The organism is Streptomyces sp. NPDC050264, assembly GCF_040655895.1.
GTDB lineage: Bacteria > Actinomycetota > Actinomycetes > Streptomycetales > Streptomycetaceae > Streptomyces.
The window spans coordinates 1-115,037 of record NZ_JBFAKV010000016.1 but is presented as its reverse complement, the minus strand read 5'-3'; the positions used below and the strand labels follow the sequence as shown (position 1 = coordinate 115,037).

The following is a 115,037-nucleotide window of genomic DNA, read 5'->3' as shown; positions in this document are numbered from 1 at the left end:
GATCGCGGTGTCGTCGCTCAGCCGCGGCGGGTTCTGGGCGCCCGGGACGGGACGGACCGGCGGCTCGCTCGCGAGCGGCGGCACCATCGGGCCGTCACCGGTGGCGGGCCCCGTAGTGGGACCGGCCGGGCCGCCGCGGGGCGCACCGGGGCCCGGGGCACCCGTGCCGCCGGAGAAGTAGGGCAGGTCGCCCCGGTCGCCGGGGACTTGCGGTGCGGGGGCTCCGCCGAGCGGGCCCGCCGCCACGGCGCCGGACACGTCGAAGCCGCCGGACGTGCCGGACGGGGCCGGGGCCCCGGGGGCGCTCGGCGGGGCTGCCGCGGCGGCACCCGCGCCGTTCGCTGCGGCGCCGCGCGGCGCGGCGCCCTTGCGCGGAGCGAACCAGTCGCTGGTCTTCTCCTCGCGCGGGGCCTTGGTCTCGGCGGGACCGGAGTTCGCGGCGGGCCCGGCACCGGTACCGATACCGGCGCCCGGGTCCGCGTACCCGGCGAGTGCGGAGGGGCGGCCGGCGTCGGGCTCGGGGGTCCCGGCCGGCGCGTCGGCGCCGTCCTGCGGCCCACCGTCGACATCGCTCATCGGCGTACGCATCACGACCGGCGGGATCGGACGCGAGCCGGGGATGTTGATCCGGATACGCGTCGTCAGCGTGGTCTCGGTCCTGGGTGCGTCCGGGGCGCCCTGGTCACCCGGGGGCACCTGGCCCAGCGGGTCGGCGTCGCCGGCGGCCGCGCCCTGCGCGGACGTGCCGTACGGAGGCGTGCCCGACGGGTAGGCGGCAGCGCCGCGCCCCTGGGGCCCGGAGGACGAACTGTCAGTTTCACGACTCAAAGCAGGTTCTCCCGGTTGGCTCCGCCGCCCGTCTCGACCTCGCGCGGGCTGCTCGGCGGCGCGCACCACCATACTGGCCGCGGCCGGGGGTCACGGCGTGACGGATGGTGAATCCCCTACCGGGCACGGTGCGTACCGGTCGCAAGTGCGACGTCACTTCCCAAGTCGGGCGTCGGACGCGGGTGGTTGCTGTGAAAGACCAAGGGTGGCGCACATCACAGCCACGGCCATCCCTCCGAGGAGGAAGAGGTACGAGCCGAGTCCCGCGCCGAACAGAAAGTCCCCTTCGGGACGGCTCGCTGTGAGCAGGATGACGGCGACGAGCCAGCCCGCCGCGGGTGCCACGGCGCCGGATCTACCACGGGTCAGCCGCGCCCCGCCGTGGAAGAGGCCTGCCGCGCCGAGCAGCGCGAGCAGCAACCCGCCCGGGAACCAGCCCCCTTGGAGGAGTGCGCCCGCCGCGCCGACGGGTACGCCGAGCACGAACAGGAGGAGGAGAGCCGTGGCCCGGGCCGGGGTGAGGGACATGCTGAAGGGGAGGTCGACCTGGGGTGCCGCGGCCTTGCCGCCACCGGCGCCGCCGCTCTTGCCGCTGCTCATCACGCGTGCTCTCCCTCGATGCCCTTGATGACGCCCTGGCCGGTGCCGTCGTCGACTCCCGCGAACAGGTCGTTCTCGTACGCCGATCCGGGCTCGCCCCGCACCAACTCGTAGTACTCGACCGGAAGCATCGGCTGCGCGAGCCCGTTCGAGAGCGCGAACACGCCGAGTCCCTCCGGGATGTCGACCTGGGTGGCGTGCGCGCGCATCGCGGCTTCCTTCCGCACCCAGTAGGGACGGCCGTCGATCTCGGCGGTGACGCGCTCGCCGTCGACGACGCCCGGCACGTCGGCCACGGTGGCGACGGTGTCGAAGGGCGTGCGGTCGAGTCCGGCCTCGACCCGGCGGAACAGTTCCTCGACGACCGTACGGGGCACACGATTCCAATAGATCTTGGAGATCGTGTGCGGATCTCCGAGGTCGCGCCGGAAGGCCGGTTCGGCGGCGAGGTCGGCGGCGCGCATGGCCACGCGGTGCGCCTGGATGTGGTCGGGGTGGCCGTAGCCGCCGTCCGGGTCGTACGTGACGAGGACCTGCGGGCGGACCTCGCGCATCACGGCCACGAGGTGCGCGGCCGCCTCGTCGAGGTCGGCCGACCAGAACGCGGCGGGGCGGCCGTTCTGCTCGGCGCCCATCATTCCGGAGTCGCGGTAGCACCCGGGGCCGCCGAGGAAGCGGTGGTCGGTGACGCCCAGCTCCTTCATGGCGGCGGTCAGCTCGCCGATGCGGTGCGGGCCGAGCAGATCCTCACGATCCGGGGCGAGATGGGCCAGTTCGTCCGGAATGACCTCACCCTCTTCGCCGAGGGTGCAGGTCACGAGCGTGACGTGGGCGCCGTCGGCGGCGTACTTGGCCATCGTCGCGCCGTTGTTGATCGACTCGTCGTCGGGATGCGCGTGCACGAGGAGCAGACGCCGGCCGGGCAGTTCCGTCATACCCCCAGCCTAGAACGCCGTGTCCCCCTGGCTAGAACTTGATCCCGCCGATCATGCCCGCCACGTTCGTCGTCAGCTCCTTGATGGTGGGGGCGATGGAGGAACTCGCCAGATAGAAACCGAGGAGCACACAGACCACGGCGTGCCCGGCCTTCAGCCCCGACTTCTTGATCAGGATGAAGACGATGATCGCGAACAGCACCACGGCCGAGATCGAGAGTGCCACAGCGGTCCCTCCTCCAAAGTGATCCGGTCACCTACGGACATCCACCTGCGCGACGCCACGGGACATTGATGCCCACACGGCGCTGTCGATCATAACTATCCGCTGTAACGCATGAGTCGTAACGAGGGAGCACCGGGGGCGGGCGGGAGCGCGTGGGGGCGCATGGCCGCCATCCGTCCTAGGCTGCGGGGATGACCATCGAGAGCGGCACCGGCACCGGACCGGGCACCGGGGACGAGACGTACTCCTTCCCTCGTCAGCACGCGCGTACGCAGCGCTTCACGTCGGGTGCGCCGCGCGCCTTCACGGTGTCGCCCGACGGGGAGCGCGTCGTCTTCCTCCGCTCCTCCGCCGGTACCGACCGGGCGAACACCCTGTGGGTGCTGGATGTGGCGAGCGGTCAGGAGCGGGTCGCCGCCGATCCGGTGACGCTGCTCGGCGGCTCTTCGGAACGCCTCTCGGACGAGGAGCGGGCCCGGCGCGAGCGCAGCCGCGAGGGCGGCGCCGGCATCGTGGGCTACGCGACGGACGCCGCCGCCGAGCTGGCCGCGTTCGCCCTGTCGGGCCGGCTCTTCACGGCGGAGCTGCGCGCGGGCACGGCCCGCGAACTCCGCGTCCCCGGACCGGTCCTCGACCCGCGCCCGGCCCCCGACGGCCGGCACATCGCGTACGTCGCCCGGGGCGCGCTGCGGGTCGTCGGCGCGGAGGGCCCCGAAGACGCCGGCGACCGGGCGCTGGCCACGCCCGAGTCGGAGACGGTGACGTACGGGCTCGCGGAGTTCATCGCGGCCGAGGAGATGGCCCGGTACCGCGGCTTCTGGTGGTCGCCCGACTCCGACCGGCTGCTCGTGGCCCGCGCCGACGACGCGGACGTGCGGCGCTGGTGGATCGCCGACCCGGCGCACCCGGACCGCGAACCGGTGCGCAACGCCTATCCGGCGGCCGGTACCCCCAACGCAGAGGTCCGCCTCTTCGCGTACGGCCTGGACGGCACCCGCACCGAGATCAACTGGAACCGGTCGGCCTACCCGTACCTGGCCCGCGTGCACTGGTCGGCGGACGGCGCTCCGCTGATCCTCGTGCAGGCGCGCGACCAGCTCAGCGAGTTGTACCTGGCGGTGGACCCGGACGACGGCTCGACGCGCATGGTGCACGCCGACGAGGACGACCAGTGGCTGGAGCTGTTCCCCGGCGTGCCGTGCTGGTCACCCAGCGGGCAGCTCGTGCGGATCGCCGACGAGGGCGGCGCGCGGGTGCTCGCCGTCGGCGAACGCCCGCTGACTGGACCGCAGTTGCACGTACGGGCCGTGCTCGACGTCGGCACGAGCGACGTCCTGGTCTCGGCCTCGGCGGGCACGGCGGCGGAGGCGCCGGAGACCGGCGAGGTGCACGTCTACCGGGTCAACGAACTGGGCGTGCAGCGCGTCTCCGCCGAGCCCGGCGTGCACGCGGCGATCCGCTCCGGCGACGTCACCGTCCTGGCCTCGGCCACCCTCGGCTCCCCCGGCGCGCGGGTGCGCGTGGAGCGCGCCGGCAAGCAGGTCGCCGAGATCGCCTCGCACGCCGAGCGCCCGCTGCTCTCCCCGCGCGTGACGCTGACGGAGGCGGCGGGCATCCCGTGCGCCGTCCTTCTCCCCTCCTCGTACCAGGACGGGGACGGCCCGCTGCCCGTCCTGCTCGACCCGTACGGCGGCCCGCACGGGCAGCGCGTCATGGCGGCGCACAATCCGTACCTGACCTCGCAGTGGTTCGCCGACCAGGGCTTCGCGGTGATCGTCGCCGACGGCCGGGGCACGCCCGGCATCTCCCCCGGCCGCGAGAAGTCGATCCGCGGCGACTTCACGCTGACGCTCGACGACCAGGTGACCGCGGTACGGACACTGGCCGGCCGCTTCCCGCTGGACCTGTCCAAGGTGGCGATGCGCGGCTGGAGTTACGGCGGCTATCTGTCCGCGCTGGCCGTGCTGAAGCGGCCCGACGTCTTCCACGCGGGCATCGCCGGTGCCCCGGTGACGGACTGGCGGCTGTACGACACGCATTACACGGAGCGGTACCTGGGCGACCCGGCCGCGTCCCCGGACACGTACGCGAAGAGCTCACTGGTGACGGACGACGGGCTCTCGGACGCCGCCGGGCAGCACCGGCCGCTGCTCATCGTGCACGGGCTCGCCGATGACAACGTGGTCGTCGCGCACGCCCTGCGGCTGAGCTCCGCCCTGCTCGCGGACGGGCGCCCGCACGAGGTGCTGCCGCTGTCCGGGGTGACCCACATGACGCCGCAGGAACAGGTCGCCGAGAACCTGCTGCTGCTTCAGGTCGACTTCCTGAAGCGCTCGTTGGGGCTCTCGTAGAACGACCGGGGCCGGAGCGACATGGCGCGCTCCGGCCCCGGCCCACGGCACCCGCACGGCCGTACGGTGTTCATCCTGGCCCGCTCGTATATCGGCATCACGTCGGCCGGATTGCCTGCTTGTAAAGGCACTGCCGCCGACGCGCTACTCGGTCGGCACGACCTGCTTCTCCTCGGCGAAGTGGCACGCGGAGGGGTGCTGGGCCGGGCCGCTGTCGCCGATGCGGAAGACCGCGGGGACGGCGAGCAGCGGGACCTCGTCGGCGCAGCGCTGCTGCGCCTTCCAGCAGCGGGTGCGGAAGCGGCAGCCGGAGGGCGGGTTGGCGGGCGAGGGCACGTCACCGGCCAGGATGATGCGCTCGCGGCGCTCGCGGGCCGCCGGGTCGGGCACGGGCACGGCCGACAGGAGCGCCTGCGTGTAGGGGTGCGTGGGGTGTTCGTAGATCTCCTCGTCCGTGCCGATCTCGACGATGCGGCCCAGGTACATCACGCCGACCCGGTCGGAGATGTGCCGGACGATCGAGAGGTCGTGGGCGATGAAGACGTAGGACAGGTCGAACTCGTTCTGGAGCTGGTCCAGGAGGTTGATCACCTGTGCCTGCACCGACACGTCGAGCGCGGAGACCGGCTCGTCGGCGACGATGATCTCGGGGCGCAGCGCCAGCCCCCGTGCGATGCCGATGCGTTGACGCTGGCCGCCGGAGAACTGGTGCGGGTAGCGGTTGATGTACTCGGGGTTGAGACCGACGACGTCGAGCAGGTCCTGGACCCGTTTCCTGCGGTCGCCCTTCGGCGCGACCTCGGGGTGGATCTCGTACGGCTCCCCGATGATGTCGCCGACCGTCATGCGCGGGTTGAGGGAGGTGTACGGGTCCTGGAACACCATCTGGATGTTGCGGCGCACGGCCTTCAGCGCCCGCCCGGAGAGCCGGGTGATGTCCTCGCCCTTGTACTTGATGACGCCGGCCGTCGGGCGTTCCAGGTTGACCAGCATCTTGGCGACGGTGGACTTGCCGCAGCCGGACTCCCCCACGATGCCGAGCGTCTCGCCCTGCCCGAGCTCGAAGTCGACGCCGTCGACGGCCTTGACCGCGCCGACCTGCTTCTTGATGAGGATGCCCTGGGTCAGGGGGTAGTGCTTGACCAGCCCCTGCACCTCCAGGAGGGGTTCGTGTCCGGAGGCCGATCCGTTCTTCGCGTACGCGGACTCGGCCTGCGCCTTGTGGAGGAGGTGTTCGGCGAGCTCTCCCTCGCGCTTGAGGTCGCCCTTGCTGACGTGCGAGCCGCCTTCAGCGTGACGCATCGATCGTCTCCTTCCAGAAGTGGCAGGCGCTGCGCCGGTCCTCGGAGACGACGTAGAGCGGCGGGACGTCCGTGCGGCACACGTCCTGGGCCATCGGACAGCGCGGGTTGAAGGCGCAGCCGGGCGGGATGTTCATCAGGTTCGGCGGCAGTCCCTTGATGGCGAACAGCTCCTGGCCCTTCTGGTCCAGGCGCGGGATCGATTCCAGGAGGCCCTTCGTGTACGGGTGGGCGGGCGCCTTGTAGATCTCGTGGACGGGGGCGTGCTCGACGATGCGGCCCGCGTACATCACGGCGATCTTGTCAGCGACGTCGGCGACGACGCCCAGGTCGTGGGTGATGAGGATGAGCCCCATGTGCAGCTCGCGCTGCAGCTCGGCCAGCAGATCCATGACCTGGGCCTGCACGGTCACGTCGAGGGCGGTGGTGGGCTCGTCCGCGATGATGAGATCGGGTTCGAGCGCGAGCGCCATCGCGATCATGATGCGCTGGCGCATACCGCCGGAGAACTGGTGCGGGTACTGACCCACCCGCTCCTTCGCCGCCGGGATACGGACCCGGTCCATCAGCTCGACCGCTTTGGTCTTGGCGTCCTTGCGGGACATCCCGCGGTGCACGGTGAACAGTTCGCCGATCTGCTCGCCGACGGAGAGCACCGGGTTGAGGGAGCTGAGCGCGTCCTGGAAGATCATGGCCATCTCGGCGCCGCGGACCTTCCTGCGCTCCTCCTCCTTGAGCTTCAGCAGGTCCCTGCCCTTGAAGAGGACCTCGCCGCCGGTGATCTTCCCGGGCGGGACGTCGAGGATGCCCATGATCGCCTGGGCGGTGACCGACTTGCCGGAGCCGGACTCGCCGAGCACCGCGAGCGTCTCGCCCTCGTCGACGGTGTAGTCGACGCCGTTCACGGCCTTGGCGACGCCGTCCCGGGTGCGGAACTCGACGTGCAGATCGCGTACTTCGAGCAACGGCATGGGCGCTACCTCAGCTTCGGGTCGAGGGCGTCGCGCACCGCGTCGCCGAGCATGATGAACGCGAGCACCGTGATGGCGAGGGCCCCGGCCGGCCACAGCAGCATGTGCGGGGCGTTGCGGATGTACCCGGACGCCGCCGAGATGTCGATGCCCCAGCTGACCGCCGGCGGCTTCAGGCCGACACCGAGGTACGAGAGGGTCGCCTCCAGCGCGATGTACGTACCGAGGGCGATGGTCGCGACGACGATGACCGGCGCGACGGCGTTCGGGGTGATGTGGCGCAGCAGCATCCGGGAGTTGGAGGCGCCGAGCGCGCGGGCCGCCTGCACGTAGTCGTTCTGCTTGGCGGTGATGACGGAGCCGCGGGCGATGCGGGAGATCTGCGGCCAGCCGAGCAGCACCATGAAGCCGATGACGGGCCAGACGGTGTTGCTGGTGACGACCGACAGCAGGACGAGGCCGCCGAGGATGACGGGGATCGCGAAGAAGATGTCGGTGATGCGGGACAGGACCGAGTCCCAGAACCCGCCGAAGAAGCCGGCCAGGCCGCCGAGGACCGAGCCGAGCAGCGAGACGCCGATCGTGGCGCAGACGCCGACGGTGATGGAGTTGCGGGCGCCGTACACGGTGCGGGTGTAGACGTCGCAGCCCTGGCCGTCGAAGCCGAAGGGGTGGCCCGGCTGGGAGCCCTGCTGGCGCTTGCCCAGGTCGCAGGAGAGCGGATTGCCGGAGGCGATCAGCTGCGGCCAGATCGAGATGAGCACCAGGAAGAGGATGACCAGCGCCGAGATGATGAAGATGGGGTTGCGGCGCAGGTCGCGCCAGGCGTCGGACCACAGGCTGCGGGGCTTGCCGACGGGTCCTGTGGGTCCCGCGCCGCCGGGCGGTCCCTCGACGAGCGCGCCCTCGCTCGTGGCGAGGTCCATGGCACCGCCCATGCCGGTCGCCGCGATGGCGCCGTCCTCGGGGGCGCGGCCGCCGCCGGACGCACCGGGCCGCCGGGAGGGCTCTGGCGCTTGCGGTTCAGGCATAGCGGATCCTCGGGTCGAGTACGGCGTACAGGAGGTCGACGATCAGGTTCACCGCGAGGAAGACCAGCACGAGGATCGTCACGAAGCCGACCACGGTCTGGGTGTTCTGCCGCAGGATGCCCTGGTAGAGCTGGAAGCCGACGCCGTGGATGTTGAAGATGCGCTCGGTGACGATGGCGCCGCCCATCAGGGCGCCGACGTCGGCGCCGATGAAGGTGACGACGGGAATCAGGGAGTTGCGCAGCAGGTGCCGGGTGATGACGCGGCGCCTCGGCAGGCCCTTGGCGATGGCCGTGCGGACGTAGTCGGCCCGCTTGTTCTCGGCGATGGAGGTCCGCGTCAGGCGGGTCACGTACGCGAGGGAGACCGAGGCGAGCACGAGCCCCGGCACGATCAGCTCGCTGAACGGGGCGTCCGTGGAGACCGCCGGGTTGATCCAGCCCCACTCCACGCCGAGCAGCAGTTGCAGCAGCAGGCCGGTGACGAACGTCGGGATGGAGATGACGACGAGGGTCAGCAGCAGCACGGAGGTGTCGATGGGACGGCCGCGCCGCAGCCCGGTGACGACGCCGAGCGAGATGCCGACGACGATCTCGAAGAGGATCGCCACGATCGTCAGGCGGATGGTGACCGGGAACGCGGTCGACATCAGCTCGGTGACCTTCTGGCCGTTGAACGCCGTCCCGAAGTCGCCGGTGAAGACGTTCCCCATGTACGTCAGGTATTGCTGCCAGACCGGCTTGTCGAGGCCGAACTCCTTCGAGAGCTGTGCCTTGGTGGCGGGGTCGCAGGCCTTGTCGCCGCAGAGTCCCGCGATGGGGTCGCCCATCACGTTGACCATGAGGAAGATCAGCAGGGTCGCCCCGATGAAGACCGGGATCATCTGCAGCAGCCGCCGGATCACATACCGTCCCATGAGGGCTCCGTCCCTGGCGTCTGTTAGTTGACCTTGATCTCGTTGTAGACGGGGACGCTGAACGGGTTCAGCGCGACGTTGGAGACCTTGTCCGAGTAGCCGGCGCTGCCGTTCTGGTACCAGAGCGGGATGGCCGCCATGTTGTCCCGGACGACCTCCTGGGCCTGCTGGAACGTCTTGACCGCCTTGGACTGGTCGGGCTCGGCGTTCGCCTTGTCGACGAGGGAGTCGAACTCCTTGTTGGACCAATGGCCGTCGTTGGACGAGGCGTTGGTGTAGTACAGCGGCTGCAGGAAGTTCTGGATGAGCGGGTAGTCCATCTGCCAGCCGGCGCGGAACGGGCCCGTCATCTTCTTGTCGGTGATCTTGTTGCGGAAGTCCGCGAAGGTGCCGGTGGGGCTGCCGACGCAGGCCTTGTCGTTGCCGAGGGCGTTGTTGATGGAGTTGCAGACGGCGTCGACCCACTCCTTGTGGCTGCCGGTGTCGGCGTTGTAGCCGATCTTCACCTGGCCGCCGGGGATGCCGCCGCCCTCCTTGACCAGCTTCTTGGCCTCGTCCGGCTTGTACTCGCAGAACTCCCCGCAGAGCCCGCTCTTGTAGCCGCCGTCCTCGCCGAGCACCGGTGACGTCCAGTCGGTGGCCGGGGTGCGGGTCTTCTCGAAGATGGACTCGGTGATCTGCTTGCGGTTGATCGCCATGGACAGGCCCTTGCGGACCTTGTCGCTGTCCGACTTGTTCCAGTCGGAGTCGTAGAACGGGAAGGCGAGGGTCTGGATGATGCCGGCCGGGGTGTTGATGTACCGGCCGCTCAGGTCGCTGTCCACGTTGCTGAGCTGGGAGGCGGGCACGTCGTCGACGAGGTCGAGGTTGCCGGCGGTCAGGTCGGTGTAGGCGGTGTTGTTGTCCGTGTAGACCTTGAGGTCCACGCCGCCGTTCTCCGCCTTGTCGTCACCGGGGTACTTGTCCCACTTCCGCAGGGACATCTGGGAGCCCTTTTGGTACGAGTCCACGGTGTACGGCCCGTTGCCGACGGGCTTGCTCACGTACGAGTCGTGGTCGCTGAAGAACACCTTGGGCAGCGGCGCGAAGGCCGCGTAGCCGAGGGTGTCGGGCCAGGTCGAGAATTTCTGGTTGAGCTTGACCGTGAAGGTCCGGTCACCCGTGACCTTGAGCCCTGACAGTGTGTCGGCGGACTGGCTGCCGGAGTCCGGATGCACCTTGTCGTAGCCGTCGATGTACCCGAAGAAGTACGCGTTCTTCTGGTTGTTCTTCAGGCTCGCGCCGTAGTTCCAGGCGTCCACGAAGGACTTGGCGGTGACCTTCTCCCCGTTGGAGAACGTCCACCCGCTCTTGACGGTGATCGTGTAGTTCGTCTGGTCGGACGTCTCGATCTTCTCCGCCAGCATGTCCTTGGCGGCGCCCGTCTTCGGGTCGTACCGCTTCAGACCGCGGAAGATCATGTCCAGGACCTTGCCGCCCTGCACCTCGTTGGTGTTCGCGGGCTCCAGCGGGTTCTGCGGGTCGCCCCAGGAGGACCGGACGACACCGGAGCCGTCACCCCCGCCACCGCCGCCGCTGTCACCGCCACCACAGCCCGTCGCCGCCAGGGCTACGACGACCGCTCCAGCGGCCCACTTGGCGTGCGTGGCTCCACGCATGGAGTGCCTCCTCATACCGACTCGTACCGACCCTTACCGTTCATATGACACGTACGCCTTAATATCGACCCAAGGCAGGCACAACGCACTCCGGAGTCGGCCTTACGGGGAAAGTCCTCACGGCATTCGTGTGACAGGCCCGATGGACAGCCGCGATGATCGGCCGGTGCCCGATCACGCCTTCACCGACGCCCGTCTCGCCGGCCTCTACGACGCGCTGAACCCATGGGGCCCCGGCGACGACTTCTATCTGGACCTGGTGCGCGGCGCCGGCTCCGTGCTCGACGTGGGGTGCGGGACGGGGGCGCTGCTCATCCGGGCCCGCGAGGAGGGGCATCCCGGACGGCTGTGCGGACTCGACCCGGCGGAGGCCATGCTCGCCGTCGCGCGGCGCCGGGCCGATGTGGAGTGGGTGCGCGGCACGCTGGACACGGCCCGGCCCGACGGCCCGTTCGACCTCGTCGTGATGACGGGGCACGCGTTCCAGGTCCTGGTGACCGACACCGAGATCCGTACGTCGCTGGAGGCGGTACGGGGATTGCTCGCGCCCGGGGGGCGGTTCGCGTTCGAGACCCGGAATCCTGCGGCGCGGGCGTGGGAGGGGTGGACGCCGGCGCGGGGTGCTGAGGTGGGCGGGGTGCGGGTGGCGCATGAGGTCGTGGCCGGCCATGACGGGCGGACCGTCACTTTCGATACGACGTTCAGCGCGACGGGGTGGGCCGCGCCCGAGGCCAGTCGCAGTACTCTGCGCTTCCTCTCCGAGGGGCAGCTGGATGTGTTCCTCGAGGAGGCCGGTCTGGTGCCGTCGGTTCGGTACGGCGCTTTCGACCTCTCCCCGCTGACGGCTTCCAGCCCGGAGATCGTCAGCGTGTGCCAAGTCACGGATTAGTCCGCCGCTGCGGGCCGGTGGGGGCTGGTCGCGGCCGGCGTACGTACCAACGGCTGTGGCCCGGCCCGGTGGAATCACCAGGGCCGGGCCACAGTCACGTACAAGCAACAGACCTCAGGACTCGCCGCTCTCCAGCGCCTTGAGCGCCGGGTCGAGGACGATGTCCTCGGCCCGCGCCTCGATGGACGGCTCCTCCGGGAAGTGGCAGGCCGTCAGGTGCCCGGGCTTGCTGCCCGAGATCTGCACCAGCGGCGGCTCCTCCGTCGCGCACTTGTCCTGCGCCTTCCAGCACCGGGTGCGGAAGCGGCAGCCGGACGGCGGAGCGATGGGGGACGGCACATCGCCCTCGAGGCGGATGCGCTCCTTCTTCTCCGCGTCGAGGTCCGCGTCCGGCACGGCCGACATCAGCGCGTGCGTGTACGGGTGACGGGGCCGGTTGTAGAGCGAGTCGCGGTCCGCGATCTCCATGATCTTGCCGAGGTACATCACCGCGACGCGCTGCGAGAAGTGCCGCACGATCGCCAGGTCGTGGGCGATGAAGACGAACGCGATGCCCATCTCCCGCTGGACCTTCTGGAGAAGGTTGATGACCTGCGCCTGGATGGAGACGTCGAGCGCCGAGACGGGCTCGTCGGCGACGATCAGCTTCGGCTCCAGGGCCACGGCCCGGGCGACGCCGATGCGCTGGCGCTGGCCGCCGGAGAACTCGTGCGGGAAGCGGTTGTAGTGCTCCGGGTTGAGGCCGACGATCTCCAGGAGCTCGCGGACCCGCGCCTCGCGGCCGCCGGGCGGGTTGATCCCGTTGATCTCCATCGGACCGGAGATGATCTTGCCGACCGTCTGCCGCGGGTTCAGCGACGCGTACGGGTCCTGGAAGATCATCTGGATCTCGGACCTGATGGGCGCCAGCTGCCTGCGGGTGGCGTGGCTGATGTCCTGGCCGTTGTAGGTGACGGTGCCCTGCGTGGGCTCGTAGAGACGGGTCAGCAGACGGCCCGTCGTCGACTTGCCGCAGCCGGACTCGCCGACCAGGCCCAGGCTCTCGCCCGGGTAGACCTCGAAGTCGACGCCGTCGACGGCCTTGACCGCGCCGACGGTACGCCGGATCGGGAAGCCGCCCTTGATCGGGAAGTGCTTCTGCAGCCCCTCGACCTTCAGCAACGGCACGGAGTCCCCGTCACGCTGCCCGGGGATCGCGTCGGCGACCGCCGTGGTGCTGGTGTTGTTCTCGCTCATGGTTCTGCCCCAGTCGCCGGTAGCTGCTCAGCCCAGCCGGGGCTGAATCGTCTCGATGAACACCTGCTGCTTCTGCTCCGCCGTCAGGTGGCAGGCGGAGCCCCGTCCGACCGGGAGCACCGGACGCTCACCCGAGCACCGCTCGCCGGACACCTTGTCGGTGAAGGCGCAGCGCGGGTGGAACGGGCAGCCCGGGGGCGGGTTGAGCAGCGAGGGCGGCGAGCCGGGGATCGGCATCAGCGGCTCGTCGACGTCCGACGAAAGTCGTGGCATCGAGCTCAACAGGCCCCAGGTGTAGGGGTGTTCGGGTGACTTGAGTACCTGGCGGGTGGAGCCCCGCTCGACGGCACGGCCCGCGTACATCACGAGGATGTCGTCGGCCATGTTCGCGACCACACCCAGATCGTGGGTGATCATGACGATCGCGGAGCCGAACTCCTGCTGCAGGTCCTTGAGCAGGTCGAGGATCTGCGCCTGCACGGTCACGTCGAGCGCGGTGGTCGGCTCGTCCGCGATGAGCAGTTCCGGGTTGCAGGCCAGCGACATCGCGATCATGGCGCGCTGGCGCATACCGCCGGAGAACTGGTGCGGGTAGTCGTCGACGCGCTGCTTGGGGTGCGGGATGCCGACCTTGCCGAGCATCTCGATGGCCCGGTTCCGGCCCTCCCTCTTGCTGGCGCCGGTGTGCTTGCGGTAGGGCTCGGCGATCTGCCGGCCCACCGTGTAGTACGGCGACAACGCGGTCAGCGAGTCCTGGAAGATCATCGCCATCTTGTTGCCGCGGAGCTTCTCCAGCTCCGACTCGGAGGCGGTGAGCAGCTCCTGACCGTCCAGAAGGATCTCACCGTCGATGGTGGTGTTCTTCTTGGAGTGCAGCCCCAGCACGGTCAGGTTGGTGACCGACTTGCCGGAGCCCGACTCGCCGACGATGCCGAGCGTCTTGCCGCGCTCGAGGTCGAAGGAGAGGCCGTCCACCGCCTTGACGGCGCCGTCCTCGGTGGAGAACTGCACCCGCAGGTCGCGTACCGAGAGGAACGCCTCGGAACCGGTCGGGGCCGGGGCGTCCTCGGTCTTGGTGAGTGTGGTCACGGGGGTTCTCCTAGGACAGGCGCACGCGCGGGTCGATCACGGCGTACAGGGCGTCCACGACGACATTGAAGATGATGATGAAGGCGGCGCTGACCAGCATGACGCCCATGAGGACCGGGAGGTCCTTGTTGGTCACGGACTCGATGGCCAGGCGGCCGAACCCGGCCAGGTTGAAGGTCAGCTCGGTGACCATGCCGCCGCTGAGCAGGGCGGCGATGTCCATGCCGACGATGGTGACGATCGGGATGAGCGAACCGCGCCAGGCGTACCGGAAGAAGACATACCCACTGCTCATGCCCTTGGCCTTGGCGGCGCGTACGTGCTCCTCCTGGAGCTGCTCGATCATCGACGACCGGGCCATACGCGTGTAGTTGGCCGTGAAGATCGTCGCCATGACGACCCAGGGGATCAGCAGACCCGCGAACCAGGCGCCCGGATTCTCCGTGAACGGAACGTACTTGGGCCTCTTCAGCCAGCCGGTGCTGTACACGAAGATTCCCATCACGATGGGACCGAGCAGGTAGATCTGGAAGGAGCTGGTCACCAGCGACGCGCCGGAGAAGAGCTTGTCGATCCAGGTACCGCGGAACTTGGCGGCCAGCAGACCGGCGCCGAGACCCGCGACGAGGAAGACGACCAGGCCACCGATGGTCAGCGAGACCGTCAGCGGGAGGCGGTCCATCATCGTGTCCCAGACCATCTGGTTGTTACGGAACGAGACACCGAAGCACGGCGCGTCGCAGTGCCCCACGGCGAAGTCCCGGCCCACGAAGATGCCCTTGAGGAAGTCCCAGTACTGCACAGGGATCGGTGAGTCGAGCCCAAGGTTCTTGTGGATGATGGCCAGCGCGTCCGGGGTGCAGTTCTTGCCACACGCGAGCAGCGCCGGGTCCTGTGGGATGGCGAAGTACATGAAGAACGTGAAGGCGCTGATCAGCAGGAGGATGAGTGCTGCGCCAGACGTCCGGCGTATCAGAAATCGAAGCATGGCAGGAAGCTGCTCTCAGGACGGCGGTGGTGGGAGGCCAGGAGAGGGGGGGTCCGGCGGCCCGGTGGTGAGAACTCCGCCGCGTTCTCACCACCGGGAACTGCCTTGTGCTGACTACTTCTTGAGGTAGATCGCGGTCGGGTCGGTGTAGCTCGTCACCGTCGAGTACCGCAGGCCACCGACGTTGGAGCCGGCGATCTGGAACACCTTGGTGTAGTAGATCGGGGCGGCCGGGTTGATCTTCTTCGAGATGTAGTCGGACAGCTTCGCGTACTCCTTGGCACGCTCGGCGGCGTCCGCGATCAGCTGGATCCGGGCGATCTCCGAGTTCACGTGCTTGTCGTTCACGTGGGAGTAGTTGGAGCCACCGTCCTGGATCGCGCTGCCGTCGTAGGACGGCGGGAAGACGGTGTTGCCGTCGGCCCAGTCCTGGCCCCAGCCGGTCATGTAGAGGTCAAGGCCGTTCTTGACCTTGCCCATCTGCTCGTACCAGGTGGCGGCGTCGATGTCCTTCTTCTGGATGTCGAGCCCGATCTTCTTCAGGTTGTTGATGATCAGGTTCGCCTGGGTGACGCGGACATCGGTCTGGGCGTAGCCGTAGGTGAGCTTCATGCCCTTGGCGCCGGCCTCGTCGATGAGCTTCTTCGCCGCGGCGATGTCACCGTTCGGCTTCTTGGCCCGGTTGAAGAGGTCGGACGACTTGTCGTAGCCCGGAGTGGCCGGCGAGATCAGCGAGTTGGCCGCGTCACCACCGTAGGCACCACCGTCGGCGTGCGCGGCCGCGGTGGCCGGGATCGCCAGGGCGATCGCGTCACGGACACGCTTGTCCTTGACGCGGTCCATGTTCATGTTCAGCTGCCACACGTACGGGGCGTAGCCCTGGACGGTGCGCTTCATCACGGCCTTGTCGCTCGTGATCTTCTGCAGCTGGGTGGCGTCGATCTGGCCGGAGAACATGATGGCGTTCTTGGCCTCGCCGCGGTCGGCCAGGATCGTCTTGGTCTGGTCGGCCTTGGAGACGTTGTAGTCGATGTTCCAGCCGTCCACGTAGGCGTGGCGGGCCGGGTCCGTCTTCGCGTCCCACTGGTCGTTGCGGACCAGCGAGAGGTTCTTGCCCGGCTTGTACGAGGCGATCTTGTACGGACCGGTGGCGACCGGGGACTGGTCGTACTTCTGCTTGGTGTCCGTCTTCTCCGGCACAACGCTGTACGCGGCCATGGCGAGCGCCTGCGGCACGTCGGTGTGGGGCGCGAGGAAGTGGAAGACGATGGTCTTGTCGTCCGGCGTGGCCAGGACGGAGTCCGGCAGGTGCTTGCCCTTGTACGGACCGCCGTAGGCCTTGCGGTACTTGGTGCCGGAGCCGGACAGCCACGTCTGGATGTACGTCGGACCGTCCGTCAGGAACGGGTCGTACAGCCGCTCTATGGAGTGGCGGATGTCGGCCGACGTGATGACGTGGCCGTTCTGGTCCTTGACGCCGTCCTTCAGCGTGAAGGTCCAGGTCTTACCGTCGTCCGTCATCTTGCCGGGGTCGGTGGCGAGGTCACCGACCACCGTCTGGTTGCCCTTGTCGTCCTCGGTGTACGTGGTCAGGCCACGGTAGAGGAGCTTGGCGAGGTCACCGGCGTCGGAGACGTAGATCTGGCCCGGGTCCAGGTGCGAGAAGTCGCTCTCCTGGTAGACCTGGGCGGTGCCGCCCTTCTTGGCACCGGCGACCTCCTTGGCGGGGCCGACGGAGTCCTGGGCGGTGCCCATGACGACCGGCTTGGCCTGTGCCGCCGCGTCTTCCTGGGTCTTGCCGACGGGCTTGTTGCTGCTGCCGCTGCCGCTGCTGCAACCGGTGAGCGCCAGGGCGCCGACAGCCGCCGCGGCGACCGTTGCCTGCGCCGTGCGCGATCGAAGGATGCTCATGGAGTCGAGTCCACCTGCCTGTGAGTAGTGGTCCTTTGGTGCTGCCTGGCGCATCCGGATATTCCCCCCGGCGCCCGGGTGGCAGCGTCCCCCTGGGTGACGCGGATCAGCGTCCGGTCTTGGGATCGAACGCATCCCGAACCGAGTCACCGAGAAGGTTGAACGCCACGAAGAACACGACCATGGCGACACCCGGGAAGTACAAGTAGGTCGGGTCCACCTCGTAGATCCTTGCTGCGGTGGCGAACATCAAGCCCCAGTCGGGAGTGGGGTCCTGGTATCCGACGCCGACGAAGGAGAGGAAGGCGACCGAGAGGATGGTGCTGGGAAGGAGGTACGTGCCCTGGACGATGATCGGGGTGACCAGGTTGGGCAGCAGTTCCTTGCGGATGATCCGCCAGGGCGAGGCGCCCGCGACCTTGGCCGCCTCGACGAACTCCCGGTCACGCAGGGAGAGCGTCACGGCGCGCACCAGGCGGGACAGGCTCATCCAGGTGAGCATCCACATGATGCCGGTGATGGCGAAGAACCGGACGGAGACCGGGGTCTCCTCGTCCGGGGCCACGAAGACCGTGACGATGACGGGCATGGCCGCGACCATGAACAGCTGGTTGGGCAGCGCCATCATGAAGTCGGTGAGCCGGCCCAGCCAGTAGTCGATCTTCCCGCCGAAGTAGCCGGCCGCGAGGCCGATCACGACGCCCAGCAGGACCATGCCGATGGTGGCGACGAGGGCGGTGTAGAGGGACGTCCGCATGCCGTACAGCAGGTACGAGAAGACGTCACGCCCGTAGTTCGGGTCGATACCGAACCAGTGCTCCGGCGACATACCGCCGTTGGGCCCGGCCGGCAGGTTGAACTCGTTGAGGAGCGTGGGGTCGTCCTGGCCGTAGAAGGTGTACGGGTCCTTGCCGTACAGCTTCGAGATGACCGGCGCGAGGGCGGCTATCAGGAAGAAGAAGATGACAATGAAGGCAGACACGATGCCCGTCTTGTCCCGCTTGAAGCGGCGCCACATCAGCTGACCGGGGCTGCGCCCCTCCAGCTTCTTGGGCTCCTTCGCGTCAGCCTGCGGCGCGCTCTCTTCGTCCAAGGCAGAAGAGGTCTCGGTGCCCTCAATCTCGATTGGACTCGTCATGATTCGTCCATTTCACAGGTGTTGGAGGTCGTCGGCCGGGTATCCGGAAACTCCGACGGCCCTCGCACGGCGTACGTCATACGAAGCGCGCGATGGGAACAACGACTGGGGTGAACCCACCCCTGGGGAACCCTGGCCCGTGCCCGGCCTCGGCCGGTCGACGGACCGAGCCGTCAAGAGCGTTCGCGGCGCTGGATCGTTACCTCGTCCAGCACGGGGACGAGACCGAACGTGCCCGCGGGACCTACAACACCTGTCATCGGGGACGACGCGACCCATATGGCGCTTGTGGCACCTCGCATGGGTTCCTCCTCATGAGTCCACTTTGTTCACTACAAGTGGAGGCACAAGCCACCCAGCCGACACCCCTGACGGCGAGGATTCAAGTGCCCCAGTGTGCTCGCGAGTCGACGCTCCCCACAGCGCGTGACCCATTGACCCGAGCTCTACGCCGTCAACTATTAGCCACGCAGCCTTCGCCGACCACACTCTTTTGGTCTCGGTTCGATCACACCTGATGCGTACATCTCCCAAAATCCGGACAAACAGATCCGAGATAGAGGGTCACGAAACGGACGTGTTACATATCTATCGACCACCGGTGCCCGGATAACGGACACCTGGGTGGACTTAATCACTTGCGCCGGGAGCGTTTTTGACCCTTTGTTGGGCGACACCTGACCCGGCATCGTCACCTCGCGCCCACCCATGTCTACCCGCGTCGACCCGCGCCGACAGGGGCAGATTAGCGCCAACGCGCAGAGCCCGGCACCCCCTCGGGGGGAACCGGGCTCCACGCGTCGTTCAGGGGCGTGTCAGGCGCGTCAGTTGTGCTTGGCGCGCGAGGCGGAGCGGCCGCGCTCCTTCTGGTCCAGGACGACCTTGCGGATGCGGACGGCCTCCGGGGTCACCTCGACGCACTCGTCGTCGCGGCAGAACTCCAGGGACTGCTCCAGGGACAGCTTGCGGGGCGGGACGATCGCCTCGAAGGAGTCGGCGGAGGCGGAGCGCATGTTGGTGAGCTTCTTCTCCTTGGTGATGTTCACGTCCATGTCGTCGGCGCGCGAGTTCTCGCCGACGATCATGCCCTCGTACACCTCGGTGCCGGGGTCGGTGAACAGCACGCCGCGCTCCTGAAGGTTCGTCATCGCGAACCCGGTGACGGCGCCGGCGCGGTCCGCGACGAGCGAGCCGTTGTTACGGGTCGTCAGCGTGCCGAACCAGGGCTCGTGACCCTCGTGGATCGAGTGGGCGATACCCGTACCGCGGGTGTTCGTCAGGAACTCCGTACGGAAGCCGATGAGGCCGCGGGACGGCACCACGAACTCCATACGGACCCAGCCGGAGCCGTGGTTCGACATGTTGTCCATGCGGCCCTTGCGGATGCCCATGAGCTGCGTGACCGCGCCCATGTGCTCCTCGGGGACGTCGACCGTGAGGCGCTCGACGGGCTCGTGCGTCTTGCCGTCGATCTCCTGCGTGACCACCTGCGGCTTGCCGATGGTCAGCTCGAAGCCCTCGCGGCGCATCTGCTCGACCAGGATCGCCAGGGCCAGCTCACCGCGGCCCTGCACCTCCCAGGCGTCCGGGCGCTCGGTGTCCAGGACGCGGAGCGAGACGTTGCCGACGAGTTCCTTGTCGAGGCGGTCCTTGACCTGGCGGGCGGTGACCTTGCGGTCCTTGACGGCGGACTTGGCGGCCGCGCCCTTGCCCGTGCCACCGCGGCCGACCAGCGGCGAGGTGTTGGTGCCGATGGTCATGGAGATGGCCGGCTGGTCGACCGTGATCAGCGGCAGCGCGATCGGGTTCTCCGGGTCGGCGAGGGTCTCGCCGATCATGATGTCGGGGATACCGGCCACGGCACAGATGTCGCCCGGGCCCGCCATCTCGGCGGGCTTGCGGGTGAGCGCCTCGGTCATCATCAGCTCGGTGATGCGGACGTTCTGGATCGTGCCGTCGCGCTTGATCCAGGCCACGGTCTGGCCCTTGCGCAGCTCGCCCTGCTCGACGCGCAGCAGCGCGATACGGCCGAGGAAGTTGTCGGCGTCCAGGTTCGTGACGTGCGCCTGGAGCGGCGCCGCCTCGTCGAACGTCGGAGCCGGGACGGACTCCAGGATCGTGGAGAAGAACGGCTCCAGGCTGGTGGAGTCCGCCGGGACCGTGCCGTCGGCCGGCTTGGTCAGCGACGCGATGCCGTCACGGCCGCACGCGTAGACGATCGGGAACTCGATCTGGTCCTCGTCGGCGTCCAGGTCGAGGAAGAGGTCGTACGTCTCGTTGACGACCTCGTCGATACGCGAGTCGGGGCGGTCCGTCTTGTTGATGCACAGGATGACGGGCAGGCGCTGCTGGAGCGCCTTGCGCAGCACGAAGCGGGTCTGCGGGAGCGGCCCCTCGGAGGCGTCCACGAGCAGGACCACGGCGTCGACCATCGACAGACCACGCTCGACCTCACCACCGAAGTCGGCGTGGCCCGGGGTGTCGATGATGTTGATCGTGATGACGTCTCCGCCATCCTTCGGGTGGTACTTCACCGCCGTGTTCTTGGCGAGGATCGTGATGCCCTTCTCACGCTCCAGGTCATTCGAGTCCATCATGCGATCGTCGAGGGACTCGGCGGCGTGCGCGGCGAAGGAGCCGGCCTGCTTGAGCATGGCGTCGACGATGGTCGTCTTGCCGTGGTCGACGTGAGCGACGATGGCGACGTTTCGGATGTCGTGGCGCGTGGCCATATTGCGGCGTACTCCCGGAGTGAGTGGACGGCTGCGCGTACATCAGTGATACGCGCGCCCTGCCGGGCTGGACACGCCACGGCCTCACCCCATGGTACGTGGCTCAACGGGTGGGGGCGCTTCCGGGCCTGTAGGGGAGGCTCCGGAACAGTGGTCGTTCGAAAGAAACTGCAGGTCAATGGGTAGAACGAACCTTGCCCGCAGGGCAGTCCCGCGGGCAAGGGAGTTGAGCTGGATCTGAGCTAAGGAATCCTGACGGTGCTTTCCGCGCGCTACTTCCGCGACGGCTCCGAGGAGGGTGCTGCGCCCTTCTTCAGGTAGCCGATGTCCTCGTACTCGGGCTCCTGGAAGCCGAAGGCGCCGGCGTTGGCGAGGTTCGGCCTGGCCGCCACCAGCTCGGGGCGCTGGTAGAGCGGAATCGATCCTGCAGCGGCCCAGATCTGGGCGTCGGCCTGCTTCACCAGGGAGCGTTCCTCGTCGGCGTCGAGCTCGCCCAGGGCCTGGTCGAAGAGCTGGTCGATGTGGTCGGTGCCGACCCGCGTGTAGTTCTGCTCGACGGTGAGCGAGCCGTCGGCGGCCGGGACCGGCTTGGCGTAGATGGGGCGGCCGTCGGTGGCCGGGTAGGCGGAGGCCGGCCACGAGTAGAGCGCGAGGTCGTACTCGCCGGACGCGATGTGGTCCTTGAAGTAGCTCTCGTCGTCGACCTTCGTGACATCCGTGCGCACGCCGATCTTCTGCAGCATCTGCGTGATCCGGTCGGCGACGGCGCGCAGCTGCTCGGAGCCCTGGCCGGAGGGGAGAACGAAGCGCAGCGTGAGCGGCTTGCCGTCCTTGGCGAGCGCGCCCGCGGCGGCGCCGGCCGGGGCGGCGGTGCCCATCGGGGCGTACGCGCCGGGGGCGCCGCCCTTCGAGATCCGCCTGGCCTCGTTCCCGAGGCTCCCGGCGGCGCGCTCGCTGCGGTCGGAGTGCTTCTTCTCGCCGCTCTTCTTGCGCGGGTGCTTCTTCTTCTCCTTGTCGGCGCCGCGCAGCTTCACGGCGTCGGCCTGGCGCAGCAGCGCGGCGTACTGGGCCGCGGCGACCCGGCCCGGGGCGAGCAGCTGCGGCGCGTGATCGGCGGGCTTGTCGTCCTCGCCCACGATGTACGTGCCCTCGCCGGCATCCTGCGAGTCCTGCGAGTCCGCCGCGCGGTCGGCCTCGCTGCCCGCCGTCTTCGGCTTCTCCTTCTTCTCCTTGACCGGCCCGCCGGGCACCCAGCCCGCCTCGGCGAGCAGCGCCTGCGCCTCGGCGGTGTCCTGGTCGCCGAGCGCGTTGCTGTTGTCGGAGTACGCGGACTGCCCGGCCAGGGCGAGGTGGTTGCCGACGGTGGTGACCGGCAGGCCGAGCGGCTTGAGGGCCGCCTCGGCGAGCGCGGTGCGGTCGAGGGCGCGGGCCACGGCACGGCGCACGCGCTCGTCGGCGAGCGGGCCCGAGGCGCCGTTCAGCGCGAGTTGCGTGTAGGCCGGTTCGAGGGACTTGCGGAGCTGGAAACCGTGCAGGTTCGCCTGCTCCTCGGCGTACTTCTTGATCGCCCGACGCGTCTTCTTGCGCGCGGCGATCTCCTCGTCCGCCGCCTCCTCGTCGTCGCCGTGCGCGATCGCCCAGGAGCGCAGCGCCTTGCCGGGGGTGAGGGCGGCGCCGGGGCCGTGGGCGAGCGGGCCCGAGGTGCCCTGGTCGCGGTCGGCGTACGCGAGCCGGTCGGCACCGCCCGTGTCGACGTCGGCCAGGTCGAGCCGGTCGGCGGCGAGGGCGGCGGCCCGCTCGGAGCGCGGCACCGCGGTGAGGACGAGCTTGTCGAGCTTGGCGGGGCGGCCCCACCAGCGCGGGTTGCGGTCGAGGGTGACCTTTTTGGCGTCCCGGTCGACCGAGTCGAGGGCGAAGGGGCCCGCGGTGACCTTGAGCTTGCGGCGGGCGCCCTCGTTGAAGTTGTCCGGCGTCCCCGTGACGTCCTTGGGGTACAGCGGCGAGAACAGGGAGCGCCAGTCCGCGTACGGCTTGGCGAACGTGACCCGGACCTCCAGGTCGTTGGCGCCGCGCTCGATCTTCTCGATGCGGTCGTAGCCCGCGTTGTGCGCGGTCCAGTACGCGCTGTCCTTGCCGGACAGGGCACGCCACTGCGCGGCGAAGTCGGGGGCGCCGATCTCGCGGCCGTCGCTCCAGACGGCCTGCTGGTTCAGCTTGTACAGGACGACCTGCTTGGGCTCCGTCTCGATGACGTCGGCCTTCTCCAGGTAGTCGGCGTCGCGCTGCGGGCGCCCCTGCGCGTCGATCCGGAACATCGACGGCAGCACGGCGCCGGTGATCCGGCCGGTGGCCGCGTCGGCGTCCGCCTGGAAGGAGTTGAGGGTCTGCGGCACGTCGTCGATCGCCCAGCGCAGACTGCCGCCGTCCTTGAGCTGGTCGCGGGTGGCGGGCGCGATGTCCTGACCGGCGGCGGGAGCACCCGCCTCGTCGTCGGAGCCGCACCCCGCGAGGGCGGTCACGGCGAGCGCACCGCTCACGAGGAACGCGGCCGAGCGGGTGGCTGCGCCTGGGCGCCTGGGGTTGGGGTGCATCTCGGCGTCTACCTCCGGTGCGGGCCGGTTGATCACGTTTGGCCGTATATGTCGCTGATCACATCTATCGCCCAGGGATAGCGGGCCGGACCCTCCGGGAGGTGGCGACACGTCGGGGCGCGCCCTTGATGCCACCCGTGCGGCCCAATTCCTCCGGGGCGGCGCCTGCGGTCGTGTCCGGCCGCGAGCCGGTGGGCGCGGGGAACTGCGCGGGCAACCCCCACCGGGTCGCGGCCGCCGGCCCGAGCCCGACCACCCCGCTGGACAGGCGAGACCCGCGCCGAAGGGGGGCGCACGAACAAGCGCGCCCCCACAATCCGCGCCGCGGCCTTCACAAACGGCAATGTGACGCGCGACACTCGCAGGCGCATGAGCATCTCCGCCGCACCAGCGGAAGCGAGGCAAGTCATGTCCCTGAACGACGACCTGACGGTCATTCAGCGCTGCGTCGACGATCTCGCCCGGGCCGTGGGGCGGCTGCAGCCCCCGCTCGGCGGCCCGGACCTGCGCCGGGTCCGCGCCGACACCGACCACCTGCGCGAGAGCGTGGCCCTGCTGCGCGCGTCGGCCACCGCCACGGAGCCCGGGACCCCGCTCCGTCCGCAGGGCCTCGTGCCGATCCCCGACACCCCGTACGACAGCTCCCTGTGGACCGACTCGGACGACGAGGGGCTCGGCGTACAGAACAGGCACGCCCCCTGACGCACTCACCCCGTCCCTTCGAGCGGAGGATTCGTTGGCCACCGGCACCGAACCCACCAGCACCGAACCCCACACCAAGAGCGGCACCGGCGTCCGAGGCCGGACGCGTGCCGCGATCGCCGCGCCCCATCTGCGCACGGATCGCTGGTGGCTGGCCCCGGCCGCGACCGCTGCGGGCCTGTTCGCCTTCGTCGTCTACTCGACGTGGCGGGCCTTCGCCAACGCCGACTACTACGCGGCCCCGTACGTCTCACCGTTCTACTCGCCGTGCGTCGCGCAGAACTGCGAACCGATGCGGCACGGACCCAACTGGGAGATCTTCGGCTCCTGGTGGGGCCTCTCCCCCGCCCTGCTGATCCTGATCTTCCCGCTCGGTTTCCGGCTGACCTGCTACTACTACCGCAAGGCCTATTACCGCGGCTTCTGGGCGTCGCCGCCGGCCTGCGCGGTGGCCGAGCCGCACAAGACGTACAGCGGCGAGACCCGCTTTCCGCTCATCCTCCAGAACATCCACCGGTACTTCTTCTACGCGGCCGTGCTCGTGGCCTGCATCCTCAGCTACGACACCGTGCTCGCCTTCCGCGACGAGCACTACGCGTGGGGTCACATGGGTCTCGGCACCCTGGTGTTCCTGCTGAACATCACGCTGATCTGGGCGTACACGATCTCCTGCCACTCGTGCCGGCACATCGTCGGCGGCCGCCTCAAGCACTTCTCGAAGCACCCGGTGCGCTACCGCCTCTGGGGCTGGGTGGGCAAGCTGAACGGCCGTCACATGCTGCTCGCCTGGGCCTCGTTGGTGAGTGTGGCGCTCGCCGACTTCTACGTGTACCTGGTCGCGTCCGGCGCCTTCGACGATCCGCGGTTCTTCTAATGGTGGGAGCTCATCGATGAGTGTGGTGGAGCGGCAGCAGTGGGATGTTGTCGTGGTGGGCGCCGGGGGCGCCGGACTGCGGGCCGCGATCGAGGCGCGCGAGCGGGGCGCGCGTACCGCGGTGATCTGCAAGTCCCTGTTCGGCAAGGCCCACACGGTGATGGCGGAGGGCGGCATCGCGGCCGCCATGGGCAATGTGAACTCCGGGGACAACTGGCAGGTCCACTTCCGCGACACGATGCGCGGCGGCAAGTTCCTCAACCAGTGGCGGATGGCGGAGCTGCACGCGCAGGAGGCTCCGGAGCGGGTATGGGAGTTGGAGACGTGGGGCGCTCTCTTCGACCGCACCGGGGACGGCCGGATCTCGCAGCGCAACTTCGGCGGGCACGAGTACCCGCGCCTCGCCCACGTCGGCGACCGTACGGGGCTCGAACTCATCCGCACCCTCCAGCAGAAGATCGTCCAGCTCCAGCAGCAGGACAAGGCGGAGTTCGGCGATTACGAGGCGCGCCTGAAGGTCTTTCAGGAGTGCACCGTCACACGGGTGTTGAAGGACGGGGGCGACCTCGGCGGCGAGGGCTCCGGGCGGGTCTCCGGCGCGTTCTGCTACGAGCGCGAGAGCGGCCGCTTCTTCGTGCTGGAGGCGCCGAGCGTGGTCCTGGCCACCGGCGGCATCGGCAAGTCCTTCAAGGTGACGTCGAACTCCTGGGAGTACACGGGCGACGGCCACGCGCTGGCGCTCCTCGCGGGCGCGCCGCTGCTCAACATGGAGTTCGTGCAGTTCCACCCGACCGGAATGGTCTGGCCGCCGTCCGTGAAGGGCATCCTCGTCACGGAATCGGTCCGCGGTGACGGCGGAGTGCTCAGGAACTCCGACGGCAAACGCTTCATGTTCGACTACATCCCGGACGTGTTCAAGGAGAAGTACGCCGAGTCGGAGGCCGAGGGCGACCGCTGGTACGAGGACCCCGACACCAATCGGCGCCCCCCTGAACTGCTGCCGCGCGACGAGGTCGCCCGTGCCATCAACGCCGAGGTCAAAGCGGGCCGCGGCTCTCCGCACGGCGGCGTGTTCCTGGATGTCTCGACGCGGATGCCCGCCGAGGTCATCCGGCGCCGGCTCCCCTCCATGTACCACCAGTTCAAGGAGCTGGCGGACGTCGACATCACCGCCGAGGCGATGGAGGTCGGCCCCACCTGCCACTACGTGATGGGCGGCATCGCCGTCGACTCGGACACGGCGGCGTCCCGCGGCGTGCCCGGCCTGTTCGCGGCCGGCGAGGTGGCCGGCGGCATGCACGGATCGAACCGGCTCGGCGGCAATTCCCTCTCCGACCTGCTGGTGTTCGGCCGGCGCGCCGGTCTGCACGCGGCCACGTACGCCCAGGGCCTGACGGACCGCCCCGCCGTGGCCGAGCTCCAGCTCGACACCGCCGCCGCCGAGGCGCTGCGCCCCTTCTCCGCGGAGGGCCAGGAGGACGGCACCGTCCCCGAGAACCCGTACACCCTGCACCAGGAACTCCAGCAGACGATGAACGATCTCGTCGGCATCATCCGCCGGGAGCCCGAGATGGAGCAGGCGCTGCGCAAGCTCGCGGAGCTGCGGGTGCGGGCGCGCCGGGCCGGGGTCGAGGGGCACCGGCAGTTCAACCCGGGCTGGCACCTCGCCCTCGATCTGCGCAACATGCTGCTGGTCAGCGAGTGCGTCGCGCGGGCCGCCCTGGAGCGCCAGGAGTCGCGCGGCGGCCACACCCGCGAGGACCATCCGGCGATGGACCGGGAGTGGCGCCGGGTCAATCTGCTCTGCCGGCTCCGAGACCCGAGCGGAGGGCTCGCGGCCACCGATCCGGTCCGCGGCCAGATCAGTCTCGTACGCGAGACCACCGAACCCGTCCGTCCCGACCTGCTGGCCCTCTTCGAGAAAGAGGAGCTGGTCAAGTACCTGGCCGAAGAGGAGCTGTACGAGTGAGCGCGTATGAGGCCCGCTTCAAGGTGTGGCGCGGGGACACCGGCGGCGGTGACCTGGAGGATTTCGACGTCGAGGTGAACGACGGCGAGGTCGTCCTCGACATCATCCACCGCCTGCAGGCGACCCAGGCCCCCGACCTCGCGGTGCGGTGGAACTGCAAGGCGGGCAAGTGCGGTTCGTGCTCCGCCGAGATCAACGGGCGGCCACGGCTGATGTGCATGACGCGGATGTCCGTCTTCGAACGGGACGACGTCATCACGGTGACGCCGCTGCGCGCGTTCCCGGTGGTCCGGGACCTGGTGACCGACGTCGGGTTCAACTACACGAAGGCGCGCGAGGTCCCCTCGTTCGTGCCGCCGTCCGGTGTCGGGCCCGGCGAGTACCGGATGATGCAGGAGGACGTCGACCGCTCGCAGGAGTTCCGCAAGTGCATCGAGTGCTTCCTGTGCCAGGACACGTGCCATGTGGTGCGCGACCACGAGGAGAACAAGGCGGCCTTCGCGGGCCCGCGCTTCCTGATGCGCGTCGCCGAACTCGACATGCACCCGCTGGACGCGGCCGCCGAGAGCGGGCTCGACCGGAAACGGACCGCCCAGGACGAGCACGGGCTCGGCTACTGCAACATCACCAAGTGCTGTTCGGAGGTGTGCCCCGAGCACATCAAGATCACGGACAACGCGCTGATTCCCCTGAAGGAAAGGGCAGTTGACCGTAAGTACGATCCGGTGGTGTGGCTGGGCAACAAGATCCGGCGGAGGTCGTCGCCGTAGCCGGGCCGTGACGTGCGCGTGCCAGACTGCCGCGCATGGGGATGACGATCAAGAGGTTCGTGGTGCCGGCGCTCGTCGGGGTACTCGGAGCCGGCGTCGCGGGCTGTGGGACGCAGGACGACGGGGGCAGGGCGGGCGACGACACCGGACTGACCTCGGCGCTGTCCGGCGTGCCCGCGTCGGCGGCCGAACAGCCCATGACGTACCGCGACGTGCCCACCGCGCGGCGGCTCCTCGCCGCGGACAAGACGCTGTACCAGGGCCTCGACGGATACGGGGTCTGGGAGTTGACCGGCCGGCCGGGGAGCGTCGCGTCCGTGAAGGACTCGTACGGCTTCGAGGCGGGCGACGTCCGCACAGCGCTCCAACTGGGCAGCGGCCAGGCCCAGCGGCTGACCGGGACGTTCGACGTGAGCGCGGCACGCGACGCCATGGAGAAGGACGGCTACCGGGCGTCGGACAGCGCCGACGACGGCGTACGTCTGCGCAAGCAGGGGCAAGCCACCTTCGACGTGTCCGGCACCGCGCGCGTCACGAAGTGGCTCGACGACGGACCCACGCTTCCCCTGGACCCGCCCGACGAATCCGTCGCGGACGACGCCGCGTACCAAGCGGTCGTCGGATGCCTGGGCGACGACGTGTACGAGGCCACGCTGTACGGAAAGCGCTCCGAGTTCCGCAAGCAGGGCGTCACGCTGCTCGGCATCGGCGGCCGGGCGGACGGCTCCGCGTCGACCGAGAAGCTCTGCGCGCTGACCACCTCGAAGAAGAGCGCCGAGAAGATCGCCGGGAAGCTGCGCACGAAGACGGCCCCGGACGAGCGGTTCGCCGGCTCGAAGGTGACGATCGGCGACGGCGACGCCCCCGTCGTCTCCATGTCCTGGAAGAACAGCACGAAATCCGGCCTCCGGCCGGGCGACCAGGACCGCACGACCGAACTGCCGAAACTCTTGCTGTGGTCCTGGACCTGATGGGCCGCGGCCGCACCGCCGACGTCTACGCCCTCGACGACGCCTGGGTACTGCGGCGCCACCGCGACGGCCTCGACGCACGGGCCGAGGCCGCGGTCATGACGTACGTACGCGATCACGGCTATCCGGCGCCGCGTGTGCGTCCCGACGCGGGGCTGCCGCACAGCGACCTGGTCATGGAGCGGCTCGACGGGCCGACTCAGGCGGACGCGGTGTTGCGCGGTGAGGTCGATCCGACGGAGGCGGGGCATGAACTCGGCTTTCTGCTGAGGGAGTTGCATGCCGTTCCCGCTCGGCCGGGTGGGCACGTACTGCATCTTGACCTGCACCCGGAAAACGTCATCCGTACCGCGCACGGGCCCATGGTGATCGACTGGGCGAACGCCGAGGAGGGGGCGCCCGCGCTGGACTGGGCGGTGTCCGCGCTGATTCTCGCTGAGGTCGCCGTGGAGCCGGGGCGGGCGGAGGCGGAGCCGGTGCGGGTGGCCCTCGCGGCACTTCTCACCGAGCCGGTGCCGGGGGTGGACGGCGCTCTCGACGAGGCGGGTGCTCGCCGCGCGGCCAATCCGACGCTCAGCGCGGAGGAGAAGCGGCGACTGGGGGCGGCGGTGGCTCACGTTCGGTGGCTGTTGAGTCGGTAGGTGCACGCCTTGAAGGGAGGGCGGCCGTCCTTGCCTCGTTGGCGGCTTTCCGTTTCGCTTCGGTAGGTGTGCGGGTGGGGCCGGTGCCGCCCGGGGTATGTCCGTGCTCGCCATCTCGATGGCATCGCCGAACGCTTCGGGGACCGCTACCGCGTGAACTGTGCTGCGCGCACATACCCCGGCCTGCGACGCTTACGTCACCTCGGGATCCGGCGCCGGGGTCCGCAGGCTTCGCGGCGTTTCGAGCCCTCGCTCCGGGAACCCGGGACGCGGACCGGTGTCGCGGCCCCGGGCGCTGTGGGGGCGGTCCCGGTCGCGGCACCTTTGATCCGGACATACGCTCCCAAATGTGCCCCCGTCCGAGAGCCGCCCCCGCCCGGTACCGATAGCCGCGCGGACCGCAGTGGTCGCGCTTCTCGCGCTGCTCTGGCTGCTGCTGCCCGCCGCATCCGTCCATGCCGACGATCCGGTCACCCTGTCCCGTACAGGCCAGATCACCGACAAGGTGGGCGCCCTCGGGGACCGTGAGGACGCCGTCGTCTCCGCGCTCGGCGATCTTGACGACGCGCACGGCATCCAGCTCTTCGTCACCTACGTACGGGACTTCTCCGGGCGCTCCGCGCAGGACTGGGCCGACGCCACCGCCGACAAGAACGGCCTCGGCCTCAACGACGTACTCCTCGCCGTCGCCACGCACGACCGGCAGTACGCGCTCTCGGTCGACCAGGACTCCCGGCTCACCGACGCCCAGATCCAGCAGATCGCGGGGACCGCTGTGGAGCCGGCGCTGCGCAGGAACGACTGGGCCGGGGCCGCGATCGGCGCGGCGAACGGGATCGACGCCGTCGTCGCGGGCCGGGCCGTGCCCACCCCGACGGTGACGCCGGGCGCCGCCGACCCCGGCGCGAGCGACGACAGCGCCGGGACCGGCACCGGCGACCTGGTGCTCCCCGTCATCGCCGTCGGCGCCGCGGGCGCCCTGGCCGCGTACTCGTACACCCGGCGCAAGCGGCGCGTGAGCGAACGCACCACTCCCGGCGGGAAAGCCCGTGGCTGGGGGCAGCCGCAGGTCACCCCGCTTCCCGAACTCGACCAGCAGGCCAGGCATCTCCTGGTGGAGACCGATGACGCGGTGCGCACCAGTACCGAGGAACTCGGCTTCGCGACCGCCCAGTTCGGGGAGGAGGCGGTCAAGCCGTTCAGTGAGACGCTCGCGTACGCGCAGACGGAGCTGACGGCGGCGTTCAAGCTGCGCCAGCAACTCGACGACGCCTTTCCCGAGGACGATCCGACGAAGCGGCGGATGCTCGAAGAAATTGTCAGCCGCTGCTCCGAGGCCGGGCGCCGGCTCGATCAGGAGTCCGGGGACTTCGACCGGCTGCGCTCCCTGGAGCAGTCGGCGCCCGAGGCGCTCGCCAACGCCGAACGGGCCTTCCGCGAGCTGACGGCGCAGACGAGCCGCGCGCAGGACACCCTCACCGCGCTCGGCACGCGGTACGCGCCCGCCGCGCTCGGCTCCGTCGCCGGCCACATCGAGCAGGCCAAGGACCGCCTCGTGTTCGCCACGACCCATCTCGACCAGGCCCGCCAGTCCGTCGACGCGGGCGACAACGGCAAGGCCGCCGTCCACCTGCGGGCCGCCGAGGGCGCCGTCGACCAGGCCGGCACGTTCGTCGCCGCGGTCGAGCGCCTGGCGGGTGAACTGGCCGAGGCGCAGGAGAAGTTGCCGGCCGCGCTCACCGAGTCCGAGGCGGATCTCGCGGACGCCCGCGGCCTGCTCGAAGGCACCGCGCGGGGCGTCCCGACCGCGGATCTGCGGGGCCGCATCGCCCGCGCCGAGTCCGTCGTCGGCGACGTACGCGAGGAGACGGCCGCGGGCCCGTACGACCCGATCGACGCGCTGCGCCGTGTGGAGGAGGCGGACGCGGCGCTCGACGAGGCGCTCGCGGCCGCACGGGAGCGGGAGTCGGGCACCACGCGCGCCCGCTCACTCCTCGGGCAGGCGCTGCTCGCCGCCCGCAGCAGCACCGGCGCCGCGGCCGACTTCATCACGACCCACCGCGGCGCCGTCGGCAGCGAGGCCCGCACCCGGCTCGCGGAGGCCCAGCGGCATCTGGCCGACGCGCAGGGCGCCGAGGAGAGCGATCCGGCGGCGGCGCTCACCGAGGCCCAGCAGGCCGACGCGCTGGCCCGGCAGGCGCAGTCGCTCGCCGAGCGGGACGTGCGCTCGTACGGCAATCCATACGGAGGCGGCGGGCGCGGCGGCGGCGGTTCGGGCGGCGCCGTGCTCGGCGGGATCCTCCTCGGCCAGATCCTCGGCGGCGGGGGGCGCGGCGGCATGGGCGGCGGCGGGCGCGGCGGGTTCGGCGGCGGGGGCGGGCCCGGCAGCTTCGGCGGCGGCGGGACCCGTGGCCGCAGAGGCGGCGGCGGACGTTTCTGACCAGCGCGCGCCGACGAGTACCGATCACGGCGCCGCGTCACCCATGGACCCATGTACCGGAGGACTTGATCATGACGAAGCAGACGATTTTCAGCCGGGTCGCCACCCTCGCGAAGGCGAACATCAACGCGCTGCTCGACAACGCCGAGGACCCGCAGAAGATGATCGACCAGCTCATCCGCGACTACACGAACAACATCCGGGAGGCCGAGGACGCCGTGTCGACCACCATCGGCAACCTGCGGATGATGGAGCAGGATCACAAGGAGGACGTGGACGCGGCCGCCGAGTGGGGCACGAAGGCGCTCGCCGCCAGCAAGAAGGCGGACGAGCTGCGGGCCGGCGGGACCGCGGCGGAGGCCGACAAGTTCGACAGCCTCGCGAAGGTCGCGCTCGGGCGGCAGCTGCGGTCCGAGAAGGAGGCGAAGGACGCCGAGCCGACGATTCGCTCGCAGACCGAGGTGGTCGACAAGCTGAAGTCGGGGCTCGACCAGATGAAGACGAAGCTGGGTGAACTGCAGGCCAAGCGCGACCAGTTGGTGGCCCGCGCGAAGACCGCGCAGGCGCAGAACCAGATGATGGACGCCGCGAAGAACATCAACGTCCTCGACCCCACGAGCGAGCTGAACCGCTTCGAGGAGAAGGTGCGCCGCGAGGAGGCCAAGGCTCTCGGCAAGCAGGAGCTGGCCGACTCCTCGCTGGACGCACAGTTCGAGCAGCTGGACTCGCTGGGGGACTCCGCCGAGATCGAGGCGCGGCTCGCCGCGCTCAAGGGCGCATAGCGCCCCGGACTCGTGGCACCGCGGACTCGGGGGCGTCAGAAGAGGCTGAGCAGCGCCTCCGTCGGGTCCGCTATTCCCGTGTCCCCGTCGGGCAGGGCGAGTTCGAACCAGACGGTCTTGCCGCGCGGTGTACGGCGCGAGCCCCAGGCGGCGCTGAGCAGGCCGACGAGCTGGAGGCCGCGGCCGCCCTCGTCGGTGTCCCGGGCGCGGCGGCGGCGCGGCTGCACGAGCCCCGCGTCCCACACCTCGCACACCAGCGTGCGGTCGAGCAGCAGCCGGAGCCTGATCTCGCCCTCGCCGTACCGCAGGGCGTTGGTGACGAGCTCGCTGACGAGCAACTCGGTGGTGTCCACGAGGGGTTCGAGGTCGAAGGCGGTCAGCTGGGCGCGGGCCAGTTCGCGGGCGAGGCCCACGGACTTCGGCTCGCGCGGCAGCGTCCAGTCGCCGACGTTCTCGCTCGGCAGCCCTTGGATGCGGGCCATGAGCAGGGCGATGTCGTCCTCGCCGTGGTGTGTGTCGAGGGTGGTGAGGACGTGGTCGCAGACGTCCTCCAGGGCCGGTGCCGGGTCGTCGAGCACGGCACGGAACGCGGAGAGTCCCTCGTCCAGGGGGTGGTCGCGGGACTCGACCAGGCCGTCCGTGTAGAGGGCGAGGAGCGAGCCGTCCGGCAGTTCGACCTCCACCTCCTCGAACGGCTCCCCGCCCACGCCGAGCGGCATTCCGGGCGGCACGTCGAGCATGAGCGCGCCCTCACCGGGTTCGACGAGTACGGGTGGCAGGTGGCCCGCGTTGGCGAAGGTGCAACGCCGCGTGACGGCGTCGTAGACCGCGTAGACGCAGGTGGCGAGGTAGACCTCGGACAGGTCGGCGTCGGACGGCTTGCTGCGGGCCGAGCGGGTCGCCTGCTGGACACCGCCGGGCGTGCCGAGGCCGCGCGCGATCTCGTCCAACGCGCTGAGCACCTCGGCCGGTTCGAGATCGAGCAGGGCCAGGGTCCTGACGGCCGTACGGAGTTCACCCATGGCGACGGCGGCGCGCAGGCCGCGCCCCATGACGTCGCCGATGACCAACGCGGTGCGGTGTCCGGGCAGTTCGATGACGTCGAACCAGTCGCCGCCGACCTCCGTCGCCGCGTTGCCCGGCAGGTAGCGGCAGGCGATGTCGAGGCCGGACGCCTCGGGGTTGTCGGGCGGCAGGAGCGAGCGCTGCAGTATCAGGGCGCGCTCGTGCTCACGGCGGTACAGGCGCGCGTTGTCGATACAGACCGCGGCACGTGCGGCCAGCTCCACCGCGAGCGCCCGGTCCCGCTCGTTGAACGGTTCGCTGCCCTTCGTGCGGGAGAACTGCACGAGCCCGACGACCGTGTCGTGCGCGACCATCGGCACCGCGAGCGTGGAGCGTACGAGGTTGCCCGGTTCGGCGGGGAGCAGTTGGGGGCGCGCGGTGCGCAGGGCGTCCGCGCAGGGCGAGTTGAACGGGAAGCGGTGCACCGCGCCCACGCTGACGGGTTCCTCGCCGCCCAGGTCGAGGAAGGGCACGTCGGCGACGGCGCTCGCGGCGGCGACCCGGCGCAGCTCGGCGCTGCCGTCGGCGAGGCTGTGGCTGCTCAGCGCCGCCTCGTCGCCCGCGAGCAGCCCCTGGTACAGGTCGACGGAGGCCAGGTCGCAGAAGCCCGGGACGACGACGTCGAGGAGTTCCCTGGAGGTCGTCTCCAGGTCCAGGGAGTTGCCGATGCGGGCGCCCGCCTCGTTCAGGAGCGCCAGGTTGCGGCGGGCGTGCGCGGCCTCGCGGGCGGCGGCGTGCCGCCGGGTGACGTCGGTGGCGAGCCCGGCGACGCCGATGGGCCGGCCCGAACCGCTGTGCACGCGGTAGAGGTTGACGGACCAGTGGCGCCGCTCGGACGAGTCCGGCGCGGTCCCCACCAGCTGCATGTCGGTGACGGCGTCGCCGCTCTCCAGGACCCGGCGCAGCGCGCCCTGCACCCGGTCGGCCTCGTGGCGCGGCAGGTAGTCGTGGACGGTGCGGCCGCGGTGGTCGTCCGTCTGTCCGCCGAAGACCGCGGCGAACGTGCGGTTGGTGCGCCGCACCGTGAGGTCGGTGTCGAACAGCAGGAAGCCGAAAGGCGATTGACCGAAAATCGCCTGCGAGGCGGCAAGGTCCGTTTCGATGCGCCGCAGGGTCCGTACGTCCACCACGATGCAGACCGCGGCACGCTCGCCGGCCTCGGTGGTCGTCGGCATCACATAGACCTCGGCGCGGCCGGCCGGCCTGTCCCCCGACACCTCGGCATCGTTCGCGGGCGGCATCCGGAACGGGACCGTGCCCGTCCACTCCCGGCCGTCCAGGATCTCCGCCATCTTGCGGTACCCGCGCTCGCGGAGATCGGCGGGCACGAACGCCTCGATCGGATCCTTGCCCACGGCCTCCTCGGGCGTGACGCCGAAGACGCGCGCGGCCCGCTTGCTCCACTGGTCGATCAGCCCGTCGGGCCCGATCGAGAAGGAAGCGACCTTGATGTAGTCATAGATCGAACCGGGCGGACTGGACTGCCAGCCGTCGACCGCACCCGACCTTCTCCCGTCGTGCGGCGTGCGGTCCGCATCCCGCGTCGACGCCGTGTCCGGGCGACCCCCGGACACCTGGGCCTTCGCTGGTATCTCGCTCACGCGAACCGTCCCCTCCAGCTCACCACGTCCGGCACCGGTCACCGGGGCGGCTGCCCGCAGTATCCAGCACTACGGAGCCGCACAACACGGTGTTCACGATCACACCACGCTCCCGACGCTTTTTGGCCCGCCGGGGCCGATTGTTTCCGTACCCAGGGTGCAGGTACGCCCACACACGGCGACCCACACGCGCTGCTCTGATCCCTCGTCTAACCAGGCAGAGCCAGCTCGAACCACACGGTTTTGCCACCCGTCCGAGTGTCCCCCGGTCTCGTGCCCCAGCGCCGCGAGGCGCCCGCCACCAATTGCAGACCCCGGCCGCCCTCGTCGTCGGGGGCGGCGGCGCGGGCCCGCGGCGGGTCGGGCAGCGGGTCGGAGACCTCCACGAGGAGGGCGCCGTCGGGGCCCGCCGAGCGGAACAGGCACACTCCGATCGGGCCCGAGGCATACCGCAAGGAGTTGGTCACCAGCTCGCTGACCAGCAGCGTCGTCACATCCCCGAGTTCTTGGAGACCCCAGTCGTCGAGCTGCGCCCGGACCGCCGCACGGGCCCTGCGCACCGCCGTCGGGTCGGCGGGGAAAGCCCACTCGGCGTAGTCGCCGTCGGTGTGGAGCACGCCGATCACTTCCCTGGCCCGCAAAGAGGTCTGCCCGGTTTCAGAGGGTTAATCGGCATATACCCGTACGTGGCGCGGTGCTATCGCGTTGATGGGGGTGCGGTGGTACAGACGGCGTACGCGCGGCTCATCCGGTTCGCGGGAAACGCACCTGTGCGCCGGTCCAGGTTTGAGAACTCCAGCAGGGTCACGGTGTCCGTCGCGCGAGCGTCTCCTTCACCGCGGGAACGTCCTGATCCAGCCAATCGACTGACCAGATCTCGTCGGGCGTCAGCCAGCGGAGTTCGTCGTGGTCCTGCAGCGGGGCCGGGACGCCGGAGAGGAGGCGGGTGCGCCACACTCGCAGCACGTAGCCGGGTTTCAGGGGCCACTCGCCCGGCACCCGGTCGACGGGGTCGGACGTGACGCCCAGCTCTTCGCGCAGCTCGCGCACCAGAGCGTGCTCGGGGACCTCTCCCGGCTCCACCTTGCCGCCGGGTAGTTCCCAGCGGCCGGCCAGCTCGGGGGGCGCGCTCCGTCGCGCGGCCAGGAGGCGGCCCGCATCGTCGTACAGGGCGGCGGCGACCACCACGATCGGTTCGGACGCAGAGGGTGCAGTGGGCATGTGCCGGAGCCTACGGCTCCGTCAGCGCACCGCGCCGTTCTGTCCCGGGCCCGGACCCTGGGCGAGACGCTCGACCCAGTACAGCTGCTTGTGCCCGCGGTCGTCGAGGCTGTCGGCCATGCGCTGGGCCTCGGCCCTGGTCGCGTACCGCCCGACGCGGTAGCGGTTGCCGTTGTCGTCCTCGCGTATGACGAGCCACGGAAGTGTGGTCGTGCTGTCAGTCATCGCGCCCCTCCACTCCCCGACTCCGGCTCGCATGGTGCCCCGCCCCCTAAGCGTTTTGAGGAAACCGCAATCCGCATATGCCCAAGCCTACGCCTGACCTTTACGGAGCGAATACGGATTAGCACAAAGAGATACGCAACAAGCCACCGGGGTGACACCTCTTGAGCACAGTCGCGCATCCGCCGTGCGCACAACAAGGGGGCGCATCCGCACAGATGCGCCCTCTGGCCCCTCTGAGCTGCTGTTTCAGCCCACGCGAACCGCCGCTATCGGCATCAGCACCGGCTCCCCCGTCGGCCGCTTCGTACAGGCGTCGTCGCACTCCGCGTCCAGGGAGCAGCGCAGCGAGCAGATCGGACCGGCCCGGACGGGGCAGTCCGCCATGTCGGAAAGTTCGTACGCGGTTTCGCAGATGCCGCCCGTATGGGTCGCGGTGACGTCCGGCACGTCGACGTCCGGGCCGTTCACCGGGTTCGGGCGGGCCAGGTAGTACTTGCCCTTCGTCGCCCAGGCGATCAGCGGGCACAGGACCAGCGCCGGGCCGGCCGCGATGACGGTCGAGCACGCCTCCGCGCAGTCACCGAAGAGCCCGAAGAAGGCCAGGATCGAGACCACCGACGCGATCACCATCGACCCGGACCCCGCCGGGTTCACGGCGTACAGATACGCGCGCTTGAACTCGATGTACTCGGGGCTCCAGCCCACCCGCTTGTTGATGACGAGGTCGGCGGCGACAGTCGCGATGCAGGCGATGCCGACGTTCGAGGAGAAGCCGAGCAGCTTGTTCAGCGCGGCGAACGTGTTCATCTCCATCAGCGTCAGCGCGATGGCGAGGTTGAGGAAGACGTACCAGACCCGCCCCGGGTGACGGTGGGTCACCCGGGAGAGGAGGTTCGACCACGACAGCGAGCCGCTGTACGCGTTCGTGAGGTTGATCTTGATCTGCGACACGACGACGAACAGCGCGGCGACCGGCAGCGCCACCGAACCCTGCCAGGGCTTCAGCGCCTCCACCTGTGGGGCGATCGGCTCCAGCGCATGCGTCGTACCCACGGCCCCCAGCGCCACGAAAGCGAGCAGCGCCCCGCCCAGTCGCCTGGCCGCGCCGATGATCACCCAGCCCGGCCCCGCGGCGAGGACGGCCGGATTCCATCGCTTCCTGTTCGTCTCCGTCTTTGCGGGCATGAAGTGCAAATAGCCGGCCTGTTCCCCGATCTGCGCGATGAGCGAGAGCGCCGCGCCGGTACCGAGCCCGAGGCCGATCCAGTCGAAACCGCCGCCCGCGCCCTCGGTACCGCCGAAATGCGTGAACTCCCCGAAGGAGACAGCACCTCGCGGGAGGGCGGCGGGGTCATTTCACCGGCAGGTGGTAGGCGATGCGGTAGCGGTCGGCCGGGACCACGATGTCGGCCGTCTCCACCGGTCTGCCCGAGGCGAAGAACGTCCGGTGGATGACGAGGACGACATGGCCCGGCACTCCGCCGAGCGCGCTCAACTCCTCGGCGAGGCCGGGGCGGGCGGCGACTTCCTCCGTCACGTTGTCCACGATCACGTCGATCGCCGCCATGCGCTCCACGACGCCGCAACCGCCCAGCGGGCCCTCCTCGGGGAGCATCACCGGGGTGCGGCCCGTGACGGCCAGCGGCTCCCACGACGTGGACAGCATCACCGCCTCGCCCGCGTCCCGGTACACGTATCTCGTACACATCACACGGTCGCCCACGCGGACACCGAGACGCTCGGCGAGGCCGCCGTCCGCCTCCGACTGCTCGCTGCGCGACTCCCACGTACCGCGCGCCGCCGGGTCCGACTGCTCCTGGCGGAACGGTGTGGAGCCGCCGCCCGAGCGGTACCCGGAGCGGGACACGCGGCGCGGCACGGGGCGCTCGCGCACGTACGTCCCCGAACCGGACCGCCCCTCGACCAGACCCTCGGCCATGAGGATCTTGCGGGCCTCCAGCGCGACCGTGTCCGAAACCCCGTACTCCTCGCGGATCCTGGCCTGGGAGGGAAGACGGGTGTGCGGCGGCAGCGAGCCGTTGACGATCTTCCTGCGCAGGTCTCCCGCGACGCGCAGGTACGCCGGCTGCTCACCGAATGTCACTAGGTGTTCCCCTCAGATCCCATCAGATTGACAGACAGCAACAGCGTGGCAACCGTGGGTTCGACGGTGCAAGCAAAGGCCAAGGAATCACTCGAAGTGATTACACGCAGGCCCCGGGGGCTTTACTCGGCGGCCTACCCCGGGTAGTGCATGTTTCACACATCGACTCCGGGGTCGAGAGAGTGTGCGGCCCGCGTTGCGATTTGCGCTGTGAATGGAGGGTGGCCGCCGGGTGTGTGTCGGCGGCTGTCCGGTTCGTTCCGATAGGTGCGTGGACGGGTCCGGTGCCGCCCGGGGCATGTCCGTGCGCGCCGTCTTGATGGCATCGCCCGCCCGCGGGTCAGGCGGAGGCCGGTGTGGCCAGGCCCGTTTTCAGGCCCGCGCCGCAGAGGGGGACGACCGCTGTGCGGTTGTTCAGGGTCGCGCCGAGGGGGCCTCCGTCGCGGGTGGCGGCCCAGCAGGCGACTCCGGTCGACTCGACGTACAGGCCCCGCGAGGCCAGGTCGAGCTGGGCGTGCCGGATCTGGTCCTCCGTCACCGTGTGGAACGCGCCGCCTGATTCGCGTACGGCCCGAAGGATCTGGCGGGCCCGGGGCGGGCGGGGGATCGCGATGCCCTCCGCGAAGGTGGGGGCCATCGGGGTCACGCCCACCAGGTCGTCCGCTCCGGCCTGCCATGCCGCGGCCAGCGGTGCGACCGCCGCGGCCTGTACGGCGTGCAGCGCGGGCCGGCGGTCGATCATCCCCGCGGTGTGCAACTCGGCGACGGCGAGAGCGGCGCCGAGGAGAAGCGTGCCGTTGCCGACGGGCACGACCAGGGCGTCCGGGAGGCGGCCGCCGAGTTCCTCCCACAGCTCGTGGACATAGGTCTTGGTGCCGTGCAGGAAGTAGGGGTTGTGGACGTGGCTGGCATAGAAGACGCCGCTCTCGTCCGCCGCCGCGCGGGCCGCTCGCGCCGTGGCCTCCCGGTCTCCCGCGACCACTTCCAGCCGCGCGCCGTGCGCCCCGATCTGCTCCAGCTTCTTGGGAGACGTTCCCTCAGGAACGTAGACCGTGCACGGGAGTTGGGCACGTGCGCAGTACGCGGCGACGGCCGTACCGGCATTGCCGCTGCTGTCGGCGATCACGCGGTCGGGGCGCAGCCGGGTGGCGAGTGCGGCGAGCATGACGGCCCCGCGGTCCTTGAACGACAACGTCGGCATGAGGAAGTCCAGCTTGGCCGAGACGTTGTCCGTGAGCGGGACGACCGGTGTGCGGCCCTCGCCGAGGGTGCAGTCGGGGGCGGGGAGCGGCAGGCACTCGGCGTATCGCCACAGCGAGTTGACGCGTCCGGTGAGGGATTTGAGGGACGCGGGTGTCGGTGAGTAGTCGAGGTCGAGCGGCCCCCGGCAAGCCGGACAGCACCAGTCGAGCGACCCGGCGGGAACGCGGGTCCCGTCGATGGGGCAGTAACAGTCGGGAAGGGCGGTCATGAGAGCACCCTAGAGTCCCGCACGCCCACGGAAGGGTCCACCGGAGCCACCGCGACAGCCCTCGGCGTTCAGACACGTACGAGACGGGAGGGGCCGGTCGATGCATGTGCGCGCGCAGCACAGCGGCACGCGGTAGCGGCACCCGACGCAACCGGCAAGGCCATCAAGATGGCGAGCACGGACATGCCCCGGGCGGCACCGTACCCACCCGCACACCTGTCGGAGGCAACGGACAGCCGCCGACGAGACCCCGGACGGCCACCCTCCATTCAGGCGCGCCCACCCCCGCCCCGGCACCCTCGATTCCGGGCGCACCCGCCCCCACCCGGGCACCCTCCATTCAGGTCGCGCCCGCCTCCACCCGGCCACAGAATCCCCCCGCCCCGGCGCGCATACACCACCACCCCGCCCGCACCCCGCACCCTCGACCCGTGACCACCCCGCGCCGCCTCCTCGCCGGCATCACCCTCACCTCCGCCCTCGCCGCGGCCCTCCTCCCCTCTCCCCCCGCCCAGGCCGCCACGGCAACCCCGGCGTGCGACACCCCCGCCTGGACCCTCACCACCCACACCCCGCCCCCACCGGACGACCCGTTCCACGCCTACGCCGGCAACGGATACCTGGGGCTCCGCGTCCCACCCGCAGGCACCGGATACGCCGCCCCCGGCGGGCCCGACGCCAAGACGGGCTGGCCGTTGTACACGCACCCGTACGACGGCGCCTTCGTCTCCGGCCTCTACGCCCGCGGCCCGGCCGTCACCGCCCACCGCCAGGTCCTCGCCGCGCTCCCCACCTGGACCGGCCTGGACGTGACCGTGAACGGCGAGACGTACGGGCCCGGCAGTCGCACCACGGGGTACCGGCAGAGTCTCGACCTGCGGTGCGGCATCGTCCGTACGTCGTTCACCTGGGTGCACAAGGACGGCCGCCGCACGGATCTGGCGTACGAGGTGCTCGCGGACCGGGCCCGCCCGCACGTCGGTGCGGTCCGGCTGCGCCTGACGCCGCACTGGAGCGGCCGGGTCGCGGTCGCCGACCGCATCGACGGCCGCGGGGCCCGCCGTCTCACGCCGACGGGCGGCGGCCCGGCCGGAAAACGGACGGCGATCGTGGGGTTCCGCACCGACGGGACGCGGACAGAGGGCGCGGTGGTGACGACGCTCCGTTCACCGGGACGCACCCACCCGGCGCACCGGACCACCACTCTGAGCGCCCGTCAGACCGCGGACTTCGGTGCGAGCGCCGGTATCCGCTACGACGTCGTCAAGTACGTGGGCGTCGACACGGCCCTCACGTCCCGCCCGCCGCGCGACACGGCGGCCACCGCCTCCCAACGCGCGGCCGCCGCGGGATGGGAGACGCTGACGCGTGAACACGTGGCGGCATGGCGGGAGTTGTGGGAGTCCGACATCGAGGTCCCGGGGCGGACCGAGCTGCAGAGGCAGGTGCGCGCGGCCCAGTACGGGCTCCTGGCGTCCCTCCGCGCCGGCGCCCGTGACAGCGTCGCGCCCACCGGGCTGAGCAGTGACAACTACGGAGGGATGGTGTTCTGGGACGCGGAGACGTGGATGTTCCCATCGCTGCTCGCGACCAGGCCTCAACTGGCTGAGCCTGTACTGGAGTACCGCTACCGCACACGGACCGCCGCGGCCGACAATGCGCGCAGAACATCCGTGGGCGGTCTCATGTACCCCTGGACCAGCGCGAGTTCGGGCTCGCTCTGGGGAGAGTGCCAGAGCTGGCACCCGCCCCACTGCGTCATCCAGAACCACCTTCAGGGTGACATCGCGCTGGCGGCCTGGCAGTACTACCAGGCGACCGGCGACCGGGCGTGGCTGCGCGCGAAGGGCTGGCCGCTGCTCAAGGGCCTCGCGGAGTACTGGACTTCGCGGGTCACGAAGAACACCGAGAGCACCGGCAGGTCCTCACATTCGTACCCGTACTCGTACTCGTATTCCATCAAGGATGTGGCGGGCCCCGACGAGTACAGCAACGGCGTGGACGACGGGGTCTACACGAACGCCGTCGCCGCGATGTCGCTTCGTTCGGCGGCCCGGGCGGCGCGGATCGTCGGGGAGAAGCCGGGCCCGGAGTGGACGCGGATCGCCGACCGGCTGCGGATTCCGTACGACGCGCGGCGCAAGGTCTTTCTGCAGTACGCCGGGTACAAACTCGGCGGCTCGGCCTCGGCGATCAAGCAGGCCGACGCGGTACTGCTGCTGTATCCCCTGGACTGGCGGCCGATGCCGAAGGGGGCGGCGGCCGCGACGCTCGACTACTACGCGGCGCACACGGACCGCGACGGCCCGGCGATGACGGACTCGGTGCACGCGGCCGCGGCGGCGGCGATCGGGGAGCCGGGCTGTTCGACGTACACGTTTCTGGAGCGGGCGTCGCGCCCGTTCTTCCGCGGCCCGTTCGGCACGTTCTCGGAGTCGCGCGGCACGAAGGCGGGTGCCGGGGACGCGTTGGCGGGTTCACCGGCGCAGGACTTCCTGACCGGGAAGGGCGGCTTCCTGCAGGTGTTCACGCACGGCCTGACGGGGCTCAGGCTCCGGGACGACGACGCCGTGCACCTGGACCCGATGCTGCCGCCGCAACTCTCAACAGGCGTGAAGGTCAAGGGACTTCAGTGGCGCGGCCGGTCGTACGACGTGGCGATCGGCGCCGAGCGGACCACGGTGCGGCTCACGTCCGGCGCCCCCTTCACCGTGGACACCCCGGCGGGCCGCAAGAGGGTGACCGCCACGGGCCTCACCCTGCCGACCCGGCGCCCCGACCGCACCCCGACCTCCGACCTGGCGCGCTGCCGCCCGGCGACGGCGACGTCCGAGGACCCCGGCCAGTACGCGGGCGCGGCGGTCGACGGCAACCCGGCCACGACCTGGCTGCCCGCCCGCCCCGGCGCCGCGCTGACGGTGGACCTGGGCGCCGAGCGGACCCTGTCCCGGGTGTCGGTGACGGGGGCGCGGGCGTACCGGGTGCGGATGTCGGTGGACGGGCGGCGCTGGGTGCCGTTCGTGGCGGGCGGGGCGGGGAGGTTCGTACGGGTGACGGAGACCGGCGAATCGGCTGAGCCCGTCGGGGAGTTGACGGTGCGGTGACGACGTCCGGGTACGGCCTCCGGGTATCCGCCTCCAAGCAGATGTCCGGCGGCGTACAACCTCGGCCCCGTCACGCTGGTCTTGATCACGGAACCCTGCGCCGACCCCGGGCGCCGGGCGTTGATCATCAGGAGAAGCACCATGCGAGCCACCACCGTCCGCCGTACCGCCCTGACCGTTTCCGCGGTCTCCTTCGCTCTTCTGGTCACCGCCTGCGGTGGCGGTGACCAGAGCGACGAGGGCTCGTCGGGAAGCGCCGGGGCGGCCGACAAGCCGGCGGCGAAGGCGCTCACCGCCGCCGAGTTGGAGAAGCGCGTGATCGCCCAGGGCGACGTCAAGGACCGGCAGATCAAGAAGCCGGGGAAGGACGACGCCTTCGAGCCGGGCTCGGTCTCCGTCGACAAGGCCGAGTGCGAGCCCGTCGCCCAGGTGTTGTCGGCCCTTCCGGCGGGCAAGCCGGCGGCGAGCGTCCAGCGGCTCGTCGTCGAGGAGTCCGCGCAGGCCAAGAAGGGCATGCCCTCGGTCGAGGAGCTCGGGAAGATGACGACGAAGGAGGCGGAGGAGGCGACGATCGACTCGCTCGACATCACCAAGACCCTCACCTCCCTCTGGTCCTACGACGCCGAGGGTGCCGAGCAGACCCTCACCACGCTGCGCGAGGCCGGCAAGAAGTGCGCGGGCGGCTTCACCATGACGGCCGACGGGGAGAAGCAGCAGGTCACCAAGGTCAGCGAGGAGAAGGTCTCGGCCGGGCAGGACGCGGTCGCCTGGACGGTGGGGACGAAGCAGGACGGCACGCCGGCCGACACCAAGGTCGTCGTCTTCCGGCAGGGCAGCACGCTCGCCGGGTTCTCGTCCTTCAACATCGCGGCGGTCACCCGGGGCGAGACGTTCGAGCAGCCGACCGCCGTCATCGACGCGCAGGCCGCCAAACTCAAGTGAGTCACGGCGCCGCGCCGCCGGGCGCCGGGCTCACCCGCGCCCGTCGACCAGGCCGGATTCCCAGGCCCAGGCGGCGATCTCCACGCGGTTGCGGGCGGAGAGCTTGATCTGCACATTGGCGAGGTGGGTCTTCACCGTGCCGACCGAGATGGTCAGTTCGGAGGCGATCTCGGCGTTGGTCAGCCCCCTGGCCACCAGGCGGACCAGGTCGTTCTCGCGTGCCGAGAGCGCGGTGTGCGGTTCCCGGGCGGCCGGCACGGCGCTGTTGAGGCGCCGTAGCAACCGGACGGTGATGGCCGGGCTGACCAGCGCCTCGCCGGAGGCGGCCGCCCTGATCGCCTCGACGAGGAGGGCCGGGCCCGAGTCCTTGATCAGGAACCCGGAGGCCCCCTCGCTCAGGGCGCGTTGCACGTACTCCTCGTCGTCGAAAGTCGTCACCACGACGACCTTCGGCGGGTTCACGGTGCCGGGCCGGGTCAGCCTGCGCAGTGCCTCCAGGCCGTCCATGCGGGGCATCCGGATGTCCATCAGCACGACGTCGGGCCGGTGGCGCTCGGCGAGTTCCACGGCATGCACGCCGTCCGTGGCCTCCCCGACCACCTCGATGTCGTCCTCGGCGCCGAGGATCATCGCGAACCCGGCGCGGACCATGGACTGGTCGTCGGCGATCAGCACGCGGATCGTCACGACACGGCCACCTTCGCCTTCGCCTGGGACGCGGCCGGGGCCGGGGACACCGGGAGCGTCGCCTCGACGCCCCAGCCGCCGCCCGTGACCGGGCCCGCCTGGACGCTTCCGCCGATCAGGCCCACCCGCTCGGCCAGGCCCTTCAGCCCGAAGCCGCTCTGGGAGACGTGATGCGGGCGTCCGTCGTCGGCGACCCGTACGGTGAGCCGGTCTCCCGAGCGGTCCACGCGCACCCGCACTTCGGTGCATCCCTGGCCGTGCTTGCGTACGTTGGTGAGCGCCTCCATCACCACCCGGTGCACGGTCGTGGACACCTCCACCGGCAGGTCGTCGAAGGTCCCTTCCACGTCGAGCCGGGCCCGGGCGCCCCCGACGGCCGAGAACTCCTCGACGAGCGTACGTACTTCGCCGATGCCCGCCAGCGGCGTCAGCGTCACTTCGCCGTCGGCGTCGCGCAGCATCCCCACCATGTGCCGCATCGAGGTCAGCGCCTCCGATCCCGCCTGTTCGATCCGCTGCAGCGCGGGCGGTACGAGTTCGGGCTTGCGGCCCGCCATCGCCTGGGCTCCCTGCGCCTGGACGACGATGCCGGTCACGTGGTGGGCGACGAAGTCGTGCAGGTCCCGGGCGAACTCCGTGCGCTGCTCGAGGCGGAGGGCCGCCGCCTGGCGCCGCCGGTCCGCCAGGAGCAGGCGCATCCCGAGACCGATGCCGAGCGCCGTGACCGCTGCCAGGGCGAAGAGCAGCGCCAGGATCATGGTGGACTGCTTCACGTTGACGGACACCGGCCGCAGCACGATCGCCACCAACAGCGCGGGGACGGCCGGCATCGCCCACGACGGCTTGCCCCGTCGGGCGACGAGCAGCAGGAGCCAGGTCAGCGCCGCCGGTTCGGTGAATCCCATCGCCATCCTGGAGATCGCCGTCTCCAGGTGCAGCACGAACGAGACGCACACCGAGAAGAAGGCGAGGACGCAGGCGGCAACCGGCAGCACCCGGCTGCCGAGCCGGGGCGAGGCGACGGCGCAGGCGACGGCCAGCAGGGCGCAGCCCGCCTTGGCGGGCCCCAGAACGGCGGGGGTGTGGTCACCGAGGTCGAAGAAATCGCCGCCCAGCCAGTCCAGCAGGACGAGACCGACCAGGCCTGCGACCAGCAGCATCCATGCCGTCGCGGGCAGTAGCCGCGGGCGTCCCTTCTCCCTGGTGGCCGTGGGTGTGACCGCCCTGAGCGCCGCCTCGAGCATCTCTCGCACCATCCCTACCGCGGACCAGCCGAAAGTCGGAGCCGGCCGCACATGATCTGTCTTTCGCCCGATCCGCCACGGGACGCCGCGGAGGAGAGTCGTGTTCACCGGGCGGCGCTCGCATGGCGAACTCCCCCGGCAGTGGTCGACCGTACACAGCCGAGTCTCTCCCCCGCACGGACGTCCACACGCACACGGCCGGACCTCCCACACATACACGTACAGGAGCCACACATGGACCACGCAAGGATTCATCACGGAGACGGAACGGGCTTCGGGCCTCCCGTCGGCGTCGGCGAATCGGCGATCGAGGCCCATGGGCTCGGCAAGCAGTACCGGCGCGGCTGGGCGTTGCGGGACGTCTCCTTCCGGCTGCCGGCCGGGCGGGTGTGCGGCCTCGTCGGCCCCAACGGAGCGGGCAAGAGCACGCTGATGGGCCTTGCCACCAACATGATCCGGCCGACGACCGGGGGTCTGCGGGTGTTCGGCGCGGAGCCGGGGTCGACGGAGGCGGTCCTGCGCAGCGCGTTTCTCACTCAGGAGAAGCCGCTGTTCAAGCGCTTCACCGTGGCCGAGACGCTGCGCCTGGGCCGTGAGCTCAACCCGCTGTGGGACCAGGAGGTCGCCGAGGGCATCGTCCACGCGGGCCAGGTGCCGATGACGGCGAAGATCGGCACGCTGTCCGGCGGGCAGCGCACCCGCGTCGCCTTCGCCCTGGCGTTCGGCAAGCGCCCCGACCTGCTCATCCTCGACGAGCCGATGTCCGATCTGGACCCGCTGGTCCGCCGGGAGCTGATGGCCACGCTGCGGGAGGAGGCCGCCCAGCACGGCACGACGGTCCTGGTGTCCTCGCACATGCTCGCCGAGCTGGAGTACATCTGCGACTACCTGCTCGTCATCGCGAACGGCGGTCTGCGCCTCGCGGGCGAGGTGAGCGAACTGCGCACCGCACACGCCCTGCTCGACGTCCCGGGCGGCGGCCCGTCCCCCGTCGTCGCACCGCACACGGTCATCGAGGCGTCCCGCGGCGAGGGACGGCCAGGTGTCCTGGTGCGACTCGGCGCACCGATCACGTTCGGCGGGCCGGCCGAGCCTCCCACCCTGGAAGAGCTGCTGCTCGCCTATCTGCGCGCACCCGACGCGCCCGCGCTGATCGCGCCCAGCGCGCGGGTCGGCGACATCCAGGACGTCCTCACCCGCGACCGGCAGAAGGCTGTGACCGCATGACCACGCTCACCCACGACCAGACCCGCACGGCACCCGACGGGCGCCCGCGGAACGGGCGGGGCCCCCGGCAGATCGCCCCCCGGCTCGGGGGTACGGCCTGGCTCGTCTGGCGCCAGCACCGCGCCGCGTTCTGGACCGTCATCGCCGTCACCCTGCTGGCCGTGATCGGCATGGTCTATCTGCGCGGGCAGATGATGGACTACCTGAGCACCCTGAAGCCGACGCAGAAGAGGCCCGGCGGTCTGCCGGCCGACTTCGACAAGTACGGCGACATCATGACCGACGTCGGGAGCTACCTGAACTACTACCCCATCCTGGCAGGCGTCCTCCTCGGCGCCCCGTTCATCGCGGGCGACCTGGAGTCCGGCACCGCCAAGCTGGTGACCTCGCAGTCCGTCAGCCGGCTGCGCTGGCTCACCATGAAGCTCGCCATGCCCGCCGCACTGGTCGCGCTGTCCACCGGCGTGCTCTCGGCCGTCTTCACCTGGTGGTGGAACCCGGTCAAGGGGTTTGTCACCCAGGCGGAATGGACCAGCGGCATCCTCTTCGACGTCACGGGACCCGTGCCGGTGGCCTACGCCCTGCTCACGTTCGCCCTGGGCGTGGCGGTCGGCCTGCTGCTGCGCCGCACGCTGGTCTCGATGGTGGTCACGCTCGGCATCGTCGTGGCGATGGGGGTCGTCTGGAGCCGGTTCCGGGTGAATCTGGGCCACATCATGTCGGTCAGCACCAACAAGGGCGTGGGCCCCACCGCCAGGCAGCCGGAGCTGCCCGACATGGCCGTGCAGCAGGGACAGGGCACCTACTTCCTGACCAGCTCCGGGGACCGCCTGGACTGGATGACCTGCCTCGACAAGATCGACAACGACAAGGCGCACACCGCCTGCCTGGAGTCCAAGCACGTCGTCGGCTGGACCAAGGACTACCTCCCCTTCGAGCAGATGGACACGATGCAGTGGCTCGGCACCGGCATCATGCTCACCCTCACGGCCGCCGTCGTCGCCTTCATCATCATCTGGGGCCGCAAGCGGCTGCTGTGACCTCCGACCCGGAAACAAGCCAGGGTCCGGCTCCGCGGAGTCGGGCCCATTCGGCCGTTGTGTACACACATGCGGCACTTGGTACAGCTAAGCGTATGACGCAGCCTCTGCCCATAAAGTCCAACCGGGACGTGCGCGCACACCTCGCCGAAGTCGTGGAACGCGCCGATCGCGAGGACGTGCCCACCGTGATCACGCGTCGAGGCAAGGAAGTCGCCGCGGCCGTCTCCATCGAGGTGCTGCGCAAGTACCAGGAGTGGGAAGAGCGCGAGATCAACCGGATCATCGACGAGCGCATGGCCGGCCCGGCACCCGGCATCCCGATCGAGGACATCATGAGGGAGACGCTCGCACGCAGTGAGTGAATGCCGCACCGTCTTCCGGCCCGAGACGCAGGCCGAACTGCGCAGGATTCCGCGCGAGATGGCACTCCGCGTCCTGACCAAGCTGACCGAACTCGAGAGCGACCCGCTCGGCTTCAACACCACCGCGCTCGCTTCCCGGCCGGACCGCCGTCGACTACGAGTCGGCGACTACCGGATCGTCTACACGATCGACAACGGGGAATTGGTGGTGTGGGTCGTGCACGTCGGGCATCACTCGACCGTTGACGACACCTGATACGGCGTCAGGATGCCCAGCGCCCATTCAGCACGGGCACGACGAAGGGGTCGGCTCCTCACGGAGCCGACCCCTTCCGCCTGAGGTCACACGTTGAAGCGGAACTCCACCACGTCCCCGTCCTGCATCACATACTCCTTGCCCTCCATGCGCGCCTTGCCCGCCGCGCGGGCCTCGGCGACCGAGCCCGTCTCGACCAGGTCCGCGAAGGAGATGACCTCGGCCTTGATGAAGCCCTTCTGGAAGTCGGTGTGGATGACACCGGCCGCCTCGGGGGCCGTGGCGCCCTTTTTGATGGTCCAGGCCCGGGATTCCTTGGGGCCGGCCGTCAGGTAGGTCTGCAGGCCGAGGGTGTCGAAGCCGACGTGGGCCAGGGTCGCGAGGCCCGGCTCCTCGGCGCCGACGGACTGGAGGAGCTCCATGGCGTCCTCCTCGTCGAGCTCGGCGAGGTCCTGCTCCAGCTTGGCGTTGAGGAAGATCGCCTCGGCCGGGGCGACCAGGGCGCGCTGCGCGGCCTTGAAGTCGTCGTCCGTCAGCTCGTCCTCGTCCACGTTGAACACGTAGAGGAAGGGCTTGGTGGTGAGGAGGTGCAGGTCGTGCAGGAGCTCCGAGCGCTCGGTGCCCTGGACGATGCCCTGCGAGAAGAGGGTGTCGCCCTTCTCCAGGATGGCCTGGGCCTCCTCGATCGCCTTCACCTTCGGACCGACGTCCTTCTTGATGCGCGACTCCTTCTGGAGGCGCGGCAGGACCTTCTCGATGGTCTGGAGGTCGGCCAGGATCAGCTCGGTGTTGATCGTCTCGATGTCGTCCTTGGGCGAGACCTTGCCGTCGACGTGCACGACGTTCTCGTCCTTGAAGGCGCGGATGACCTGGCAGATCGCGTCCGATTCACGGATGTTCGCCAGGAACTTGTTGCCCAGGCCCTCACCCTCGCTCGCGCCGCGCACGATGCCCGCGATGTCCACGAAGTCGACGGTCGCCGGGAGGACCTTCTGGGAGGAGAAGATCTCGGCCAGCTTGGTGAGGCGGGCGTCGGGGACGCCGACCACGCCGACGTTCGGCTCGATGGTGGCGAACGGGTAGTTGGCCGCGAGCACGTCGTTCTTGGTCAGGGCGTTGAACAGGGTCGACTTGCCGACATTCGGCAGACCGACGATTCCGATCGTGAGCGACACGTTGCGACTTCCCGTACAAGAGGTGAGGTGTGGGCGATCCACCAGTCTACGGCCTCACCGCACCCGCCCCGGCGACGTATCGAACACCCGACCGGCGTCGGTCAAGCTCGACCAAAGGGCGTGTCCTTTGGCCTATTCCGCACATAAGCCCACCTATGTTGGGCCTGTGGAGCAACCCAGGACGCGTCCCCCGCAATCCCGCCCCCGCCGCACGGCCCCGCTTCCGCCGCAGGCGCAGGGCGGTCGCGACGAGCGCGCCGGTACGACCTCCGGGTCCGGCACCGTCTACCGGGCCGCCCGTCAGGGCCGGCGGGTGGCACCGATCGTGCTGGCTTTGCGCCGTTTTCCGAACCCGCGCCTCACCGGCCTGGGCAGCGGCCTGTTCTGCGTGGCCGCGATGGTGGTGTTCGGCTTTCTGGACCTGCTGCTGTTCGACGGCGCGGCGGCCGTGTACGGCGTGCTGTTCCTGCTGGTCAGCGGTCTTGCCGCGGGGTGGGTGCGGAAGGCGGACCTGGTGACGGCGCCGGTCGCGGTGCCGATCGCGTTCGCCGCCGGGGCGGTGCCGATCGCCGAAGCGACGGGCGGGACCGGCGCACGGCTGATGGGGGTCTTCACGACGCTCGCCATGAACGCGGTCTGGCTGTACGCCGGCACGCTGCTCGCCGGTGTCGTCGTGACCGTACGCAAGGTCCGGCTGATGACCCGCCGTGCGGCGCAACGGCGGGCCGGTCAGGCCACGTCGTCGTCCACGGCCCCGGCGCCCCGTCGGCGTACCGCATGAGGACCCCGGGAGCCCCGAGAACCCCGGCGGGGTTCTGACGGCTACGCGCGCGAGGCCGTCATCGCCGCGCCCACGATCCCCGCGTTGTTCTGCAGCTGCGCCGGGACGATCTCCGCCTTGATGCCCTCGATCAGCGGCAGGAACTTGTGGGCCTTGCGGCTCACGCCACCGCCGATGACGAACAGGTCCGGCGAGAACAGCATCTCGACGTGCGCCAGGTACTTCTGCACGCGGTGCGCCCAGTGCTCCCAGCTCAGGTCGTGGTCCTCCTTGGCCTTGGTGGAGGCGCGGTGCTCGGCGTCGTGGCCGTCCAGCTCCAGGTGGCCGAGCTCCGTGTTGGGGACGAGGACGCCGTCGCTGAACAGGGCGCTGCCGATGCCGGTGCCGAAGGTGAGCAGCAGCACGGTGCCCTTGTGGCCCTGGCCCGCGCCGAACTGCATCTCGGCGACGCCCGCCGCGTCCGCGTCGTTGAGGACGGTGACGGGCAGCCCGCCGAGCTTCTCGCTGAGCAGGGCGCGGGCGTCGACGTCGATCCAGCTCTTGTCGACGTTGGCGGCGGTACGGATCGTCGAGCCGCCGGTGACGACGCCGGGGAAGGTGATGCCGACCCGGTCGCAGCCGCCCTCGAAGTTCTCGACGACCTGCTTGACGCCGTCGGCCACCGCGTCGGGCGTCGCCGGGTGCGGGGTCAGCACCTTGAACCGCTCCTGAGCGAGGTCACCGCGCTCCAGATCGACCGGGGCGCCCTTGATCCCGGAACCGCCGATGTCCACACCGAAGATCTCCATGGGCACCACGGTACGACGCCGTGGGCCCGGTCACTTCTCGGCGGGGGAACCCTGCACAAGAGCGGCGGCTTCCGCCCGCAGGTCGCGCCGGAGTTCCTTGGGGAGCGAGAACGTGATGGACTCCTCGGCCGCCTTGACGATCTCCACGTCCGCGTAGCCGCGCTGGGAGAGCCACTCCAGGACTTCCTCGACGAGGACGTCGGGCACGGAGGCGCCCGAGGTGACGCCGACGGTCGTGACGCCCTCCAGCCAGGCCTCGTCGATCTCGGAGGCGTAGTCCACGAGGTACGCCTCCTGCGCGCCGGCGAGCTTGGCGACCTCGACGAGGCGTACGGAGTTCGAGGAGTTGCGCGAGCCGACGACGATGACGAGCTCGGAGTCGGCGCCCATCTGCTTGACGGCGAGCTGACGGTTCTGCGTGGCGTAGCAGATGTCGTCGCTGGGCGGCGAGATGAGACCGGGGAACTTGCCCTTGAGGGCGTCGACCGTCTCCATCGTCTCGTCGACGGAGAGCGTGGTCTGGGAGAGCCAGACGACCTTGGACGGGTCGCGGACCTCGACCTTGGCGACGTCCTCGGGGCCGTCGACCAGCGTGATGTGGTCGGGGGCCTCGCCGGAGGTGCCGATGACCTCCTCGTGGCCCTCGTGGCCGATCAGCAGGATGTCGAAGTCGTCGTTGGCGTAGCGGATCGCTTCCTTGTGGACCTTGGTGACCAAGGGGCAGGTCGCGTCGATCGTGGCGAGCTTGCCGCGCTCGGCCTCGTCGTGGACGGTCGGGGCGACGCCGTGCGCGGAGAACATCACGATGGCGCCCTCGGGCACCTCCTCCGTCTGCTCGACGAAGATGGCACCCTTCCGCTCCAGGGTCTGCACGACGTACTTGTTGTGCACGATCTCGTGGCGGACATAGATGGGCGCCCCGTACTGCTCCAGGGCTTTCTCGACGGCGATAACGGCACGGTCCACACCGGCGCAGTAGCCCCGGGGGGCGGCGAGCAGGACGCGGCGGGAGCCAGTCGTAGCAGTCATGCCTCCATCGTAAGGGCGCGCCCGGGAGGCCAAAGATCCGCCGTCTGGGGAGACTGGGGATCTCGCGACCCACGGAGGCAGGATGTCCGCCGAGATCACGCATGAAGAGGCGGGGCTGCGGCGCAGTCTCGGTTTCCGGGACCTCGTCGTCTACGGGTTGCTCTTCATCGCTCCTATGGCGCCGGTCGGCGTCTTCGGCACCCTGGACGCGAAGTCGCACGGCGCGGTCGCGCTCGTCTACATCGTGGCGACCGTCGGGATGGCGTTCACCGCGTTCAGTTACGCGCAGATGGTGCGGGTCGCTCCGCGGGCGGGGTCCGTGTACGCCTACGCGCGCGTGGGGCTGGGCGAAGGGCCCGGTTTCATCGCGGGCTGGATGGCGATGCTGGACTATCTGCTGATCCCGGCGGTGGCGTACCTGTTCTCGGGGATCGCCATGAACGCGCTGGTGCCCTCGGTGTCGCGGTGGGTGTGGACGGCGCTCGCGGTCCTGATCACGACGCTGCTGAACCTGTGGGGGGTGCGGGCCGCGGCCCGGGTCGGTTTCGCGGTCCTGGCGCTGGAGATCGTGGTGCTGCTGGTCTTCATCGGGTCCGCGATCGTGGTGCTGGCCCGGGACGGCGCGCAGCGGGACTGGCTGTCGCCGCTGACCGGGGACGGGACGCAGGGCGCTTTCGCCCTGTCGGCGGTGATCGGCGCGGTGTCCGTCGCCGTTCTCTCCTATCTGGGCTTCGACGCGATCGCCACGTTCGCCGAGGAGGTGACGGGCGGTTCGGCGAAGGTGGCGCGGGCGGTGCTGTTCTGTCTGGCGTTCACGGGCGTGCTGTTCGTCGTGCAGACGTACCTGGTGGCGCTCCTCGAACCGACGACCTCGGCGCAGTTGGCGGCCGATCCGGGGAAACAGGGCTCCGCGTTCTACGACGCCGTGGACACGTCGGTCGGCGGGTGGCTGCACGATCTGGTGGCGGTGAGCAAGGCGATCGGCGCGGCGTTCGCGGCCCTCGCCGGGCAGGCGGCGGCGGGCCGGCTGCTGTTCGCGATGGCCCGTGACCGGCGGCTGCCGAAGGCGCTGTCCCGGACGAACTCGGGTGTCCCGCGCACGGCGCTGCTCATCGCGGCGGTGATCACGCTGGTCGCGGCGGTGTGGGCGGCGCGGCGCGACGACGGCATGGACCATCTGGTCTCGGTCGTCGACATCGGCGCCCTGACGGCGTTCACGCTGCTGCACGCGAGCGTGGTCGGGTATTTCGCGGTACGCCGCCGGGGCGGGGCCGTGAGCTGGTGGCGGCACATCCTGCTGCCGGTGCTCGGCGCGGCGATCACGGTCGCGGTGATCGTGGAGGCGTCGGGGGCGGCTCAGGTGGTGGGCGCGATCTGGCTGGTCGTGGGGCTTGTGGTGCTCGTGGCGCAGCGGGGGCGGGCGGCGGACCCGGCGTAGGCCTGCCGCCGCCCGCCCCCGCGGGTCACCGGTGCGCCGGGGTCAGCGGTGCCGTCCGTTCCTGCGCAGGCGGCTCAGGGCCACCGCTCCGCCGCCCGTGACCACCAGAGCGGCCGCGATGCCGCCGAGGATCACGGAGGTCCGCCGGTCCGAGCCGGTGTCGGCGAGTTCGGGGCCGGTCGGGGTGGGGGTGGTGGGAGTGGCCGGGACCACGGGTGCGGGGGACGTGGGCGTCGGGGTCGGGGTCGGTGTCGGGGTCGGGGTCGGGGTCGGGGTCGGGGTCATCCTTGTCGGCGTGGGAGTCGGCGTGGGAGTAGAAGTCGTCGGCGTAGGCGTCGGCGTCGCCTCGTCCTCGCACCGGACAGTCCCGTCGAACGGGTGGTAGTGGATCTCCCCCGCGTTCACCGCGCTGCCCCCGACGGCCGCCGTCGACCCCTGGACCAGCGACTTCACGATGACATCGCCTTCGATGTTGGAGGAGTCCAGGTCGATGAACTCCGCGCTCGGCGCGTAGACCGTGCCCTCGATCTCGTCCCCGTCGGGGTTCGTGATCCGGGTGGCGTCCGGGAAGTCCCACAGGATGTGCGTCTGGGAGCTCCCGACCCCGGCCATCGTCGGCGCGTGCCAGGTGTAGTCCCCGCCTTCGGCGCTGGTGTCCACCACGATCACCAGGGGCGCGGCGGCGCTCGGCTGGTTGAGCAGCGTCAGGGTCGAGATGTTGTTGAGCATCTCGCCGGTGAGGCGCAGCACGTTGGTGCGGCCGCTGTCGAGGCGGAGCTTGATCTGGGAGTTCGGGGCGACGGTCTCCTGGTCGGGGAGCGGGTCGCCGTCGCCGTCGCGCAGGATGACGTTGTTCGCGCAGGTCGCCATCTGCTGCGCGCGGTCCCGGTACGTGGTGAACAGGCCGGGGAAGTCCATCAGGTTCGCCGGGCCGACATCGGCGGCGTCCTGGTGCGTGCTGAGTTCGATGCGGGGCGTGGCGTCGTACGGGTCGGCGGTCGCGACGACGTGCGTATTGACGGTGGCGCCGTTGCTGTCGGTGTCCAGGGCGTGCCCGCCGGTCATGTCGCCGATCTTGACGTACCCGTTCTGCAGGACCTTGAGGACGCCGGACGGATTGCTCTCGTCGTAGCGGACCTGCCCGCCGACGAGCAGCGCCGTGGGCCGCGAATCGCCGGGGGCGGTGAAGGTGCCCGCGGTGTTCAGGGAGACGTTGTAACCGGCGCCGAAGCGCAGGTCGCCGCCGACCGCGACCGGGCCCTCCGATTCGGTGCTGCCGAGATAGGCGTCCTCCTCGGTGACCACGCCGAAGCCGTTGTTGCCGGCGACGGGGTTGCCGAGGGCGACGGTGTCGCGCAGGGCGGCGGCGGGCACGGAGCTCACCGGTCCCGCGGCCAGCAACAGCCCGCCCGCGCACACGGCACAGGTCGCGGCGGCCGGAATCACTGTTCTGATCACTCTTGTCATACCGGCTGACGCTAAGGACCGGGCCCCCACAGGCCCGGGAGGTCACGCCGGAGCCCGGGCAGGATGACCCGTGTGCCCCACATGGCCAATGGCCCCGGCGGCGCCTCTCGCCGGCCCCGGCTGTCGGTCCCGGCTGTCGGTCCCGGCTGTCGGTCCCGGCGACTACCCTCGCGGCATGGCTGCCAACACGTCCCCGGACGCCCCGCTCCCCGTGGGTGAGATCTCCCGGCTCATCGGGGGCTGGATCGACCGGCTCGGCGCCGTGTGGGTCGAGGGGCAGATCACCCAGCTGTCCCGCAGGCCCGGCGCCGGTGTGGTGTTCCTGACGCTGCGCGACCCGTCGTACGACATCTCGGTCTCGGTCACCTGCTACCGGCAGGTGTTCGAGGCGGTGGCGGACGTGGTGCGCGAGGGTTCCCGGGTCGTCGTGCACGCGAAGCCGGAGTGGTACGCGCCGCGCGGGCAGCTCTCGCTGCGCGCCGCCGAGATCCGCCCGGTCGGCGTCGGTGAGCTGCTCGCGCGGCTGGAGCAGCTGAAGAAGTCGCTCGCCCAGGAGGGGCTCTTCGCGGCGGACCGCAAGAAGCCGCTGCCGTTCCTGCCGCAGCTCGTCGGCCTTGTCACCGGCCGCGCGTCGGCCGCCGAGCGCGACGTGCTGGAGAACGCGCGGCACCGCTGGCCCGCCGTCCGCTTCGAGGTGCGCAACGTGCCGGTGCAGGGCGTGCACGCCGTGCCGCAGGTCGTGCAGGCGGTCAAGGAGCTGGACGCCCTCGACGACGTCGACGTGATCATCGTCGCGCGGGGCGGCGGCAGCGTGGAGGACCTGCTGCCGTTCTCCGACGAGCAGTTGGTACGGGCGGTGGCCTCCTGCCGTACGCCCGTCGTCTCCGCGATCGGCCACGAGCCGGACAGTCCGCTGCTCGACCTGGTCGCCGACCTGCGCGCCTCGACGCCGACCGACGCGGCGAAGAAGGTCGTGCCGGACGTCGGTGAGGAGTACGAGCGGGTGCGCTGGCTGCGGGACCGGGCCCGGCGCAGCGTCGAGGCGTTCCTCGACCGCGAGGAGCGGGGTCTCGCCTCGGCGCTCTCCCGGCCCTCGATACAGGACCCGCACCGCATGGTCGACGAGCGCGAGGAGCAGGTCGCGGCGCTCACCGAGCGGACCCGGCGCACGCTCGGCCACCTTCTGGACCGGGCCGAGTCCGATCTGACGCACACGCACGCGCGCGTGGTCGCCCTCTCCCCCGCGGCCACGCTCAAGCGCGGCTACGCGGTGCTGCAGAAGGCGGACGGGCACGTGGTGCGCGCGCCGGGCGAGGCGGCGCCGGACGAGGAGTTGCGGGCGCGGGTCGCCGAGGGCGAGTTCACCGTACGAGTCACAGAAACTTCAGCGTCAGATACCGAAGCGTGAGGACGGACGACACCACGATGGCTACCACGAAGACGGCCGAGGAGACGCTCGGCTACGAGCAGGCCCGGGACGAACTGATCGATGTCGTACGGCGGTTGGAGACCGGCGGCACGTCCCTCGAGGAGTCCCTCGCGCTGTGGGAGCGGGGCGAGGAGCTGGCGAAGGTGTGCCGCCGCTGGCTGGACGGCGCCCGGGCCCGGCTCGACGCGGCCCTGGCCGAGGAGGACGACGGCGAGAGCGCGGAGACCGCCCCCGAGGAGGAGTGAAGAGGGCCGGAGGGAGTGGAGGGGTGCGGGGCAGGCGGAGTGAACAGGGTCACGAAGGTGTTTGTTGAAAGTTGAACCTCATCCGCGTACTGTCGTGGGTATCGGCTGATCCGGACGGATCGGATCACCGCAGCCGTCACGCCGTACCGAGAAGGTTGATCGATGTCTCTCGTTCTTGACCCCGCCGCCCAGGACCTGCTCTTCCGCGAGGCCCGCACCGCGAACACCTTCACCGACGAGCCGGTGACCGACGAGCAGGTGCAGGCGATCTACGACCTGGTCAAGTACGGTCCGACCGCCTTCAACCAGTCGCCGCTGCGCATCACCCTGGTCCGCTCCCCCGAGGCCCGCGAGCGCCTCGTGCAGCACATGGCCGAGGGCAACCGCCCGAAGACCGCCGCCGCCCCGCTGGTCGCGATCCTCTCCGCGGACAACGAGTTCCACGAGGAGCTCCCGGCGCTCTTCCCGCACTTCCCGGCCGCCAAGGACGCCTTCTTCTCGGAGCGCCCGGTCCGCGAGCAGGCCGCCCTGCTCAACGCGTCGCTGCAGGCCGCCTACTTCATCATCGGCGTGCGCGCCGCCGGCCTCTCCGCGGGCCCGATGACCGGCCTCGACTTCGCCGCCGTCCAAAAGGAGTTCCTGGACGACGACCACACCCCGCTGATGGTCGTCAACATCGGCAAGCCGGGCGACGACGCCTGGTTCCCGCGCTCCCCGCGCCTCGAGCTCGACCAGGTCATCACGACCGTCTGAGTTCCCCGTACGTACGCGGAAGGGCCCCGGCGCGACCGCCGGGGCCCTTTCGCGTACGCGCACGTCCTACGAGGCCTTGTCCTTCTTCATCTCCAGCGCCTCGGCCATCTTCGTCAGCTGCCCGAAGCCGGCCGTGCCGGTCACCAGGGTCGTGGAGCCCTTCCGCTTCAGCACCAGGGCGTCGTACTTCTCGCCCTTGTAGCGCTGCCAGCTCTCGCCGCCGATGGTCTGCTCGCGGCTGGTCTCCTCGGCGCCCTGGCTCGCGTCGTCGATGAACCGGACCGGCTTGTCGGTCGACTGCTCCACGGCGACGTACTGACCCTCGGGGTCGAGGAAGCCGAGGTGCCAGGCCTCGTTCGCCGCACCGTCGTAGCGCACGGAGGTCGGCTTCCAGGCCTTCGGGAGTCCCGCGGGGGCGGCCACCGGGTACGAGGCCGCACGCCGGGCCGTCAGCAGCTCGACGCGGTAGTCCACGCGCTTGATCGGCGGCTGCTTGGAGTCGTCGTGCGGAATGAACACATACGCGACACCGGCCGCGGCGACGCAGACGCCGAGCGAGAGGACCAGGCTGCCGACCGTCTTCTTGCCATTTCTTCCTGCCACGCGCCCCATCGTCGCAGGTCGCCGGATGATCTCTGCCGGGAGGTCCCGAACCGCGCCGCCCGGTGGTCCCGGCGGCCGCTCATCCGTGGGGCGGTCTGCTCATATTGTCGGACTGGCGATAGAGTCGACGCCATCAACCCTCATCCGGCCGTCGTCGTATCCCGGTGAAATCCCGGAACAGAAAGGTGCGTCTCGATGACCGAGCATCACCAGCTTCCGTCCGAACTCGAGGTTCCGTCCGAGGCCCCGGACCGCAACCTCGCCCTGGAGCTCGTCCGCGTCACCGAGGCCGCGGCCATGGCCGCCGGCCGCTGGGTCGGCCGCGGTGACAAGAACGGCGCGGACGGCGCGGCCGTACGCGCCATGCGCACGCTCGTCTCCACCGTGTCGATGGACGGCGTCGTCGTCATCGGCGAGGGCGAGAAGGACGAGGCGCCGATGCTGTTCAACGGCGAACAGGTGGGGGACGGGACGGGCGCCGAGTGCGACATCGCCGTCGACCCGATCGACGGCACCACGCTCTGCGCGAAGGGCATGCCGAACGCGATCGCCGTGCTCGCCGCCGCCGACCGCGGCACGATGTTCGACCCGTCCGCCGTCTTCTACATGGACAAGCTGGTCGCCGGGCCCGAGGCCGCCGACTACGTGGACATCAACGCGCCGGTGTCGGTGAACATCCGCCGCGTCGCCAAGGCGAAGAAGGCCTCGCCCGAGGACGTCACCGTCGTCATCCTCGACCGGCCGCGCCACGAGGGCATCATCAAGGAGGTCCGGGAGACCGGCGCCCGGATCAAGCTGATCTCCGACGGCGACGTCGCCGGTTCGGTGCTCGCGGTGCGCGAGGACTCCGGCGTCGACCTGCTCCTGGGCATCGGCGGCACCCCCGAGGGCATCATCTCGGCGTGCGCGATCAAGTGCCTGGGCGGTGTCATCCAGGGCAAGCTGTGGCCCAAGGACGACGCGGAGCGGCAGCGCGCGCTCGACGCCGGGCACGACCTGGACCGGGTGCTGTCCACGAACGACCTGGTCTCCGGCGAGAACGTCTTCTTCGTCGCCACCGGCATCACCGACGGTGAGCTGCTGCGCGGCGTGCGCTACAGCTCCGAGACGGCGACGACGTCGTCCCTGGTGATGCGGTCCAAGTCGGGCACGATCCGGCAGATCGACTCCCAGCACCGGCTGAGCAAGCTCCGGGCGTACAGCGCGGTCGACTTCGACCGGGCCAAGTAGGCCGGCGGCTCTCCGCGGAGCCAGCGGGTACGCGGTCGGGGGCGCCTCCCGTGCGAGAGGCGCCCCCGACGGCGTTCACCCACGAACTATCCGGCGGCCGCCACCGCGCGCTCCGACTTCTGCAGCTCGACCTCGCGGCGGCGCCTGCGCGCCAGCACCACACGGCGCTCGGCGGCGGTGAGGCCGCCCCACACCCCGTACGGCTCCGGCTGGAGCAGGGCGTGCTCGCGGCACTCCACCATCACCGGGCAACGGGCACAGACCCGCTTGGCCGCCTCCTCGCGCGACAGGCGCGCGGCGGTGGGTTCTTTGGATGGGGCGAAGAAGAGTCCCGCCTCGTCGCGCCTGCACACGGCCTCCGTGTGCCATGGTGCGTCCTGGTCCCTGTCCTGCACGGGCACCCGCTGGGGCGGTACAGCGGCGACCTGCAGGGACTGATGCGGCGGATGCAGCACGGTCTACTCCTGACGACGGCTTACGACGGCTTTCGCGAGCGAGAGACGATGCAGCAAGCTCTACCCGCTGTGTCGGCGCCTATGCACTGAGTTCCGAAGCGCGGAAGTTCCCACGCGCACACGGGAGTTCGCCGTCGGTGCGGGTCCGGTCAGTCGAGGTGCTTGCGCAGCCGCTTGTCGACATACCTGCCGACGTACTTGTGCAGATCCTGAATGATCTTGCCGCGCCTGGGCTTGGCCTCGATGTTGCCGAGGACCGCGACGCCGTCGACGTGGACGACGGGCGCCCCGGGGTCCGCGGCGTCGAGGGTGTCCACCTCGAAGTTGCCGAGGACGCCGCCGCCGCTGCCGCGCAACGAGATGTTCTCGGGGACGCGGATCTCGACGTTGCCGAAGACCGAGACCGCCCGGATGTAGACCTGCGCGTGCTCGAAGATCGCCTCGCTGAGGTCGATCTCGACGTTCCCGAACACCGCGTACGCGTGCGTGCGGCGGCCCACGCGCCAGCGGCCCCTGCGGGTGGTGGAGCTGAACACCGCCACCAGGTTCTCGCTGGGGACGGGCGGGACGGTGCCGGGCGCCGGCTGGTGCGGCGTGAACCCCGCGGCGGCCGTCGGCCGGGGCTCCTGCGCGCCGGGCAAGTCCCTTACCAGCGGCTCCAGTTCGCCCACCGTCTTGGCGCGGTACACACCGTCGATCCGCTCGGCGTGCTCCTCGGCGTCGAGGCGTCCCTCGGCGAGCGCCTCGCGCAGGATGTCCGCGATGCGGTCGCGGTCCGCATCGGAGGCGCGCAGATCGGTCGGCTCCGCCGCGGGGGCGCTCTGCTGGGGGCGCTTCTGAAGGTCCACGACAGCAGCGTACCCAAACGCGATAGATCGCGACTAGGGGGCAGGAGCGGTCAGGAGGGGGAACTGAGCCCTACCTCACAACATCGGCCACGTCGCCAGGTCCTACGCTGGTTGGCGCTGCCAACGAATGCCAGCCGCTGTCTGTCTAGTGAGGAATGGGCGAGATGCCTGAGTTCGCGTACACCGATCTGCTCCCCCAGGGCGAGGACACCACCCCGTACCGCCTGGTGACCTCGGAGGGTGTCTCCACGGCGGAGGGGCCGGACGGCCGTACGTTCCTGAAGGTCGAGCCCGAGGCGCTGCGCACGCTCGCCGCGGAGGCCATCCACGACATCCAGCACTACCTGCGCCCCGCCCACCTCGCGCAGCTGCGCCGCATCGTGGACGACCCCGAGGCGTCGAACAACGACAAGTTCGTCGCGCTCGACCTGCTGAAGAACGCGAACATCGCGGCGGCGGGCGTGCTGCCGATGTGCCAGGACACGGGCACCGCGATCGTGATGGGCAAGCGCGGCCAGAACGTACTGACGGAGGGCGGCGACGAGGCGGCCCTCTCCCGCGGCATCTACGACGCGTACAAGAACCTGAACCTGCGGTACTCGCAGATGGCCCCGCTGACCATGTGGGACGAGAAGAACACGGGCTCGAACCTGCCCGCGCAGATCGAGCTGTACGCGACCGACGGCGGCGCCTACAAGTTCCTCTTCATGGCGAAGGGCGGCGGCTCGGCCAACAAGTCGTTCCTGTACCAGGAGACGAAGGCCGTTCTGAACGAGTCCTCCATGATGAAGTTCCTGGAGCAGAAGATCCGTTCCCTGGGCACCGCCGCGTGCCCGCCGTACCACCTGGCGATCGTCGTGGGCGGCACCTCCGCCGAGTACGCGCTGAAGACCGCGAAGTACGCCTCCGCGCACTACTACGACGAGATCCCCGGCGAGGGTTCCGAGCTCGGCCACGGCTTCCGTGACAAGGAGCTGGAGGAGAAGGTCTTCGAGCTGACGCAGAAGATCGGGATCGGCGCGCAGTTCGGCGGCAAGTACTTCTGCCACGACGTGCGTGTGGTGCGGCTGCCGCGGCACGGCGCCTCCTGCCCGGTGGCCATCGCCGTGTCCTGCTCGGCCGACCGCCAGGCGACCGCGAAGATCACCGCCGAGGGCGTCTTCCTGGAGCAGCTGGAGAGGGACCCGGCGCGCTTCCTGCCGGAGACCACGGACGAGCACCTCGACGAGGCCTCGGACGTCGTGAACATCGATCTCAACCAGCCGATGGACGCGATCCTCGCCGAGCTCACCAAGTACCCGGTGAAGACCCGCCTCTCGCTGACCGGCCCGCTGGTCGTGGCCCGCGACATCGCGCACGCCAAGATCAAGGAGCGCCTGGACGCGGGCGAGGAGATGCCGCAGTACCTGAAGGACCACCCGGTGTACTACGCCGGTCCGGCCAAGACCCCGGAAGGCTACGCGTCGGGCTCCTTCGGGCCGACCACGGCCGGGCGCATGGACTCCTACGTGGAGCAGTTCCAGGCCGCGGGCGGCTCCAAGGTGATGCTCGCCAAGGGCAACCGCTCGCAGCAGGTCACCGACGCCTGCGACACGCACAGCGGCTTCTACCTGGGCTCCATCGGCGGCCCTGCCGCGCGGCTCGCCCAGGACTGCATCAAGAAGGTCGAGGTCGTCGAGTACGAGGAGCTCGGCATGGAGGCCGTCTGGAAGATCGAGGTCGAGGACTTCCCGGCGTTCATCGTCGTCGACGACAAGGGCAACGACTTCTTCCAGAACCCGGCGCCCGAGCCGACGTTCACGCACATCCCGGTGCGCGGTCCCGGCCTGGGCTGACCGGTCCCGCGTACCCGCCGGACGGGCTGAATCCCACGGCCCGTCCGGCGTTGCGCCGGGAACATCACGGCTCGTGCCCGTGCTGTACCAGGTATGAGCGACGACCGCAGCGACTACCGCATCGAGCACGATTCCATGGGCGAGGTCCACGTCCCCGCCGCCGCCAAGTGGCGGGCCCAGACGCAGCGCGCCGTGGAGAACTTCCCGGTCTCCGGACAGCGCCTGGAGCGCGCCCACATCGAGGCGCTCGCCCGGATCAAGGCGGCGGCCGCCCGGGTCAACGCCGAGCTGGGCGTGCTCGATGCGGACATCGCGGGGGCCATCGCGGACGCGGCGGCCGAGGTCGCCGACGGCCGCTGGGACGACGAGTTCCCGGTGGACGTTTTCCAGACAGGATCCGGCACCTCGTCGAACATGAACACCAACGAGGTCCTCGCCACGCTCGCCACCGAGCGCCTGGGCCGCGATGTCCACCCGAACGACCACGTCAACGCCTCGCAGTCGTCGAACGACGTCTTCCCGTCCTCGATCCACATCGCGGCCACGGCCGCCGTGACCCACGATCTGATTCCGGCCCTGGAGCACCTCGCCGAGGCCCTGGAGCGCAAGTCCGAAGAGTTCGCCGACGTGGTGAAGTCCGGGCGTACGCATCTGATGGACGCGACGCCGGTGACGCTGGGCCAGGAGTTCGGCGGCTACGCGGCGCAGGTCCGCTACGGCGTCGAGCGGCTCACGGCCTCGCTGCCGCGCCTTGCCGAACTCCCGCTGGGCGGCACCGCGGTCGGCACCGGGATCAACACGCCGCCCGGGTTCCCGGCCGCCGTCATCGCCGAGGTGGCGCGGACCACGGGGCTGCCGCTGACCGAGGCCCGCGACCACTTCGAGGCGCAGGGCGCGCGCGACGGGATCGTGGAGACGAGCGGGCAGCTGCGGACCATCGCGGTCGGCCTGACGAAGATCGCCAACGATCTGCGCTGGGCCGCGTCGGGCCCGCGCACCGGGCTCGCCGAGATCAACCTGCCGGATCTGCAGCCCGGTTCGTCGATCATGCCGGGCAAGGTGAACCCCGTCATCCCCGAGGCGACCCTGATGGTCGCCGCGCAGGTGATCGGCAACGACGCGACGGTGGCCACGGCGGGCGCCGCCGGCAACTTCGAGCTGAACGTGATGCTGCCGGTCATCGCCAAGAACGTGCTGGAGTCGATCCGGCTGCTCTCGAACGTCACCCGGCTCCTCGCCGACCGCACCGTCGACGGCATCACCGCCAACCGCGAGCGGGCCCGCGAGTACGCCGAGTCCTCGCCGTCCGTCGTCACGCCGCTCAACAAGTACATCGGCTACGAGGAGGCCGCGAAGGTCGCCAAGAAGTCCCTGGCCGAACGGCGGACGATCCGCGAGGTCGTGCTCGACGGCGGGTACGTGGAGCGCGGCGACCTCACGGAGGAGCAGCTCGACGAGGCGCTCGATGTCCTGCGGATGACGCACCCGTAACGCTTCATGGCCGGATGACGTATTTCGTGGCCCGAACCGCAGCGTCGTATGCCTACGGCACCTAATATCTGCGCATGACAGACGACGACCGGACCGACGACGAGGGTGGCGGGCGATGGGCGCCCGGCGAGCCGATCCTGTGGCGCTATCGCGCCAACGGGAGCAACGGCTTCCACATCTGTCGTCCGGTCACGGTCGTCCAGGACACGGACGAGTTGCTCGCCGTGTGGATGGCGCCCGGCACCGAGTGCGTGAAGCCGGTCATCGCCGACGGCACACCGGTGCACCGCGAGCCGCTCGCCACCCGCTACACCAAGCCGCGCACGCTGCACCGCGACCGCTGGTTCGGCGCGGGTGTGCTGAAGCTGGCGCGGCCGGGCGAGCCGTGGTCGGTGTGGCTGTTCTGGGAGCCGGACTGGACGTTCCGCAACTGGTACGTGAATCTCGAGGCGCCCCGCGTGCGGTGGTCCGGGGGTGTCGACTCCGAGGATCATTTCCTGGATCTGTCGGTGTACCAGGACGGCAGCTGGCGCTGGCACGACGAGGACGAGTTCGCCCAGGCGCAGGCCGCGGGCCTGATGGGCGCCGCGCGGGCCGCCGCGGTGCGGGCCGCCGGGCGCCGGGCGATCGAGGTGATCGAGAACTGGGGTCATCCGTTCTCGGACGGCTGGCAGCACTGGCGGCCCGACCCCGCGTGGCCCGTCCCGGCACTTCCCGCGGACTGGGACCGTACGCCCGCGCGCGTGTCGTCATGAGACCCTTGATGCGCCCCCAAGGGGTAAACGTAGGATCGTCCTCCGCAAGAGCGCACAGTGACGCGAAGAGGAGTACAAATAGCTGTTTCAGCAGCAACTCTTCGCGTCTCCGGTAGGTCTGACACGATGTCAACGATGTCGGCGGATGTCATCGAGGGGCGGCGGGACCGTGAACGTGGATGGAGCGGACAGGGCGAGCCGGTCGGACAGGTCCGACCAGGCCGCGGCGTTCGACGCGATCGGCGGACGCTATGACGAAGCGTTTCCGCACAAGGAAGGCCAACTGACCGCCGTGGCACAGCTGTTGACGCAGCTGGAGCCGGGTTCACGGGTGCTCGACGTGGGCTGCGGCACCGGAGTGCCGACGGCCCGCCAGCTCGTGGACGCGGGGCACTCGGTGCTCGGCGTCGACCTGTCCGCCGGCATGCTGGAACTGGCCCGCAAGCAGGTTCCCGAAGCGGAGTTCCGGCAGGCCGACCTGACCGGTCTGAGCGCTCAAGGACCGGACGGTATCGGACAGTTCGACGCGATCACCTGTTTTTTCACCCTGCTCATGCTGGAGCGCGCCGAGATCCCCCCTGCGTTGCGACTGCTGCGCTCGCTGCTGCGCCCCGGTGGCCGGTTGACGTTGTCCATGGTCGAGGCCGACCTGGATGACGCGGAAATTCCGTTCCTGGGGCACACAATCCGGGTATCGGGATTCCTGCGGGACGAACTGCGGTCGGTCGTGCGCGATGCGGACTTCGAGATCACCGGGGAGGAGACGTACGCGTACGCTCCCGCGAGCAACGACGTTCCACCCGAACACCAGCTGTTCCTCAACTGCCGGCGCACTGGCCAGTGACACGGCGCGCAGCCCCGGACGGACGGATTCGACACGCGTGACGGAGCACCCGACCTCCCACGAAGGCCGCCATTACGGTATGGCGGCCCGCCCCGCCGAACCTCGCGGGGCCCTCAGGCGTACCCCGCAGTCCTCCAGTGCCCCGGCAGGCGACGGCTTACCGCAGCAGCAGCCGCGGCGCGCCGCCGCCTCCCCCGCCGGCTCCGCCTCGGCGGACGCCGAGCACTCGCAGCCCCGGTCGCCCTCGCCCGAGCCGGTGCGCCCCTCGGGGGCGCCCGACGGCGACGAGCGACGCTCCGGACAGCCACGCCCCGCGGGGCAGCCCACGGCGATGCGCCGCGACGGTGACCGGCTGCGCTTCGTCGGCGCGGCGACCCGGCGGATCGCGCGCGGCATAGACCTCGACGAGATCGTGATGGGCCTGTGCCGGGCGACGGTGCCGACGTTCTCCGACGCGATCCTGGTCTATCTGCGCGAGCCGCTGCCGGTCGGTGACGAGCGCCCGCTCGGCCCGATGGTGCTGCGGTTGCGCCGCAGCGACCGGGTTCCGGACGCGGTCGAGGAGCTCGGCACGGACGGCGTCCCGCCGACCGTCGTCGTCCCGCCGATCGAACTGGCCCCGGACAGCACCGAGTTGTGCGAGGTGCGGCCCGGCGGCGCGCTGGCCGAGGTGCTGCGCGGGGTGCGGCCCGTCTTCGCGGACTCGCCCGCCGCGCTCGCCGCGCTGCCCGAACTCCTCGGCGGCGAACGGTCGGTGCCCACAGGGCGCCGCGCGATCCTGGCGCCGCTGCGGGGGCGGCGCCGGGTGATCGGCGCGGCGGTCTTCCTGCGCCAGCCGAACCGGGCCGCGTTCGACGCGGACGACCTCCTGGTGGCCGGTCAGCTGGCCACGCACAGCGCGCTCGGCATCGACAAGGCGGTGCTGTACGGGCGCGAGGCGTACATCGCCGACGAACTGCAGCGCACGATGCTCCCCGAGACGCTGCCGCGCCCGACCGGGGTGCGGCTCGCCTCGCGCTATCTGCCCGCGGCGGAGACGGCGCGGGTCGGCGGCGACTGGTACGACGCGATCCCGCTGCCGGGCAGCCGGGTCGCGCTGGTCGTCGGGGACGTCATGGGCCACTCCATGACCTCGGCCGCGATCATGGGCCAGCTGCGCACGACCGCACAGACGCTGGCCGGGCTCGACCTGCCGCCGCAGGAGGTGCTGCACCACCTCGACGAGCAGGCGCAGCGGCTCGGCACGGACCGGATGGCGACGTGCATGTACGCGGTCTACGACCCGGTCGCGCACCGCATCACCATCGCCAACGCCGGGCATCCGCCGCCCATAATGCTCCACCTGGGCGGCCGCGCGGAGGTGCTCCGCGTCCCGCCGGGGGCGCCGATCGGGGTGGGCGGCGTCGACTTCGAGGCGGTCGAACTGGACGCGCCGGCCGGCGCGACACTCCTCCTCTACACCGACGGGCTGGTCGAGTCGCGGCTGCGGGACGTGTGGACCGGCATAGAGCAGCTGCGCGAGCGCCTCGCCGCCACCGCGCAGTTGACCGGGCCGGACCATTCGCCGCCGCTGGAAGCGCTCTGCGACGACGTGCTCGACATGCTGGGTCCGGGCGACCGGGACGACGACATCGCGCTGCTCGCCGCCCGTTTCGACGGGATCGCGCCGAGCGACGTGGCGTACTGGACGCTGGACCCGGAGGACGCGGCGCCCGGCCGGGCCCGCCGGCTCGCCCGAAGTGCCCTGGTCCGCTGGGGACTCGAGGAGATGACGGACTCCGTGGAGCTGTTGGTGAGCGAGGTCGTCACGAACGCGGTGCGCTACGCCTCGCGCCCGGTGACGCTGCGCCTGCTCCGCACCGACGTGCTGCGCTGCGAGGTCGGCGACGACGTGCCGCAGCTGCCGCGGCAGCGCAACGCGCGGGCCACCGACGAGGGCGGCCGCGGCCTGTTCCTGGTGAACCGCCTGACCAGACGCTGGGGCGCGACCCGGCTGAGCACCGGCAAAGTCGTCTGGTTCGAGCTGGCGCGGCCCGCGGACTGAGCGTCCGGGCACAGGCGCACGCGCGAAGGGGCGCCGGGAACCGTATCGGTTCCCGGCGCCCCTTCCGCCTGCCTGCTCGGCCGTCAGCGCCTGGGCCTGTCTTCGAACTCCCCTCGTCGCCCGCCGGGCGGAGGGGAGTTCGAAGCCAGGCCCTAGCCGTCGCCCAGGCCGTCGTTGTTGTTGCCGTCGACGGGGTTCTCCGGGATGCCCCAGCTCCCTGAGGGCGGGCCGGTGGGCGTCGTCGGGGTGTCCGTCGGCTCGTCCGTCGGCGGCGTCGTGGTCGGCGTGTCGCTGGGCGTCGACGGGGACGAGGGCGGGGTCGTGGTCGGCGTGTCGCTCGGCGTCGACGGGGACGAGGGCGGCGTCGTGCTCGGCGTGGCCGGGGCCGTCGTCGTGGGCTCGACGCCCGCGCCCATGTCGGTGTCCAGGTCGAACTTGGCCGAGGTGCTGGTCGAGTTGAAGGTGTACTGGGCCCAGATGAGGGCCGGGAAGCTGCCGCCGTCCACGCGGGGGCGGCCGCCCGCGCCCGCCATGGAGACCTGCTGGTTCTTCTCGGCCGTGTCCTGCGCGCCCTCGCCGAACAGGCCCACCGAGGTGACCAGGTCCGGGGTGTAACCCGTGAACCAGGCCGACCGGTTCTTGTCGGAGGTACCGGTCTTGCCCGCGACCTTCTGGCCGTCGCGCGCCGGATTGTCGCGGACCGAGGTCTTCGCCGTACCGTCGTCGACCACACCGGTCAGCACCGAGGTGACCGAGTCGGCGGCGCCGCGGCTGAGCACCTGCTCGCCGATCGCGGGCGGCAGATCGACCGGCTCGCCCTGCTTGGTCACCGACTTCACGATCTGCGGGGTGACCTGCTTGCCGTGGTTGTCGAGGGTCGCGTAGACACCGGCCATCTCCAGCGGGCTCGCGCCCATGGTGCCGAGGGTCTGGGCGTAGTACGGCTTGAGGTCGGCGTCGTCCATGCCGAGCTTCTTGGCCATCGCCATGACCTGGTCCATGCCGACGTCGGCGCCCATCTGCGCGAAGACGGAGTTGACGGACTTGTTCATGGCGGTCTGCACGGTGACCGGGCCGTAGCTCTGCTTGTCCTCGTTGGGCGGGCCGAAGCCGACCTTCGTGCCGTCCGCGACGACCTGGCGCCCGCTCGTGCCGTCGTAGATCGTGCTCGCCTTGATCGACTGACCGGTCTGGGTCTTGGCGTTGCTCTCCAGGGCGGCCGCGAGAATGATCGGCTTGAACGTGGAGGCGGGCTGGTAGTCGGTGCGGGTCGCGTTGTTGCGCCAGTGCTTCTCGATCCCCGCGCCGCCGTACATCGCGAGGACCTTGCCGGTCTTCGGGTCGACCGATGCGGCGCCGGCCTGCACCCGGGCGTCCGCCTTGCGGCCCGACTTCAGGTTGGAGGTCAGCTGCTGCTTGACCGACTTCTCCAGCTGCTTCTGCTTCTTGCGGTCGATGTTGAGGGTGATCGTGTAACCGCCGGCGTCGAACTGCTCGTCGGTGATGTTCAGATCCTTGATCACCTCGGCCCTGGCGGCCGTGTACAGATAGCCCTCCTGGCCCTGGAGCCCGGCGGCGGCCTTCGGCTCCTTCGGCACGGGGAACTTCATGCCCTGGCGCGCGCTCGCACTGAGCCAGTGCTTCTCGACCATGTTGTCCAGGACATAGTTCCAGCGCTGCTTGGCCAGCTTCTTGCCGGTGTCGGAGGCGATGGCCCAGTCGTACTGGTTCGGGGCCTGGAGGAGTGCCGCGAGATACGCGCCCTGCGCCACATTCAGCTTCGAGGCGTCGGTGTTGTAGTAGGCCTGGGCCGCGGCCTGGATGCCCCACGAACTACGGCCGTAGAAGCTGGTGTTGATGTAGCCGGCGAGGATCTCGTCCTTGGACTTCTTGCGGTCCACCTTGAGCGAGATGACCAGTTCCTTCAGCTTGCGCGTGACGGTCTGGTCCTGCGTGAGGTAGTAGTTCTTCACGTACTGCTGGGTGATGGTCGAACCACCCTGCTTGCCCTTGCCGGTGACCGTGTTGAGGACACCGCGGGCGGTGCCCTTCAGGTCGACGCCCTTGTCCTGGTAGAACGACTTGTTCTCGGCGGCGACGAAGGTGTGCTGGACCTCCTTGTCCACCTCGGACAGGTCGACTATCTCCCGGTTGACCTGTCCGGTGCGGGCCATGGTGTCGCCGTTGCTGTACTTGTAGACGTTGCTCTGCAGCTCGGCGTCGGGGTTGCCCTCGGGCACCGAGATCACCATGTACAGCACCACGAACGCGCCCATGATCAGCAGTACGAATCCGAAGAGGGCACCCAGCAGCTTCTTCCAGGTGAAGAGGCGGCGTATGCCCGACGGCCGCGCCTCGCGCTTGCGCGCTTTTCTCGCATCCGCTCGGCCCATGACCTCAGTCACTCCGCTTCTCGTTCGTACCGCTCGTGGTCGTTCGTGATCAGGTCGCGCTTCCGCGCACTTCCGTGCCGAATCAGCTCATGAAGCTAACACCGCCACTTAAGCCAAAACCCTTCCGATCCGGTCATTTCCGGACGTGACAATCAGCACCTGCCCCATGGGAACCGACGATCCAGGGGCGCTTATGGTTGCCGTACGCGATAAAGTGATATCACTTTGCTAGACACGGTTCAGGGCGCACCGGCCACGAACCGCCAGCTCAGAGAGACGGGGACCACCATGTCCGAGACCGACGCCACACCAGACGTACCGGCGATGCCGAAATCACGTGTGCGCGAGTTCACCGCGCACAGCATCGGCGGCGGACTCGCGCTGCTGCTCGGGCTCATCGGCCTGATCGTCGGCGTGGGCCTGGTCGTCACCGGGGCCACGCTCACCTCGACGAGCGGCGGGGTGCAGGCCGTACTGATCGTCGTCGGCATCCTCGTCGCCATCGCGTCGTTCTTCGCGATGGGCGGCCTGAACATGGTGGCGCCGGGCGAGGCCCGCGTCGTCCAGCTCTTCGGCCGCTACCGGGGCACGATCCGCGAGGACGGGCTGCGCTGGGTCAACCCGCTCACCTCGCGCACCAAGGTCTCGACCCGCGTACGCAACCACGAGACCGCCGTCCTCAAGGTCAACGACGCGTACGGCAACCCGATCGAGCTCGCCGCGGTCGTCGTCTGGAAGGTCGAGGACACCGCGCAGGCCACGTTCGAGGTCGACGACTTCCTGGAGTTCGTCTCGACGCAGACCGAGGCGGCCGTCCGGCACATCGCGATCGAGTACCCCTATGACGCGCACGACGAGGGCGGGCTCTCGCTGCGCGGCAACGCCGAGGAGATCACCGAGAAGCTCGCCGTCGAACTGCACGCGCGGGTCGAGGCCGCGGGCGTGCAGATCATCGAGTCCCGCTTCACGCACCTCGCCTACGCGCCCGAGATCGCCTCGGCGATGCTCCAGCGGCAGCAGGCCGGCGCCGTGGTCGCCGCCCGCCGGCTGATCGTCGACGGCGCCGTGGGCATGGTCGAGGACGCGCTCGCCCGGATCACCGAGCAGGACTTCGTGGCGCTGGACGAGGAGCGCAAGGCCGCGATGGTGTCCAACCTGCTGGTCGTGCTCTGCGGGGACCGTGCCGCGCAGCCGATCGTCAACACGGGGACGCTCTACCAGTGACGCCGCCACCTCCTCCTCCCCCTTCGCGCAAGCAGGTGCTGCTGCGGCTCGACCCCGCGGTGTACGAGGCGTTGGCCCGGTGGGCCGGGGACGAGTTGCGGTCCGCGAACGCGCAGATCGAGTTCGTCCTGCGCAGGGCTCTCGCCGAGGCGGGCCGGCTGCCGGGTTCGGCGGGTCCTATTCCCCGGCGGGGCCGGCCGCCTCAGAGTTCGGCGGGTGACTCGCAGAGCGCGTCGGACGGCTGAGTGTGGCTGGTCGCACAGTTCCCCGCACCCCTGAGATACGGCGAAGCCGCATGCTCCAGGGGCGCGGGGAACCCCGACAGCCCCAGGCTATACACGCCAGGTATACACGCCGTGTACAGTTCCCTCCATGTCCATCGGCCACACCCTTCTCGGGCTCCTGGAATCCGGGCCCCGCCACGGTTACGACCTGAAGCGCACCTTCGACGAGACGTTCGGGCACGACAAGCCGCTGCACTACGGGCAGGTCTACTCGACCATGTCCCGCCTGCTGAAGAACGGCCTCGTCGAGGTCGACGGTATAGAGGCCGGCGGCGGCCCCGAGCGCAAGCGGTACGCGATCACCGAAGCCGGCGTCACGGACGTCCGGCAGTGGCTGGCGACCCCGGAGAAGCCGGAGCCGTACCTCCAGTCGACCCTCTACACCAAGGTCGTCCTGGCGCTGCTCACCGAACGCGACGCGAGCGGAATCCTCGACACCCAGCGCGCCGAGCACCTGCGCCTGATGCGCATCCTCACGGACCGCAAGCGCAAGGGCGACCTCGCCGACCAGCTGATCTGCGACCACGCCCTGTTCCACCTGGAAGCAGACCTGCGCTGGCTGGAACTGACCGCCGCGCGCCTCGACAAGCTCGCCGCGGAGGTGCGCCCCTCATGACTCCCGCCGGATCCCTTCTCGCCGCCCACGACCTGCACAAGGCGTACGGGCCCACGCCCGCCCTGGACGGCGCCTCGTTCACCATCCACCCGGGCGAGATCGTCGCCGTCATGGGCCCCTCGGGCTCGGGCAAGTCGACGCTGCTGCACTGCCTCGCCGGCATCGTCACCCCGGACTCGGGGACGATCACGTACGACGGCCGCGAGCTGTCCGCGCTGTCCGACGCCGAACGCAGCGCCCTGCGCCGCACCGAGTTCGGCTTCGTCTTCCAATTCGGCCAGCTGGTCCCTGAGCTGACCTGCGTCGAGAACGTGGCGCTGCCGCTGCGGCTGACCGGCGTCAAGCGCAAGGAGGCCGAGCGCCGGGCGACCGGGTGGCTGGAGCGCCTGGAGGTCGACGACCTCGCGGGCAAGCGGCCCGGCGAGATCTCGGGCGGCCAGGGCCAGCGTGTCGCCGTGGCCCGCTCGCTGGTGACGAACCCGCGCGTGCTGTTCGCCGACGAGCCGACCGGCGCCCTCGACTCGCTCAACGGCGAGCGCGTCATGGAACTGCTCACGGACGCGGCCCGTTCGTCGAACGCCGCCGTCGTCCTGGTCACCCACGAGACGCGGGTCGCGGCCTACTCGGACCGCGAGATCGTCGTACGGGACGGCAAGTCGCGGGACATGGAGTTCGCCCGATGACGCTGCTCGACGACCGCGAGGACACGAAGGCCCCGCCCGGCGCCGTCTCGACGGCCCCGGGGTGGCTGCGCGACCTGGGCCTCGGCATCCGGTTCGCCGCGGCGGGCGGCCGTGAGGGCTGGGTCCGTACGCTGCTCACCGCGCTCGGCGTCGGCCTCGGCGTGGCCCTGCTGCTCGGCGCCGCGTCCGTGCCGACGCTGCTGCACGAGCGCGATGTGCGGGGGGAATCACGCCTGTTGGGCGTCGGCGTCGATGCGCAGCTCAAGCCCGGCGACCGCACGATGCTCACCCTGGACGCGTCCTCCGACTTCCGGGACGGCACGGTCGGCGGTTACCTGGTGCGCCCGGAAGGCCGGCACCCGCCGCTGCCGCCCGGCGTCGACAAGCTGCCGGGCCCCGGCGAGATGGTGATCTCGCCGGCTCTGCAGGACGCCCTCGACGCCCCCGGCAACGAGCTGCTCAAGAAGCGCTACCCGTACCGCATCGTGGGCACGATCCACGACGCCGGCCTGGACGACCCCTTCGAGCAGTACCTGTATATCGGCAACGACACACTGAGCATCGACCGCAATGCCTCCCGCTTGGACCACTTCGGGATGAGCTACGGGGACGACCCGGTCGACCCGATCCTGATCGTCCTCATCATCCTGGCCTGCGTCGTGCTCCTCGTACCGGTCGCCATCTTCATCGCGACCGCCGTACGGTTCGGCGGCGAGCGGCGCGACCGGCGGCTGGCCGCGCTGCGCCTCGTCGGCGCCGACGCGCGGATGACGCGCCGCATGGCGGCGGGCGAGGCACTGTTCGGCACCCTTGTCGGTCTCGTGTTCGGTGTCGTCTTCTTCCTGGCCGCGCGGCAGTTGCTGGGCGAGGTGAGGATCTGGCGGCTCTCGGCGTTCCCCTCGGATCTGTCGCCGGTGCCCGCGCTCGCCGTACTGATCGTGCTGGCCGTACCGCTCGCGGCGGTCGCCGTGACGGTGTTCGCGCTGCGCTCGGTGACGATCGAGCCCCTGGGCGTCGTGCGCAGCGGCCGCACCCGGGGCCGCCGCCTGTGGTGGCGGCTGCCGGTGCCGGTCATCGGCGCGCTGCTCCTGTTCTTCTCGGGGTACGCGGACGCGGAGAACACGCGCGGCGTCGTGCAGATCACGGCGGGCATCTCCCTGACCCTGCTCGGTCTTGTGCTGTTGATGCCGTGGGTGGTGGAGGCGGCGGTGAACCGGCTGCGCGGCGGTCCGGTGCCCTGGCAACTCGCTGTGCGCAGACTCCAGTTGAGCAGCAACGGTGCGAGCCGTGCGGTCGCCGGGATCACCATCGCGGTGGCGGGCGGCATCGCCCTGCAGATGTTCACCGTCGGTATCGACGACGACTTCACCAAGACGACCGGTCAGGACCCGAAGCGGGCCCAGATCGGCGTGAACACCAGCCTGAACACCGGGGTGCTGGCCGAGCGCATGGTGCGGGAGTTCGGGGCGACCAAGGGGGTCCGGTCGGTGATCGGCACCGTGGACACCTGGGCGGGCCCGGCGGGCGCCGATCCGGATGCCGACGACACGCACACGGTGACGGTCTCCGTCGGTTCCTGCTCCACGCTGCGCGAGCTGGCGAAGCTGCCGTCCTGCCGTGACGGTGACGTCTTCCGGGTCACCGGCTCCGACTACGCCGACGCGGACACGGAGTTGGCGAACATCGGCAAGCCCGGCAGCAAGCTCGTCCTCGGCGACTCGCGGTCCGCCAAGTGGACGCTGCCGGGGGACGCGCGCCTGGTGAAGGCGCGGCGCGACCCGGGCGGCGGCCGTTTCGGGGGCGTCCTCGCCACTCCGGCCGCCATCGACGTACGGAAGGTGCCGCACGCCTCGACGAACGCGCAGATCCAGATCGACGAGTCGGTGCCGGACGCCGCCGAGTTCGTACGCAACACCGCGTTCCGTCTCGACCCGGGGATGAGCGTGTTCAACTACCGCGCGGTGGAGCGCGACTCGGAGTACGTGAGCATCCGCCGGGGCCTGTTCACGGCGGCCGCTCTCACGATGGCGCTGATCGCGGCCTCCATGCTGGTCTCGCAGATCGAGCAACTACGCGACCGCAAGCGCCTGTTGTCGGTCCTGGTCGCCTACGGCACGCGGCGCACGACGCTCGCCTGGTCGGTGCTGTGGCAGACGGCGATCCCGGTGGTCCTCGGCATGGCGGTCGCGATCGGCGGCGGTCTGGTCCTGGGCACGCTGATGCTGCGCATGGTCGACAAGCCCGTCACGGACTGGCTGCTGTTCCTGCCCCTGGCGGGCGTGGGCGCGGCGGCGATCGCCGCGGTGACCTTGCTGAGCATGCCTCCGCTGTGGCGGCTGATGCGGGCGGACGGGCTGCGGACGGAGTAGGCACCCGGGTCAGCCCCGCACCACCCGAACGGGCAGTCCGGACAGGGCACTTCGCAACGCCCCGGCCAGTTCCTCGTACTCCGCCGCCCGCGCGGCCCCCGCGCGCATCGCCAGTGCGACGCGCCGCGTGGGCGCCGGGTCGGCGAAGTACCCGGTGAGCAGCTGGCTGCTGCGACTGGTCTCGACCGCGACGGCGGTCCGCGGCAGGAGGGTCACCCCCAGGCCGCCCGCGACGAGTTGGACCAGGGTGGAGAGGCCGGCGGCGGTCGTGGTGACGGGTGCGTCACCACGACCCGCCTCCCGGCAGATGTCCAGCGCCTGGTCCCGCAGGCAGTGCCCCTCGTCGAGCAGCAGCAGGTTCAGCTCGCGCAGCGCCTCGCGCGGGATCCCCTCGCGGCCGCCGAGCCAGTGGTCGAGCGGGGTGACGAGCACGAAGTCCTCGTCGAACAGCGGGAGTTCGGTGACACCCTGCACGCCGAGCGGCACGGCGAGCAGCAGCAGATCGAGCCGTCCGGCCGCGAGCCCCTCGACCAGCGACGCGGTCTGCTCCTCGTGCACCTGGAGGTCCAGGTCCGGGTACCGGTCGTGGACCAGCCGCAGCACGGTGGGCAGCAGGTAGGGCGCGACGGTCGGGATCACCCCGAGCCGCAGCGCGCCGGTGAACGGCGCCCGCACCGCCTCGGCCTCCTCCATGAGCGCGCCGACCTCGTCGAGCACGGCCCTGGCCCGCACCGCGATCCGTCCCCCGGCCGGCGAGAGCAGTACTTTTCTCGTCGTACGCTCGAGAAGGGTCACCCCGAGCGTCTCCTCCAGGGCCGAGACCGCGCCGGACAGGGCGGGCTGGCTCATCCCGATCGCGGCGGCCGCGTCCCGGAAGTGCAGATGCTCCGCGACCGCGGCGAACGCCCGCAATTGCGCCAGGCTGGGCTGCCTTTTCCGCGCACTCGGGGTCGTTCCGTTCTTTACGGCCACTGATAGCCACCTCCGATCAACATGACCGAGTCTAGCTATTTCCGTAATCAATGCACTCTGTGCCACGATCATCAGCAGTCCAACCCATGGAAACTTCCTCAAAAGGGATGTTTCTCGCTGCAAGGAGAGCGTGTGCTCACTGTCGGTGACAAGTTCCCCGAGTTCGACCTGACTGCCTGTGTCTCGCTGGAGAAGGGCTCGGAGTTCGAGCAGATCAACCACAAGACCTACGAGGGCAAGTGGAAGATCGTCTTCGCGTGGCCCAAGGACTTCACCTTCGTGTGCCCGACCGAGATCGCCGCCTTCGGCAAGCTGAACGAGGAGTTCGCCGACCGTGACGCCCAGGTCCTCGGCTTCTCCGGTGACTCCGAGTTCGTGCACCACGCCTGGCGCAAGGACCACCCGGACCTGACGGACCTGCCGTTCCCGATGCTGGCCGACTCCAGGCACGAGCTCATGCGTGACCTCGGCATCGAGGGCGAGGACGGCTTCGCGCAGCGCGCCGTCTTCATCGTCGACCAGAACAACGAGATCCAGTTCACGATGGTGACCGCCGGTTCCGTCGGCCGTAACCCCAAGGAGGTCCTCCGGGTCCTCGACGCGCTCCAGACGGACGAGCTGTGCCCGTGCAACTGGAGCAAGGGCGACGAGACCCTGGACCCGGTCGCGCTGCTCTCGGGCGAGTGAACGGAGCTTTCTGACATGGCACTCGACGAACTGAAGTCCGCCATACCGGACTACGCCAAGGACCTGAAGCTCAACCTGGGCTCGGTCATCGGCAACTCGGACCTCCCGCAGCAGCAGCTGTGGGGCACGGTCCTCGCCTGCGCCATCGCCTCCCGCTCCCCGCACGTGCTGCGCGAGCTGGAGCCCGAGGCCAAGGCGAACCTGTCGCCGGAGGCGTACACGGCCGCCAAGTCGGCCGCCGCCATCATGTCGATGAACAACGTCTTCTACCGCACGCGTCACCTGCTCTCGGACTCCGAGTACGGGACGATGCGCGCGGGCCTGCGGATGAACGTCATCGGCAACCCGGGCGTCGACAAGGTCGACTTCGAGCTGTGGTCCTTCGCGGTCTCCGCGATCAACGGCTGCGGGATGTGCCTCGACTCGCACGAGCAGGTGCTCCGCAAGGCCGATGTCTCGCGTGACGTCGTGCAGGAGGCCTTCAAGATCGCCTCGGTGATCCAGGCCGTGGGCGTCACCCTGGACGCGGAAGCCGTCCTGGCCTGACACGCCGAAAGACCCCTGGCCCTCCGCTTCCGCGGAGGGCCAGGGGTCTTTCGGCGTGTTCCCCTAAGAACGGTCGGCGGACGGATCCACCGGAGCCAGATCGATCGCTGTCGCGCCGTGCGGTGGCGGGGTCTGGCGGATCGCCGATTCCCGGGACCACGTCCGCAGATACACGACGACCGTGTTCAGCACGGCGACGAGCGGGACCGCCACCACGGCGCCGCCGATTCCGGAGACCATGCCGCCGGCCGCCACGGACAGCACCACGGCCAGCGGATGCACCCGCACCGCGCGGCCGAGGATGAACGGCTGCAGGATGTGGCCCTCGATCTGCTGCACCGCGAGGACGACCACCAGCACCATCACGGCCGTGAACACGCCCTGGGTCACCAGCGCCACGACCACGGCGAGCGCGCCCGAGACGACGGCGCCCACCAGCGGGATGAACGCGAACAGGAAGATGAAGACGGCCAGCGGCACCGCCATCGGCACGCCGAGGAAGAAGATGCCGAGGCCGATGAAGATGGCGTCGATGAGGGCGACTATCACCGTGCCGCGGACGTACGCCGTCAGTGTGCGCCACGCTCGCGGGCCCGCGCCCGCGATGCCCGGCCGGGCCTGCGCCGGGACGAGCTTGAGCGTCCACTCCCAGATGCGCTTGCCGTCGTAGAGCAGGAACAGCGTCGAGAACATCGCCAGCAGGATCCCGGTCATCGCCTCGACGATGACGGTGACGCCTTCGAGGCCCGCCGACGTGATCGAGTCGGTGTTCGCGCCGATCGCGTCGCGCAGGGACTTGGCGATGTCGTTGATCTGGTGATCCGTCACGTGGAACGGGCTGTTGAGGAGCCACTTGCGCAGATCGTCGATGCCGTCCTGGACCTGGTCGGAGAGCGCGTCGATGTTCTCCTGGACCTGCCAGACCACGAACCAGCCGACGAGCCCCATGATGACGAAGCCCAGGATGGCGGTGAGCGCCGTCGCGAGGCCTCTGGGTACGCCGCGGCGGCGCAGCCGGGCCACCGTCGGCTGCAGCAGCGCGGTGATGAGCAGCGCCGACACGAACGCGAACACCACCAGCTGCACCGAGCTGATGACCTTCATCAGGATCCAGACCATGCCCGCGAGCACGAGGAGGCGCCAGGCCGCCTCGGCGGCGACCCGCAGCCCCCATGGCACGGCGGCGGCCGGTTCGGGCCTGGCCGACACCGCCGGCGCGTAGGCGGGCGGTGGGGGCACCTGGTCGTGCGGCGGCTCACCGGTGTCCGGTTCCCCGGACACCGCCTCACCCGCCGGACGGGGCGGGACAGTTGGGGCGGACACGCCGGACAGGTCACTGTCCTCGTTCCGCTCGGCTTCGGCTCTGCGCTCGTCCAAGCGCTCGCCCACCTTGCTGATTCCGGCTCCGACTCTGCCGAGCCAGCCTGGGACACGCGACATGATCAGTCCTTTTCCCCCGTGCGCTCTCACCACTCCCCCCGGAGCCTGTGAACCTGACCGTACATCGGGAGATCCGGATACGGCCGGAGCCCCTCACCGTAGGACGGTGAGGGGCTCCGGGAGGTTGAGCGGTGTTCTGCTCAGTACCAGCTGTTGGCCTGCCAGAACGACCAGGCCTCGCACGGGCTGCCGTAGCGCCCGTTCATGTAGTTGAGGCCCCACTTGATCTGCGTGGCCGGGTTGGTCTGCCAGTCGGCACCCGCGGAGGAGTACTTGGAGGCGGGCAGAGCCTGGAAGAGACCGTAGGCGCCGGAAGAAGCGTTGGACGCCTTGTAGTTCCAGCTGGACTCGTGGTCCACGATGTTGCTGAAGCACTGGAACTGACCGGACGGCACCATCTGACGCGCCATCGCCTGGATCTGGCCGACGGAGTACGACGACTGGGTCGAGAAGGTGGAGGCGTCGCGAGTCGCGGAACGGCTGGCGGCCTCCTTCTTGGCCTCCTCGCGCTCCTTCGCCTCCTTCTCGGCCTTGTCCTTCGCGGCCTGCGCGTCCTTCTGCTTGGCGACGGCGTCCTCGGCGGCCTGCTTGCGGGCCGACTCCTCCGCCGTCTTCTGTGCCGCGTTGTCGGCCGCGATGGCCTGCGTCTGTGCCTGCTGAGTCAGGGACGCGGTCTGCACCTGCGCCTGCTGACCGGCGGGTATGTCGGCGAGGAGGGTCGCGTCGCCGGCCGTGGCCTCAGCAGCCTCGTTGGAGGGCTGAGCGGTGCTGCCCGAGGCAACACCCACGACGGCGCCGACTGTGGTGACCGCGGTGGCCGAGGCCACTGCGAATCCCCGGACCGAAATCCGGCTCACACGGTTTCCTTCCAGCATCGCCCGCTGGAGTGTGACCCTCGCGGACGCAATCGTGCCCTCGACACTGGCCTCCCAACTGACGGGTCACGGGAGGCACGGGCCCGGTGGGCAACTCCTGGTGTGGGAGCGCCGCGTGGTGCACGGGCGGCATACGACGACCGATATGGAGTTCAAGGTGCAGCGGGTGCTGCGGTGGTGCCGTACCGCTGGGGGTACGCATGTGTCGTATGCGGGGCCTGACGGAACCGAGACTCTGCCGTATGCGGAGGTCGCTAGGCAATTCTGTGTTGGGTGTGAAAGGTCACACCCCGTTTGCCCCAGGGGTTTTACGGAAATGTACACGCACCAAGGCGCCGCCCGGCTAAGCTCTCTGGCTTCTCCGGACGGCGCCAAGTGGGGCCAACTACCTCAGATCTGGCCGTCCTCCAGCATTTCGGTCACCAGGGCCGCGATCTGCGACCGCTCCGACCGGGTGAGCGTGACGTGCGCGAACAGCGGATGCCCCTTCAGCTTCTCGACGACCGCGACGACACCGTCGTAGCGCCCGACCCGGAGGTTGTCGCGCTGGGCGACGTCATGGGTGAGGACGACACGCGAGTTCGCCCCGATTCTGGACAGGACCGTCAACAGGACGTTCCGCTCCAGGGATTGGGCCTCGTCCACGATCACGAAGGCGTCGTGCAGCGACCGGCCGCGGATGTGCGTGAGCGGCAGCACCTCCAGCATCCCGCGTGAGGTGACCTCCTCGATGACCTCGCGCGAGGTGACCGCCGAGAGGGTGTCGAAGACGGCCTGCGCCCACGGACCCATCTTCTCGGCCTCGGAGCCCGGCAGATAGCCGAGCTCCTGCCCGCCGACCGCGTACAGCGGCCGGAAGACCATCACCTTCTTGTGCTGGCGCCGCTCCAACACGGCCTCCAGGCCCGCGCACAGCGCGAGTGCCGACTTTCCGGTGCCGGCCCGGCCGCCCATCGAGACGATGCCGATGTCCGGGTCGAGGAGCAGATCGAGCGCGATCCGCTGCTCCGCGCTGCGCCCCTTGAGGCCGAACGCCTCCCGGTCGCCGCGCACCAGCCGGACGTTGCCCTCGGGGGTGACGCGGCCGAGCGCCTTGCCCCGCTCGGAGTGGATCGTCAGCCCCGTGTGCACGGGAATGTCCGCCGCCTCGGGAACGTAGAGGCTGTCCTCCTCGAAGAGCAGGTCGACCTGCTCCGCGGGCAGGGTCAGTTCGGACATGCCGGTCCAGCCGGATTCCGTGATGGCGAGCTCGGCACGGTACTCCTCGGCGAGGAGACCGACCGAGGACGCCTTGATCCTGAGCGGCAGGTCCTTCGAGACGACCGTGACGTCGAACCCCTCGGCCTGCAGATTGCGGGCGACCGCGAGGATGCGGGAGTCGTTGTCCCCGAGGCGGTAGCCCGAGGGCAGGACGCTGGGGTCGGAGTGGTTGAGCTCGACGCGGAGCGTGCCGCCCAGTTCCCCGGTGGGGATCGGGGCGTCCAGACGCCCGAAGCGGATGCGGTAGTCGTCCAGCAGGCGCAGGGCCTGCCGGGCGAAGTACCCCAGCTCCGGATGATGCCGTTTGGCCTCCAACTCCGTGACCACGACGACAGGAAGGACCACTTCGTGTTCGTCGAATCGGGTCATCGAGTTCGGATCGGCCAGCAGGACGCTGGTGTCGAGAACATAGGTGCGCCGGTCGGGCTTGTGGCGCTTGTTGCTGTTCACCACGGAAGGACGTACCCCCTCGGAAGAGGTCGGGGAGCGACGGAGGGAATGCAGGGCCGGGAGGGCGGGGGTGAGCTGCCGGTCATCGGCCCCCGCGAGCGGGCCGAGAGCCGGCCCTCCAAGCCGTCATCCGTACTTGTTTGCGTACGGTCGTCCTGGTGCAAAGGGCCTCCCGGGCGGACAGCCCCGTGCCGTCCGCTGAGAACCGGCGTCCGTGGTTCGGACACCGACCTGGAAGGCTTATTCCCTCGAACACGCGCAGCCATGCCAGGGCATAGGGCGGCGCGTACGTTAACTCCTGGTGACCCTCTTAGAACCCAGCCCCGCTGTGCGAAGGCCGTGACGTGGGATCAGCCGCCGAAACGGCGGTGCCGGGCGGCGTAGTCGCGCATCGCGCGCAGGAAGTCGACCTTGCGGAACGCGGGCCAGAAAACGTCACAGAAGTAGTACTCGGAATGCGCCGTCTGCCACAGCATGAAGCCGGAGAGGCGCTGCTCGCCGCTGGTGCGGATGACGAGTTCCGGGTCGGGCTGGGCACTGGTGTAGAGGTGCCGGCCGATCAGGTCGATGGTGACGTCGTCGGCGACCTGTTCCAGGGAGCTGCCCTTGTCGGCGGCGTCGAGGAGCATCGAGCGGACGGCGTCGGCGATCTCCTGGCGGCCGCCGTAGCCGATCGCGACGTTGACCAGTATTCCGTCGCGGTCGGCAGTGGCCTCCTCGGCCTCCTTGAGGACCGTCTGCATGCCGGCGGGCAGGATGTCGGTGGCGCCGACGTGGTGGACGCGCCAGCGGCCGTCGGCGGCGAGGGTGCGCACGACGTTCTCGATGATGGAGAGCAGCGGGACCAGCTCGTCCTGGGGGCGGTCGAAGTTGTCCGTCGACAGCAGCCACAGGGTGACGACCTCGACGTCCGTCTCGGTGCACCAGCCGAGGAACTCCTCGATCTTCTCCGCGCCCGCCTGATGGCCCTGGGCGGGGGTGGATCCGGCGGCCTTCGCCCAGCGTCGGTTGCCATCCATGATGACCCCGATGTGCTTGGGCGCCTGGGCGTGGTCCAGGTGGCCTTCCACCCGGCGTGCGTACAGCTTGACCAGCAGGCCGCGCAGCCTGTCGCGCAGGTTCACGGTTGTTCAGCCCCTCCGTGCAGACGGCAGTCCCCGAGCGCGAAAGCCTACCCCTGCGCAGGCACCCCCTTTCGCGCGTGTCCCGGGAGGGCTGCCGCGGCGGCTGCCGGTACCCGCTATGGGAGTTCACAGGACTGACGTAGTTTCGTCTCCATGAACGACACCTCTCCCTATGCGGCCGCCGGCGACCGGTACGAATCCATGGAATACCGGCGTACGGGCCGCAGCGGCCTGAAGCTGCCCGCGATCTCGCTGGGCCTGTGGCACAACTTCGGGGACGACCGCACCCTCGACTCGCAGCGCGCGATCCTGCGCCGCGCCTTCGATCTGGGCGTCACGCACTTCGACCTGGCGAACAACTACGGGCCGCCGGCCGGTTCGGCCGAGCTCAACTTCGGCAAGATGTTCGCCCAGGACTTCGCCCCGTACCGGGACGAGCTGGTCATCTCGACCAAGGCGGGCTACCTCATGCACCCCGGCCCGTACGGCGAGTGGGGCAGCCGCAAGTACCTGCTGTCCTCGCTCGACGCCTCGCTGAACCGGATGGGCCTCGACTACGTCGACATCTTCTACTCGCACCGCTTCGACCCGAACACGCCGCTCGAGGAGACGATGGGTGCGCTCGCGTCGGCGGTGCAGCAGGGCAAGGCGCTGTACGTCGGCGTCTCCTCCTACAACAGCGAGCAGACGGCGGAGGCGGCGCGGCTGCTGAAGGAGATGGGCGTGCCGGCCCTCATCCACCAGCCGTCCTACTCGATGATCAACCGCTGGACCGAGGACGACAAGCTGCTCGACACCCTGGAGACGGCCGGCATGGGCTGCATCTCCTTCGTGCCCCTCGCGCAGGGCCTGCTCACGGGCAAGTACCTGAAGGGCATCCCGGAGGGTTCGCGCGCCACACAGGGCAAGTCGCTCGACCCGGATCTGCTGAGCGACGAGGTCGTGCGCCGGCTGAACGGGCTGAACGACATCGCCGGGCGGCGCGGCCAGTCCCTCGCGCAGCTCGCGCTCACCTGGGTGCTGCGGGACGAGCGGATGACGTCGGCGCTGATCGGCGCGTCCAGCGTGAAGCAGCTGGAGGAGAACGTGGCGGCGCTCGCGGCGCCGAAGCTGACGGAGGAGGAGCTGACCGAAATCGACTCGTTCGCGGTCTCCACCCCGGGCACGAACATCTGGGCCGGACGGAACTGACCCGGCACGGCCGCCGCGGGCCCTGAGCGGGGCTTGCGGCGTCCCGCGTGCGGACAAAAAAACGGGCCGGTCCGTGGGGGGGAGACGGACCGGCCCGAGGGGGGGTTTCCACCATAACCCTTCGTAAGTGCCAGCGCGCGCATCGGCGTGCCACAACTACTCTCCGGAGTCGGCCGACGACGCCCGGAGGTGGGTTTCAGGCCGCTGGACAGCGGGCTCACAGGCGTCTTGGGCACCATCTCCACGGGGACCCGCCGCGGGTTCGACTTCCCCCTCCCGTGTGGTGCGCGCGGTTGACGCGAGGGAGGGCAACCGGCACCGCGCAGCCCCCTCCGCCACGCGGTACCGCCGCGTAGCTTTGCTGACGCGAATTGCCGTTGGTCTGAACTTACGTGAGGTTAACGTGAAGATCGAGTGCGTCTCGATAACGATGCGGAATCGGTCGGCTCAGGCCGACGGCTTGCGGGCCTCGATCAGATGACGGGTGCTGTGGGCCACGAACGGGCCCTCCTTCTCGATCTGTTCGTGCAGCGCGAGGAGACGGGGACGGTAGGCCTCGGCCGTGAAGCCCGGGACCATCCAGACGACCTTGCGCAGGAAGTGGACGACGGCGCCGATGTCGTGGAACTCGATGCGCAGCCGCTCCGCCCGCAGGTCGACGACCTCCAGGCCGGCCGCCTCCGCCTCCGCCTTCTCGCCGTACGGGTCCCGGGCGCGGCGGCCCTCCTCGGGCTGCGGGCCCAGGAAGTACTCGACGACCTCGAACACGCTGCCGGGGCCCACGTGTTGGGCGAAATAGCTGCCACCGGGGCGCAGCACACGGGCGATCTCCGCGAAGGGGGCCTTCACCGGATGGCGGGCGGTGACCAGGTCGAAGGCCTCGTCCGCGAAGGGCAGCGGGGCGTCGGCGGGCGAGGCCACCACGACCACGCCGCGCGGGGCCAGCAGCCGCGTGGCCCGCGCGACGTTCGGCGGCCAGCCCTCCGTCGCGGCCATCAGCGGCGGCAGCTCCGGCGCCATGTTCAGCACCTCGCCGCCGCCGGTGTCCAGGTCGAGGGCGGCCCGCACCTCCGGGCGGCCCAGGCGCTCCCCCATGGCGCGGGCGTACCCCCAGGACGGGCGCTGTTCGGTGGCCCGCCCCTCGAACCAGGAGAAGTCCCAGCCGTCGGTGGGCGCGGCGGCGGCCTCCGCCACGAGTTCCTCGAAGGAGCCGAGGGAGTCGCGGGAACGGTCGTGCGGGGCATGTACGTCCTTACTCATGTCCCCATGGTCCCAAGGGCCACGATCGCGCTCATCTGTATTTACCGGCGGCACCGGTGGGGCCGGCCCCAGGGAGGATCGGGGGGCTGCCCCTCTTCCGCAGGACCCGGTGAACGCACGTACCCTTGGCGGACCCCCGCCACCGTCAGAACCACGGCTCCCCACGTGTCCGTAGGCCCGCCCGTCCCACCGCAGAGATGCGAGCACATGTCCGTACGTTCCGCGATAGCGACCTGGCTGACCCGCCTCTACTTCTCCCGGCTGCGGAAGAGGGGAGCAGGCCTCGATCTGTCCGTGCTGGCGAAGCTGCCCGACGCGGCGCTGCTGCCGCTGCGCCGCGACGGCCTCGACCCGGTCCCCGAGATCGGCGGGCTGCGGGACCGTGAGCCGGTCAGCAGACTCCCGATACCCGGCATGACGGTCTGGCTGGTGTCCGGCTACGACGAGGCGAAGGAAGTCCTCGGCGACGCCAAGGCGTTCAGCAACGACTTCCGCCACCTGGTCGGCGTGGGCGGCGCCGGGGCCGACCAGAACCCGGGCGGCCTCGGCTTCTGCGACCCGCCGGACCACACGCGGCTGCGCCGGCTGCTCACCCCCGAGTTCACGATGCGCCGGCTCTCCCGCCTCACGCCCCGCATCCACGCGATCGTCGAGGAGCAGCTGGCCCACCTGGAGAAGGCGGCGCGTGAGTCGGGCGACGGCACGGCCGACTTCGTCGAGCACTTCGCGATGCCCGTTCCGGCGCTGGTCATCTGCGAGTTGCTGGGTGTTCCCTACGAGGAGCGCGACGCCTTCCAGCAGTTCTCGGTGGCCCGCTTCGACGTACTGGGCGGGGCGGGCGCGTCGTTCGGCGCGGTCTCGCAGTCCCTGGACTATCTGCGCGGGGTCGTCGCCGAGCAGCGGCGCAACCCGGGCGAGGGCCTGCTCGGCATGCTGGTGCGCGAGCACGGCGACAACATCACCGACGAGGAGCTGACGGGCCTTGCCGACGGCGTCCTGACCGGTGGTCTGGAGACCACCGCGAGCATGATCGCTCTCGGTACGCTGATCATGCTCCAGGACCGTGAGCACTTCGACGCGCTGCGCGACGCCGAGGACCCGGCGACGGTGGCGGCCCCCTTCGTCGACGAACTCCTGCGCCATCTCACCGTCGTGCAGACGGCGTTCCCGCGGTTCGCCCGCGAGGACACCAAGATCGGCGGGGTCCCCATATCCGGCGGCGACATCGTGATCGTCTCGCTGAGCGCGGCGGACCGGGACCCGCGGCTGGGCGGGGCCGACGACGACATGGACGCGTTCCTGCCCGCACGCCCGCCGACCTCCTCGCACCTGGCGTTCGGCTACGGCATCCACCGCTGCATCGGCGCGGAGCTCGGCAAGATGGAGCTGCGGGCCGCCTTCCCCCAACTGGTGCGCCGCTTCCCGGGGTTGAAGCTCGCGGTACCCACCGCGGAGCTGGAGTTCCGGAAGCTGTCGATCGTGTACGGGGTGGATTCGCTGCGGGTCTACCTGGAGGACCGGGACGGCTGAACCGTCTCGCGGCGCAGTCCCATGATCTCGGCGACGGCGTCCAGCCAGCGGGCCGTGAGGGTCTCGCCGTCCGTGTCCGCCCCGGCGACCTGCGCGGCCGTCTCCAGCCAGCCGCGCAGCACGGCGGCCGCGGCCGGGTCGGGCAGCGGCTCGGCGAGCTCGGCTGCGTAGCGGACGCCGCCCGCGCGCACGATCTTCGCGATGTACGCGACCGAGCGCGGCAGCACGCCGAGCCGGTCCAGGGTGATGGCCGCGGCGATGGCGCCGTCGCCGAAGAGGGCCGGGCGGAAGGCCCCGCCGGTTTCCGGGGTCAGGCCGTACCTCAGCAGCGACTCGACGTCGGTCGCCTCCAGGAGCTGGTCGTCGGTGCGGGGGGCGGGGCTGGCTGCGGCAGACATGGGGACCTCGGTTCCGGTCAGCGGACCGTGATGGTGAAGACGTAGAAGGCGGCCTTGGTGTCCGGGGTGCCGGTGGCCGTGGGGTACGGGGACAGGGACGCGGAAGGCGACGGGGACGGGGTGCCGGTCGGGCCGGACGTGGCAGCCGTGGCGGTCGTCGTCGGGGTGGGCGTGGGGTACGGGGTGCCCTCGCTGGGCCCGCGGCAGGTGTTCATCGGGCAGTGCAGCAGCCGTACCGTCGCCTTCCCCTTCGCATGGGCCGTGAAGTCGAAGGACTGGGTGCCGTCGGCGCCGCCGTCGAGGGGGCTGCCGTCGGTGTCGCGCCGCTCACCGCGGTACTTCAGGACGCTCGTGTCCGGGGCGGGGTCGGTGAGGTACCAGGCCTGGTTCAGGGACGGGTTGGCCGGGACGGTGAGGGAGAACTTCTCCCCCGCCTGCACGCTGACGGCCCGGTCCTTCGGGCCGAACGCGGTGCCGCCGCCGGAGTCGCCGCAGGCCGTGAGGGCGGTGAGGGAGAGGCCGAGCAGGGCGGCGAGAGCCGTCGCACGCACGGTGGGCTTGGTGATCTTCATTGGGGTCAGTCCTGGGGTACGTGAACGCCGTAGGCGTCGGGCAGGTCGTTGTCGCTGACTTTGGCCATTCCTCCGTTGACGAAGTCGTCCTCGCTGATCCAGGTGGTCGTGCCCCACGGGTTGTAGACCTGCAGCTTGTCGCCCTCCTGGCCGACGATCATCACCGCGTGCCCGGAGCGGTCGCCGTCGTTGTAGCCCTCGACACCGATGGGGACCGGCTTGCCCTCGGCCACCGACTTCTCGATGTCCGGGAGGACGTCGCGCCGGTCGTCGGCGCTCTTGACCTCCTTGAAGTCGTAGCCGCTGCCGGTGTGCGGGCTGATCTCCTTGTTCACGACCTCTGTCTTGCCGTCGTTGTCCATGCCGTCGGGGACGTCCGTCCAGAAGTGGGTGTGGCCGCCGTCGCCCTCCTCGTGCACCCGGTGCTGCTCGTCGACGAGCCGGTCGCGGAAGGCCGCCGCGTCGTTCTCCTGCCCGCTGGGCCCGCCGGTTAGTTCGAGGGCGTAGACCGGGTCGACCATGGCGCGGGCGGTGACGGTGGACGACGCGACGCACGAGCCCTCCGTGCCGTCGCCGCCCTGCGTCCAGCCCTGCCCGTCGAAGTCCTGGTTGTCGGTGTTCTTGTTGGACCCGTTGGCGTTGCGGCCCTCGTCGTTCATGCTGTCGGAATCGGTGGTGACCGGCGCGAGGTGCTCCTGCAGCCACATCGGGTCCTTGCCGTGGATCTTCCCGCCGAACGTCTCGACCTCGTCCACGGAACGCCCGGACGCGAGGGCCTTCATCAGGTACGCCTTCTCCTGCGGCGAGGAGGCCTGCGCCAACAGCTTCTCCATGCGCGCCTGTTCGGCCGGGGAGAGGTTCTCCATGGCCCGCCCGGAGCGCTCCAGGTCGTTGGCGCTGAGGATCTCGTTCCACTCCGGGTCGCCGCCGATGTTGCTGGCGTCGGCGAGCGCGAGCCGGTCCACGGCGGAGAGGTCGTCGGTGCTCATCTTCCCGGCGCGGGCCTCGGCCGCGTACTTGTTCAGGTCGCGGGCCGCGGCGCGGGCCGCGTCGTCGGCGGCGACAGCGGCGTCGTGCAGCTCATCGACGCCGGCCGTGGCGAGCGAACGGGCCTTCTTGCGCGCCGCCTCCTCCCCGTCGTCCTCGTGCCAGTTGTCGAAGAAGCCGTCCTTGCCGCCGAGCTGCCCGCGGGCGTCGCGCAGTTTGCCGCGGCCCGAACCGTCCTTGGTCTGCGCGGCCTCGATGGCGTCGGAGAGCGTGATCAGGGCGTTGCCGCCGCCTCGCAGGGCGTCGGCCATCTGCTCGGCGGCGCGGGTGGCGGCGCTGACGGCGTCGGCGGCGAGCACCGAGGTGTCCCCGACCCAGACGTCGGGCAGCCCCTTGCGGGACACGGCGTCGGAGCGGTCGTGGACCTTCATGGCGTCGTCGGCCTGGCCGCGGTAACGCTTGCCGAGCGACTCGATCGTGGCGGGGTCGCCTTCCGGCGCGGCGACACCGAGGGCGTCGTCGATCGCGTCGATCAGGTCGTTCTTGCTGTCGGCGGAGGATATGGAGCCGCGCAGCTCGGCCAGGCGCTTGCGGCGGTCGGTGGTCGATTCGGTCACGGTGGATCGGCCCCTCGGGGTGGTCGGCGGACTGGCGTCTCGGGTGCGGCTCCGGCGCCGGTCAGTAGTCGGTCAGGGCCGAGGGGCGTTCGGCCTGTACGGGATTGGTGCCGATGGGCGCGGTGCCGAGGACGGCGGGCCGGTTCGCGTGGACCGGGTTCGTGCCGATGGAGGCGGTGCCGTACACCGGGTTGGTGCTGACGGCCTCCTCGACGGAGATGCGCTGCGCGTTGGTGCGCACGAGCCCGTCGGAGCCCGCGTAGGCGCCCTTGGACGCGCGTACCTTGTCGGCGAGTTCGTGCAGGGCGTCCTCGAGGGTGCGGGCCTCCGCGGTCCAGGCCGTGCTGTACGCGTTGAAGGCGGGGCCGGAGTCCGAGCCGCCGAGCACCTCCTGCGGGTAGCAGGGCGTGGCGCCGATCAGCTCCCGTATCGTGCCGGCCGTGTCGCCCGCGCCGTCCAGCTCCTCGGACTGGCTCTTCATGCCGGCGTGCTTGACGTGATACCCGTCGTTCCTGCCCATGCCGCTCCCCCGAAGCTCGTCAACTCACCTGCCGTGCCGGGCAGGTTGCGCATGCGATGCGCAGGTAATGATCGCCTAAAGACACCTCTCCGACAACTGCTGTCACGCCCTGCGCAGGGGCCACGGTTCCCTCCGCCTTGGCGGTCGGTTCAGGCCCGCTTAGGCTGCTGCCCTTGCGTTTGGTCCACCGGTCAACTTTCGGTGGGCGCGGGGGCAGGGGGGAGAGAGAGATGAACGAAGCCACAGAGGTGTTCGAGCCGTTGGCGGCGGACGATCCGCGGACGGTGGCCGGGTACCGGCTCGCCGCACGGCTCGGGGCCGGCGGCATGGGGCGGGTCTATCTGTCGCACACGCAGGGCGGCCGCCCCGTGGCGATCAAGGTCGTACGTCCCGAACTGGCCGACGACCCGGACTTCCGGCGGCGCTTCCGGCGGGAGATGGAGGCGGCGCGGAGCGTGCGCGGCGCCTACACCGCCGAACTGATCGACGGCGACGCGGACGGCGCGCCGCCCTGGCTGGCGACGCTGTACGTGCCAGGCCCCTCGCTCGCGGAGGCCGTGGCCCGGCGCGGACCGCTGCCGCTGCCCGCGCTGCTGTGGCTGACGGCCGGGGTGGCCGAGGCGCTGCAGGCGATCCACGCGGCGGGCATCGTGCACCGTGATTTGAAGCCGTCGAACGTCCTGCTGGCCGCCGACGGCCCACGCGTCATCGACTTCGGCATCTCGACGGCCTTCGACGGCACCTCGTACACCGCCACCGGCGCCACCATCGGCACCCCGCAGTTCATGGCCCCCGAGCAGGCGTCCGCCGCCCCGGTGACGGCGGCGACCGACGTCTTCTCGCTCGCCCAGACGGTGGCGTTCGCGGCACTGGGCGAGCCGCTGTACGGGAACGGCCCCGCGGTCAGCGTGCTCTACCGGATCGTGCACTCCGCGCCCGACCTGTCCCCGCTGCCGGCGGAACTCCGCCCCCTTCTCGAACGCTGCCTCGCCGCCGATGCCGCGGAACGGGCCACGCTGACAGAGGTCGTGGAGTGGTGCCGGGAGCGGCTCGGGCAGGACGCGGACGCGGGTGCGGTGTGGCGGGAGGTGACAGGACCGGAGATCACCGTGCCGTCACCGATCCCGGCCGTCCCGGCACAGACGCCCGCCAACCCCACGCTGGTGCACGCGCGGCCGGAAGCCGTGGGCCCGAACTCGCCCTGGCGGGCGCCGACCTGGTCCGCCCCGAGGCCGCCCCGCAGCCGACGCGCGAGGAGGCTGACCGCGGCGGCGGTGACGGCGGGGGTGCTGGTCCTGTCGGTCCTCGCGTGGACGGTGATGGACGCGACGGGGACGTTCGACAGCGGACGGGATGGCGGCGCGTCGGCGAAGGGCGCCGGGACGGATTCCTCGGCGGGGGCATCGGCGTCACCCTCGGCGCGGGCGTCCCAGTTCGACGCGGGGCCCCGGTCCGACGGCGACGGCAAGGACTCAGGCGCGGCGGCGGACTCCGCAACGAGCGCCTCCAGCACACCGACGGCCGACCCTCATGCCGGAATGTGGGTGGATGCGAAGCGTTCACTGAGCTTTGCAGCCCCGTTCCAGCGTGAGGACCCCGAGGGCGACATCCGATTCTCCTGCAAGCAGGCCGGTTGCGCGTTGACGAGCAAGACCAGTGTGTTCACCCAGATCTTCGGCAAGCCGGACGCCGACCGCAAGATGTGCGACCTCATGACACGGACCCAGAAGGCCCACTCCCTACCGCTCGCCGCGGCGGCGGCCGGAACCCAGATCTGTGTCCGAAACCGCGACGGGGACATCGCGTCACTGGTACTCCAGGTCAAGTCGACCGCGATGCCCGAGATCGCTTTTGTGACCGCCGACATGACGGTCTGGCGGGGCAGGGGTTAGAAACGACAAGCCGAGCACCGGCACTTGCGTCAACGCAGCCGGGAACTGCGTGCGGGTCCTCGGCACGGTTGCCTATAAAGGAAAGTCCGAAGGAGCGAGCGCTGTGGGTCACTGCGGTGAGATGGCAGGCCGGATCGTGGATACGTCGTGGAAGCCGCAGGCTGCGGCGGAGGGCGTCCGAGAGCGCGTGCTCGGCTGTACCGACGCCGATCAGCTCACCGCTCGGGCCGAGCGCGCCATCCATGCGACGCAAGCGGACGGGGTCTTTCGCGACTCCCCTGCCTGAGCGCCGCCGTGGCCACGTCCAGCCCCCGCCGGGCGTGGCTCCTCGCATCCCTCAGCCGTCCTTCGGGAACGACACCTCGACCCGGCGGTTCTTCTTGCGGCCCTGCTCGGAGGTGTTGTCCGCGATCGGATAGTCCTCGCTGTAGCCGCGGACCTGGAACGTGATGTTCGCGCCCTCCGCGCCGAGCGCGGCGGTCAGTTCGTCGTGGACGGCCTCGGCGCGCTTCTTGGAGAGCGTCAGGCCATGGGCGTACGTGCCGAGATCGTCCGTGAACCCGAACACCCGTACCGCGCTTGACTTCTGGGTGTTGATCTCGTCCGCGATCGTCTGGATGCGGGAGCGGGCGCCCGGGTTGAGCTTGGCGCTGTCCTTGGGGAACAGGACTTCGGCCTGGAGCGCGAAGGTGACGTCCTCGTTCGTGTCGGAGCGGCGTTCGTCACCGGAGAGGTCCTCCACGACCGACTTGATGTCCAGCACCTTGGCGGGGGCGAGCGTCGCGCCGTCCGCGAGCTTGAGACCCGGGCTGTTCGCGTCCACCTGCGGCGGCGGGGAACTGGTGGTGCCGCCGGGCGGGGCGCCGGTGGTCTTCCCGTTGGGAGTCGGATCGTCGGCGCTCGCCGTCCCTGCGCCCAGGATGACCGTGGCCACGGTGAGCGCTGCCGCGGCGGTCAGATGTCGTCGGGGCATCGTTTCACTCGCCCTCGGTGATCTCGATCGGCGCCGGTGGCATCGCGCCGACCTGGAAGGAGAGCTTGGTCGTGCCTTCGGGCGGGGCGGGGAACTGGGCGTACCACTCGGCTGTCTGCCCGTTGCGTACGCCGCCGGTGAATCGGGTGCACAGGCAGCGCCCCTCCGTGTCCCGCAGGATGAGGTACTTCTTCTTGTTCGCCTCGTCGACGAGGGCGGCGCCGGCGATCGAGCCGCCGTTCGCCATCAACTCCCGCTCGTCGCCACGCCAGTTGACCGGCACCCATGCTTTTCCGGTGCCGTTCACCACGGTGCCCTGCACCGTGACGAAGCCGCCCGCGTCCTGTGCCGCCGACGTGACGGTCAGCGTGATCCCGCCTTCGCCCTTCACCTCGGCCAGGACCTTGTCGGTCGAGCCGGGGGGCGCGGAGGACTCCGCTCCCTCGCTCTTCTGCGCGGACGTCGTCGGCGAAGAAGAGCCCTCCGCGTTGTCGCCGTCGCCGCTTCCGCCGTCGCCGCAGCCGGCGACCGTGAGGACCAGCCCAGCCGTGATCGCCGCCATGGTCAGTGACCGACGGGCCGTCGTCGTATGCCGAAGTTTCATGGCTGGGGCATCCCTCTTTTTCGTCGTTCGGTTCGTCAGTCGGCCAGGTGGACGGAGAACAGGTCGGACGCGTCCGGCAGGTCGAGGGGGTCGAAGTCCTCGGGGTCGATGGTGATGTCGCCGGCGTCGCCGTCACAGGTGAGTTCGAGCGGCTTCTCGGGGTCGGCGTCCGCATCGAAATCGCAGCGGGGTTGGATCACGGCCGTGGCGTGTGCCGTCGCGTGCATGGACTCCGTACCGGGGAGGACGGTGTCGCCCACCGTGTACTGGGTCTCGATGTCCACCCGGTAACCAGGGAAGCCGTTTACTTCGGCGGGGCTCGGACCAACGACAACCGTGGAGTCGTTCTGTGCCGCGAGATCAGCTGCGGCGGCAGCGGCAGGGCCGGCGTCCCCGAGGTCGTCCCGGGTGAGCCAGTCCGTCCAGTCCTCGTCCTCGCCCACCAGCGCCTTGCCCAGGCCGTCCATCAGCTCGTCGCGGGCCGACTGCACCGCGGCCAGCGCGGCGGCGTCGGCGGCGGACTGGGCCCCGTTGCGTGCCGAGGCCGCCTGGGCGAACGCGAAGAACGCGAACGCGGCGAAGAGCAGGATCGTCGTCAGCCAGATGTAGATCGGGAGCGTCGACCCCCGGTCGCTCCGGAGGCGGAGCTTTGTCAGCCGCCGATGACGTTGCTGATGGCGTCCAGCACGGCGCCGGAGATCAATCCGTCCAGCCCCAGACTGTCGATGGCCACGAAGATCCCGGCGATCAGGATCATCAGCCCCGCATACTCCACGAACCCGGCCCCCGCATCGCGCCGGGCCCCCCGAAGCCGCTCCCCCAGCGAACCTGTCCACGTCGCCCACGCCCCGACCACTCGGTCCTTGATCACGGGAACCCCCTTCCGCCGCTTCCTTCAAGGCAACCAGAACACCACACGCAACGTACGCGAATTGCGACCCTGCGCACCTGGTTTCGCCGATTAAGAAGCCGGGCTTGACCATAAGTTGTCGGGGGATTGCCCGGGGCGTCATCGCGTGTCAGCTCCCCTCGTACGAGTTCGCCGGCCCGCCCGGATCCGGAACTCGCGTCATCATTCGCATTCGCCAACCTTTGCTCGCTACCACTGTAGCCAGTCCGACGGCGTTGCAGGAGAGGTTCAACGCCCCAATATGGAACCGAAGTTGGTTCCAGAGCCGAGGAACATGCCCGTCGCGATCAGGATCATGGTCGCGGGGAGCATGAAGACCAGCGTCACCATCGTTGCCTTTGGAATTGTTTTGGCGGCGCGCCGCCGGGAGTTCTGGGCGTCCGTGCGGCGCATGTCCGTGGCGAGCTGGATCAGGGTGTCCGCGATGGGCGAACCCAGCTCCTCGCCCTGCTGCAACGCCGAGACGAACTGGGCGACTTGCTCGGAGGCGTTGCGCCGGCGCAGCTCGTCGAAGGCCTGGCGGCGCGGGACGCCCATGTCCATCTGGCGCAAAGTGATGCGGAGTTCGTCCGCCCAGGGCCCCTCGTACTTCTCGGCGACGCGGTCCAGTGCCTGGCGGAAGCCGAGGCCCGCCGAGACGACGACGGCGAGGACGTCGAGGAAGTCGGGGAGGGTGCGGTCGATGACTTCCTTGCGTTCGCGGACCGCCTGCCAGATCAGGGCGTCGGCGGCCAGCGCGCCGAAGGCCAGGGTCAGCAGTCCGAGGAGCCGTTGCCCGTTGGCGAAGAAGACGAGGGCCATGACGATGCCGAAGAGGCCGTAGACCGCCCGGCGTGCCGCGTACCGGTCGATCGTCAGGCCGCCCGGGTTCCCCGCCATGTCGATCTTGCGGCGCTTCGCGTCCACGCGGCGCGGGCCCATCAGCCGCAGGATCAGCGGCGCGAACCGCATGCCGAGCCGGTCCACCGCCGAGCCCGCCGTGGAGACGCGGGTGGCGCCCACTTCCAGGGCGAGGGCGAGGTCGCTGGGGACCTTGGCCTCGGCGCGGTACATGCGGACGCCCATGAAGACGCCGAAGACGGCCGCACCGGCGAGGAGGGCGATGAGCACGCCGAGGAGGGTGGGTGACATGGGTCAGACCTCGATCTTTCCCAGGCGTCGGATCACGAAGAACCCGACGGCGTACAGGCCGAGGGAGATCAGGATGAGGGTCTGGCCGAGAGGGGAGCCGGTCACGCGGGCCAGGGCGCCCTCGTTCGAGGAGTTGATCAGCAGGAGGGAACCCAGACCGAGGAGCGGGACCGTGAAGGCGGTGGCGTTCACCTCGGAGAGCATCGTGCGGATCTCGCGCCGGGTCTCCTTGCGGTCCTCCAGGGTCTGGGTGAGGTTGCGCAGGGACGAGACGACCGTGCCGCCCGCCTTGTTCGCCAGGACCAGCGTCGTGACGAGGACGATCAGCTCGCGCGACGGGAGGCGGGCCGCCAGTTCGTCCAGGGCGTCGTCGACGGAGCGGCCGATCGCCAACTGGTCGGCGACCCGGCTCAGTTCCTCGCCCGCCGGGGCCTCCAGTTCCTCCGCCGCCATCGCCAGGGACGTACGCAGGGCGAGTCCGGCCGCTGTCGCGTTGGCCAGGAGGCGTGCCACATCGGGGAGTTGGTTGATGAACGCCTCGATGCGTTTCTGGCGCTGCCAGTTGAGGAAGATGACCGCGGCCCAGATCGCCACGGCGCCCGCGATCGGGCCGAAGAACGGGGCCAGCATCGCCGCCGCAAGCACCCACAGACCGGCGACGACCGCGGCCACGTAGACGGCGAACTCGCCCGCCGTCACGTCCAGGCCCGTCGCGGAGAGCCGCAGGTGCACGGCGCGGCCCAGGCGCGTGCGGCGCAGCCGCCGGTCGATCGCGGCGAAGCGGCGCGCCCGGCCGCCCGCCGGACCGGCCGAGCCGCCGCCGTAACCGTCCAGGCGGTCGACCAGGGCCCGGCGCTGGGCACGCCCGGTGGCGTACACGTGGACGCCCGCTACGGCGAGGGCGCACGTCAGTACCGTGGCACCGAGAGCGATGAGGGCGGGGTTCGTCATGCCTGGGCTCCCCCGGGCGCGTGGGTCCGGGTCATCCCGTGGCCTCTCTCGTATTGCGTATGTCGACGGACTCGACGACCCCGAACGCCGGCGGGACCGCCTCCCCCGCCACGTACAGCCGGTCCGCGACGCGGCGCGGCAGCGGCAGGTGCTCGTAGTAGCCGCGGACCTGCCGGCGTTCCAGGTCGGTGGCGCCCGACACGTACGGCTGGGCGGCGAAACGGGTCACCGTCGCGATGGTGAACTGTTCCCGGCCGTGTGAGACGAGCAGCGCGATCTCGCTGATCCGGCGGGAGCCGTCGGCGTGCCGGGTGAGCTGGACCAGGACATCGACGGCCGAGTTGATCTGGTCGCGGAGCGCCTCGAAGGGGACATCCACCTCGGACATGGAGCCGAGCGTCTGCAGACGGGTGAGGGCGTCCTCCGCGGTGTTCGCGTGGACGGTCGCGAGCGAACCGTCGTGGCCCGTGGACATCGCCTGCAGCATGTCGAGCGTCTCGCCGCCGCGGACCTCGCCGACGATGATGCGGTCGGGGCGCATGCGCAGGCTGTTGCGGACGAGGTCGCGGATGGTGACCTGGCCCTTGCCCTCGACGTTGGCGGGCCGGGACTCCAGGCGGATCACGTGGTCCTGCTGGAGCTGGAGTTCGGCCGAGTCCTCGATGGTGATGATGCGCTCGTGGGACGGGATGAGCGCCGAGAGGGCGTTGAGGAGGGTGGTCTTCCCGGAGCCCGTGCCACCGCTGACGATGATGTTGAAACGGGCCCGGACGCAGGCGGCGAGCAGCATCAGCATGTGCTCGTCCAGCGAGCCCAGTTCGAGGAGTTCGGTGAGGCTGTACGCGCGCGGGAAGCGGCGGATGGTGAGTGTGGCGCCGGTCAGCGCGAGGGGCGGGATGATCACGTTGACGCGTTCGCCGGTGGGCAGCCGGGCGTCGACCATGGGGTTGGACTCGTCGACGCGACGGTTCACCGTGGAGACGATGCGCTCGATGGTCTGCATCAGCTGCTCGGGCGAGGCGAAGCGCAGGGGCAGTTGCTCTACGCGGCCGGCTCGCTCCACGAAGATCGCGTCGGGCCCGTTCACCATGATCTCGGTGATGGAGGCGTCCGCGAGGAGGGGTTCGAGGATGCCCAGGCCGAGCGCCTCGTCGACGACGCGGCGGATCAGCTGCGTGCGCTCCGAGGAGGAGAGGACCGGGCCCTCGCGGCTGATGATGTGGCCGAGGACGCGTTCCAGGCGGACGCGGCGGTCCGCGGCCTGCAGCGAGGACATCTCCGCGAGGTCGATCTCTTCGAGGAGCTTGGCGCGGTAGACGGCGATGAGGCCTTCGTCGCGGTCCGGGGGTGTTCCGGTGGCGGTGTCGCGGGTGGCGACCACGCGGGAGCGCAGGCTCATCGTCAACTCCCGTCGTTCTGGTTGTCGTTGGGCATGGTGGCTCTGCGGTGGAGGTCCCAGCCGTCGAAGAGGGGGATGATCGCGGGGACGTGGACGGTGACGGTGCAGGTGATCGTGGAGCCGCCTCCGCATCCGTCCGGGGTCGGATCCAGCCAGGCGCTGGCGGACTCGGCCGCGGCGGCCCCGCCCGTGCCCTGGTTCAGCGACTCCGCGCGGGCCGCGGCCCGCGCCGCGCTCCCCGCCTGATTGGCCCCGTATCCGACGAGCCCGAGCTGGATCGCGGCCATCCCGATGACCAGCAGGAAGGGGAGGAACCCGGCGAACTCCAGCATGGAGACGCCGCGATCCCCGAGGCGGCCCCGCACACAATCCAGCCCCTCCGGTACCAGATCCAGCCCCTCCGGCGCTTGAGGAGCGGGGTCCGGGGCGGAGCCCCGTGGCCCGGGCGCCGTCACTGGTCCACCTCAGACGCCGCCCCCGCCTCACCCGTGACGCGCCAGCCGGGATTCACCCCGGGAAAGAACAGCGGGACGTCGACCTGGACGGTGGCCTTCATGACGACCCCGCCGGACGTGCAGCCGATCCGGGCGCTCTGCCAGGCGGACGGCAGATGCGACTTGCCCGCCGCGTCACAAGCGGCCCCATAGTCCCCGCCCCCGGCCTGCGCGGACGTGGCCGCCCGAGCCGCCTCGTCCGCCGCGTTCCCGGCGAGGGAGTACGTATAGCCGTACAGCACGCACTGCCACATGAGCGCCATCACGAGGAGCACCAGCGGGAACATGGCGGCGAATTCGAGGGTGACCGCCCCCTTGTCGCCGCGGCGGCGGGCGCGGCGGCCGCCCCCGTCCGGGGCGGGCGCGGCGACCAGGCCGAGTTCGCCGGCCAGGGTCCACAGGGCCTGTTTGACGGTGGAGCGGTTGTCGAGGTCCTGCATGCGGCCCGCGTCGACGGCGGCCTGGAGTTCCTTGTAGGCGGCGGGGACGGAGGTGCGTGCCGTCTTCGTGCCGGTGACCCGTTCGACGAGGGTGGGCTGGATCTCGGCGGAGCGCGCGTGCCGGTTGACGACGGTGAGGGTCTCCTCGGCCTTGCGGATCTGGAGGCGGTCCCAGAGTCTGACCATGCGCTTGGCGGCGCGTACGGCGACGACGTCCGGGGTGACCAACAGGGCGGCCTGGTCAGCGAGTTCGATGGCCGCCGCGTTCGCCGCGCCCATCTGCGTACCGCAGTCGACGACCACGACCTCGTAGCGGGCGCGCAGGGCGTGCACGACCTGCCGGGCGACGCGGTCGCTGACTTCTTCGCCGCGTTCGCCGTCGGCGGGGGCGAGCAGGAGGTCGATGCCGGTCTCGTGAGTGAAGACGGCGTCCTGGAGGACGCGCGGGGTGATGTCGCGGATGGCGGCGAGGTCGGCGACGGACCGGCGGAACTGGACGTCGAGGTAGGACGCCACGTCGCCGGACTGGAGGTCGAGGTCGAGGAGGGCGACCGAGCGGCCCGACGCGCGTGCGGCGAGCGCCAGGTGGACGGCGGTGAGCGTGGTGCCGACGCCGCCCTTGGCGCCGGTCACCGCGACGACACGCCCTCCGCCACCGGCCGGCATCAGCTCGGCGCCGGTGCCGCCCGCGAGGTGCCGGCGCATGCCCGTGGACCAGGAGGCGGCGGCGTGGACGCGTTCGGCGAGGGCGTCGTAGCCGAGCGGGAACGCGACGATGCCGCGCGCTCCGCTGTCCATCGCGGCGGTGAGCAGCGCGGGGCTGGTGTCGGCGGTGGCGAGGATGACACCGACGGCGGGGAAGCGCAGGACCAGGTCGCGGATCAGGTCCAACGCCGGTACGGGGCCGATCCGTTCGTGTACGAGGACGACCTCGGGCAGCTCGTCGAGCGACTCGGCGGCGAGCCGGGCCAGGGTGTCGAGCAGGGCGGTGGAGTCGGCGACGGGTGGGGCGGGTTCGGTGTCGGGGAGCTGGGAGAGGAGGGTGACCAGTGCGCGCGCCGCCTCCGGCTCGCTTGCGGCTGGGAGGATCCTTGTGGTCATCGGGGGTATCCCTTCAGGGACGCGGTCGCACAGGTTGCGGGGCTCCGCCCCGGACCCCGCTCCTCAAGCGCCGGAGGGGCTTGAATCACCGGAGCTGTCCGGATCCGGTCCCACATCACTTGTCCTCGTCCAACGTGTACGACCGGTCCGCGGCGGAGACCGATCCGTCGTCCCCCGGCGCGACGAGCGCCAGCCGCACGTGCGTCGCGAACGACTCGGCGTAGGCGACCCGTTGGGCGTCGGCGGCGTCGAGGGCGAACGTGATCGGCACGGCCTCGCCCTGGCGCCGGGTGCTGTTCCCGGAGGAGTTGGCGCCCTGCTCGTCGATCGGGGTCAGTTTGCCCACGTCGATGACCTCGGCGTTCTCCACGATGACCTGGGAGCGGTCGCTCTGCTTGTCGTTCTCGGCCTTGAAGGTGGCGTAGATGTTGACCTTCGAGCCGGGGTCGATCTTTCCGGCGACGCCGGTCTCCGCGTCGATCATGATGGCGATCTCCTGCTGCCCCGCCTTGAGCTGCGGCCGGGCGACGATCATGTCGCTCTGCAGCAGGGAGCCCTTCTTGAGCTGGGTGACGGCGATCTTGCCGCGGACCTGCCGGAGGCTGGTGACGGCGGTCGACGACAGCCACCGCTTGGGCATCTCCACCTTCTCGAACTGGTCGTCCGTCAGCTCCTTGTAGGGCGCGACATCGCTTTTGAGCCGGTACGCGGTCGTCTCGTCCCCCACTTTGGAGTTCACGTCGCGGATCACGGACAGCACACCGGCGAACGCGCCGACGGCGCACAGGGCCGAGACGACCAGGAGGATGACGCCGCGGCGCTGACGTGAATTCATGGACCGGACAACCTCGTTGGTAGGCGGGCGGGCGGGTTCGCGTGACGCGTACGAGTACGGGCGCGGCTGCTGCCGCGGGCGGCCGTCATTGGTGCGGGGCCCTGGTCAGCGCGGTCCGGCCGGACCCGGCGGCCGGAGTGAGCGAGGACCGTGCGGCGGCGCCCGCGCGCTCGGGGGGCATGTCGGCGGCCAGCGGCGCGGAGCAGAACCCGCAGCGGTCGCCGATGAGTTCGAGCCCGCACCAGTGGCACTCCTCGCGCCGCACGGACGACACGAGCTGGTAGAGGACGGAGATGTCGGGGATGGCGGCCGCGAACTCGACGATCCGGCCGGGGTTGCCGCCCTTGCCCGTCGCCCACCAGCGCGGCGACTCGGCGGGCAGCGGCGCCTCGATCGCGCCCTGCGCCCGCCAGGCCGGGGCGAGCACGCCGGTGACCCAGTCGGTGGACTGCTGTCCGGCGGCGTAGAACATCCGCGTCCCGAAGGAGGGGCCGCTCGGCGTCTCGGTTCCGGTGACCCGTAGCAACTGCGGCTGCGGCGAGGCCACGACCGCGAACTGGGCGCCCGGGGACCAGGACTTGGCGTGCGCCTTGAGCGAGACGGGGACGCGGTCGAGCTTGGCGACGGAGCCGACGAGGGCGCCCGCGTGGACGTAGTGCGCGAGCAGCCGGCCGGCGGACGCGAGCACCCCCGGGCTGAAGTCGCAGATCGACAACTGGCGCAACTGCAGGGCGAGCACGGCGAGGCCGAGCGGCGGCAGCTCGGGACGGAGGATGGCGATCCGGTCACTTTCGAGCACGGACCGGATGGCATGCAGCCGGTGAACGACCGCGTCCGGCACGGATTGCGGGCAGAGCGCGATCACATACCCGTGCTGCTCGATCAGTGTGTGTACGTCACTGATCGCGCGGTCCAGCGGATAGGCGTCCGGCGCCCTCCCCACGGGCAGCACGACGGCGGTCGGCGTATGCCGGTCGGGCGAACTCAGCACCAGGTCGGGGTCGGTCACGGCTATGACGGTCGGCACGCGTGAACCCCCCGGTCGCTCTGTGCTCCTCCAGACACTGCAGTGTTCCTGCCTGAGCACCATATCCACGCGAGCGCCCGGCAACACCCCACTTCGCACTGTTCACGAACGGACCGGTGGCGAGTTGACCCGGAAGCATCGGCTCAAACCCTTGACATCGCTATTGGTCTGGACCAGTTTTACGCCCAGCAGCTGCTTCCCCCCTCACCTCGACTCCCCCACTTCGGTGCGGGGAGCCCTCCCCCCACATGGAGGCAGAAATGAAGCGATCCGGCGCGCTCATAGGCGCGTTCGCGGCGGCGGCACTCGCCGCCACCGGCCTGCTCGCGACGACGAACACGGCTGTCGCGGCCCCCACCGCCCCGACGAGCACCGCCACCGCGGCCGCGGTTCCCGCCCACGCGGTCACCGGCTACTGGCAGAACTTCGACAACGGCGCCGCCGTCCAGAAGCTCAGCGACGTCCCGGCCGACTACGACATCATCGCGGTGGCCTTCGCCGACGCCACCACGACACCGGGAGCGGTCGACTTCACGCTCGACTCGGCAGGCCTCGGCGGCTACACCGAGGACGCGTTCAAGGCGGACATCAAGGCGAAGCAGGCGGCCGGCAAGTCGGTGGTCATCTCGATCGGCGGCCAGAACGGCACGGTCTCGGTCAGCGACTCCGCCTCGGCGGCGAACTTCGCGGACTCCGTCTACTCCCTCATGCAGGAGTACGGCTTCGACGGCGTCGACATCGACCTGGAGAACGGCCTCAACTCCACGTACATGTCACAGGCGTTGGAGTCGCTCGCGGCAAAGGCGGGCAGCGGCTTCGTCCTCACGATGGCGCCGCAGACGATCGACATGCAGTCGACATCCGCGGAGTACTTCAAGACGGCCCTCGCGGTGAAGGACATCCTCACCGTCGTCAACATGCAGTACTACAACAGCGGTTCGATGCTCGGCTGCGACGGCAAGGTCTACAGCCAGGGCTCCGTCGACTTCCTGACGGCGCTCGCCTGCATCCAGCTGGAAGGCGGCCTCGACCCGTCGCAGGTCGGCATCGGCACGCCCGCGTCGAGCAGCGCGGCGGGCAGCGGCTACGTAGCCCCGTCGGTCGTGAACGACGCCCTGGACTGCCTCACCAAAGGCACGAACTGCGGCTCCTTCAAGCCCTCCAAGACGTACCCCGGGCTGCGCGGCGCGATGACCTGGTCCACGAACTGGGACGCCACGTCCAGCAACGCCTGGGCCTCCTCGGTCGGCCCCCACGTCCACGCCCTCTGACCCCTTCTACCGGCAGCGCCGCCGCTCCCCCGGCGGCGCTGCCCGCGTCTCCCCTGCTTAGGCTTCCGGCCATGACTTTCGGCCCACCACCCGCGGACTTCGACGGCCCCTCCTCCCCGCAGCCCGCCTGGACCGCGCCCTCCCCCACCGAGCGGGCGCTGTACGAGGCGAAGAACCGGGGCGACTGGACGGCGTACTACGAGACGCTCGCCTCGGTCGAGCTGTACATGGAGCTGCGTCCCGACAAGGCCGACGTCTTCGATTCGGTGTACCCGCTGTTCCATCGCGACCCGCGCACGGGCGGCGAGTGGCTCCACCTGTACACGACCGGGATGCTCCCCGCCCCGGACCAGGACCACCGCTTCGAATGGGCGGGCCTCAACTGGTTCGCCACCGCGTCCTGGGCCACGCGCCCGCACCCCCCGACCCTGGTCATCAACCCGGGCACACCGTGCGAGGCGGTCCTCCCGCCCCTGCCCCCGCACAACGCGGCCTGGATGCAAGCGGCCGCCCGCGCCGGGACGCCCCGCTTCAAGATGTGCCTGCGCGCCCTGCACGTGGGCGGCGCACTGCACGGCCCCGTCGCGCACGGCCTGGCCCTGGGCGCGCTGCTCTCGGTCACCAACGGCGAGTTCTGGAACACCATGGCCCACCACGGCGAGGGCTACCAGTCCGAACGCCAGCGGCTGCGCGAATGGTGGGGCGTGACCAGCCGCCAGGAATGGCAGGAGCGGGTTGACCAACTCCTCTCCACCGAACAGCGCAGCAACGTATGGGAGTTCGCGCTCGACCTGCGGCACACCATCGCCCGCGACTTCGGCGGCCACGTGGACACCGGCTACTGGAAACAGGCGGTGACCAAGGTGCTCCGGGCCCGCGCCGAGCCCCACACCGTCCTCACGGAGGACGGTGTGACAACCGTCGAACCGCGCCCCGCCGAGGAGGTCGCCGCCCAGATCGAGGGCGTGCACCGGCTCATCGGCCGGATCACCCGCTACGAGGCCCGGATGCGCGCCGACGGCCTGCTCGCCGAGTCCCGCTATGTCACCTCGGTCGACGCCTGGGACCTGGGCCGCGCCCCGAACATGGCCCGCTGGGGCCTCGCCGCCCGCTACGGCACCCTCGAAGAGGCCGAATCCGCGGTCCGCACGGCAAGCGCCCTGGCCGCCCGCTCCTACCGCAACTGGCAGGACTTCTCCGCCGCCTACGCACTCGGCCGGTGCCTGCATTTCGACGACGAGGAGTTCGGCAAGTGGTACGAGGAAATGGTCTCGGCCCACCAGATCCTGACGGAGGACCCGGGAAGCCCGTGGCTCAACATCCCATTCAAAAAGCCCTGTTGATCCCCTGCCCGCAGCGACTCGAACTCCCCCGCGGAAGCACGTCTCCGGTTCAACGGGAGGGCCCGTACCCCCGGTCGCCACCGCGCGGCGGACTACCGCCGTCCGTGCAAGGGGAAGGGCATGCCACCGAAAGCCCCGCCCACAGAACGCCAGCGGCGACTGGGCAGTGAGCTGCGCAAGATGCGGACAGCTGCCGGAATGACGGCCGAACAAGCCGCGGGACCGCTCGGCCCGGACCGGGCGAAGTTCTCCGGCACAGAGACCGGAATCCGCACCATCAGTCCCGAACGACTGCGCACCCTCGCCCGCAATCGCGACTGCCCGGACAAGGTGTACGTGCGGTCTCTCGTCGACATGGCCCGCCCCAACGGGCGCGGCTGGTAGGAGCGTTGTCGCGGGTCACTCTCCAGCGGCCTGCTGGACATCGCCGAACTGGAGTCGTACGCGCCCCGCACGCCCACCGCACACACGGTGCACATTCCGGGGCCCCTCCGGACCAGCGACCACCCTTCAGTCACCCTCGCCAGTTCATACGACGCCTGCGGCCGACTCGCCACACAGGCGGTTGTCCGGCCGGGTCAACTCGATCCCATTCAGCAGCGCATCTATACCTGTCTCGTCCAGACGGAAACCTGACAGACGTAGAGGATCTACTGGAAGGTGCACGGCACTTCGATCTGGACGCGGCGGGACGCGTCACGACCGTACGCACCGCCGGACGGTGGATGGTTGGGGCCCCCGGGCCGCAAGGACGTGGAACTGGTCAAGGGTACGGCTGGAATCACCGTCGCCGTAAAAGACCGGGGGTCGTTTTTGCGCTTTCATGCGGCCGACATGTCCGTGGCCCGGACGCGTTCCTTTCACGCGGCGTCGCAGGGTTCTTGAACTGTCCATGAGCTGTTGGCGACCGTCAGAAGAACTCCGACCAAGGCTGATCCCAGACCTGCTTCACGCACAGGACCACGAACAGCAGCCCGGCGACCAGGAGCATGCCGTTGCTCAGCCAGCCGTTGCGCCAACTCGCCGGAGTGCGGGCCGAATTGAGTAGCCAGATCAGCGTCAGCGCCAGAAACGGCATGAAGGCCGCGCCCAGGACCCCGTAGAGGATGACCAGGCGGAACGGTTGGCCCTGGAACAGGAGGACGATGGGAGGGAAGGTGAGCCAGAGCAGGTAGATGCGGAACGGCCAGCCCCGCTCGCGGTCGCCCCGCGCCACCTCCGCACCCGTGACGCGCGCGCCGCGATACCGCTCCACGAAGTCCGCGAACATCAGGCTCACCCCGTGCCAGACGCCGATGAGGGACGTGAAGGACGTCGCGAAGAAGCCGATCAGGAAGAGCTTCGCCGTGGCCGTGCCGTACTCGGCGTCGAGGATCTTCGTCAGGTCCAGGAGGCCCTTGTCGCCGCTCGCGATGGAGGTGTGGGAGGCGTGCAGGATTTCCGCTCCGACGAAGAGCATCGCGACGACGAAGACACCTGTGGTGATGTACGCGACCCGGTTGTCCAGGCGCATCACCTTCATCCAGGACGTGTTGGTCCAGCCCTTCGCGTTGACCCAATAGCCGTACGCGGCAAGGGTGATGGTGCCGCCGACGCCGCCGATCAGGCCGAGCGTGTTGAGGATCGAGTCCTTCTCGTCGGGCAGGACCGGGAGGAGGCCCGCGAAGGCGTCGCCCAGGTTCGGGGTGACCCTGATCGCCAGATAGACCGTGACGACGAACATGACGCCCACCAGGACCGTCATGACCTTCTCGAAGACGTCGTACTTGTTGAACCAGACGAAGACCAGCCCGACCAGGCCGCAGAGGATCGCCCACGGCTTGATCGACCAGTCCGCCGGGAACACGTCGGGGAACAGCGCCTGGAGCGGGAGCGCGCTCGACGACATCGCCGCCGCTCCGTAGACGAAGCCCCAGATGACCACGTAGATCACGAAGAACCACGTCGTCCAGCGGCCCAGGCTCGCCCAGCCGTCGAAGAGCGTGCGGCCCGTGGCCAGGTGCCAGCGTCCCGCCGCCTCGGCGAGGCTGATCTTGACGAGGCAGCCGAGGACCGCCGCCCAGAGAAGGGTGTAGCCGAAGTTGCTGCCCGCGACGAGCGTCGCGACGAGGTCGCCGGCGCCGACACCGGTCGCGGCGACGACGATGCCGGGACCGATGTACTTCCAGCTGGACTTGCGGGGGTGGTCGGAGTCGAGGGTGCGGCCTGAGGTGCCCGTGGTGTCCGCCATGACTACCAAGGGAGCGCAAAGAGCCCCGGACCACAAGAGGGCCGGCCCCCACCGTTGCCGGGCCGGCCGTTCTCCACGGTCCCCTCAGTCCTCGAAGTACGCGTCCAGCGCCTTGTCCAGCTGCTCGGTCCACTCCGTGAGGCGGGACTTGTCCGGGGCCTCGACGTCGTTCGGGTACCAGCGGCTGTTGGGCGTGTGGACCGTCACCGTGAGGCGCTTGCGGGACGTGCCGTACTCGACCGCGCTGATCTCGTCCCAGGTGAATTCCGCTTCCTGGTCGTCCAGCGTGTACCGGACGCCGGTCGCGTCGACGGTGATGGAACCGCGGCGGTCCTTCGCCTCCAGGACCGGGCCGTCCGCATCGTCCTCAGCCGAACCGGGCTTCTCGTCGGGAACCTCGGCGACCTCGTCCTCGGCGACCTCGTCCTCCGCAACGGCGTCGGCCTCGACCGCCTTCGGCTCGGGCTCGTCCCGCGTCACCTCCTCCGTCACCTCGTCGGATTCCGTGACCGTGTCCTCGGCTGCCGCCTCCGGTCCGGGAGACGTCAGGCCGGGGACGTACGCCGGGTCGAAACCGGCACCGGTGACGGGCGTGACCTTCTGACTCTCCATACGCTGCTCCACGGGCGGAAGTATGGCGGACAAGACTGTGCGGCGCCTCCCCCGGGCCCCTCGGATCCCGTCGGATCCCCTCTGAAATCCAGAGAACCTCCGTATTGTCCGACTCGGCCGCGCTGGTGCTCACCTGCTGCTGCTCGTCCAGCTCCTCGCGCTGTACCGGGTGTACTCCGCCGACCCGGCCAGCGGCACCGGCTGTTCGGGGCCGGCCCTGCTCACACCCTGAGAGCTCAGACCGTGAGACGCCCTGGGACGTGCGTACGCGGGGCGCCCGCCGGCACCCCGCGCGGAAGGTGAGCCGGCTACACGAACAGGCTGACCACGCCCGCCACCACGAATCCGGCGACCGACAGGACCGACTCCAGGACCGTCCAGGTCCGCAGGGTGTCGCGCTCGGAGATGCCGAAGTACTTGGCGACCATCCAGAAGCCGCCGTCGTTGACGTGCGAGGCGAAGATGGAGCCCGCGGAGATCGCCATGATGACGAGCGCGGTGAAGGCCTGCGAGTAGTCGCCCTCGGAGAGCAGCGGGGCCACGATGCCGGCCGTGGTGACGATGGCCACCGTCGCCGAGCCCTGGGCGACACGCAGCACCAGCGAGATCAGGTACGCGAGGACGATGACGGGCAGGCCGACGTCGTTGAACGTGTCGGCGAGGGCCTGCGCGATGCCGCTGGCCTTGAGGACGGCGCCGAAGATGCCGCCCGCGCCGACGACCAGCAGGATGTTGCCGACCGGCTTCAGGGACGCGGTCGACACCGTTTCGAGGGATTTGCGGGACCAGCCGCGCCGGATGCCGAGCAGGTAGTACGCGAGCAGCAGGGCGATGGTGAGGGCCACGAAGGGGTGGCCGAAGAACTCGATGACCGAGCGGCCCGTGGACGGGTCGAAGGCGATCGAGGAGAAGGTGGCCAGGAGGATCAGGATCAGCGGCGTGCCGATGATGGCGAAGACGACGCCGAGCGCGACCGGCTTCTCGGACGGGGTCACGCCGGACGCGCGCTGCTCCGCCGCGAGGGAGGCCTTGGCCTCCTCGGCCGCCTCGACCATGTCCTGCGGTACGGGCACGAAGATCCGCTTGCCGATCCAGGCGGCCCAGCCCCAGGCGGCGAGCACGGCGGGGATGCCGCAGACGATGCCCATGAGGATGACCCAGCCGAGGTCGACGTGGAGGAGTCCGGCTGCCGCGACGGGGCCCGGGTGCGGGGGCAGGAACGCGTGGGTCATCGACAGGCCGGCGAGGAGCGGCATGCAGTAGAGGATGATCGACTTGCCGCCGCGCTTGGCTGCCGCGTAGACGATCGGCGCTAGGACGAAGATGCCGACGTCGAAGAAGACGGGGATGCCGAAGATCAGGCCGGTGAGGCCCATCGCGAGGGGCGCGCGCTTCTCACCGAAGAGGTTCAGGAGGCGGGACGCCAGGACCTCGGCTCCGCCGGAGACTTCGAGGACCGCGCCGAGCATGGTCCCGAGTCCGATGATGATCGCTACGTGTCCGAGGGTGCCGCCCATGCCGGACTCGATGGTGGAGACCGCGTCGGACTTCTGGACGGTGCCGAAGAGTTCGGTGACGGACAGGCCCGCGCCGAGGCCGACCGCGATGGAGACCGCGAGGAGGGCGACGAAGGGCTGGAGGCGGGCCTTGATGATCAGGAAGAGGAGCAGGACGATGCCGAGCGCGGCGATCGTCAGCAGGCCGGCGGTGCCGTCGATGATCGTGAGGATGCCGCCGGTGTGGGGTGGCGGCTCGGTGGCGGCGGCCGCGAGCGGGGCGGCGGTGGATATGGGGAGCATGGGGGTCCTCGTAAGGGCATGTGTGTTTCTGGGCAGGGGGGATCGCGGTGCGGCGCGTCCGGTTGGCGCGCCGCACCGTGACGACGTACGGGGGTGGAGAAGATGCTCAGGTCAGGACTGGCTCAGCCGAGGACGGCGAGCGCGTCGATCTCGATGAGCAGGCCCGCCGGGAGACCGACGTAGACGGTGGTGCGGGCGGAGGCGGGGGCCTTGAGGCCCTGCTCCTCGAAGTACTCGTTGTAGATCTTGTTCATCTCGGCGAAGTGGTCGACGTCCGTGAGGTAGACGCGCATCATCATGACGTCGTCCCAGGTGGCGCCGCCCTCTTCGAGGATCGCCTTGACGTTGGCGAACGTCTGGAGGGTCTGCTCGCGCAGGGTCGGGCCCGCGGGGGTGGGGGCCTTGCCCTCCTCGGCGGGGAGGAAGCCGACCTGGCCGGCGACCTGGAGGATGTTGCCCTTCTTGACGCCGTGCGAGAACTTCGCGGGCGGGGTGGTGTGCGTGGAGGGGGTGAGGGCCGTCTTCTCGGTCATCGTGAACTTGCTTCCTTCTGGGGGGTGTTACCGGGACCGGTACCTGAGTAGTCCCGGCTGATTGCTTCCGCCGTGCGGCGCACCAGCGGGAGCAGGGTGAGGAGTTCCTCGGCGGTGACGACGACGTTCGGCGCGGAGACCGACATGGCGGCGACGACGCGGCCGTCCGCGCCGCGGACCGGGGCCCCGACGCAGTTGATGGATTCCTCGTGGCCACCGAGGTCGGTGGCCCAGCCCTGTTCGCCCACTTTCTCCAACTCCCTTAGAAAGGCGGGGGCGTTGGGGGTCGAACGGGCTGTGTACATGGGGTAGTCGAGCTTCTCCGCGACGGCGCGGCGCTCGGCCTCCGACAGGTCGGCGAGGAGCAGTTTGGCGACGGCGGCGACCGTGATGGCGACCGGCTTGCCGATGCGCGAGTACATGCGCACCGGGTAGCGGCTCTCGACCTTGTCGATGTAGAGGACCTCGTGCTCCTCGTAGACGGCGAGGTGGACGGTGTGGCCGCACTTCTCGTTGAGTCCGACGAGGTGGGGGTGGGCGATCTCGCGGACGTCGAGGTTCTCGACGGCTTCCTGGGCGAGGGCGAAGAGGCGGGCGCCGAGCCGGTAGCGCTGGTCGGACTGGCGGTGCACGAGGCCGTGTTCGTGCAGGGTGCGCAGCAGGCGCAGGGCCGTGGACTTGTGCACCCCGAGCCGCTCGGCCACCTGTCCCAGGTCGGCGGGGCCCTCGGCGAGCAGCGGCAGGATGCTGAGCGCGCGGTCGACGGTCTGGCTCATGGTGTACGTACCTCCTCGGCGGCCCGGTCGTCGAAGGCGTCGGTGACGGTCCACCCGGGGCCGAGGTGCAGTGTCTCCCACGAGGCGGCGTCGAGGGCGGCCAGCCGGTCGGCGTGGGCGCGGCCCGGCGGCTCGGCGAGGTCGCCGGGGACGGTGAGGGCGGCGGCGGCCCACAGGTGGCCGTGGCGGAGCCGGTCGGCGGCGGGCAGGCCGCGCAGGGTGGCGGAGAGGAACCCGGCGGCGAAGGCGTCGCCCGCGCCGACGGCGGCGACGACGTCGACGCGCGGAGCGGGTTCGAAATGCCGGCCGCCGGCCCGGTCGTAGGCGATCGCGCCGTCGGCGCCGCACTTCACGACGAGCAGCTCCGGTTCGGGCAGCGCGGCGCGCACCGCGTCGGGGCCGCCGGTGATCCCGAACGCGTCCTCGGCCTCGTCCTCGCCGACGAAGACCAGGCCGGCGTGGCGGGCGAGGTCGAGCAGGACGCGCGCGGCGGCGGGCTCGGCCCACAGGCCGGGACGGTGGTTGACGTCGAAAGACAGCAGGGGGCCGGGAGTGCCGGGCGTCTCCATGAGCGTACGGAGGAGGCCGAGGCAGTCGTCGGAGAGAGCGGCGGTGATGCCGGAGAGGTGCAGGATGCGGCCGGCGCGGAGCGCGTCCAGGTCCATGGTCGCGGGGGACATGGCGGAGGCGGCGGACCCGGCGCGGTAGTAGGCGACCTCGTGGGCGTCGGTGGCCCGGTCGCCCGCGGTGCGGAAGTAGATGCCGGTGGGGCGGGTGGGGTCGCGGCGCACGCCCGAGACGTCGACGCCGTACGCGCCGATGGCCTCGACGAGGTGGTCGCCGAACCCGTCGGCACCGACCCGGCTGACCCAGCGCGCGCGGTGCCCGCCGGCGGCGAGCACGCAGGCCAGGTTGGACTCGGCGCCGCCGATGCCGCGCTCGAAGGACGGTACGTCGGCGAGGCGCCCCGGCACGGAGGGGACGAACGTGACCATGGACTCGCCGAGCGCGACGACGTCGGGTGCGCTGTGCGGGGCTGCGGGTCCGGTGACGGTCACGGGGTTCGGTCTCCTCACTCCTGGGGGCCAACAGCTCCGTTGACCCGGCGTTGGCTCGGATGTTAGACAGCAGTAAGCGACATACGCAATGGCCGTTGCATATATTGCAACAGCTGGCCTGGAGGAGGCACCGTGACCGCCGAGAACGCCGACACCGCCGTCGATACAGCCGGCGCAGCCGTGCGCGGGAAGGCACGTCTGGAGGACCTGGCGCGGGAGCGGGTGGACTTCCGGTTCAAGGGCCTGCCGCCCCAGGCCGAGGGCCTCACCGTCGCCGAGCTGGCGGACCGCCGCCTGAACCTCTTCACGGACGGCTTCACCACCCCCGTCCTCGCCCTCTCCGCGGAGCGCCTGGAGCACAACCTCGCGCTCATGGAGACGTACGCCACCCGGCACGGCCTCGCCTTCGCCCCGCACGGCAAGACGTCGATGGCCCCCCAACTCTTCCAGCGGCAGATCGAGCACGGCGCCTGGGGCATCACCCTCGCCGTGCCCCACCAGGTGCGCGTGGCACGGGAGTTCGGCATCGACCGGATCTTCCTGGCGAACGAACTCGTGGACGCGGCCGCGCTGCGCTGGCTCGCCGCGGAGCTGAACGCCTCGGCCGGTTTCCGCTTCCTCTGCTACGTCGACTCGGTACGCGGCGTCGAGCTGATGGACGCCGCGCTGCGCGAGGCCGGCGCCACCCGCTCCGTCGATGTGGTCGTCGAGCTGGGCGCGGGCGACGGCGCGCGCACGGGCGCGCGTACGGAGGCGGAGTGCGCGGCCGTGGCCGACGCGGTGGCCGCCACCTCGACGCTGCGGCTCGCCGGTGTCGCCGGGTACGAGGGCGAGGTGCCGCAGGCCGACGGCGACCGGGTCCGCGCCTGGCTGCGCCGCCTGGTCGCGCTCGCGGCCGGCCTCGACAAGGCCGGGCGCTTCGCCGGACTGGACGAGATCGTGGTGAGCGCGGGCGGCAGCGCCTGGTTCGACGCGGTGGCGGACGTGTTCGCGGAGATCCCCGAACTGAGCGCGCCCGTACTGAAGTTGCTCCGCTCCGGCGCGTACGTCTCGCACGACGACGGCCACTACCGCCACCTGACCCCGTTCAACCGGGTCCCCGAGGAGGGCGCGCTGCACCCCGCGTTCCGGCTGTGGGCGCAGGTCGTGTCGCGGCCGACACCGGAGCAGGCGTTCACGAACGCGGGCAAGCGCGATGCCGCCTACGACCTGGACCTGCCCGAGGCGCAGGTCGTACGGGACGCCCGTACGGGCGCGGTCCGGGACGCGGCCGGGATCGCGGTGACGGGCGTTTCCGACCAGCACGGCTGGGTGCGGACCGAGGCCGGGACCGAGCTGGAGGTGGGCGACTGGCTCGGCATGGGCCTGTCGCACCCGTGCACGTCGTTCGACAAGTGGCAGCTGATCCCGGTGGTGGAGGCGGACGGCACGGTCGTGGACTACGTGCGGACGTTCTTCTAGGCGAGCGGCCCCGCCGGTTCGCGGGCGACGAGTCCGGCGGGGCCGGTCCCGAGCGGGTCCCTCGCCGCTTGTCGGCCGCGGACCGCGGCGGAGCCGCATATCGACACAGCCCCGCGCCCCGTCAGGGGCGCGCCCGCCGCCAAGACGGCCGGGCCCGGGGGGGGCCGCCCGCACCCGACAACGAAGTCCGCACGGGTGGTGCGGGTGGGTAACACAGGACACCGCGGCCACGACGAAAGAGGCAGTCGAAAATGGACCTGGTCATCAAGGACGTTCGCGTGATCGACGGCACCGGCGGCGCCTCGTACCGCGCCGACGTGGCGATCGAGGACGGCCGGATCGCGGGGATCACGCGTGAGGGGGAGGGCCCGCGCCCCACCGCCCCCAGAACGCTGGACGCGTCGGGCCTTGCGCTCTCCCCCGGGTTCATCGACATGCACGCCCACAGCGACCTCGCGCTGCTGCGCGACCCGGACCACAGCGCGAAGGCCGCCCAGGGCGTCACCCTCGAAGTCCTCGGCCAGGACGGTCTGTCGTACGCCCCCGTCGACGACCGCACGCTCGCCGAGGTCCGCCGCGCGATCACCGGCTGGAACGGCGACGGCTCCGACATCGACTTCGACTGGCGCACGGTCGGCGAGTACCTGGACCGCCTCGACCGGGGCATCGCCGTCAACGCCGCCTACCTCATCCCCCAGGGCACGGTCCGCATGTACGCGGTCGGCTGGGACGACCGCGACGCCACCGGGGCCGAGCTCGACCACATGAGGCGGCTGGTCGCCGAGGGCATGGAGCAGGGCGCCGTCGGCATGTCGTCCGGGCTCACGTACACGCCCGGCATGTACGCCAAGGACGCCGAACTCACCGAGCTGTGCCGGGTGGTGGCCGCGTACGACGGCTACTACTGCCCCCACCACCGCAGTTACGGGGCCGGCGCCCTGGACGCGTACCGGGAGATGGTCGACCTCACCCGCACCGCGGGCTGCTCCCTGCATCTGGCCCACGCCACCATGAACTTCGGCGTGAACAAGGGCAAGGGCGGCGACCTGCTCGCCCTCCTCGACGACGCGATCGCCGGCGGCGCGGACATCAGCCTCGACACGTACCCGTACACCCCGGGAGCGACAACTCTCGTGGCGATGCTGCCCAGTTGGGCCAACGAGGGCGGGCCCGACGCGACCCTCGCGCGGCTGCTGGACGACGAGACCGCGGAGCGCATCCGGCACCACGTCGAGGTGCTCGGCTCCGACGGCTGTCACGGCGTGCCGATGGAGTGGGACACGATCGAGATCTCGGGCGTCTCCGACCCCGCGCTCGCCGCGTACGTCGGCAGGACGGTCGCCGAGGCCGCGGCCGCGCGCGGCGAGGCCCCCTGGGTCACCGCCCGCCGCCTGCTCGTCGACGACAAGCTGGGCTCGACGATCCTCCAGCACGTCGGCCACGAGGACAACGTGCGGGCGATCATGCAGCACCCGGTGCACACCGGCGGCAGCGACGGCATCCTGCAAGGTGCGAAGCCGCACCCGCGCGCGTACGGCACGTTCCCGCACTACCTCGGCCACTACGCCCGCGACCTCGGCGTCATGTCGCTGGAGGAGACCGTCGCGCACCTGACGTCCCGCCCGGCCGCCCGGCTGCGGCTGCCCGACCGCGGTCTGGTCCGCGAGGGATACCGCGCCGACCTGGTCCTGTTCGACCCGGAGACGGTGGCGGCGGGTTCGTCGTTCGAGGCGCCGCGCACGCTGCCCGTGGGCATTCCGCACGTCCTGATCGACGGCCGCTTCGTCATCGAGGACGGGCGCCGTACGGACGTCCTCGCGGGGAAGTCGGTGCGCCGGGCGGCCTAAGCACTGTTTCTCGGATCATGTGCGGAGCCAGATGATGAGGGCTGCGAGGG

100 protein-coding genes and 2 pseudogenes (1 of these 102 running past the window's edge) are annotated in these 115,037 nt (G+C 70.3%); 42 read left to right on the top strand and 60 right to left on the bottom strand.

Translation table 11 applies throughout. The annotated features are described in order from the left end of the window. From AB0J02_RS26845 to AB0J02_RS26830, 4 genes are all read right to left on the bottom strand, one after another. On the bottom strand, positions 1–828 hold the start of the coding sequence (locus AB0J02_RS26845; protein WP_363196333.1) for a hypothetical protein. 1,155 nt of this gene lie to the left of the window's left edge; only the first 828 of its 1,983 coding nucleotides appear in the window; the start codon lies at positions 826–828; its stop codon lies off the left edge, out of view. Between the two features lie 153 nt (positions 829–981). Continuing rightward, a complete protein-coding gene (locus AB0J02_RS26840) occupies positions 982–1,356 on the bottom strand; it encodes a DUF6113 family protein (protein WP_363196404.1) in 375 nt (124 codons plus the stop codon). A 71-nt stretch (positions 1,357–1,427) separates the two neighbouring features. Next, on the bottom strand, positions 1,428–2,363 hold the full coding sequence (mshB, locus tag AB0J02_RS26835) for an N-acetyl-1-D-myo-inositol-2-amino-2-deoxy-alpha-D-glucopyranoside deacetylase (protein ID WP_363196332.1): 936 nt from the start codon (positions 2,361–2,363) through the stop codon (positions 1,428–1,430). 31 nt (positions 2,364–2,394) lie between these two features. Next, positions 2,395–2,589 carry a hypothetical protein gene (locus tag AB0J02_RS26830; RefSeq protein WP_361064602.1) on the bottom strand — a complete coding sequence of 65 codons (195 nt, stop codon included), beginning with the start codon at positions 2,587–2,589 and terminating at the stop codon, positions 2,395–2,397. 191 nt (positions 2,590–2,780) lie between these two features. On the opposite strand from AB0J02_RS26830, the gene AB0J02_RS26825 reads away from it, so the two are divergent. Continuing rightward, complete coding sequence (locus AB0J02_RS26825) at positions 2,781–4,940, top strand: prolyl oligopeptidase family serine peptidase (protein WP_363196331.1); 2,160 nt, start codon at positions 2,781–2,783, stop codon at positions 4,938–4,940. 144 nt (positions 4,941–5,084) lie between these two features. On the opposite strand, the gene AB0J02_RS26820 is transcribed toward AB0J02_RS26825, so the two are convergent. Genes AB0J02_RS26820 through AB0J02_RS26800 form a run of 5 tightly spaced genes read right to left on the bottom strand, consistent with a single transcriptional unit; the run spans position 5,085 to position 10,817 of the window. Further along, positions 5,085–6,242 (bottom strand): dipeptide ABC transporter ATP-binding protein, encoded by a 1,158-nt coding sequence (locus AB0J02_RS26820; RefSeq protein ID WP_363196330.1) that lies wholly within the window; start codon positions 6,240–6,242, stop codon positions 5,085–5,087. Continuing rightward, positions 6,229–7,212 (bottom strand): ABC transporter ATP-binding protein, encoded by a 984-nt coding sequence (locus AB0J02_RS26815; RefSeq protein WP_363196329.1) that lies wholly within the window; start codon positions 7,210–7,212, stop codon positions 6,229–6,231. Before AB0J02_RS26815 ends, AB0J02_RS26820 begins: the two co-directional genes overlap by 14 nt. A 5-nt stretch (positions 7,213–7,217) precedes the next feature. Next, complete coding sequence (locus tag AB0J02_RS26810) at positions 7,218–8,243, bottom strand: ABC transporter permease (protein ID WP_363196328.1); 1,026 nt, start codon at positions 8,241–8,243, stop codon at positions 7,218–7,220. Next, on the bottom strand, positions 8,236–9,159 hold the full coding sequence (locus tag AB0J02_RS26805; RefSeq protein ID WP_363196327.1) for an ABC transporter permease: 924 nt from the start codon (positions 9,157–9,159) through the stop codon (positions 8,236–8,238). The genes AB0J02_RS26810 and AB0J02_RS26805 overlap by 8 nt, the downstream gene beginning before the upstream one ends. Before the next feature lie 23 nt (positions 9,160–9,182). Further along, positions 9,183–10,817 carry an ABC transporter substrate-binding protein gene (locus tag AB0J02_RS26800; protein WP_363196326.1) on the bottom strand — a complete coding sequence of 545 codons (1,635 nt, stop codon included), beginning with the start codon at positions 10,815–10,817 and terminating at the stop codon, positions 9,183–9,185. Positions 10,818–10,983: 166 nt separating this feature from the next. Between AB0J02_RS26800 and AB0J02_RS26795 the strand changes: the two genes are divergently transcribed. Then, positions 10,984–11,706 (top strand): class I SAM-dependent methyltransferase, encoded by a 723-nt coding sequence (locus AB0J02_RS26795; protein ID WP_363196325.1) that lies wholly within the window; start codon positions 10,984–10,986, stop codon positions 11,704–11,706. Between the two features lie 114 nt (positions 11,707–11,820). Here AB0J02_RS26795 and AB0J02_RS26790 read toward each other — a convergent pair whose 3' ends face one another. The 7 genes from AB0J02_RS26790 to AB0J02_RS26760 form a co-directional block, all read right to left on the bottom strand. Further along, on the bottom strand, positions 11,821–12,942 hold the full coding sequence (locus tag AB0J02_RS26790) for a dipeptide ABC transporter ATP-binding protein (RefSeq protein ID WP_363196324.1): 1,122 nt from the start codon (positions 12,940–12,942) through the stop codon (positions 11,821–11,823). Positions 12,943–12,969: 27 nt separating this feature from the next. After that, entirely contained in the window at positions 12,970–14,031 is a 1,062-nt protein-coding gene (locus AB0J02_RS26785) for an ABC transporter ATP-binding protein (RefSeq protein WP_363196323.1), read from the bottom strand. A 10-nt stretch (positions 14,032–14,041) separates the two neighbouring features. Continuing rightward, positions 14,042–15,019 carry an ABC transporter permease gene (locus AB0J02_RS26780; RefSeq protein ID WP_363196322.1) on the bottom strand — a complete coding sequence of 326 codons (978 nt, stop codon included), beginning with the start codon at positions 15,017–15,019 and terminating at the stop codon, positions 14,042–14,044. A 114-nt stretch (positions 15,020–15,133) separates the two neighbouring features. Then, on the bottom strand, positions 15,134–16,930 hold the full coding sequence (locus AB0J02_RS26775; protein ID WP_363196321.1) for an ABC transporter substrate-binding protein: 1,797 nt from the start codon (positions 16,928–16,930) through the stop codon (positions 15,134–15,136). A gap of 106 nt (positions 16,931–17,036) precedes the next feature. Next, on the bottom strand, positions 17,037–18,068 hold the full coding sequence (locus AB0J02_RS26770; protein ID WP_363196320.1) for an ABC transporter permease: 1,032 nt from the start codon (positions 18,066–18,068) through the stop codon (positions 17,037–17,039). 824 nt (positions 18,069–18,892) lie between these two features. Continuing rightward, positions 18,893–20,800, bottom strand: coding sequence for a translational GTPase TypA (gene typA / locus AB0J02_RS26765; protein WP_363196319.1), 1,908 nt, complete (start codon positions 20,798–20,800; stop codon positions 18,893–18,895). A 272-nt stretch (positions 20,801–21,072) separates the two neighbouring features. After that, the gene (locus AB0J02_RS26760; protein WP_363196318.1) at positions 21,073–23,391 is read right to left on the bottom strand and encodes an ABC transporter family substrate-binding protein; all 2,319 of its coding nucleotides are present in this window, start codon (positions 23,389–23,391) and stop codon (positions 21,073–21,075) included. Between the two features lie 408 nt (positions 23,392–23,799). Between AB0J02_RS26760 and AB0J02_RS26755 the strand changes: the two genes are divergently transcribed. The 8 genes from AB0J02_RS26755 (at position 23,800) to AB0J02_RS26720 (ending at position 32,540) form a co-directional block, all read left to right on the top strand. After that, positions 23,800–24,093 (top strand): hypothetical protein, encoded by a 294-nt coding sequence (locus tag AB0J02_RS26755; protein WP_363196317.1) that lies wholly within the window; start codon positions 23,800–23,802, stop codon positions 24,091–24,093. A 34-nt stretch (positions 24,094–24,127) separates the two neighbouring features. Further along, a complete protein-coding gene (locus AB0J02_RS26750; protein ID WP_363196316.1) occupies positions 24,128–24,967 on the top strand; it encodes a hypothetical protein in 840 nt (279 codons plus the stop codon). A gap of 16 nt (positions 24,968–24,983) precedes the next feature. Then, a complete protein-coding gene (locus AB0J02_RS26745) occupies positions 24,984–26,936 on the top strand; it encodes a fumarate reductase/succinate dehydrogenase flavoprotein subunit (RefSeq protein ID WP_363196315.1) in 1,953 nt (650 codons plus the stop codon). After that, the gene (locus AB0J02_RS26740) at positions 26,933–27,706 is read left to right on the top strand and encodes a succinate dehydrogenase/fumarate reductase iron-sulfur subunit (protein WP_363196314.1); all 774 of its coding nucleotides are present in this window, start codon (positions 26,933–26,935) and stop codon (positions 27,704–27,706) included. The genes AB0J02_RS26745 and AB0J02_RS26740 overlap by 4 nt, the downstream gene beginning before the upstream one ends. A gap of 35 nt (positions 27,707–27,741) precedes the next feature. After that, entirely contained in the window at positions 27,742–28,677 is a 936-nt protein-coding gene (locus AB0J02_RS26735) for a hypothetical protein (RefSeq protein WP_363196313.1), read from the top strand. Beyond that, positions 28,662–29,318, top strand: coding sequence for an aminoglycoside phosphotransferase family protein (locus tag AB0J02_RS26730; protein ID WP_363196312.1), 657 nt, complete (start codon positions 28,662–28,664; stop codon positions 29,316–29,318). The genes AB0J02_RS26735 and AB0J02_RS26730 overlap by 16 nt, the downstream gene beginning before the upstream one ends. Positions 29,319–29,721: 403 nt before the next feature. Continuing rightward, positions 29,722–31,758: a TPM domain-containing protein gene (locus tag AB0J02_RS26725; RefSeq protein ID WP_363196403.1), complete on the top strand. Its 2,037-nt coding sequence runs from the start codon at positions 29,722–29,724 to the stop codon at positions 31,756–31,758. Positions 31,759–31,829: 71 nt separating this feature from the next. Beyond that, the gene (locus tag AB0J02_RS26720; protein ID WP_363196311.1) at positions 31,830–32,540 is read left to right on the top strand and encodes a PspA/IM30 family protein; all 711 of its coding nucleotides are present in this window, start codon (positions 31,830–31,832) and stop codon (positions 32,538–32,540) included. Positions 32,541–32,575: 35 nt separating this feature from the next. On the opposite strand, the gene AB0J02_RS26715 is transcribed toward AB0J02_RS26720, so the two are convergent. From AB0J02_RS26715 to AB0J02_RS26685, 7 genes and pseudogenes are all read right to left on the bottom strand, one after another. Further along, positions 32,576–35,248 (bottom strand): SpoIIE family protein phosphatase, encoded by a 2,673-nt coding sequence (locus AB0J02_RS26715; RefSeq protein WP_363196310.1) that lies wholly within the window; start codon positions 35,246–35,248, stop codon positions 32,576–32,578. A gap of 167 nt (positions 35,249–35,415) precedes the next feature. Then, complete coding sequence (locus AB0J02_RS26710; RefSeq protein ID WP_363196309.1) at positions 35,416–35,832, bottom strand: ATP-binding protein; 417 nt, start codon at positions 35,830–35,832, stop codon at positions 35,416–35,418. Between the two features lie 178 nt (positions 35,833–36,010). Continuing rightward, complete coding sequence (locus AB0J02_RS26705) at positions 36,011–36,427, bottom strand: (deoxy)nucleoside triphosphate pyrophosphohydrolase (protein ID WP_363196308.1); 417 nt, start codon at positions 36,425–36,427, stop codon at positions 36,011–36,013. Between the two features lie 21 nt (positions 36,428–36,448). After that, on the bottom strand, positions 36,449–36,652 hold the full coding sequence (locus AB0J02_RS26700; protein ID WP_363196307.1) for an SPOR domain-containing protein: 204 nt from the start codon (positions 36,650–36,652) through the stop codon (positions 36,449–36,451). A 246-nt stretch (positions 36,653–36,898) separates the two neighbouring features. Continuing rightward, a pseudogene (locus AB0J02_RS26695) lies at positions 36,899–37,954 on the bottom strand (hypothetical protein); the annotation flags it as partial. A 49-nt stretch (positions 37,955–38,003) separates the two neighbouring features. Beyond that, positions 38,004–38,756, bottom strand: coding sequence for a GntR family transcriptional regulator (locus AB0J02_RS26690; protein ID WP_363196306.1), 753 nt, complete (start codon positions 38,754–38,756; stop codon positions 38,004–38,006). 340 nt (positions 38,757–39,096) lie between these two features. Then, positions 39,097–40,227, bottom strand: a complete 1,131-nt coding sequence (locus AB0J02_RS26685; RefSeq protein ID WP_363196305.1) for a pyridoxal-phosphate dependent enzyme — start codon at positions 40,225–40,227, stop codon at positions 39,097–39,099. 431 nt (positions 40,228–40,658) lie between these two features. On the opposite strand from AB0J02_RS26685, the gene AB0J02_RS26680 reads away from it, so the two are divergent. Both AB0J02_RS26680 and AB0J02_RS26675 read left to right on the top strand, forming a co-directional pair. Beyond that, positions 40,659–43,331 carry a glycosyl hydrolase family 65 protein gene (locus AB0J02_RS26680; protein WP_363196304.1) on the top strand — a complete coding sequence of 891 codons (2,673 nt, stop codon included), beginning with the start codon at positions 40,659–40,661 and terminating at the stop codon, positions 43,329–43,331. A 141-nt stretch (positions 43,332–43,472) separates the two neighbouring features. Beyond that, positions 43,473–44,273 carry a hypothetical protein gene (locus AB0J02_RS26675; RefSeq protein WP_363196303.1) on the top strand — a complete coding sequence of 267 codons (801 nt, stop codon included), beginning with the start codon at positions 43,473–43,475 and terminating at the stop codon, positions 44,271–44,273. Between the two features lie 30 nt (positions 44,274–44,303). Here AB0J02_RS26675 and AB0J02_RS26670 read toward each other — a convergent pair whose 3' ends face one another. Then, complete coding sequence (locus AB0J02_RS26670) at positions 44,304–44,960, bottom strand: response regulator transcription factor (protein ID WP_363196302.1); 657 nt, start codon at positions 44,958–44,960, stop codon at positions 44,304–44,306. Next, positions 44,957–46,204 carry a histidine kinase gene (locus AB0J02_RS26665; protein WP_363196301.1) on the bottom strand — a complete coding sequence of 416 codons (1,248 nt, stop codon included), beginning with the start codon at positions 46,202–46,204 and terminating at the stop codon, positions 44,957–44,959. Before AB0J02_RS26665 ends, AB0J02_RS26670 begins: the two co-directional genes overlap by 4 nt. A gap of 234 nt (positions 46,205–46,438) precedes the next feature. Between AB0J02_RS26665 and AB0J02_RS26660 the strand changes: the two genes are divergently transcribed. The 4 genes from AB0J02_RS26660 (at position 46,439) to AB0J02_RS26645 (ending at position 49,092) form a co-directional block, all read left to right on the top strand. Next, positions 46,439–47,431, top strand: coding sequence for an ABC transporter ATP-binding protein (locus AB0J02_RS26660; protein WP_363196300.1), 993 nt, complete (start codon positions 46,439–46,441; stop codon positions 47,429–47,431). Continuing rightward, positions 47,428–48,471: an ABC transporter permease subunit gene (locus AB0J02_RS26655; RefSeq protein ID WP_363196299.1), complete on the top strand. Its 1,044-nt coding sequence runs from the start codon at positions 47,428–47,430 to the stop codon at positions 48,469–48,471. The genes AB0J02_RS26660 and AB0J02_RS26655 overlap by 4 nt, the downstream gene beginning before the upstream one ends. A gap of 95 nt (positions 48,472–48,566) precedes the next feature. Then, positions 48,567–48,836 carry a type II toxin-antitoxin system Phd/YefM family antitoxin gene (locus AB0J02_RS26650; RefSeq protein WP_363196298.1) on the top strand — a complete coding sequence of 90 codons (270 nt, stop codon included), beginning with the start codon at positions 48,567–48,569 and terminating at the stop codon, positions 48,834–48,836. After that, the gene (locus AB0J02_RS26645; RefSeq protein WP_363196297.1) at positions 48,829–49,092 is read left to right on the top strand and encodes a type II toxin-antitoxin system mRNA interferase toxin, RelE/StbE family; all 264 of its coding nucleotides are present in this window, start codon (positions 48,829–48,831) and stop codon (positions 49,090–49,092) included. The genes AB0J02_RS26650 and AB0J02_RS26645 overlap by 8 nt, the downstream gene beginning before the upstream one ends. Positions 49,093–49,178: 86 nt before the next feature. Here the strand turns inward: AB0J02_RS26645 and ychF are convergent, their stop codons facing one another. After that, positions 49,179–50,267 (bottom strand): redox-regulated ATPase YchF, encoded by a 1,089-nt coding sequence (ychF, locus tag AB0J02_RS26640; protein WP_363196296.1) that lies wholly within the window; start codon positions 50,265–50,267, stop codon positions 49,179–49,181. A 166-nt stretch (positions 50,268–50,433) separates the two neighbouring features. Here ychF and AB0J02_RS26635 point away from each other — a divergent pair, with 166 nt between their 5' ends. Then, on the top strand, positions 50,434–51,048 hold the full coding sequence (locus AB0J02_RS26635; protein ID WP_363196295.1) for a DUF6542 domain-containing protein: 615 nt from the start codon (positions 50,434–50,436) through the stop codon (positions 51,046–51,048). Positions 51,049–51,089: 41 nt separating this feature from the next. Here AB0J02_RS26635 and ppgK read toward each other — a convergent pair whose 3' ends face one another. Together ppgK and AB0J02_RS26625 are read right to left on the bottom strand one after the other, a co-directional pair. Beyond that, entirely contained in the window at positions 51,090–51,836 is a 747-nt protein-coding gene (gene ppgK, locus AB0J02_RS26630) for a polyphosphate--glucose phosphotransferase (protein ID WP_363196294.1), read from the bottom strand. A 30-nt stretch (positions 51,837–51,866) separates the two neighbouring features. Further along, positions 51,867–52,865 (bottom strand): 4-hydroxy-3-methylbut-2-enyl diphosphate reductase, encoded by a 999-nt coding sequence (locus tag AB0J02_RS26625; protein WP_363196293.1) that lies wholly within the window; start codon positions 52,863–52,865, stop codon positions 51,867–51,869. An 82-nt stretch (positions 52,866–52,947) separates the two neighbouring features. On the opposite strand from AB0J02_RS26625, the gene AB0J02_RS26620 reads away from it, so the two are divergent. Then, positions 52,948–54,303 (top strand): APC family permease, encoded by a 1,356-nt coding sequence (locus tag AB0J02_RS26620; protein WP_363196292.1) that lies wholly within the window; start codon positions 52,948–52,950, stop codon positions 54,301–54,303. 42 nt (positions 54,304–54,345) lie between these two features. On the opposite strand, the gene AB0J02_RS26615 is transcribed toward AB0J02_RS26620, so the two are convergent. Next, positions 54,346–55,770, bottom strand: coding sequence for a choice-of-anchor A family protein (locus AB0J02_RS26615; RefSeq protein WP_363196291.1), 1,425 nt, complete (start codon positions 55,768–55,770; stop codon positions 54,346–54,348). Positions 55,771–55,945: 175 nt separating this feature from the next. Between AB0J02_RS26615 and xseA the strand changes: the two genes are divergently transcribed. The 3 genes from xseA (at position 55,946) to AB0J02_RS26600 (ending at position 58,197) form a co-directional block, all read left to right on the top strand. Beyond that, positions 55,946–57,178, top strand: a complete 1,233-nt coding sequence (gene xseA / locus AB0J02_RS26610) for an exodeoxyribonuclease VII large subunit (RefSeq protein WP_363196290.1) — start codon at positions 55,946–55,948, stop codon at positions 57,176–57,178. Between the two features lie 17 nt (positions 57,179–57,195). After that, positions 57,196–57,444 (top strand): exodeoxyribonuclease VII small subunit, encoded by a 249-nt coding sequence (locus AB0J02_RS26605; RefSeq protein WP_363196289.1) that lies wholly within the window; start codon positions 57,196–57,198, stop codon positions 57,442–57,444. 162 nt (positions 57,445–57,606) lie between these two features. Then, positions 57,607–58,197 carry a malonic semialdehyde reductase gene (locus AB0J02_RS26600; protein ID WP_363196288.1) on the top strand — a complete coding sequence of 197 codons (591 nt, stop codon included), beginning with the start codon at positions 57,607–57,609 and terminating at the stop codon, positions 58,195–58,197. Positions 58,198–58,263: 66 nt separating this feature from the next. Here AB0J02_RS26600 and AB0J02_RS26595 read toward each other — a convergent pair whose 3' ends face one another. Continuing rightward, positions 58,264–58,800: a DUF4245 domain-containing protein gene (locus AB0J02_RS26595; protein ID WP_363196287.1), complete on the bottom strand. Its 537-nt coding sequence runs from the start codon at positions 58,798–58,800 to the stop codon at positions 58,264–58,266. Between the two features lie 195 nt (positions 58,801–58,995). Between AB0J02_RS26595 and glpX the strand changes: the two genes are divergently transcribed. After that, a complete protein-coding gene (gene glpX, locus AB0J02_RS26590; RefSeq protein WP_363196286.1) occupies positions 58,996–60,030 on the top strand; it encodes a class II fructose-bisphosphatase in 1,035 nt (344 codons plus the stop codon). 86 nt (positions 60,031–60,116) lie between these two features. Here the strand turns inward: glpX and AB0J02_RS26585 are convergent, their stop codons facing one another. Both AB0J02_RS26585 and AB0J02_RS26580 read right to left on the bottom strand, forming a co-directional pair. Next, positions 60,117–60,485 carry a WhiB family transcriptional regulator gene (locus AB0J02_RS26585; RefSeq protein WP_363196285.1) on the bottom strand — a complete coding sequence of 123 codons (369 nt, stop codon included), beginning with the start codon at positions 60,483–60,485 and terminating at the stop codon, positions 60,117–60,119. A 149-nt stretch (positions 60,486–60,634) separates the two neighbouring features. Further along, positions 60,635–61,333, bottom strand: coding sequence for a DUF1707 domain-containing protein (locus AB0J02_RS26580; RefSeq protein WP_363196284.1), 699 nt, complete (start codon positions 61,331–61,333; stop codon positions 60,635–60,637). Positions 61,334–61,497: 164 nt separating this feature from the next. On the opposite strand from AB0J02_RS26580, the gene AB0J02_RS26575 reads away from it, so the two are divergent. The 5 genes from AB0J02_RS26575 (at position 61,498) to AB0J02_RS26555 (ending at position 68,302) form a co-directional block, all read left to right on the top strand. Beyond that, on the top strand, positions 61,498–63,168 hold the full coding sequence (locus tag AB0J02_RS26575; protein WP_363196283.1) for a fumarate hydratase: 1,671 nt from the start codon (positions 61,498–61,500) through the stop codon (positions 63,166–63,168). Positions 63,169–63,261: 93 nt separating this feature from the next. Then, on the top strand, positions 63,262–64,659 hold the full coding sequence (locus tag AB0J02_RS26570; RefSeq protein WP_363196282.1) for a class II fumarate hydratase: 1,398 nt from the start codon (positions 63,262–63,264) through the stop codon (positions 64,657–64,659). Between the two features lie 74 nt (positions 64,660–64,733). Beyond that, complete coding sequence (locus AB0J02_RS26565; RefSeq protein ID WP_363196281.1) at positions 64,734–65,414, top strand: DUF402 domain-containing protein; 681 nt, start codon at positions 64,734–64,736, stop codon at positions 65,412–65,414. Positions 65,415–65,583: 169 nt separating this feature from the next. Then, on the top strand, positions 65,584–66,258 hold the full coding sequence (locus tag AB0J02_RS26560) for a methyltransferase domain-containing protein (RefSeq protein ID WP_363196280.1): 675 nt from the start codon (positions 65,584–65,586) through the stop codon (positions 66,256–66,258). 37 nt (positions 66,259–66,295) lie between these two features. Next, entirely contained in the window at positions 66,296–68,302 is a 2,007-nt protein-coding gene (locus tag AB0J02_RS26555) for a SpoIIE family protein phosphatase (protein ID WP_363196279.1), read from the top strand. Positions 68,303–68,454: 152 nt separating this feature from the next. On the opposite strand, the gene AB0J02_RS26550 is transcribed toward AB0J02_RS26555, so the two are convergent. Continuing rightward, positions 68,455–70,695, bottom strand: coding sequence for a transglycosylase domain-containing protein (locus tag AB0J02_RS26550; RefSeq protein ID WP_363196278.1), 2,241 nt, complete (start codon positions 70,693–70,695; stop codon positions 68,455–68,457). A gap of 288 nt (positions 70,696–70,983) precedes the next feature. Between AB0J02_RS26550 and AB0J02_RS26545 the strand changes: the two genes are divergently transcribed. The 5 genes from AB0J02_RS26545 (at position 70,984) to AB0J02_RS26525 (ending at position 75,871) form a co-directional block, all read left to right on the top strand. Next, positions 70,984–71,919: an SPFH domain-containing protein gene (locus tag AB0J02_RS26545; RefSeq protein WP_363196277.1), complete on the top strand. Its 936-nt coding sequence runs from the start codon at positions 70,984–70,986 to the stop codon at positions 71,917–71,919. Continuing rightward, positions 71,916–72,164 carry a hypothetical protein gene (locus AB0J02_RS26540; RefSeq protein WP_363196276.1) on the top strand — a complete coding sequence of 83 codons (249 nt, stop codon included), beginning with the start codon at positions 71,916–71,918 and terminating at the stop codon, positions 72,162–72,164. The genes AB0J02_RS26545 and AB0J02_RS26540 overlap by 4 nt, the downstream gene beginning before the upstream one ends. Before the next feature lie 127 nt (positions 72,165–72,291). Next, positions 72,292–72,819 (top strand): PadR family transcriptional regulator, encoded by a 528-nt coding sequence (locus AB0J02_RS26535; RefSeq protein WP_363196275.1) that lies wholly within the window; start codon positions 72,292–72,294, stop codon positions 72,817–72,819. After that, a complete protein-coding gene (locus AB0J02_RS26530) occupies positions 72,816–73,502 on the top strand; it encodes an ABC transporter ATP-binding protein (protein ID WP_363196274.1) in 687 nt (228 codons plus the stop codon). The genes AB0J02_RS26535 and AB0J02_RS26530 overlap by 4 nt, the downstream gene beginning before the upstream one ends. Then, on the top strand, positions 73,499–75,871 hold the full coding sequence (locus AB0J02_RS26525) for an FtsX-like permease family protein (protein WP_363196273.1): 2,373 nt from the start codon (positions 73,499–73,501) through the stop codon (positions 75,869–75,871). The genes AB0J02_RS26530 and AB0J02_RS26525 overlap by 4 nt, the downstream gene beginning before the upstream one ends. 9 nt (positions 75,872–75,880) lie before the next feature. On the opposite strand, the gene AB0J02_RS26520 is transcribed toward AB0J02_RS26525, so the two are convergent. Continuing rightward, a complete protein-coding gene (locus tag AB0J02_RS26520; RefSeq protein ID WP_363196272.1) occupies positions 75,881–76,783 on the bottom strand; it encodes a LysR substrate-binding domain-containing protein in 903 nt (300 codons plus the stop codon). A 192-nt stretch (positions 76,784–76,975) separates the two neighbouring features. On the opposite strand from AB0J02_RS26520, the gene AB0J02_RS26515 reads away from it, so the two are divergent. Continuing rightward, positions 76,976–77,530: a peroxiredoxin gene (locus AB0J02_RS26515; protein WP_363196271.1), complete on the top strand. Its 555-nt coding sequence runs from the start codon at positions 76,976–76,978 to the stop codon at positions 77,528–77,530. Between the two features lie 15 nt (positions 77,531–77,545). Beyond that, positions 77,546–78,076, top strand: coding sequence for an alkyl hydroperoxide reductase (locus tag AB0J02_RS26510; RefSeq protein WP_363196270.1), 531 nt, complete (start codon positions 77,546–77,548; stop codon positions 78,074–78,076). Positions 78,077–78,139: 63 nt separating this feature from the next. Here the strand turns inward: AB0J02_RS26510 and AB0J02_RS26505 are convergent, their stop codons facing one another. The 4 genes from AB0J02_RS26505 to AB0J02_RS26490 all read right to left on the bottom strand — a co-directional run bounded on the left by AB0J02_RS26505 (position 78,140) and on the right by AB0J02_RS26490 (position 83,225). Beyond that, positions 78,140–79,516 carry an AI-2E family transporter gene (locus AB0J02_RS26505; protein ID WP_363196269.1) on the bottom strand — a complete coding sequence of 459 codons (1,377 nt, stop codon included), beginning with the start codon at positions 79,514–79,516 and terminating at the stop codon, positions 78,140–78,142. Positions 79,517–79,656: 140 nt separating this feature from the next. Further along, positions 79,657–80,391 carry a lytic transglycosylase domain-containing protein gene (locus tag AB0J02_RS26500; protein WP_363196268.1) on the bottom strand — a complete coding sequence of 245 codons (735 nt, stop codon included), beginning with the start codon at positions 80,389–80,391 and terminating at the stop codon, positions 79,657–79,659. 390 nt (positions 80,392–80,781) lie between these two features. Continuing rightward, positions 80,782–82,104, bottom strand: a complete 1,323-nt coding sequence (locus AB0J02_RS26495) for a PhoH family protein (protein WP_363196267.1) — start codon at positions 82,102–82,104, stop codon at positions 80,782–80,784. 347 nt (positions 82,105–82,451) lie between these two features. Beyond that, positions 82,452–83,225 carry an isoprenyl transferase gene (locus AB0J02_RS26490; protein WP_363196266.1) on the bottom strand — a complete coding sequence of 258 codons (774 nt, stop codon included), beginning with the start codon at positions 83,223–83,225 and terminating at the stop codon, positions 82,452–82,454. Between the two features lie 153 nt (positions 83,226–83,378). On the opposite strand from AB0J02_RS26490, the gene mgrA reads away from it, so the two are divergent. Continuing rightward, the gene (mgrA, locus tag AB0J02_RS26485; RefSeq protein WP_363196265.1) at positions 83,379–84,416 is read left to right on the top strand and encodes an L-glyceraldehyde 3-phosphate reductase; all 1,038 of its coding nucleotides are present in this window, start codon (positions 83,379–83,381) and stop codon (positions 84,414–84,416) included. 447 nt (positions 84,417–84,863) lie between these two features. On the opposite strand, the gene AB0J02_RS26480 is transcribed toward mgrA, so the two are convergent. Beyond that, a complete protein-coding gene (locus AB0J02_RS26480; protein WP_363196264.1) occupies positions 84,864–85,676 on the bottom strand; it encodes a class I SAM-dependent methyltransferase in 813 nt (270 codons plus the stop codon). A 207-nt stretch (positions 85,677–85,883) separates the two neighbouring features. On the opposite strand from AB0J02_RS26480, the gene AB0J02_RS26475 reads away from it, so the two are divergent. After that, positions 85,884–87,206 carry a cytochrome P450 gene (locus tag AB0J02_RS26475; RefSeq protein WP_363196263.1) on the top strand — a complete coding sequence of 441 codons (1,323 nt, stop codon included), beginning with the start codon at positions 85,884–85,886 and terminating at the stop codon, positions 87,204–87,206. On the opposite strand, the gene AB0J02_RS26470 is transcribed toward AB0J02_RS26475, so the two are convergent. The 4 genes from AB0J02_RS26470 to AB0J02_RS26455 form a co-directional block, all read right to left on the bottom strand. Beyond that, positions 87,182–87,604, bottom strand: a complete 423-nt coding sequence (locus AB0J02_RS26470; protein WP_363196262.1) for a hypothetical protein — start codon at positions 87,602–87,604, stop codon at positions 87,182–87,184. The genes AB0J02_RS26475 and AB0J02_RS26470 overlap by 25 nt on opposite strands. 17 nt (positions 87,605–87,621) lie before the next feature. Continuing rightward, positions 87,622–88,176 carry a protease inhibitor I42 family protein gene (locus tag AB0J02_RS26465; protein WP_363196261.1) on the bottom strand — a complete coding sequence of 185 codons (555 nt, stop codon included), beginning with the start codon at positions 88,174–88,176 and terminating at the stop codon, positions 87,622–87,624. Between the two features lie 5 nt (positions 88,177–88,181). Further along, a complete protein-coding gene (locus tag AB0J02_RS26460; protein WP_363196260.1) occupies positions 88,182–89,780 on the bottom strand; it encodes a peptidoglycan-binding protein in 1,599 nt (532 codons plus the stop codon). 61 nt (positions 89,781–89,841) lie between these two features. Next, on the bottom strand, positions 89,842–90,300 hold the full coding sequence (locus AB0J02_RS26455) for a type VII secretion target (protein WP_363196259.1): 459 nt from the start codon (positions 90,298–90,300) through the stop codon (positions 89,842–89,844). A gap of 230 nt (positions 90,301–90,530) precedes the next feature. Between AB0J02_RS26455 and AB0J02_RS26450 the strand changes: the two genes are divergently transcribed. Next, positions 90,531–92,192: a serine/threonine-protein kinase gene (locus tag AB0J02_RS26450; RefSeq protein WP_363196258.1), complete on the top strand. Its 1,662-nt coding sequence runs from the start codon at positions 90,531–90,533 to the stop codon at positions 92,190–92,192. 337 nt (positions 92,193–92,529) lie between these two features. Here AB0J02_RS26450 and AB0J02_RS26445 read toward each other — a convergent pair whose 3' ends face one another. From AB0J02_RS26445 to AB0J02_RS26395, 11 genes are all read right to left on the bottom strand, one after another. Continuing rightward, positions 92,530–93,165, bottom strand: coding sequence for an OmpA family protein (locus AB0J02_RS26445; RefSeq protein WP_363196257.1), 636 nt, complete (start codon positions 93,163–93,165; stop codon positions 92,530–92,532). 4 nt (positions 93,166–93,169) lie between these two features. Beyond that, the gene (locus AB0J02_RS26440; RefSeq protein ID WP_363196256.1) at positions 93,170–93,769 is read right to left on the bottom strand and encodes a hypothetical protein; all 600 of its coding nucleotides are present in this window, start codon (positions 93,767–93,769) and stop codon (positions 93,170–93,172) included. Positions 93,770–93,804: 35 nt separating this feature from the next. Then, positions 93,805–94,425, bottom strand: a complete 621-nt coding sequence (locus AB0J02_RS26435; protein ID WP_363196402.1) for a pilus assembly protein TadG-related protein — start codon at positions 94,423–94,425, stop codon at positions 93,805–93,807. Beyond that, positions 94,422–94,640: a hypothetical protein gene (locus AB0J02_RS26430; protein WP_363196410.1), complete on the bottom strand. Its 219-nt coding sequence runs from the start codon at positions 94,638–94,640 to the stop codon at positions 94,422–94,424. Before AB0J02_RS26430 ends, AB0J02_RS26435 begins: the two co-directional genes overlap by 4 nt. A gap of 267 nt (positions 94,641–94,907) precedes the next feature. After that, positions 94,908–95,810 carry a DUF5936 domain-containing protein gene (locus AB0J02_RS26425; protein WP_363196255.1) on the bottom strand — a complete coding sequence of 301 codons (903 nt, stop codon included), beginning with the start codon at positions 95,808–95,810 and terminating at the stop codon, positions 94,908–94,910. Positions 95,811–95,813: 3 nt separating this feature from the next. After that, positions 95,814–96,761, bottom strand: coding sequence for a type II secretion system F family protein (locus AB0J02_RS26420; RefSeq protein WP_363196254.1), 948 nt, complete (start codon positions 96,759–96,761; stop codon positions 95,814–95,816). Between the two features lie 31 nt (positions 96,762–96,792). Further along, positions 96,793–98,160, bottom strand: coding sequence for a CpaF family protein (locus tag AB0J02_RS26415; protein ID WP_363196253.1), 1,368 nt, complete (start codon positions 98,158–98,160; stop codon positions 96,793–96,795). 2 nt (positions 98,161–98,162) lie between these two features. Further along, a complete protein-coding gene (locus tag AB0J02_RS26410; protein ID WP_363196252.1) occupies positions 98,163–98,492 on the bottom strand; it encodes a TadE/TadG family type IV pilus assembly protein in 330 nt (109 codons plus the stop codon). 119 nt (positions 98,493–98,611) lie between these two features. Continuing rightward, a complete protein-coding gene (locus AB0J02_RS26405) occupies positions 98,612–100,195 on the bottom strand; it encodes an AAA family ATPase (RefSeq protein WP_363196251.1) in 1,584 nt (527 codons plus the stop codon). 115 nt (positions 100,196–100,310) lie between these two features. After that, complete coding sequence (gene cpaB / locus AB0J02_RS26400) at positions 100,311–101,030, bottom strand: Flp pilus assembly protein CpaB (RefSeq protein WP_363196250.1); 720 nt, start codon at positions 101,028–101,030, stop codon at positions 100,311–100,313. A gap of 85 nt (positions 101,031–101,115) precedes the next feature. Then, complete coding sequence (locus AB0J02_RS26395; protein ID WP_363196249.1) at positions 101,116–102,039, bottom strand: hypothetical protein; 924 nt, start codon at positions 102,037–102,039, stop codon at positions 101,116–101,118. Positions 102,040–102,317: 278 nt separating this feature from the next. Between AB0J02_RS26395 and AB0J02_RS26390 the strand changes: the two genes are divergently transcribed. The 3 genes and pseudogenes from AB0J02_RS26390 to AB0J02_RS26380 all read left to right on the top strand — a co-directional run. After that, on the top strand, positions 102,318–103,328 hold the full coding sequence (locus tag AB0J02_RS26390; protein WP_363196248.1) for a chitinase: 1,011 nt from the start codon (positions 102,318–102,320) through the stop codon (positions 103,326–103,328). Positions 103,329–103,399: 71 nt separating this feature from the next. After that, positions 103,400–104,671: a DUF1266 domain-containing protein gene (locus tag AB0J02_RS26385; protein ID WP_363196247.1), complete on the top strand. Its 1,272-nt coding sequence runs from the start codon at positions 103,400–103,402 to the stop codon at positions 104,669–104,671. Between the two features lie 120 nt (positions 104,672–104,791). Beyond that, positions 104,792–105,178 (top strand): annotated as a pseudogene (locus tag AB0J02_RS26380) (helix-turn-helix transcriptional regulator); the annotation flags it as partial. A gap of 403 nt (positions 105,179–105,581) precedes the next feature. Here the strand turns inward: AB0J02_RS26380 and AB0J02_RS26375 are convergent. From AB0J02_RS26375 to AB0J02_RS26350, 6 genes are all read right to left on the bottom strand, one after another. Then, a complete protein-coding gene (locus tag AB0J02_RS26375; protein WP_363196246.1) occupies positions 105,582–106,901 on the bottom strand; it encodes an Nramp family divalent metal transporter in 1,320 nt (439 codons plus the stop codon). A gap of 84 nt (positions 106,902–106,985) precedes the next feature. Next, a complete protein-coding gene (locus AB0J02_RS26370) occupies positions 106,986–107,513 on the bottom strand; it encodes a hypothetical protein (RefSeq protein WP_363196245.1) in 528 nt (175 codons plus the stop codon). A 308-nt stretch (positions 107,514–107,821) separates the two neighbouring features. After that, complete coding sequence (locus AB0J02_RS26365; RefSeq protein WP_363196244.1) at positions 107,822–109,312, bottom strand: gluconate:H+ symporter; 1,491 nt, start codon at positions 109,310–109,312, stop codon at positions 107,822–107,824. A 122-nt stretch (positions 109,313–109,434) separates the two neighbouring features. After that, complete coding sequence (locus tag AB0J02_RS26360) at positions 109,435–109,845, bottom strand: RidA family protein (protein ID WP_363196243.1); 411 nt, start codon at positions 109,843–109,845, stop codon at positions 109,435–109,437. Continuing rightward, positions 109,842–110,621 (bottom strand): IclR family transcriptional regulator, encoded by a 780-nt coding sequence (locus tag AB0J02_RS26355; RefSeq protein ID WP_363196242.1) that lies wholly within the window; start codon positions 110,619–110,621, stop codon positions 109,842–109,844. Before AB0J02_RS26355 ends, AB0J02_RS26360 begins: the two co-directional genes overlap by 4 nt. Continuing rightward, positions 110,618–111,679: a sugar kinase gene (locus AB0J02_RS26350; protein ID WP_363196241.1), complete on the bottom strand. Its 1,062-nt coding sequence runs from the start codon at positions 111,677–111,679 to the stop codon at positions 110,618–110,620. Before AB0J02_RS26350 ends, AB0J02_RS26355 begins: the two co-directional genes overlap by 4 nt. Before the next feature lie 180 nt (positions 111,680–111,859). Between AB0J02_RS26350 and AB0J02_RS26345 the strand changes: the two genes are divergently transcribed. Next, complete coding sequence (locus tag AB0J02_RS26345) at positions 111,860–113,140, top strand: amino acid deaminase (RefSeq protein WP_363196401.1); 1,281 nt, start codon at positions 111,860–111,862, stop codon at positions 113,138–113,140. Positions 113,141–113,391: 251 nt separating this feature from the next. After that, positions 113,392–114,987 carry a D-aminoacylase gene (locus AB0J02_RS26340; protein ID WP_363196240.1) on the top strand — a complete coding sequence of 532 codons (1,596 nt, stop codon included), beginning with the start codon at positions 113,392–113,394 and terminating at the stop codon, positions 114,985–114,987. Positions 114,988–115,037: the final 50 nt, after the last annotated feature.

Excerpts from the sequence above, each read along its gene's own strand:
- AB0J02_RS26735 (WP_363196313.1), top strand. The coding sequence starts at position 27,742 with ATGGGGATGACGATCAAGAGGTTCGTGGTGCCGGCGCTCGTCGGGGTA.
- AB0J02_RS26655 (WP_363196299.1), top strand. The coding sequence starts at position 47,428 with ATGACCACGCTCACCCACGACCAGACCCGCACGGCACCCGACGGGCGC.
- AB0J02_RS26760 (WP_363196318.1), bottom strand. The coding sequence starts at position 23,391 with ATGCACCCCAACCCCAGGCGCCCAGGCGCAGCCACCCGCTCGGCCGCG.
- AB0J02_RS26650 (WP_363196298.1), top strand. The coding sequence starts at position 48,567 with ATGACGCAGCCTCTGCCCATAAAGTCCAACCGGGACGTGCGCGCACAC.
- AB0J02_RS26360 (WP_363196243.1), bottom strand. The coding sequence starts at position 109,845 with ATGACCGAGAAGACGGCCCTCACCCCCTCCACGCACACCACCCCGCCC.
- AB0J02_RS26565 (WP_363196281.1), top strand. The coding sequence starts at position 64,734 with ATGACAGACGACGACCGGACCGACGACGAGGGTGGCGGGCGATGGGCG.
- AB0J02_RS26800 (WP_363196326.1), bottom strand. The coding sequence starts at position 10,817 with ATGCGTGGAGCCACGCACGCCAAGTGGGCCGCTGGAGCGGTCGTCGTA.
- AB0J02_RS26440 (WP_363196256.1), bottom strand. The coding sequence starts at position 93,769 with ATGAAACTTCGGCATACGACGACGGCCCGTCGGTCACTGACCATGGCG.
- cpaB (WP_363196250.1), bottom strand. The coding sequence starts at position 101,030 with ATGAATTCACGTCAGCGCCGCGGCGTCATCCTCCTGGTCGTCTCGGCC.
- AB0J02_RS26755 (WP_363196317.1), top strand. The coding sequence starts at position 23,800 with ATGTCCCTGAACGACGACCTGACGGTCATTCAGCGCTGCGTCGACGAT.
- ppgK (WP_363196294.1), bottom strand. The coding sequence starts at position 51,836 with ATGGAGATCTTCGGTGTGGACATCGGCGGTTCCGGGATCAAGGGCGCC.
- AB0J02_RS26675 (WP_363196303.1), top strand. The coding sequence starts at position 43,473 with ATGCGAGCCACCACCGTCCGCCGTACCGCCCTGACCGTTTCCGCGGTC.
- AB0J02_RS26510 (WP_363196270.1), top strand. The coding sequence starts at position 77,546 with ATGGCACTCGACGAACTGAAGTCCGCCATACCGGACTACGCCAAGGAC.
- AB0J02_RS26600 (WP_363196288.1), top strand. The coding sequence starts at position 57,607 with ATGTCTCTCGTTCTTGACCCCGCCGCCCAGGACCTGCTCTTCCGCGAG.
- AB0J02_RS26480 (WP_363196264.1), bottom strand. The coding sequence starts at position 85,676 with ATGAGTAAGGACGTACATGCCCCGCACGACCGTTCCCGCGACTCCCTC.
- AB0J02_RS26535 (WP_363196275.1), top strand. The coding sequence starts at position 72,292 with ATGTCCATCGGCCACACCCTTCTCGGGCTCCTGGAATCCGGGCCCCGC.
- AB0J02_RS26620 (WP_363196292.1), top strand. The coding sequence starts at position 52,948 with ATGTCCGCCGAGATCACGCATGAAGAGGCGGGGCTGCGGCGCAGTCTC.
- AB0J02_RS26660 (WP_363196300.1), top strand. The coding sequence starts at position 46,439 with ATGGACCACGCAAGGATTCATCACGGAGACGGAACGGGCTTCGGGCCT.
- AB0J02_RS26770 (WP_363196320.1), bottom strand. The coding sequence starts at position 18,068 with ATGACGAGTCCAATCGAGATTGAGGGCACCGAGACCTCTTCTGCCTTG.
- AB0J02_RS26455 (WP_363196259.1), bottom strand. The coding sequence starts at position 90,300 with ATGGGCAGGAACGACGGGTATCACGTCAAGCACGCCGGCATGAAGAGC.
- AB0J02_RS26355 (WP_363196242.1), bottom strand. The coding sequence starts at position 110,621 with ATGAGCCAGACCGTCGACCGCGCGCTCAGCATCCTGCCGCTGCTCGCC.
- AB0J02_RS26500 (WP_363196268.1), bottom strand. The coding sequence starts at position 80,391 with ATGCTGGAAGGAAACCGTGTGAGCCGGATTTCGGTCCGGGGATTCGCA.
- AB0J02_RS26700 (WP_363196307.1), bottom strand. The coding sequence starts at position 36,652 with ATGACTGACAGCACGACCACACTTCCGTGGCTCGTCATACGCGAGGAC.
- AB0J02_RS26445 (WP_363196257.1), bottom strand. The coding sequence starts at position 93,165 with ATGCCCCGACGACATCTGACCGCCGCGGCAGCGCTCACCGTGGCCACG.
- AB0J02_RS26385 (WP_363196247.1), top strand. The coding sequence starts at position 103,400 with ATGACTTTCGGCCCACCACCCGCGGACTTCGACGGCCCCTCCTCCCCG.
- AB0J02_RS26780 (WP_363196322.1), bottom strand. The coding sequence starts at position 15,019 with ATGCTTCGATTTCTGATACGCCGGACGTCTGGCGCAGCACTCATCCTC.
- AB0J02_RS26685 (WP_363196305.1), bottom strand. The coding sequence starts at position 40,227 with ATGACCGCCCTTCCCGACTGTTACTGCCCCATCGACGGGACCCGCGTT.
- AB0J02_RS26605 (WP_363196289.1), top strand. The coding sequence starts at position 57,196 with ATGGCTACCACGAAGACGGCCGAGGAGACGCTCGGCTACGAGCAGGCC.
- AB0J02_RS26820 (WP_363196330.1), bottom strand. The coding sequence starts at position 6,242 with ATGCGTCACGCTGAAGGCGGCTCGCACGTCAGCAAGGGCGACCTCAAG.
- mshB (WP_363196332.1), bottom strand. The coding sequence starts at position 2,363 with ATGACGGAACTGCCCGGCCGGCGTCTGCTCCTCGTGCACGCGCATCCC.
- AB0J02_RS26705 (WP_363196308.1), bottom strand. The coding sequence starts at position 36,427 with ATGCCCACTGCACCCTCTGCGTCCGAACCGATCGTGGTGGTCGCCGCC.
- AB0J02_RS26665 (WP_363196301.1), bottom strand. The coding sequence starts at position 46,204 with ATGCTCGAGGCGGCGCTCAGGGCGGTCACACCCACGGCCACCAGGGAG.
- mgrA (WP_363196265.1), top strand. The coding sequence starts at position 83,379 with ATGAACGACACCTCTCCCTATGCGGCCGCCGGCGACCGGTACGAATCC.
- AB0J02_RS26615 (WP_363196291.1), bottom strand. The coding sequence starts at position 55,770 with ATGACAAGAGTGATCAGAACAGTGATTCCGGCCGCCGCGACCTGTGCC.
- glpX (WP_363196286.1), top strand. The coding sequence starts at position 58,996 with ATGACCGAGCATCACCAGCTTCCGTCCGAACTCGAGGTTCCGTCCGAG.
- AB0J02_RS26340 (WP_363196240.1), top strand. The coding sequence starts at position 113,392 with ATGGACCTGGTCATCAAGGACGTTCGCGTGATCGACGGCACCGGCGGC.
- AB0J02_RS26410 (WP_363196252.1), bottom strand. The coding sequence starts at position 98,492 with ATGCTGGAGTTCGCCGGGTTCCTCCCCTTCCTGCTGGTCATCGGGATG.
- AB0J02_RS26365 (WP_363196244.1), bottom strand. The coding sequence starts at position 109,312 with ATGCTCCCCATATCCACCGCCGCCCCGCTCGCGGCCGCCGCCACCGAG.
- AB0J02_RS26450 (WP_363196258.1), top strand. The coding sequence starts at position 90,531 with ATGAACGAAGCCACAGAGGTGTTCGAGCCGTTGGCGGCGGACGATCCG.
- typA (WP_363196319.1), bottom strand. The coding sequence starts at position 20,800 with ATGGCCACGCGCCACGACATCCGAAACGTCGCCATCGTCGCTCACGTC.
- AB0J02_RS26575 (WP_363196283.1), top strand. The coding sequence starts at position 61,498 with ATGCCTGAGTTCGCGTACACCGATCTGCTCCCCCAGGGCGAGGACACC.
- AB0J02_RS26570 (WP_363196282.1), top strand. The coding sequence starts at position 63,262 with ATGAGCGACGACCGCAGCGACTACCGCATCGAGCACGATTCCATGGGC.
- AB0J02_RS26530 (WP_363196274.1), top strand. The coding sequence starts at position 72,816 with ATGACTCCCGCCGGATCCCTTCTCGCCGCCCACGACCTGCACAAGGCG.
- AB0J02_RS26545 (WP_363196277.1), top strand. The coding sequence starts at position 70,984 with ATGTCCGAGACCGACGCCACACCAGACGTACCGGCGATGCCGAAATCA.
- AB0J02_RS26745 (WP_363196315.1), top strand. The coding sequence starts at position 24,984 with ATGAGTGTGGTGGAGCGGCAGCAGTGGGATGTTGTCGTGGTGGGCGCC.
- AB0J02_RS26805 (WP_363196327.1), bottom strand. The coding sequence starts at position 9,159 with ATGGGACGGTATGTGATCCGGCGGCTGCTGCAGATGATCCCGGTCTTC.
- AB0J02_RS26525 (WP_363196273.1), top strand. The coding sequence starts at position 73,499 with ATGACGCTGCTCGACGACCGCGAGGACACGAAGGCCCCGCCCGGCGCC.
- AB0J02_RS26505 (WP_363196269.1), bottom strand. The coding sequence starts at position 79,516 with ATGTCGCGTGTCCCAGGCTGGCTCGGCAGAGTCGGAGCCGGAATCAGC.
- AB0J02_RS26825 (WP_363196331.1), top strand. The coding sequence starts at position 2,781 with ATGACCATCGAGAGCGGCACCGGCACCGGACCGGGCACCGGGGACGAG.
- AB0J02_RS26375 (WP_363196246.1), bottom strand. The coding sequence starts at position 106,901 with ATGGCGGACACCACGGGCACCTCAGGCCGCACCCTCGACTCCGACCAC.
- AB0J02_RS26775 (WP_363196321.1), bottom strand. The coding sequence starts at position 16,930 with ATGAGCATCCTTCGATCGCGCACGGCGCAGGCAACGGTCGCCGCGGCG.
- AB0J02_RS26550 (WP_363196278.1), bottom strand. The coding sequence starts at position 70,695 with ATGGGCCGAGCGGATGCGAGAAAAGCGCGCAAGCGCGAGGCGCGGCCG.
- xseA (WP_363196290.1), top strand. The coding sequence starts at position 55,946 with ATGGCTGCCAACACGTCCCCGGACGCCCCGCTCCCCGTGGGTGAGATC.
- AB0J02_RS26390 (WP_363196248.1), top strand. The coding sequence starts at position 102,318 with ATGAAGCGATCCGGCGCGCTCATAGGCGCGTTCGCGGCGGCGGCACTC.
- AB0J02_RS26370 (WP_363196245.1), bottom strand. The coding sequence starts at position 107,513 with ATGGAGAGTCAGAAGGTCACGCCCGTCACCGGTGCCGGTTTCGACCCG.
- AB0J02_RS26810 (WP_363196328.1), bottom strand. The coding sequence starts at position 8,243 with ATGCCTGAACCGCAAGCGCCAGAGCCCTCCCGGCGGCCCGGTGCGTCC.
- AB0J02_RS26840 (WP_363196404.1), bottom strand. The coding sequence starts at position 1,356 with ATGTCCCTCACCCCGGCCCGGGCCACGGCTCTCCTCCTCCTGTTCGTG.
- AB0J02_RS26720 (WP_363196311.1), top strand. The coding sequence starts at position 31,830 with ATGACGAAGCAGACGATTTTCAGCCGGGTCGCCACCCTCGCGAAGGCG.
- AB0J02_RS26415 (WP_363196253.1), bottom strand. The coding sequence starts at position 98,160 with ATGAGCCTGCGCTCCCGCGTGGTCGCCACCCGCGACACCGCCACCGGA.
- AB0J02_RS26465 (WP_363196261.1), bottom strand. The coding sequence starts at position 88,176 with ATGAAGATCACCAAGCCCACCGTGCGTGCGACGGCTCTCGCCGCCCTG.
- AB0J02_RS26425 (WP_363196255.1), bottom strand. The coding sequence starts at position 95,810 with ATGTCACCCACCCTCCTCGGCGTGCTCATCGCCCTCCTCGCCGGTGCG.
- AB0J02_RS26815 (WP_363196329.1), bottom strand. The coding sequence starts at position 7,212 with ATGCCGTTGCTCGAAGTACGCGATCTGCACGTCGAGTTCCGCACCCGG.
- AB0J02_RS26405 (WP_363196251.1), bottom strand. The coding sequence starts at position 100,195 with ATGACCACAAGGATCCTCCCAGCCGCAAGCGAGCCGGAGGCGGCGCGC.
- AB0J02_RS26790 (WP_363196324.1), bottom strand. The coding sequence starts at position 12,942 with ATGAGCGAGAACAACACCAGCACCACGGCGGTCGCCGACGCGATCCCC.
- AB0J02_RS26625 (WP_363196293.1), bottom strand. The coding sequence starts at position 52,865 with ATGACTGCTACGACTGGCTCCCGCCGCGTCCTGCTCGCCGCCCCCCGG.
- AB0J02_RS26470 (WP_363196262.1), bottom strand. The coding sequence starts at position 87,604 with ATGTCTGCCGCAGCCAGCCCCGCCCCCCGCACCGACGACCAGCTCCTG.
- AB0J02_RS26420 (WP_363196254.1), bottom strand. The coding sequence starts at position 96,761 with ATGACGAACCCCGCCCTCATCGCTCTCGGTGCCACGGTACTGACGTGC.
- AB0J02_RS26475 (WP_363196263.1), top strand. The coding sequence starts at position 85,884 with ATGTCCGTACGTTCCGCGATAGCGACCTGGCTGACCCGCCTCTACTTC.